This is a genomic window from Pelovirga sp. C15f (genome assembly GCF_057178085.1).
The window spans coordinates 57,672-173,014 of the sequence record NZ_JBXUCV010000003.1; the positions used below are offsets into that span (position 1 = coordinate 57,672).

The following is a 115,343-nucleotide window of genomic DNA, read 5'->3' on the forward strand; positions in this document are numbered from 1 at the left end:
CAGCTTTTGCCAGTGAGCATAAGGCCACTGTCTCGGAATGTATCGACATGACCAAAAAGGCTGCGGCGATGCTTCTTGAAGACCAGGATGCCGCCCTAGCAGAGATTTCTAAAAGGGACGGCCAGTTCGTCTGGAAGGACTCCTATGTGTTCGCCATGAACCTTGAGGGGAAGATGCTGGCCCATCCATTTATGCCCGGTCTGCTGAAAATGGACAATCTATTGAGAACTCCCGATAAAAATGTGGATAATCCTAAGCTGCTCTTTGTTGAGTTTGTCGTCCTGGCCAGCACCAAAGGCGAAGGGTGGGTCGAATATATGTGGCCTGAGCCGGGAAGTACAAAACCGGTAACAAAGGAGACCTATATCTATCGTGTCCCGGATACCAACCTTTTTGTTGGCGCGGGGATTTATCGCTAGTTGACCTACTCGCTTCCATTTAAATTCAGCAAGATACCAGGCGCTTACGAAAGTAAGCGCCTTTTTCATCGTGCATCCAGCGCCAAGCAAGGAATGGTTCTTTTCGATTGACTTTCAATAGCCATCCCATAATAATAGAACAGTGTTTGAGGCGGGGGTGTCGATTTGAAATTTGGAGGATAGAATGAAATCTGCTCTCTGGATGCTTTGTGTGTTTTCATTCATGTTTATCGTGGCGCCGGTACTTATCGTATTGACTTGTCTTGGTCCCCTCGGCGCAGGACCGGGAACTGTTTTCATGTACTGGCTTCCGGTCGTCTTATGTGCTGTTAGTGTCGCCGCTTTAATTTTTTATCGCCAAGGTGTGCAACCTTAGCAGGTATAATCGTACCTTTTGATAGCAAGCCAACTTTGCCCGGGGAAACTGTTCCTTCGGGCATTTTTGTGTCTGCCGGGGCAAGTAAAGCAAAAAAGTAGTCCTGATGACAGGTTTCAGGTTATTGTGTTCACCAGTTTATCAATGAAATTAATTGCAAGAGGAGGAGCAGATGTCAGATATAAAGAATAAATATTGGTTGGAGGCTTCACAGACAGCACTGTTGGTTATTGATGTACAGGACAAACTGGTAGGCGCAATGGATCAGCAGCTTTATCAGCAATTGTTGCAGAATGTCCCTCTGCTGATAGAAGGTTTTAAGACTCTTAATTTGCCGATTATCGCGACCGAGCAGTATTCCAAAGGGCTCGGCCACACGATTGCAGAGTTGCAGGATGCCACCGAACAATACTGTATTGAAAAGTTGACCTTCAGCTGCTGTGGTGATGATGGCTTTGTCTCTGCTCTGGATAAAACCAAAGCTCGTCAGGTGGTGGTAGTTGGAATGGAAACCCATGTCTGTGTGTTGCAGACGGTGATCGATCTGCTCGATCAGGGCTATGTCGTCCATCTGGTGCGGGATGCGGCGAGCTCACGCTTTGTCAGTGATTACACCAATGCCCTTGAATGTGCAGCCGCCGCCGGGGCTGTGATAACAACAACCGAAACGGCACTCTTTCAGCTGGTCAAAGTGGCCGGCGGTGATAACTTCAAGACTATTTCAAAGCTGGTTCGTCAGCGGACAAAATAATGGAACTACGGGATGCAGATCTACGGCGCCTCAAGCAAAAACAGCAGCAGGAAAAAAAGGAACCGATCAGCCTGGAGCGGCCTGAGGTACGACCAGAGATACCATTTTATATTGCATGTCCGACTGAGCGTGAGGCGTAACCGATGTCGAACCTAGTATTAATGTTGTTGATTGCTTGCGGCGGCGTTGCAGTCGCGATTCAGCCCTCGATTAACGCCAGACTGGCACAGAAGACCGGCTTTCTCGAAGCCGCAACCATCTCCTTTGCCGTTGGCACCCTGGCGCTGCTGCTGGTTTCACTGTTGTCCGGTCAGGGAAGCTTCAGACGGATTGTCGAGGTTCCCTGGTGGCAACTCAGTGGCGGTCTGTTCGGAGCTTTTTTTGTCACCATGACCATCGTCGGCGTGCCGCGTATCGGGACGACGGCGGTGCTGGCCCTGACGATAGCGTCACAACTGATGGCCGGAATGGTGATGGATCATTATGGGGTTTTCGGGATGCGTGGTATTCCTATTGACGGTAAGCGCATCGTTGGGGTTGGGCTGCTGTTGATTGGGGTCTTTCTGGTGTGCAAGAGATAAATCGGGAAACCGAAGAATCTCAATCATGCCAGAAGAAACGCAAGGGATCCTGGCTGATGGCGGTCAGCAATTTGTTCAGTTCCAGGGTTGGCCCGGCGCTGAGATAGAGCTGCCAGTGTGAGCCGTTATGGTGGTGCAGGCTCCACTGATTAAGTTCCGGACTGAAACGAAGTTGTGCCATAGGCAATTCGCGGGTTGTCGCAGTCTTGCCTGTTCCCTTTCTGAGTTCAAACAGGTGAATCTGTAACCCGGTGATGCGGAAACTGAGTTGACGCGGGCTACTCGGATGCTGGATGGCACTCCGGCAGAAATCATCCAGTTTACGTAGAGCACTTTTATGTAAAAATTCCGGCAGCTCGCTCATGGCGGGCACTCTGCGCAGCGGGAGCGGAACAGATTGGTACTCAAATAACGATCGCCCCGATCAGGCAGGACTACGACAATAGTGGCATGATCTACTTCCCTGCTCAGGTTCAGGGCACCGGCCACCGCCGCTCCACTTGACATGCCGACAAATAATCCTAGCTGTTGAGCCATTATCCGCGTGGTTTCAAACGCAACCTCATCCCCTATCATCAGTTTTTTTGCCAGCCGGCGTTCATCGTAGATGGTCGGGACAATTGCCTCTTCCATGTTTTTGAGTCCTTGAATCTTGTGCCCCAGGCTTGGTTCAATGCCGACAATCTCGACCCTGGGGGCATTTTCATGGAAAAACCGACTGGTGCCCATCAAGGTGCCGGAGGTGCCCATCCCGGCTACAAAAAAATCGATATCTCCAGCTGTTTGATCTAAAATTTCCGGTCCTGTCGTCCGGTAGTGTGCCAGCGGGTTGTTAGGATTACTGTACTGATCAGGCATGTAGTAGATGTCGGGGTTTTCAGCCAGAATCCGATGTGCCAGGCGGATAGCACCATCAGTCATTTCACAGCCGGGCGAGAGAACGACTTCAGCACCATAGGCTTCGAGGATGCCACGGCGCTCGACGCTGACACAGGCGGGCATGACCAGCTTGACCTTGTAGCCTTTGGCGGCGCCGATCATGGCGATGGCAATGCCGGTGTTGCCCGATGTTGGTTCAAGAATGATCTTGTTGTCGTTCAGTTCGCCCGATTGTTCTGCCTGTTCGATCATGTGCAGGGCGGGGCGATCCTTTACCGAGCCGCCAGGGTTGCTGCCTTCAAGTTTAGCCAACAAGCGGATATCGCCGCGACCGGTCAGGCTGGAGATGTCAATCAGGGGGGTATTACCGATCGAACCGATCAGGTCGGGTATGCGATGAATAACTGATTCAGGACCGCGCAAGGTGGATTTTTGATTAAATGATGCCATGAAGTGGCCCACCCGCAGCGCCAAGTTCGTCGACCTGCTTTTCGATAGCGGGATGATCTATCAAGGGTGGCGCATGGTGGGGTTTAATGCGCGCATCGATCACCACAGAACCATCACAGCCCCAGTGCTTGCTGCGATTCCAGGCAGCAATGCCGTACAAATCGGTTGCCGGATTGGAGCGGGTAAAAGTCACCCACAACCAGTTGTCGAGCGCCGCCGCACAGAAATCACTGTCGTCGACAACGATAATCAAGGGAAAGGCGTTGATCGGATGGTCACTTTTGTAATACCTGCACAGGCGCAGCAGGTCAGCATCGCCTTCAATGCTTGTGGCGCTGCAAGTTGGCCCATTGACCAGCAGGACACCGGCAGTGGCCGGACGTGGAGTTGAAAAACCGACCGGCAGATCAAGCTCAGCAGGCATCTGAGCGGACAGCTCGCGGCGTTTCTCGCCGGTGGCGGCCATTACCACCTTCGATCCCTGGTTCAGACCGTGACCACTGTAGTCGAGGGTGTCGATGGTGGTTGATGTATGAAAATGCAGGTCGCGGCGCCAGTCGATGCGTTCAAGCATATGCTGGAAGAAGGCAGGAATATCGTGGATATCAAGGGCGGGATTGTCGTTCCCGGAGGTTATCAATAAATACTTGGCGAGGGAGAGTTGTCCCTGGCCAAGAATAGCGCAGGCCTGGGTGAGCAGTTCCTGGGGACGATCGGTCTGCTCGAATGGGGTGTAACGTTCACTGCCAATGGCCAGCAGCAACGGATGAACGCCGGCAGCATCAACCGCATGTACCGCTTTAATGCCGGGCAGCACATCGGGAATCAGCGCGCCGGTAAGCTCGTGGATAAAGGCACCGAAGCTTGTATCTTCCTGTGGCGGTCGACCAACGGTAGTAAATGGCCAGATGGCATCAGGACGATGATAGACCCGTTCTACCTTGAGAACCGGAAAATCATGGGCAAGGCTGTAATAACCAAGATGGTCTCCAAAGGGTCCTTCCGGTTTGAGCCGGTCGGGATCTACCGTGCCGCAGATAACAAAATCAGCTTGTGCCGGCATCGGTAAAAACCCTTCCGGTTGCACCATGTTAAGGCGATGACCACCGAGCAGTCCGGCGAAGGATAGTTCCGGCATCCCTTCCGGCAGTGGCATGACGGCGGCTACGGTCAGGCTGGGTGGGCCACCGACAAAGACATTAATCTTGAATGGCTGTCCTTGGTCAATGGCCTGACGCTGATGGACGCCAATGCCGCGATGCAACTGATAATGGAGGCCGGCTTCATGATCGGGCTCATAAGCGTTGCCGGAAATCTGTACCCGGTACATCCCCAGGTTGGCATGGCGCAGCCCGGGAGCGTTGGCGCTTTCACTGTAAACCTGAGGCAAGGTGATAAAGGCACCGCCGTCATCCGGCCAGCTTTTGATCTGGGGCAGAGCGCTCAGGGTGGTTTGCCCGGCGAGAATGGGGCCGTTGCGGACCTTGCGCGGCAGCAGATGAAAGGCTCCAAGCGGGGCGTTAAGCAGAGCCGCAGGAGAACGTAACAGATGCTTCGGGTCGAGCTTGAGCTTAATCAGGGTATCGATACGTCGCAGGGTGTCGCGAAACAAAAAGCGGGTGCGCTCCAGGGTGCCGAAGAGGTTGGCAACCGCCGGGAAACGGCAGTCCCTCAGGTTGGTGAACAGCAACGCCGGCCCCTGATGCTGGTAGACCCGTCGCTGGATGGCCCCGGCGAGCAGATCGGGATCGATGGGGAGGTTGATGCGGATCAGCTGGCCGCTCTGTTCGAGATCCTTGACGGCCTGTCTGAGGGTTCGGTATCCCATAGTATCACTATCCAAGCTGGAACAAGCAGGGGTTGTTAAAACGGCGCCGGTGTATTCATCACCTGGAAAATATACCGGGAAAAATTGAGCAGCAACGGATCGTCATTACGCCCTTTTTCCATCACCACAGAGCGGCGGCGGCGATGCGGAAAGCCTTCGACATAATGGCAGACTAGCTCCCCTGATTCAAGAAATTCACTGACCAGGCTGCGCGATAAAAAGGAAATCCCGCCCCCGGCCAGAACCGTCTGGCAGGTCAGACGCAGATCATCAGATATCACTACACCGCTAAAGTTATCCAAAGAAATTCCCTGTTTCTGAAGCCCCTGGGTGATCAGCTGGCGTGAACTGCAGCCTTCTTTACGGGCATAAAGGCATTTGTTGAGCAACAGATCCAATGTCAAATTCGGTGTTGGCAGACCAAGGTGGGGTGAGCTGACAAAGACCAGTTCATCATCCGGCAGGGGGTAATGATGAAACATACTCAAATCAGTGTTGTGCGTGTGCTCAACCACAGCGATGTCAAACTCTTTTTTCAGGACGCCGTCAAGAGCTTGATGGGGGCTGTAAAAAAGAAAGTTTAAATCAGCCTGATTGCGGGCTTCAGCCATAAACAGGTTGAGCACCTTCGGCAGATAAACGGTACCGAAGGTGGGAGTGCAGCATAAGGACAAGCGTTGGCGTTCCGGATTTCCTTTGAGCTTCCCCAGCAGAGACTCTTCGATGTCCAGAATCCGGCGGGCGCTCTCGAGTACGGTGGTTCCGGTAGCAGTGAGGGTTGGGGTCGTGCCGCTACGGTCGAACAGGCTCGCACCGTAGGCTTCCTCCAGAAACTTGATCCGTTGCGAGACGGCAGACTGGGTCAGGTGCAATTTGTCTGCCGCGCGGGAAAAACTGCCACAATCGATAACAGCGAGCAGGGTACGTAAGTAACGGGTATCCATAATTTCCCTGACGTTAAGTGAAGGATTGAATGGGGCTGATTGGTTTTCTAAATATCTGAAGATCAAGATATTAGACACTTTAATATACCTATTAAAATCATTCGCTACAACAGGGTTTCACTCCCATGTAATATACGCTGTGCTAAACCACAGGTAGCAAATGATCCAATGGTACTTTCCCGAAGAAGGGAGGTGGCTGGAGTAAGTGGGAAGGTCACATCGACTACATATGGTTGAAAAAGGAAACATCACGTCTCATGGGGAGACACACACAAGGAGGTAACATGCAATTCAAGTCAACCGGCACTTCTGTCGGCAGACTGTTTGGCCTGCTGATCCTGGTAGCTGTTCTGGCGGCCTGTGCCACCGGAACCATCAGACAGAAGATGCTGAACATGCCGCAGATTGAAGGTGCCACCTATGTCGGACAAGAGGTTTGCCTCGGATGTCACGATATAGAGGAAAGTTTCAAGAACAATGTCCATGGCCGTCTGGCCGATTTTGAGATGATGGGCGCAGAAAAAGGCTGCGAATCCTGCCACGGTCCCGGCAGCCTGCACGTCGATGAAGGGGGCAACCCTGACGTAATCCTGCGTCTGGCCGAGCTCAGCGCAGATCAGACCGGTGCCGTCTGTGCCACCTGCCACTCTGACGGCAGCCTGATGGACTGGACTCACAGTGAGCACGCATTGGCCGATCTGAGCTGTACCGAATGTCACGTCATGCACACGGATCAGCCCCTTGCCGCCAATCTCAAGCAGGAAGATCCGGAGCTGTGCTACAGCTGCCACCAGGAAATGATGGCCAAAAATAACTTCCCGTCACACCATCCGATCAAGGAAGGGAAAATGACTTGCGGCGACTGCCATAATCCGCACGGGGAGTTGACCACCAATGAGCGCACGAACGACCTTTGCCTGAACTGCCACAGCCGTTACCAGGGGCCGTTCGTGTTCGGTCATGCACCGGTTGAAGATGATTGTACCATCTGCCACGATCCTCACGGTACCGTTGCCAACAACCTGCTGGTCCAGAATGAGCCGTTCTTGTGCCTGCAGTGCCATGAGGGACATTTTCATCTGCTGCGTGAGTCGAATTTTGTTGTTTCGGGTACCCCCACTGATGCTGCCAATATTGTCAACAAGCATGGCAGCGAGGGTTTCCAGACATCGTTCGGCACCAAGTGCACCACCTGCCACAAAGTGGTCCACGGCAGCGATTATCCGTCACAGCCTTTAGGCGGTCACGGTCTGACTCGTTAACTTGAGGAGGTATTAACAATGAAGCAACGCCAGTTATGGCTGCTTGCAGCGCTGTCGCTTGCCTGCCTGATCGCCACCACCACCCTTGCCGCGGCCGAAATGCAGACCAGCGGCACGGTGGAAATCGGTGCCGCAGGCATGGATACCAGTGACAGCCCGGCACGCGTCAATGAATTTGTTGGGACCCGTTCGGAAGAGGGTTTCAGCTTTGCTCCGAAGCTGTCGGTTGACAGCTTCGGCGACAATTCGGCCCTGAAATTCGATGTCGACATCATGGGTCCTCGGGATCAACAATATCAGCTTGATGTTGATGCCCAGCGGGTGTTCAGGCTCAAAACTGACTACCAGGTTCTTGAATACTGGAAGGATCATGAAACCCTCGACCAGATGGGCGCGACCGGACGTGGCGACACGCTCGGTGGACAACCCAGCGTGACCACGGATGAGATTTTTGCAGAGCTGATCGAGGCTGGTGAGGCTGCTGTTGTCGGTGGCGGAACCATCAACTACGATCCCCGTGAAGCTTATGAGCAGGAGCTTTCCAACGACTACATCGGTACCCGCCGGGAGTTTAAGGGAGATGTCAGTGTGACCCTGCCGACCATGCCCAATGTCAGTTTTCATACCGGTTGGCGCAGTGAAACGCGTCAGGGGATGGAGCAGGCCATCGGTGTGACCAAGTGTGACAACTGTCACGTCACCGCATCTGGTAAAGACATCAATGAGCGGACCGAAGAGTTAACCTTTGGTGCCACCGGCCGCTTCGGCAAGGTGACCGTGGAGTATGATTACCTCCAACGAACTTTTGATGAGCGTGCGGATGCACCAACACGTTATTTTGAGGATGCGCAAAACGGTACAGCATTCAATTTGATTTATGAGGCCGGTGATTATGCCTATGCACGTACCCCTGACTCAACAAAAGACAGTCACTCACTCAAAGGGCGTGTCGATTTTTCTGCTGATACCGCCCTGTCGGCAAGTTATGTCAAGTCCGATGTAGAAAGCAGCAAGGATGCTACCCAGACTGAATATACTCTGGAAAATGACCAGTTGCGCACCGAATTTGAATCTTTCGGGGCAAAACTGTCACACCGCCTTGCCAATGGGCTGCGCTTGTCATTGCGCGGCAACTCGTATGAGATTACCGCTGATGACAACATCATCACCATCGATGCCCGTGAGGCTTCTGCGAGTGCTATTGCGGCCTGGCCTGGTGATGTGGATGACGACTGGCATACTGCCGCTACCCGCGAAGTGCACGAACTCGGTGCCGATCTGATTTATCGTCTGACCACCGGTACTACCGCCCGCCTGGGATATGAATACGAAGAGATTGACCGGGAGGAAGAAGATCTGGGCCATACCAAGACCCATACCCTCAAGGCGGCCCTCAAAACACGTATCAATAAGAACCTGTCCGGCCGGGTCAGCTATCAATATCAGAGCATCGATGAGCCGATGGCCGGCGCCCATATCGGTATCGCTCAGGGGGACCCGATAGCTACAGAAGATCCTCTTGGGTCAGGTCTCTGGTATTATGATTTGACAGATGTCGGGGTTGCTCTCCCGGCGGCAGGCACAGATCGAGTATGGTACTGGACCGATGTTTATCCTAATCGTCAACTGGAATCGACCAATCAGGCAGAAGATGTCCATGAGCTGAAGTTCAGCAGCACCTGGTCACCGAAGAGCAATCTGGCAGCTACGGTATTTGCTCGTGCCCGGATGGAAGAAAATGATCGGGTCAAGTATGAGCAAAGCACCTATGTGCCAGGCTTATCGATCTGGTATGCTCCTACCGGCAAAATGAACCTGACCATGGCCTACACCTTCAACAAACAGAAGACCGAAAACCAGATGTGTGTCGGCTGGTACCATGGCTGAGCGAACGACGTCGCGTCGAGCCAGTTTGGCTCGCTTTGTAACACCGCTGAATATGAATCCGATGTCCACACCCTCGCCCTGAACATGGATTATCAGGCTACCACAAAACTGCGGCTCAACGCCGGGGTGACATATAATAAGGCTGAAGACGAGTGGGATTGGGGCTCCTTTACTGAAAGGGCAACGCTCTTTCCCAAAGGTGGTGCCGATTTTGGAACCCCGCTTAATGAAGCGACAGCTGCTGCCACTGGTGCATTCTCACCAGTCAACTATGATACCTGGGAACAGAATGAGAATATCGACAGCTACTCAGACCTGTCCTATGAGCAGTATCAGTTTACCGTCGGTGGCTTGTATGATTTTACCGAGACCTTTTTCACCCGGGCCTCCTTCACCTATGACATTTTCGACATGAAGGAAACCTACGTATACGGTGACGAAGATGGAACGGCCTATTATGGTTACGTCGGTTTTGGCTGGACTTTCTGATGTACTGATTTGTCTTGATGTTATGTAGAAAAACGTTGCCCGGTTGTTTTCAACCGGGCATTTTTTTTTGCTCGTACTGCTAACTCGATCCCTATTTAGATTAAAATGAAAATGCTAGACCGGCTGCGCCCGCCCTGCTGCTTAAAAAGCCGATAGTAAAGAGACAGCAGAGTTCAGAAGGGTCTGGTGTCTTCATGCCGCCGGATTGATTAGATAACGGCTACTCACATTAACCCGGTCATCGTTACGCTACCGTTCCCGGCCTTTTTCATTGACACAAAGAACCAAGTATCTTACTGTCCAGACATATCATAAACTGAATGCTTGCAAGCAGGTTTGCGGTCGCTCCAGCTGGTTTAGCCGGAGTTAGGTTGGTGATTATTATCAGTCAATGGTGGTATTGATTAGCACGGATGAACGAACATTCCGTCAACTATAGAAGGAGTAGTAAAATGAAGAAAATTGTTGTTCTGATCGCCTGTCTTACACTCATAGCTCCCGGCATGGCCTTTTCTTTTGACATCAGTGGTTGGGAAAACGCCAACAAGGATCGTGGCCAGTGGGCCTGGTTTACCGGACAAGCACAAAAATGTAATGAAACAATTCCTGTCCCCGGCTCGAAAACCCGTGCTGAATGGGAAAAAATGCTGACTACCGATAGCGATCTGCCCTGTGATGGAGCTGGTTTGAGTCAGCGTACGATCAAGCACATCTTTTTATTTCTCCACACCCATGCCTCTGATTCCGATAATCCGATGAATCAGAAACCTGAATCCTGCGGTTAATCGCGACAAGTGACAACTCAGAAAAAACGCTAGCTGCCGACAAAAAAAGGTTGCATGCGTGGGTGTCAGCGGTGACCGTTCCGGACGGGCTTTTTGGGGATCTGATGGGATGAGATCGAAGATGGCAACGATAAGAACAAAAAGCGGTGCTACTTCGCCTTGTCCTGTTGCATATAAAGCTGACGGTACATTCGAAATAAGAAAATAACGTACGATCTTTTATAAAATGCAATGAAAAAGCTAAGGTGGCTCGCTTCGGTGAACCGCCTTTTTTTTGTTTGTGCCGGCAATTACAGAGCGATCACCCAATGCTGTTGCATAAGGTGACGACCATCGCTATGATGCGCAGCATGAATGCACTTGAGATTACAGATCTGTATAAAGAGTTTGCAGGAGCGCCCGCCGTCAAAGGTTTGAGCTTTGCTATCCCTGAGGGAGAAATTTTCGGCTTGCTGGGCCCCAATGGGGCCGGCAAAAGTACCACCATTAATATGATTGCCGGTGTCGTCAGGATCGGTCGGGGTCAGGTTCAGGCTTTTGGCTATGACAACCAGAAAGACTATCGCCACACCCGTCGTTTACTTGGAGTTGTTCACCAGGAGGTGGTGGTAGATAATTTCTTCACTATTGATCAGGCGCTGGAGATCCACTCAGGCTACTACGGCGTCAAGGATGATCCCGCCTGGCGTAACCTGCTGATTGATCGCCTCGGGCTTCGCCCCCATCTGGGCAAGATCATGATCAAACTTTCCGGCGGTATGAAGCGACGCTTTATGATTGCCAAAGCACTGATTCACCGACCGCGTTTGCTGATACTCGATGAGCCGACCGCCGGAGTCGATGTTGAGCTGCGTCATGGTTTGTGGGACTTTGTCAGGGAAATCAACAAGCAGGGTACGACCATTCTACTGACGACCCATTATCTCGAAGAAGCCGAGCAGATGTGCGATCGCATCGGCATCATGCACCACGGTGAAATGATCGCCCTTGAACCAACCCATGAACTGGTGCGCAAGCTGTCCAACCGCCGACTGAAACTGTGGCTGGAACAATCATTGACATCAATCCCGGCAGAATTAGAACATTTTGCGCCATCATTGGAAAACGGCGGAAGCATCCTGCAGTTGAACCTGCCTGCCGGGGAAAGTGCCGGGTTGCTGCTTGCTCAAATTTGTCAATCAGGATTGAAGATCAGGGACCTGGAGACTGACCAGAGCGGTCTGGAAGAAGTTTTTATTCAATTAACCGGTATGGGAGGAGGAAACAATGGACCCGCAGCCTGATAATCGCTTTTATTCCTGGCTGCCCTTCTTCACCCTGCTGCGTAAAGAAATTCTGCGCTTCAGGCGGGTTTCAACGCAGACCTTGCTGGCACCGATTGTTACCGCCTCCTTGTACCTGTTTGTCTTTGGCGCCACTCTTGGTAACCGTTTAAGTGTGTTGGAGGGGTTCAGCTATGCGCAATTTGTTATTCCGGGCCTGATCATCATGGGGGTCATTAACAACTCCTTTGCCAACACCTCTTCGTCCCTGTTTATGTCACGCTATCTCGGCGGGATCGTCGATCTGCTGGTAACACCGGTCACCCCACCGCAATTCATCATGGCCTACACCCTGGCTGCCATGCTGCGTGGCTTGCTGGTCGGGTCGGTGGTGCTGGTGATTTCCTTTTTGTTTGCCACCCTGCCCTGGGAATACCCTTTGCTGGCAGCCCTGATGGCGATGATCGCCAGTTTTCTGTTCGCCCAGTTTGGCTTGATTGCTGCGATCTATGCTCATAATTTTGATACGCTGTCGGTCTATACCAATTTCATGATTCTGCCCTTGATCTATCTGGGGGGCGTTTTTTATCCCATTTCCATCCTACCGGACCCCTGGTCCTCTCTCTCTTATTTAAACCCTCTGTTTTATCTGATCGACGGTTTTCGCCATGCGATCATTGGTGTCGGCGATACCAGTTTTGCTGTTGCTTTCGGTGTCAGCGCGACAATAGCGGCTACTCTCTTTGTCTGGGCCGCCTGGCTGATCGGCAAAGGCTACCGATTGCGCTCATAGACAGTGAGGAAATAGTGCTCAGCGATAAAAACCGCGCTGCCTACGTAAAATTCTATGATGCGGTCAGGGATGAATCTGTGCTTGACCAAAAAACGACGGTCCTGGTCGGTCTGGCTGCGGCCATGATCAGCGCGTGTGACCCGTGAGTACGGCATTACCTCGGCGTTGCCGAGGATGCGGGAATTGTTCCTGAAGAAATTGCCGCAGTACAGGGGGTTTGTATGGCGGTTGCGGCAGGCCGTGTCAATGCGCTGATGCGGAAAATTGATACCGACTTAACGAAAGCAAAAGGCGTGAAGGATGAAGAATGATAAACAGGGAGCTCCAGCGGAGGACTCTCTTTTGCGCGTTGTCAGTGCGGATAGGTGCTTTCGTGGATTAGTAGCTATTACCACGCAAACCGTTACCGACATCTGTATCAAACAGCAGACCGATCTGACCGCAACAGTAGCGCTGGGGCGCCTGTTAACCGGTAGTGCCCTGATGGCAGGGCTACTGAAGGGCAGTCAGCGCTTGTCCCTGACCGTTGAGGGCAATGGCCCGATCGGAAGAATGGCGGTTGAAGCCGATGCACAGGGGCGTTTACGTGGCACCATCCGTAATCCGCACCCCGGTTTACCCCCTCGCGACAACAAATTTGATGTGGCTGGAGCCATTGGCAAGGCCGGTTTTCTTACGGTCACGAAGGATCTCGGGCTGAAAAAGCCTTATCAGAGCACGGTGCAATTACAGACCAGTGAGATCGGAGAGGATCTGGCCTGGTACCTGAGCAGTTCAGAGCAGGTTCCGTCCTGTCTGGGTCTGGGCGTCGAGTTCAACAGTGACGGTAGCGTTGTCGCCGCCGGCGGATTTCTGATCCAAACCCTGCCACCGGAATTACCGGAAAAAATTGATTCATTGGTTGAGCGCATTGAACTTTTGCCGCCGATCAGCAGTATGCTGCGCGAAAAAATTGCCGCATCGGAGATTCTTGCGCGGGTCTTCGCCAGTGAAAGCTTCGCCGCCTGTGAAAGCATGTCTCTGCGTTTTTCCTGCCCCTGCAGCCGCGATCAGATAGAGGAGATACTTATAGGCCTCGGCCCAGAGGAATTATCGAGCCTGGCACAGCAGCAATCAACAACCAGCGTACGTTGTGAATACTGCTGCACAGAATATTTGTTTGATGCCGAACAGCTGCGGAAGCTGGCGCAATATTGAACTGCAGATCGCAGACTGAACTGATCAATAGACACAAGAGAAAACACGATTATTTTGGTGGGGATTCAAAAATCCCTGAGGTATCAAAGGAATATGAGCGGGGGTCGATTTGTGCCTCTGCGGATTCCATCACGAAGCCTTGTGAAAGCAATATACAAAAACAGCATGGATTTTGTCTAAAAGCAAAAACTATTGTAATTTCAATATAAAAAAAGCGACACAGGTCAGACCAATTGCATACAGTATACTGTATTTTTTGCTTGACAGAGTTGCATCAACTGTCTTAATTTTCGTCACACTGTGGCGTTAAAACGTGTTTTGACGAAAACCACGACACGTCTTCAATGTCTTCTGAGGAAGGAGCGTTTCCTATGTTGGACCTTTACCTGCCGATAATTGTTGTCATCGGCATCGCTTTCGCTTTTGCAATCGGTTCGGTTGTCTTTTCGCGACTCATTGGCGTTAAGCGCTACAGCGAACTGAAAATGTCTCCGTACGAGTGTGGTGTACCGCCTATCGGCAACGCCAATGAGCGCTTTTCCGTCAAGTTTTATCTGGTAGCCGTAGCGTTCATCGTTTTTGACGTCGAGGTCGCCTTTCTCTACCCTTGGGCCATTGTGTTCAAGCAGCTGGGCTGGTATGGCGCTATCACAATGGGAATTTTTGTTTTCGTGCTGGTTATCGGCTTTATCTATGACTGGAAAAAAGGAGCTCTGGAATGGGAGTAGGGCAGCCCACAACATTAGGTAGCGGCTTCATCACAACAAGCCTTGACAAGCTGGTTAACTGGTCTCGTGCAAGTTCCATGTGGCCCATGACCTTCGGTCTTGCCTGCTGTGCCATTGAGATGATGGCCACCGGTGCCGCGCGTTTTGACCTTGACCGCATGGGTATCCTGTTTCGTGCTTCGCCACGTCAGGCCGATGTGTTAATTGTCGCGGGGACCGTTACCAAAAAAATGCTCCCGGTTATCTTGACCGTTTATGAGCAGATGCCGGAACCGCGCTACGTTATTGCCATGGGTGCTTGTGCATCTTCCGGCGGTATTTTTGATACTTACAGTACCGTCCAGGGAGTCGATGAACACATCCCTGTTGATGTTTATATCCCCGGTTGTCCGCCCCGTCCCGAGGGGTTGCTCTATGGGTTGATGAAGCTGCAGGAAAAAATCCGCGCGGAGCGTAATACCTTCGGAGCGGCTATCGGCATTGGTGACGTAATTCGCAGTTAGGCTTGATGGCCGACTGTTCATGACAGGAATAAATCGATGAGCGATCTAGCAATTGTAGAAAAACTCAAGGCGAAATTCTCTTCCGAAATTATTGACGTAGTCGAGTTTCGTGGAGAAACCACGGTGACCGTCAATAAAGAAAAAATTGTCGATATCTGTACCTTTATGCGTGATATCGGCGGGTACAACCTTCTTTGTGATCTGTGCAGCGTTGACTATCTTGGTCAGGCCCCTCGTTATATGGTCGTTTACAACCTCTATAACATCACCACCAAGGAGCGGATTCGCCTCAAGGCACCGGTTGAAGAGCAGAACGCACAGATTGCCACAGTGAGCGCTGTCTGGGGCACAGCCAACTGGATGGAGCGGGAATGCTGGGATCTGATGGGGATCACTTTTGTTGGTCACCCCGATCCGCGCCGGATTCTGATGCCTGCAGACTGGGTCGGTCATCCGCTGCGTAAGGACTATCCTGTTCAGGGTCCGGATCGAGAGCCCTATCAGGGACGGCTTTCTTAATCTGCAGGTGGCAGGCATAACCACAACTGGGTGAGGCATACAATGGCAGTGAAAAGCAACGAAGTAATGACCATCAATATGGGACCTCAGCACCCGTCAACTCACGGGGTGTTGCAGTTGATTCTTGAACTTGATGGTGAAATTGTCCGTAAGGCGACTCCACACATCGGCTATCTGCATCGCGGCATTGAGAAACTCTCCGAACACCGCACCTACCATCAGGTTATTCCGTTGACCGACCGCCTCGATTATCTGGCTCCGATGAGCAATAATCTGGGCTACGTTCTGGCGGTCGAGAAGTTACTTGGTATCACGGACCAGATTCCTGAGCGTGCCAAGGTTGTCCGGGTCTTGCTGGCTGAGTTGACACGGCTTAAAAGTCACCTGGTCTGGCTGGCAACCCACGCCCTGGATATTGGTGCGATGACGGTATTTCTCTACTGCTTTCGTGAGCGGGAAGTGATTACCGATCTGTACGAAAAAATCTCCGGTGCCCGGATGACGTCAAACTACTTCCGTGTTGGTGGTCTTTCCGCCGATCTCCCCGCTGGTGTTGAGCAGGAAATGCGTGAATATGCAGAAGGGATGCCCGCTCATATTGACGAGTACGAAGGCTTGCTCACGGGTAACCGGATCTGGCAGAAGCGAACAATCGGTGTCGGTACAATCTCAGCCGAGGCCGCTATCGATATCGGGATTACCGGCCCAGGGCTGCGTGCTTCCGGCGTTGACTGGGATCTGCGTCGTGATAATCCCTACAGCGGTTATGAGGACTATAAATTTGAGGTCCCTGTAAGACACGAAGGTGATACCTTCGCCCGTTACAAGCTGCGCCTTGACGAGATGCGCCAGGCAAGCCTGATTATTCTTCAGGCCCTTGACAAGTTGAAGCCGGGTCCAATCCTGGCAGATTGTCCGAAAGTAGTCCTGCCGCCAAAGCAGGATGTTGTAAATACCATTGAAGGACTGATCCACCACTTCAAAATCATCACTGAAGGTTTTAAGCCGGAAGCCGGAGAGGTTTACCAGGGGATCGAAGCCCCCAAGGGTGAGCTTGGATACTACCTGGTGTCGGATGGCAGTACCCATCCCTATCGCATGAAAGTGCGGCCACCGTCCTTTATCAATCTTCAGGGATTGCCACAAATGGTTGAGGGGCGGTTGCTGGCTGATGTTATCGCCGTTATCGGAACCCTTGACATCGTTCTTGGCGAAATCGACCGTTAATCTACCCGCTTGTACTATGAGGACGCTATGACAGAAATCGTGCAGCAAGCTGAGGAACAGGTCGAAGAACTGGAAGAAATTGATCTGACCGCAGCAAATGAGGTGATCGACAAGTATATCGATATGCATGGCAATCTGATGCCGGTGCTACAGGGGATACAGGAAGCCTATGGTTACATCCCCGAGGTAACGGTCCATCTGGCTGCTGAACGCCTCAATGTCTATGCCAGTCAGATCTACGGAGTACTGACCTTTTATGCTCAGTTTCATCTCAAGCCGCGGGGTAAATACATTATCCGCGTCTGCATGGGAACTGCCTGCCACGTCAAGGGTGCCGGTCGCATCGGTGACGCTATCGTTGAACGGCTGGGAATCGGTCACGCGGAAACCACTGAGGATCTGAAATTTACAGCGGAGTATGTCGCCTGTATCGGAGCCTGTGGGATGGCCCCAGTCATCATGGTCAATGATGCAACCTACGGAAGCATTACTGTCCAGAAAACTGCCGAAGTTATTGAAAAATATAAGGCAATGGACTGATTCAAGGAAGACACCGCTTTTGGTATCGAGGAAAGATTCTATGTCCGAAACTGCTGAAAATCTGAAGGTCCTTATTTGTACGGGAACTGGTGGGCTTGCCTCCGGTGCTGCAGCTGTTGTCGCAGCCTTTGAGGCGGAGTTCGAGAAAAAGGGTGTTGCTGCCAAGATCGGCAGTGCCTGTGATGTCAGTTCTACCGGCTGTCGCGGCCTCTGTGCCAACGATGTTCTGGTTGACATCTGCAGGCCGGGAGAAGAGCCGGTTACCTACGATTTTGTAACGGCTGACCTGGTTCCCCAGATCGTTGACGAGCATGTTCTGGCTGGCAACCCGGTTGAAAAAAAGGTGGCAGGCCCTTATTACCACAAGTTTCTTGAAAAGCAGCAACGGATTATTTTCTCCCGTTGCGGCACCATCGACGCTGAAAGCCTGGATGATTTTCTCGCTCATCGTGGTTTTGAAGGAATCAAAAAAGCCGTCACCATGAGTCAGGACGAGGTCATAAATGAGGTTAAGAAGTCCGGATTGCGTGGACGTGGCGGTGGTGGTTTTCCCACCGGCTTGAAATGGTCTTTTGCTAAAGGATCCCCGGGTGATACCAAGTACCTGATCTGTAATGCGGATGAGGGCGATCCCGGGGCTTTTATGGACCGCTCGGTGCTGGAGGGAGACCCCTATGGCCTGATTGAGGGTTTGATGATCGGTGCCTATGCCATCGGTTGCAAATTCGCCTATGTCTATGTGCGTGCAGAGTATCCGCTGGCGATCAAGCGCCTGCAACTTGCCATTGATACCTGTTACAAAAAGGGATTCCTCGGCAAGAACTGCCTTGGGCTGGGTTTTGATCTCGATATGCGCATCAAGGCGGGGGCCGGTGCTTTCGTCTGTGGTGAAGAAACTGCTCTGATGGCTTCCATCGAGGGGCAGCGAGGCATGTCCCGGCCGCGTCCACCATTTCCGGCGGTTCGTGGTTTGTGGGGCTACCCGACCAACATCAATAACGTTGAAACCTTTGCTAACGTCGCTTACATCTTTTATAACGGCGCAGACTGGTTTTCCTCCATCGGTACTGAAGGAACCAAGGGAACCAAGATTTTTGCTCTGACCGGCAAGGTCAAGCACACCGGTCTGGTCGAGGTTCCGGCCGGAACCACCATGAAAGAAGTTATCTACGATGTCTGTGGCGGCATTCTCAATAATCGCAAATTCAAGGCGGTACAGGCTGGTGGCCCTTCCGGCGGTTGTCTGCCGGCGGAAGCACTGGATGCCGAGGTTGATTACGATTCCCTGATCAAAGCCGGCGCGATGATGGGCTCCGGTGGTCTGGTGGTGATGGACGAGACCACCTGCATGGTTGATATCGCGCGGTTTTTCCTCAATTTTACCCGGGTTGAGTCGTGCGGCAAATGTATTCCCTGTCGGATTGGCCTGAAGATCATGCTCGAGATTCTTGAGCGGATTACCCAGGGCAAAGGCCAGGAGGGCGATATCGAAATGCTCCAGGACATGGCCTACGATATCAAGAAGAGTTCGCTCTGTGGTCTGGGTCAGACCGCCCCGAATCCGGTTTTATCGACTATCCGTTATTTCCGGGACGAGTACGAGACCCATATCAGGGAAAAAGAGTGTCCCTCCCACAGCTGTAAGGAGCTTCTGCACTTCCGCGTGATTGAAGAGAAATGCAAGAAGTGTGGTATCTGCCCACGTGTCTGTCCGGTGGATGCGATTGAGTGGGAAAAGGGAAAAGTAGCCTATATCGACCTGGATAAATGTACCCGGTGTACTTCCTGTTACGACGCTTGCCGTTTCATGGCGATTGATTGATCGCGTTCACAGCTTGAAATATAAGAGGTCAAGATGGTTAATCTAACGATTGACGGAAAACAGATCACAACCGCCAAAACGTCGACAATCTACGAGGCGGCCAAAGAGAACGGTATCTATATTCCAGTGCTCTGTTATGCCAAAAAACTTCTTCCTTATGGTGCCTGCCGTATCTGTCTGGTGGAAGTCGAGCAGATGAAGGGGCGCTTGATCCCCTCTTGTACGACGCCGGTTACCGAAGGGATGGTCGTCACGACCCTGTCGGATGAAATCCGCAAGGTACGCAAAACTGTTCTTGAGTTTCTCCTGGTCAATCATGTGGTTGATTGCCCGGTCTGTGATAAGGGCGGAGAATGCGACCTGCAGGATCTGACCTACGAATATGAAGTCGTTACCAATCGCTTTCAGGGGGAAAAGTTTGACCTGCCTACCGACGAAGTCAATCCCCTGATTGAGCGCAACATGAACCGCTGTGTATTGTGCGGAAAATGTGTTCGGGTCTGTGATGAAGTGGTTGGCTATGGTTCTTATTCTTTTATCAACCGCGGCTTCGAAACCAAAATTGCTACCGCTTTTGACCGTGGGTTGAATTGTGAGTTCTGTGGACAGTGTGTGTCCATGTGTCCCGTCGGCGCGATTCTGCCTCGACCCTTCAAATTCAAGGCGCGCCCCTGGCAACTTAAAGAAGTCGACTCTGTCTGTGGCTACTGCGGCAACGGTTGTACCGTGACCCTTGGTGTCAAGGACAATCAGGTCCAGACCATCCGCTTCAACGAAGATACCGGTGTCAACCATGGCAATCTGTGTGTTCGTGGGCGCTTCGGTTATTCCTACGTCAACGACGCCAAGCGCCTGACCAAGCCCCTTATTCGCAAGGGCGGCGAACTGAAGGAGACGAGCTGGGACGAAGCTCTTGCTACCATCGCTGAAAAGTTCAAAGCGGCCGGCAAGGATCTCGGTATCATCAGCGGTGCACGCCTGACCAATGAAGAACTTCTGTTGCTCAAACGTGTCAGTTCAACGATCGGCACCCATAATCTCGACCACTCCGGAGGCGAGTGTTACAAAGGACTCACAGAAGGCTTGAGTGGGACCATGGGCATCAGCGCTTCAACCGGCACCTTCCCGCAGGTTGAAAAGTGTAATGCCATTCTGGCGATCCGCTCGGACTTTTACGAGACTCATCCGGTGTTCGGGATGGTGATTAATCAGGCTATTCGCCTGAACGAAGCGCAGTTGGCCGTGATTGCTGACAAGCGCGGCAAGTTGAGCAAGCTTCCCAACGCCCGCACTCTGATGCATAAGCCGGGCTGTGAAATCAATATGATCAATGCCTTGTGCCAGGTCATCATTGCAGAGGGTCTGGCAAAAACAGATGATTTGCAAGGGCTGGCCGAGCTGACCAAGGCGCTTGAAGAATACACTCCTGAAGCTGTAGCCGGGATGGTCGGCGGTGACGCTGAAGCCATCAAAAAAACGGCGCGCGAACTGGCCGGCGCTCAGAATGCCGCCATCGTGGTTGCTTACGGCTTGCCGTATACCGCTAACAGCAAAGAAATTGCCATTGCTGCTTCAAACCTCGCCCTGCTGACAGGAATAGCTGGCCGCGAAGGTTCCGGGTTATATCTGTGTGGTGAAAAAGCTAACAGCCAGGGTGCTGTAGATCTGCAGATTATACCGGGCCCTGCGGGACTGGGAGCGCAGCAGATGCTTAATAGCGCAGCACAAGGCAACCTGCCGGTGCTTTATCTGGTTGGTGAAGATCCCGTTGTCACCTACCCTGATCGAGGCCTGGTCGAAAAGGCCCTGGAAAAATCGTTCTTGGTGGTTCAGGATCTGTTCCTGAGCGATTCGGCCCAATATGCTGACGTCGTTCTGCCGGCTGCATCCTTTGCCGAAAAAGACGGAACCTTTACTAATGCCGAGCGGCGTATTCAACGTCTCAGGGCCGGCATCAAGGCTCCCGGCGAAGCAAAAACCGACTTTGCAGCATTTAACCTGCTGCTCGGCAAGTTGCAAAAAACTGCCCCGGCAACGCCGGCAGCAGCTTTTGCGGAGTTGACCGGTGAGGTTGCCGGTTACAGCGGCATCCACTACGAGCAGATCGGTGCCCAGGGGCAGGTCTGGGGTGGTGAGACCCTCGTCCCGGTAAAAAAGGTTCTTATCCCGGTCGCCGGCAGTCAACCCCTGCAGGCCGAGTACCAGTTGCTTGTTGGTAGCGCGCTGTATCACAGCGGCTCGATTTCGACACGCTCAAAGGGACCCATGTCCGTTTGTCCGGAACCTTACATTGAGCTTGGCCGTGACGACGCAGCAGCATTCAATGTAAAAACAGGAGACATGCTTCAACTCAAAGCTGCCGGCGGGATTATTCAGTCCAAGGCCAAGGTTGATAATCGCCTGCCAAAGGGCGTGGTCTTTGTTCCCTACCACTTTGCTGGTCTGGGCTTGAATAAGATCTACACTGGTCAGTCAGTTATTGCGGTTGAGCCGTCAAAGCTCTGAACAGGAAACACAACACTGTACTGTTGATAGCTTCTATCGACTTAAAATCGGCAGAAATGCCATAGCTGATGAAGGAAGAGGATGGTCATGACGCCAGAAGTTCTGACACTCTCGAACACACCGATTCTGTTTACCGTTGCGATGCTGCTGAAAATCGCGGTGGCCTTTGTGGTCATGATTTTGATTGTTGCCTATGCGACCTACGCCGAGCGCAAAATCATTGGTCGTATGCAGACCCGCATGGGGCCGACGATGACCGGGCCAAAAGGTTTGCTGCAGCCGATTGCTGACGGGCTGAAACTCTTTTTTAAAGAGGATATGATCCCTTCCCAGGCCCATCCTTTTGCCTTTGCTCTGGCACCGATGATGCTTCTGGCCCCGTCTTTTGTCGCAATTGCAGTTGTTCCCTTCGGCAGTGATTTTCACTTTACCTACGATGGTATTCAGTATGTTGTGCCGATGCAGATTGCTGATCTGAACTTTGGCGTGCTGTTTATCCTGGCGATGGCAGGTCTGGGGGTCTATGGAATTGTTCTGGCAGGTCTGGCTTCGAACAGTAAATACGCTTTACTTGGAGGTATCCGTTCGACAGCGCAGATGATTTCCTACGAACTGGCGGCCGGACTATCCATCGTCGCCGTCTTCATGCTGTCGGAAACCTTGAGCCTGCGCGGTATTGTGCTGGCGCAGCAGGGGCCGCTCTGGGGCATAGAGGCTCTGAAGTATATCCCCAACTGGTATATTTTCAGCCAGCCACTGGCTTTCGGGTTATTCCTTGTTGCCTCAATGGCAGAGATCAACCGGACTCCGTTTGACCTTCCCGAAGCCGAGACCGAGCTTGTCTCCGGATTCTGTACCGAATACTCATCGATGAAGTACGCTCTGTTTTTCATGGCCGAGTATGCCAACATGATTACTGTGTCAGCCATCACCGCGACTCTGTTCCTCGGTGGCTGGAGCGGACCCTTCTATGGCTGGATGAACTTCCTGATCAAGGTTTTCGCCTTCATGTTCTTCTTTATCTGGATTCGGGCGACCTTCCCACGTCTGCGTTATGATCAACTGATGCATTTGGGTTGGAAAGTTATGCTCCCCCTGGCGCTTGCAAATATCGTGATTACCGGTATTGCAGTACTGCTCTGGCAATAACCACAAGTTGCGTAGAGGATAGATATGTTTAAAGAGTTTGCCAAAGGCCTGAGTATCACGCTGAAGCATTTGCTTCCCGGGCATACCACGACGGTGGAATATCCCAAGCAAAGATTGGAGATTGCCCCGCGCTTTCGTGGATTGCATCGTCTGGTGCCTGCTCAGGACCGTGAAAAATGTGTCGCCTGTTATCTGTGTCCAACCGTCTGCCCGGCTAAATGCATCACGGTGGAATCGGCAGAGAACGAAAAGGGCGAAAAATACCCAAGAGTCTACGAAATCGACCTGCTGCGGTGTATTTTCTGTGGCTACTGCGTAGAGGCTTGTCCGGTTGAAGCTATCGAAATGACGAGCGCTTACGAACTGGCCAACTTCAAACGTGGCGATTTTATGTTTGACAAAGCACGTCTTCTCAAGTCGTAACAAGGAGCTGCGTACCCAATGGAAATCCTATTCTTTTATCTTGTTGCAGGGGTCGCGATTGTATCGGCGTTTTTTGTTGTCAAATGCCGTAATCCGATTAACAGCGCTCTGAATCTGGTAACGACCTTTATCTGTCTGGCAGTTTTCTACATTATGCTCGAATCTCCCTTTATGGCAGCCATTCAGATTATCGTTTATGCCGGCGCCATTATGGTGTTGATCATCTTCGTGATCATGCTGCTCAATTTCGGACAAACCATCAAAGGGCGTTATACCCATGGTCTCGCAGCGGGCGGGCTGGTCTCCGTACTGCTCATGTTTGTAGCCACCCAACTGGTGCGTACCGGTGATGCGACGGGAACCGGCGGTCCGATAACCAGTGCCATGATTGCTGAGGTTGGTCATACTGAGCTGATCGGACGGACCTTGTTTCTTGATTTTGTCCTGCCCTTTGAAATTGCAGGGGTATTGTTGCTGATCGCCATTGTCGGCGCGTTAATAATTGCCAAACAAAAAGTCTAACAGAGAACGACCTGGGAGATAAACCATGATTACTGTCACTCACTACCTAATGTTGAGCGCAATTCTGTTCGCGATAGGTACCCTCGGAGTCCTCACACGTAAAAATGCCATTGTTGTTTTTATGTGTATTGAGGTCATGCTCAACGCGGTAAATCTGACCTTTATCGCCCTGTCACGACATGTCGGCAACTTGGATGGTCAGATCTTCGTATTCTTTGTCATGACGGTTGCTGCTGCTGAAGCGGCTGTAGGTCTGGCGTTGCTTATTGCGTTTTACCGCAATAAAGAGACTCTCGACGTCGACGATTTTAATATGCTCAAGTGGTGATATCTACCACATTTACGGGTGTTTCAGCTAATAGGAGAGTTTGATGTACGGTAATCTGTGGCTCATCCCATTCTTCCCGCTTCTTGGGGCGATAATTAATGGCCTGTTCGGCAAGAAGATCAAGAATGAAGCGGTCATTGGCGGTATCGGTACCCTGATGATATTCCTTTCATTCCTGGTAGCGGTACAGAATTTCTTCAGACTGATCGGGGATACCGAAAAAGTTCATGAAATCGTTCTCGCTTCCTGGATGACGGTTGGTAACCTCCAGATCAACTGGGAGTTGTTGCTTGACCCCCTTTCCGCTGTAATGATTCTGGTGGTTACCGGGGTTGGTACCCTGATCCATCTGTACTCCATCGGCTATATGCACGGAGAGACTGGCTACTACAGATTCTTCAGTTACCTGAACCTCTTCGCCTTCGCCATGTTGATGCTGGTACTGGGCGGCAATGCCCTGGTCATGTTTATCGGCTGGGAAGGTGTTGGTCTCTGCTCTTATCTGCTGATCGGTTACTACTACGAGAAGAAGAGCGCCAGTGACGCAGCGAAAAAAGCCTTCGTTGTTAACCGTATTGGCGACTTTGGTTTTCTGTGTGGACTCTTTATTCTGTTCTGGGCGCTTGCCGGCCAGGGTGTCTGGACGATCAACTTTGTTGAAATTGCCGCTAATGCTCATCTGCTTGAAGCGGGCGGTGCCCTGGTTACAATTATCACCCTGGCGTTCTTTCTCGGTGCTACCGGTAAATCCGCGCAGATTCCGCTCTTTACCTGGCTTCCCGACGCCATGGAAGGCCCAACCCCGGTTTCCGCTCTGATCCATGCAGCAACCATGGTTACCGCTGGCGTCTATATGATCGGCCGGATGAACATCCTGTTTGCCATGGCTCCATCAACCATGATGACGATCGCCATTATCGGAGCAGCGACGGCATTTCTCGCCGCCTCCATCGGTTTTGCCCAGAATGATATCAAACGGGTACTCGCTTATTCTACCGTGTCCCAGCTGGGATACATGTTTCTGGCCATGGGTGTCGGTGCCTTCTCGGCCGGTATTTTCCACTTGATGACCCATGCCTTCTTCAAAGCCTGTCTGTTCCTTGGTTCCGGTTCGGTTATCCATGGGATGCACCATGCTTACCATCACGCCCATCTCCATGATGATCCACAGGATATGCGCAACATGGGTGGTTTGCGCTCGAAAATGCCGATTACCTTCTGGACTTTCCTGCTGTCTACCATTGCTATTGCCGGAGTACCCTTTTTCTCCGGGTTCTTCTCCAAGGATGAAATCCTCTGGTGGTCCTTCGGCTCAACCGCTGGTCACCCGATCTTCTGGATTATCGCCGTCAGTGTTGCCGGGATGACGGCATTCTACATGTTCCGCCTGGTGTTTATGACTTTCTTTGGTGCCCAGCGCACAGATGCCCGTGCCAAGGATCATATCCCTGAGTCCCCCTGGACCATTACTGTACCGCTGATCGTTCTTGCTTTCCTCGCGGTTGTCGGTGGTTATGTTGGGGTGCCCAAGATTCTTGGTGGTGGTAACCACTTCGGTAATTTCCTGGCACCGGTTTTTGGCCATGCCCAGGAACTGTACCATCTGAATGCTCACGGTTCCCATGCCCTGGAATATACCCTCATCGCCCTGTCGGTCAGTATCGCCCTGTTCGGCATCTACATGGCCTGGTTGATGTACATGAAGAACCCCGGGCTGCCAGCTCAATTTACTGCGAAGTTCGCAGGTGTCTATCGCTTTGTTTTCAACAAGTGGTACATCGACGAACTGTACGATTTCCTTTTTGTTAACCCCTGCAAGCGTTTCGGGACCTTCTTGTGGAAAATCTTTGATGTCCGTCTGGTGGACGGTATCGTCAACGGTTGTGCCTGGGTTGTTAAAGGAGTTGGAGCCGGTTTGCGTTACACCCAGACGGGATATATGTACAACTACGCAGTGGCCATGGTGGTCGGCGTAGTCGTGATCGTCGGCTTTTATGTCTTTGGTTAACTGTTTATTCTGCCCGCGAATACGATAAAGCTACAAGGAGCGTTTCCACATGGCTGACAACCTTCTCAGTATTATGACTTTCTTCCCGTTGGTGGGTATGATTGCCCTCCTGTTTATTCCACGGGACAATGACGCAATGCTCAAGAGCTTTGCCTTGGCTGTATCTTTGATTACATTCGTGATCAGCCTTCCTCTGGCTTTTGACAATGTGTTCAAGACATCGGGCGGGATGCACTATCGTGAATTCTATGAGTGGATCCATGTTGGTGACTTTTTCCAGATGAATTACAACGTTGGTGTTGACGGCATCAGCTTGTGGCTGGTGATGTTGACAACCTTCATTATGCCGATTGCTATTCTGTCTACCTGGAATGCAGTCAAGAAAAACACCAAGGGTTTTATGGCGATGCTGCTGTTGCTGCAGACCGGGATGCTGGGCGCCTTTATCTCCCTTGATCTTTTCCTTTTCTACATTTTCTGGGAGTTGATGCTGATTCCGATGTATTTTCTGATCGGGATCTGGGGCGGTTCCAACCGGATCTACGCGGCCGTCAAGTTCTTCATCTATACCGCTGTCGGTTCGTTGCTGATGCTGGTCGGTATCATCTTTGTCTACTACTACGCAATACAGTCGGGTTCACCGGTTAGTGGTTTTGGGGTTCAGGAGTTCTATCAACTGAATATTCCATATGGCGCCCAGTTCTGGTTGTTCCTGGCCTTTGGTTTCAGCTTTGCGATCAAAGTCCCTATGTTTCCGTTACATACCTGGTTGCCTGATGCTCACACTGAGGCGCCGACCGCCGGTTCTGTTATTCTGGCCGCGGTGCTTTTGAAGATGGGTACCTACGGTTATGTACGTTTCGCCATGCCATTGTTTCCCGAGGCCCTGCATACCTTCATTCCGTTTCTGGCCTTTCTTTCGGTTGTCGGCATCATCTATGGTTCATTAGTGGCCATGATGCAGGATGATGTAAAAAAACTGGTTGCCTACTCGTCTGTTGCTCACCTTGGTTTCGTTATGCTCGGTCTGTTTGCCCTGAATATGCAGGGGATGGCCGGTGGTATGCTACAGATGATCAACCACGGTATTTCAACCGGTGCACTGTTCCTTATCGTCGGCTTTCTCTATGAGCGCCGCCATACCCGGCAAATTTCCGAGTTTGGTGGTTTGGCAACCAAGATGCCGGTTTTTGCAACCATGTTTCTGATCATTACTTTCTCGTCAATCGGTTTGCCCGGAACCAACGGCTTTGTTGGTGAATTTCTGGCACTGATGGGAGCGTTTGAAAGTAATCTTCGCTGGTACGCAGTTTTTGCTACAACCGGTGTTATCCTCGCGGCTGTTTACATGTTGTGGGTCTACCAGCGGATCATGTTTGGTAAGGTGACCAATCCCGCTAACGAGAATATCAAGGATCTTTCGGCGCGTGAAATTGTCATTATGGCACCATTGCTACTGTTTGTTTTCTGGATCGGAATTTATCCCAATACGTTCTTTGATAAGATGAATCCCGCTCTTGAACAATTGCTTGCACAGATAAACAACCAGCAGGTTGCCATCGTTGAAGTCGTGCAGCCTGTGGTTGCGAATGTAGTTGATACTAAATAATTGTTGATTGAATAAACACTGGTTCCGAGGAGCTGTTCGATGGAAAATCTGGTTCAAGAAGCCATCCAGAATGTGAACTTGCATGCGGTGATGCCGTCACTGATACTGACAGTAGCAGCAATGGCACTACTTCTGGTTGCGGTCTTTTCTCCACGGGGTAAAACTGCACACATTGCCTGGCTGAGTGTTGCCGCATTAATTGTTGCCGGTATCGTCACTATCATGGGATGGAATGATACCCAGTTTGGATTTGCCGGATCGGTGCAACTTGACAACTTTGCCGCCTTTTTCAGCATGATCTGTATTATTGCTGCCGGGCTGGCTATCCTGATGTCGGATGAATACCTCAAGCGCGAAAATTTCCCGGTCGGCGAATATTACCCGTTGATTCTGATCACCACGGCAGGTGCTATGTGGATGGTTTCAGGCACTGACCTGATCACCATCTTCCTTGGCCTTGAGGTTCTTTCAGTGTCTCTTTACATCCTGGCCGGCTTCTTCCGTGATCAGGTACGGTGTAACGAGGCAGGTCTGAAGTACTTTTTCCTCGGCGCCTTCTCGACCGGGTTTTTACTCTACGGCATGGCCCTTCTTTACGGAGTCAGTGGAACCACCAAGATTTATGATATCGCCGCTTATATTCAGGCCAACCCGGACACAACCACCAATATGATGTTTGTTGCCGGCGGTCTGTTGATGCTGACCGGCTTTTTCTTCAAGATTGCCGCAGCCCCTTTTCACATGTGGACCCCCGATGTGTATCAGGGTGCGCCAACACCAATCACTGCTTTTATGAGTGCGGGTCCAAAAGCAGCTGCCTTTGCAGCTTTGATCCGCGTGACTTTTATTTGTCTTGAAGGGATGCAGGATCATCTGACAACCGTGTTCTGGGTCCTGGCAGTCTTGACCATGACCGTCGGTAACCTGATCGCCCTGAACCAGAAAGATCTCAAGCGTATGCTCGCTTACTCCTCCATCGCCCACGCCGGCTACGCCATGGTCGGCCTGGTCGCCTGGAACGAGATTGGCTCAGCCGGCATCCTCTTCTATATGCTTGTTTACACCTTTATGAACATGGGGGCCTTTGCGATTCTGGTACTCATCGGGCGTAGTGGTGAAGAAAACCTGACCCTGGACGGTGTGACCGGCCTGGGATATAAAAAGCCGATGCTGGGTATTGCGTTCAGCATCTTCCTCTTTGCACTGATGGGCCTCCCGCCAACAGCCGGCTTTTCCGGAAAGTTTTACATCTTTGCCGGCGCCATTAACTCCGGTTACATCTGGCTGGCGGTGCTGGGCGTACTCAATTCTGCGGTATCACTCTATTACTACCTGCGGATCATGATCTTTATGTACTTTAAAGAGCCGCAGGAAGATTACGCCTGGGTGAAAATTTACCCGGCCACCGCGGTATCGATCGTGATTTCTGTCATCGGCGTTCTGTACCTCGGTATCGTACCCGGTTCGGTAATGCAACTTGCGCGCATGGCGGGCTTCTGATTAATAACATAAAATTCTAAAAAAAAGCCCTTCAGTTCGCTGAGGGGCTTTTTTTTTGGTAGACTGAGTGACCTTTACGACAATGGATATTATTAGATGGCATTGAGAGCATTTCTGCAACAGCTGCTGAGAGACAATGAAGTCAAAAGAGTAACGACTGAGGTCAGCCCTGATCTTGAAATCGCAGCAGTGTGTCGGCGGGAATATCTGTCTGCTTCCGGCGGGGATGCCCTTTTGTTTGAGTCAGTTAAAGGAACAGCGGTTCAGATTGCAGCTAACCTGTTCGGCTCCAGTGCCCGGTTGCTGAAGATGCTGGAAGTTGATGAAAGGGGTCTGATACAAAAGATCAGAACAATGATCGCTTCGGGCGGGCAGGAAGCTGCAATAAATCTGACGAATGCTTGTCACGCTGTTTCCAACGATTCCCCTGAGCCGGATTATCAGCACGGAGAGTTGTCCTTGTATGATATCCCGGCACTGCGTAGTTGGCCGGGAGAAGAAAATCGCTATTTAACCCTGGCACTGTCCCATAGTGTTTCACCCGCTACCGGGGTTTGTAACCTGGGGCTTTATCGCGCAGCATTGGTTGGTGAGCGGGAAATTGCCCTGAATTTCGCACTGGGTTCCGGTGCCGCTGAACATCTTGAAATAGCGGAGTCCCGGGGGGAATCACTTCCGGTCGCCCTTATCCTTGGGGGGGATCCGGCGTTGTTCTGGGCTGCAGCAGCACCCTTGCCCCGTAGCTGTAATGAGTATGGCTTTGCCGCTGCGATAACCGGTCGGGCGATCACCTTTTCGCCCTGCCTGACCCAACCATTGAAGGTTCCTGCAAGTGCCGAAATTCTTATTGAGGGTGAGATAAAACCAGGAGCAAGGGTCAGCGAAGGTCCATTTGGTAATCATACCGGACAATATGTGAAGCGCGAAGATTGTCCGCTCATGGAGGTCACAGCGATTCGCCACCGAAATCATCCCATCCTTCCGGTCACAGTCGTTGGCCCTCCACCGAGTGAGAATATCCAGCTGGCGAAGCTTAACCAACTGTTGCTGCGTGAAATGCTTAGATTTGATTTTCCGCTGATCACCGATCTTGTTATGCCGGAAATGACAGCATTTCATGGAGTTGCGGTTATTGCCGTCAGGCAGTGCTCTGTAACAGATATTGCCGGTTTGATTTGTCAGCTGCGTGCAGTGACTTGCCTCGGTCGATCCCGCCTGCTGGTGCTGGTGGATGATGACATTAATATTCACGATTGCAACTTGAGCTGGTGGCGGGCCATTAACTTGCTGGAACCGGATCGGGTCATCGCTAACGGTAAAGGGTTCATCCTCAACGCGACAGGGGTTAACAGGGGTCAATTGGTTACAGAAGATCTGGGGACAACAGCTCTGGTTGAAAGTCAGGACTATCAGATATCGAGGGAAACGCCGGTGTCTTTACAGCCATGACAGATCAATATTGTGAGGATCGTGAACGTGCCTTGACCACACTGCAACAGGTGTTTGGCTTTCAGAGTTTTCGACCCCATCAGGAAGATGTCATTGTCAGTCTGATTAGCGGTCGTGACGCCTTTATTCTGATGCCTACCGGAGGCGGAAAGTCGATCTGTTTCCAGATTCCAGCCCTGATCAGAACGGGGGTAACGATCGTTGTGTCACCTCTGATCGCCTTGATGAAAGACCAGGTAGACAGTTTGATTGCCCTGGGGATTCGCGCGGCCTGTTATAATTCGAGCCTGACAGCGGGAGAAGGTCGCGCGGTTCTTGAGCAGTTGCGTCAGCATCAGCTTGATTTGCTCTATGTGGCCCCTGAGCGCGTGATGAGCGCTGATTTTATAAACCTATTGCAGGGGGTGACACCAGCCCTGTTCGCAATTGACGAGGCGCATTGCATCTCCCAGTGGGGCCATGATTTTCGCCCGGAATATATTCGTCTGGGGCAGTTGCGCACTATTTTTCCCACCGTACCGATCGCAGCCCTGACGGCAACGGCAGAAAAACAGACGCGTGCGGATATCATCAGCTGCCTGCAACTGAAGGATCCATATCGGGTAGTGTGCGGATTTGATCGGCCCAATATCCGCTATAGCCTCGTTGATAAAGTGAAGCCGTACCAGCAGCTTGGTGAATTTTTATTTCGTTATAGAGATCAGGCTGGGATTGTTTATTGCTTAAGTCGTAAGCGGGTTGAAGAAGTCGCCGATAAATTAAACCGGGACGGGTATAGGGCCGCAGCCTATCATGCCGGGCTGGGTCCGGAAGTGCGGCGCTCGGTGCAGGAAAATTTTCTGCGCGATGATGTTCAGATTATCGTCGCTACTGTGGCGTTCGGCATGGGTATCGACAAACCCAATGTGCGTTTTGTCGTACATTATGACCTGCCAAAAAATATTGAAGGTTTTTACCAGGAAACCGGGCGCGCCGGTCGTGACGGGTTGCCTGCGGAAGCATTGCTCCTGTTCGGTTACGCGGATATTGCCCTTCTGCGAGGATTTATAGAAAAAATCGAGGACCCTGAGCAGTTGCGCACTGAGTTGCATAAACTCAACGCCATGGTGGCTTTTGCCGAAGCGGGGATCTGCCGGCGGCGGATCCTATTGGGTTATTTTGGCGAGATGATCGAAGCGGATTGCGGTAACTGCGATAATTGTCTGCATCCGCCCGAACAATATGATGCTACAGAATCTGCGCGCAAAGCGTTATCCTGCGTCTACCGGGTTGGCCAGGGTTTTGGCATTGGACATGTGGTCGATGTCTTGCGTGGCGCTGAAAATCAACGGATCAAAACAATCAAACATGATCGGCTCTCAACCTATGGGATAGGAAAGGATGTCAGCCGCGACAACTGGAATTATTTGCTGCGGCAATTGATTCAGCTGGGCTATCTCGAGCAGGATGTTGCCCGCTACTCGATACTGAAGCTGACTGAACAGGCGCGGCCGTTGCTGCGAGGCGAAGAAAAGCTCAAGCTGTGCAAGCCGCGAATCAGGGTGCAGCGCGGCAAAAAGAATGAGCATAAGATTAAGGGGCAGCATTACGATCCGGCGTTGTTTGAAGAGCTGCGCAGGGTACGTAAACAGATAGCCGATCGTGACGGTGTTCCACCCTATGTTGTATTTGGTGATGCGAGCCTGGCGGAAATGGCCCTTGCATTGCCGACCAGTGAGGGTGAATTGATGGCTATCAATGGCGTTGGACAAGTTAAACTGCAACGTTACGGTAATGATTTTATCGAGGCGATCAACGGCTTTCTCTGTCGTTAATCCTAAGGTCCAGGAGGTATTTTGAAAGTCATATCATTTAACATCAATGGATTGCGGGCACGTTATCATCAGTTACAGGCGCTGGTCGAAAAGTATGATCCCGACATCATCGGTTTGCAGGAAACCAAGGTTCACGACAGCGAATTTCCCCACGAACAGTTGGCGGCCCTGGGCTATCATATTGTTCATCATGGACAGAAGGCGCACTATGGGGTTGCAACCCTGTCACGCCGGCAGCCCCTGTCGGTGATGAAGGGATATCCCAATGAAGACCCGGAACATCAACGGCGAACCCTGATCACCGCTTATCAGCTGACTGATGGCGCCACTGTAACGATTGTTAATGGTTACTTTCCGCAAGGGGAAAGTCGCCACCATCCGGTAAAATTCCCTCATAAACGCGATTACTATGAAAATCTGCACAATTGGCTGACAAATGAAGCAGACCCGGAAGACCAGTTAGTTGTTCTCGGGGATTTGAATGTGGCGCCGACGGATGCGGATATCGGCATAGGTGAAGAAAATGCCAACCGCTGGCTGCGCACCGGTAAATGCAGTTTTCTGCCGGAAGAACGCAGCTGGTATGAAAAACTATATGGCTGGGGCCTGCTGGATACCTGGCGGACATTGAACCCGACTGTGAGCGATCAATTCAGCTGGTTCGATTATCGCTCACGTGGCTTTGAAGCCGATCCCCGCCGCGGGTTAAGGATCGATATGATCCTGGCGACCAGGAAGTTACAGCAGCATTGTGTTGCCGCCGGCATCGACTACGAACTGCGCAGTATGGAAAAACCCTCTGACCACTGCCCGATTTGGGCTGAGTTTGCACTCTGAGCCCGCACCGGGCGGATAATAAAAACGATCAATTTGCGAAGCAGCTATGAAAACTGTCAGTGATTAAAATCGCCAGTTGACGAAGACCATGGCCGGAGCAATTTCGTTGGGAAAATTGGAAAACCACTGCTTTGTTTCGTTCATGATGTTGATCAGACCAATCTGGATGCCTTGCTCAGCAGTTTCTGAATAGTTTAGAAATCCAATCTGCAGGCCATTCAGCTTCCCCGCATAGTTGAATGCCGACCATTGGACTCCTGATAAAGTACCGGAAGCGTAGTTTCCAAGCCACGCCAGCTGGACCCCACGATAGTTCTCAGCATAATTTCCCAGCAAGCCGAGCGACAGTCCTGAGCTGTCACCTGTTGAACCGTTGATGATACCTAGCGCGAAAGCTTTCTGTGGATTTTCGCTCCAGATGCCAATAGAAGCCCCATTGATGAAGGTAGTTCTGGCCTCGAGAGCGACATCCGGAACCAGGCTGAGCTGCAGGCTACTGTTGTTTGCGAAGGCGCTGGTAGCGAAAAAGCAACAAAGTAAAACTAACAAAAACTTCTTCATCGATGTTCTCCTTTTTCTGGTGTTGAAGCCCAAGTATAAGCAGAAAAGGCCCAATAAATTAGACCATTTACTGATAACTGCCAGGCCACAGGGACTAGAGTTTATTCTGATTATGTACTTTACCACATCTAGATATAAACCAACATTTCTGTATCCTTCAGAGTTTATATTGGAATCCCATGAATTCAACCAGTGGTGAGATTTTTCCGGAAAGGAAAAATAACTTGAACGTTGATTTTTCAGTCAAACGGATAGACAGGGGTTTCATAACAGAACAAAAGCTCGCTCGCAACATTTACATCACCTTTACATCGATATTGGTATGCTGATAATCAGGATTCCATCACCAGTAAAACGGACGCGTAAAATCATGACAAGGAGGTAAAGATTTCGTGCTGAGCTAAAACGTCCATTGCTGCTACGTACTAATGACCATTCTTGAAAAGAGAGGTGAAACATGAAAAAACTAATTGCCCTGACAACTTTTATGCTGCTGGTTCTGGCCTCGGTGGGGTTTGCCGCTATCACTCCTGAGGATGTCGAAAGGGTTGATTTAAGCAACCAGAGCAACCTGAAGTTCAAAAACCTGCCCCAGTATCAGTCTTACCAGAGAAACAACGAAGATACACAAATGACCGAATACGCGGGTTCTGTGCCCCACCGCAAGCATGACAATGTCAACCCGTTGCCCGAGGGCTATAAGCATGCTCAGCCGTATCTGAAAAATTTGTGGCTCGGCTACGCCTTCAGTTATCAGTATGATCGTGCCCGTGGTCATACCTATGCTTTTGATGATGTGTTCAAGATTGACCGCATCAATCGTTACAGTGAGAAGGCCGGTTTGCCGGCAACCTGTATCAACTGTAAAACCAACACCATTCCCGACTTTATTAACGCCTTTGGTGATGAGTTCTGGTCCTCCGAGTTTCATATGTATCGGCCGGTTCACGACGGTAAAATGAACTCCATCGGCTGTACCAATTGCCATGACCAGGAAAATAACTTCAGGCTGGCGATTACCAGTGTTCCTTTGGACGATGCCCTGAAACGTCAGGGCAAAGACTGGCGTGAAGCATCCCGCAACGAAATGCGGTCCCTGGTCTGTGCCCAGTGTCATGTCGAGTACTACTTTGAGACCGGTGTTCACGGTGTTGCTGCCAAGCCTCACTTCCCCTGGGACAACGGCATGAACCCTGATAATATGTATGAATTTTACAGCAATGGTCGCCCGACACCTGATGGCTTCAAAGGGCAATTTGTTGACTGGAATCACGCGGTTTCCAAGTCCCCGATGATCAAAACCCAGCACCCTGAATATGAGATGTACAGCGATAGTATTCACGGCGCGAACGGTGTGTCCTGTGCCGATTGTCACATGCCGCGCATCAAGTCGGGTCCGGCAACCATTTCCTCCCACCACTGGACCTCGCCCCTCAAGGACGATGAGGGGATGAGCGCCTGTATGGGCTGTCACGGTGACAAGACGCCTGAATTCATGAAAGGCCGGGTTGAATATCACCAGGAGAAAGTCTGGAAGCAACTGAATATTGCCCAGGAAAAATCGGCACGAGCCCATGAAGCGGTGCGCATGGCTTCCGAACACCCCGACCTGTCCCCGCAAAACAATACCATCCTGAACGAAGCCCGTGAACTGGTGCGAAAAGGTCAGTGGTTCTGGGATTATGTGTCGGCAGAAAACTCCGCCGGTTTCCACAACCCAAGCAAAGCCCTTGAGACTCTGGCCCTGTCGCAACAGTACAGTGATCAGGCCACCCAACTGGCAATCCGCGCCACCGACTATGCCATTGCCAAGGCCATGGATAAACCGATTAATGAGCTGGTGCCGCCGATCATGGAGCACAGCCGTAAGCTGCAGCAGAGCCAGGCACATCTGGATTCTCACCCCTGGTTGGGCTACCTGCCCCTGTTGCCGGAAGCTGATTTGGTCTGGAACGGCTATGAAAGAGTAAAATAGGCCAAAACCAACACCACTTCGATTAACCAGTCGGGGCAGGGGTGGTGACACTCCTGCCCTGAAAGGGAGTTAGATATGAAACAAAAAAGCTCAATCGTCTGGATCGTGGTCGTGGTTGTCCTGGCAGTGGTTCTTCTGGGAACCTGGGGATTGGCCGCGAAAACGTCAACGGATAATTTCTGTGTAACCTGCCATGCCTATGAAAAGGTTTCATGGGACCATGGCCAGCACCCGGACATCGGCTGTATCGCCTGTCACACCAAAGGGATAATCAAGGATAAAACCGCCGGTATGCGTAAAGTGTTCCTGACCCTGACCGATCAGGTCGATCCGCACCGTGACAATCTGCCCAGTTACCTGGAAAAAACCCATGAAAACTGTGTTGCCTGTCACATGACGGAAGAAATCGTGGAGATGCTGCCGCACTTCAAGGCGCGGCACGATGAGTATCTCAAAGCCACTCCGACCTGCATGGGGTGCCATGATGCCGGCCACACCCTCAAGCTCAAGGATCTGCGTAAAGAAAATGCCCGCTTGAGGATCTGATCCGTAGATCGGTCGAATCAGATCCTGAACAGACCTGGCCCCCGCTTCCGACTGGAAACGGGGGCTTTTTCGATCTCTAGAGGATCAACCTTCGAATCGATATCCCTGACCCAATACCGTGACTATATATTTCGAAGCTGCCGCATCGTCCTCCAGCTTCTGACGCAGATGCTGGATGTGGACATCGATGACCCTGCTCCAGGAGTAGATCGGCGAGTCTTTCCACAGGGTGCGCCGTATTTCTTCCCGGGTCACCAGCCGCCCACGATTTTCTGCCAGAAAGGTCAGCAGCTGAAACTGTTTAGGGGTCAGTGCGACCGGTTCGCCGCGCAGGGAAGCCTGGTGATTGGCTACATCTACCAGCAGATCGCCGGCACAGATGGTGATAGCTGGTCCCGCGACCGGGGTCTGTCGCAAGCGGGCGCGGATCCGCGCAAGGAGCTCACAGGTTTCGAAGGGTTTGACCACATAATCATCAGCACCGGTCTCAAGGCCGATGATTTTGTCCTGCAGTTTATCACGGGCGGTCAGCATAATGACCGGTATCTGCGGATGGGTCGCTTTGCATTCCTCACAAAAAGTGAGACCATCGCCATCGGGCAGAGTCAGATCGAGGATAATCAAAGATGGAGAAGCGGTCTTAAGAACCTCACGCGCATCAGCCAGATTGGCGGCAGTGATGACATCGAAACCGTGCAGTCCGAGGTTGGCTTTAAGAACGGTGCGGATATCGGCATCATCATCAACCGCCAGCAGGGTTATTTTCTCACTGTTGCTCATGAGTGAATCTGCTCCTGATTGTGGGGATGAACAGGCAGGGTGAAATGCACACAGACGCCGCTTCCGTCGTCGGGGTCAGTAATGCCGATGGAACCGCCGTGGGCGGCAATAATAACGCGACATATTGCCAGTCCAAGTCCGCTCCCCCCCTTTTCCCCGGCGCGATAGAAACGCTCAAAGACCTTTTCTCGTTGTTCAACCGGTATGCTTTCCCCCTGATTGCAGACCTTCACCTGAACATAGCCATTATTAAATCCGGCACAGACAATAAGAGAAGAATGTTCCCTGGCGAACTTGACGGCGTTACCGAGCAGATTGATCAGCACCTGACGCAGACGATCCTCGTCGGCTTCAATGAGGGGCAACTCAGAAGGCAAGGTGCAAAGATCGAGACTGCGGCGTTGCGCATCATAGGTAAAAGACTGAACGCATTCGCTGATGATATCCATCAGATCGATCCGCGTCAGGTTCAGTGCTCGTTCCGCACCGGCTTCGATATATTCGATATCGAGCATGGTATGTACCATGCGGATCAGACGCTCAGTGTTTTTCTGGACAATTTCAAAAAATTCCAGCAGGTCGTCAGGGCGGGCAGCATCAAGGGGTGATGCTTGCTTCATCCGCGCAGTAATATATTCCACGGCCCCCCTGATCGAGGTCAGAGGCGTGCGCAGCTCATGGGCAGCGCGGGCAAGAAACTCAGATTTGCGTTCGCTGGCATCACGAATCTGCTGGTTGAGCTGTTGCAGTTCAAGCGTCGCATCGCGGACCTTGTCTTCGAGTTCTGATTGGTACTCTGAAAGGCTGGCGGCCATCTCCTCGAAAGAGCGAGACAATTCTTCGAATTCGTCACCGCTGCGCACAATAGCGGCGGGAGGGGGGCCTTTTTCCGAAAAATGACGGATCGATGTCGTCAGTTCATCGACCGGTACCAGGACCATGCGGCGTAAAAAATACAGCAGGGTACTGCTGAGCAGAATCACCAGCAACAGCATGGAGCCGAACATCAGATTACGATTGGTTTTGGCCTCAGCAAAGATTTTTCCCAACGGCAGGGTGACGCTGATGGCACCGCGGACCCCCCCGACCTGGTATCCCTGATGACAAGCAAGACAGGTTTCCTCAACGTAGAGTGGTGAGATGTAGCGCAGGTAACTGGTATTATCCAGTTTCTCCATGGCAATGATTTCCTGCAGGGGTTCTTCCTCAAAGCGCAGCAAGGCCGCACGTTCGAAATCGTCAGGGGCATTTTCGGGATTCGTTAGTGTCAGGCTGGTGATGTGAAACCAGAAGAGTCCTTTGTCACGGGCATAGCTGACCAGTTCCTTGGTGACCATGGCCGGGGTTTTGCGGGTGTAGCGCCGTGCCTCGGAGCTGCTGCTCTGAGCTTGTTGCAGCGGTCCGTCCTGGGCCCAGGGGAGTTGTTCAACAAAAACTCCGCCATGATCGGAAATCCAGCGCCGCATGATGACAATCTGTTGAAATACCGCCCGTGCCTCGTTCTCAGCCTGACGGATAATGAGTTGCTGCTGACGCTCGTTGATGACGTAGAAGGTGGTACTCAAGGAGATCAGCAGAATCAGACTGCAACCGATCACCAGTTTGTAGCTAAGACTCATCTTCATTAGTCTATCCCGCGAATCCCAGGGTGATCTAAACAAGTTACCGGAAATTTCTTCACCATAGCAGATATGGACTGATTTGTCGTTTCCCCGGTTCTCAGGCTGTGCCTTTTGAGTGGAGTCTTAACAGCAATTGTCCGCTCGAAAGAATGACGGCAGCGCAAAGAAACAAACTGGTATAGCCGGCCAGATCGCTAATGACGCCCAGGATGATGGCGCCGATAAAGGCCCCACTGTCAATACCTCCGGTAAAGATGCCGGTCACCTTGCCACGGGCCGAATAGGGTTCATCGCGGATGGCCATGGCATTCAGGGCTGGAAAGAGCAGGCCGTGGCCGATGCCGAACAGAAAACCAACCATCAGCAACATCAGACCATTGTCAACAAGGGGCACCATCACTAGCCCGCCGGCAGCAATCCCCAGGCCCCAGGGAATAATTTGAATCTCTCCGACGCGATCCGCCAGTCGTCCGAGTAATATTCGGGTAACAACAGCTGCCGTCGCGTAAGCAAAAAAATAGATGGAAACAAAACTCAAGTTTTTGCTCTGGGCAAAGGGAGCAATGAAGTTCCCGGTGGCGGCCAGACCCACTCCGAAGAGTAGCGCAATCCCTCCACTGATGAGCATTTTGCGGGTTTTCAGCAGGGTAAAGAAGGAAGCAGAGGCCGGAGCGCTTGAGGCCAGCAGGCGATGCTGATCAGGGACCGGAAGGTGAAGTAAGAAGGCCGCGGACGCAAGGCCGGAAGTTGCCAGAAAAAAAACAGAAAATCCGTAGTTGAGCATGAGCGGTTCGGTGATCAAAGGGCCCAGGGCCAGGCCGATCAGTCCGGAGGTGCCGAATATGCCTATCCCTTCATTGAGCCGTTGAACCGGAATAAGATCAATAATAAAGGTAAATACCGAGGTAAAGCAGATCGCCAGTCCGATACCATGTGCGATCCTGAGCACTAGCAGCACCCCATAGTAATTTTCAAGGGGTCCTCGGAGCAACAGGTGCAACAGGGGGAGCAGGGTCATTATGATGCAACCGATACTATAGCTGCGTTTGCGCCCGATGCGGTCGATTATTTCCGCAACCCAGGGGCGGCTTAAGGCTGATGCGAGGGCAAAGATTCCCATGATGATGCCGATGTCCCGGTCGCTGCCGCCCCTCTCGATGATAAAGAGCGGAAACAGAAAAAAGGCGGCATAGCTGGAAACCAGGGCCAGGTTGGCAACAAACAGGGCGGCAAAAGCCGGAGTATACAGACGCATGAGCAGACTAGGCCAGGAATTCCGCTCCGCCCAGGGTGAGCAGAGCGAGGGTCAGATAACGAAAAGCTTTGCCGGTCGTGACCAGGACAAAAAAGCGCAGCAACGAAGTACGCAGGGTGCCGGCGACCAGACACAGGGGATCACCTGCCACCGGCAACCAGGACAACAGCAGGGATAGACTGCCGTAGCGTTGAAACCAGTTTTCCGCACGCAGCTGGTGACGAGGTTCAATGCCTAAGACCTCGCGTATCAGCCAGGGACCTCCCCAGCGACCGACCAGGTAATTGGTGGCACCGCCGAGGGTATTGCCGATGGTTGCAATCATGATAACAACCGCCGGTGATTTTCCGTCAAGCAACAACGCCACCAGCAGCCATTCAGAGCCCAGGGGGAGCAGGGTGGCTGCCAGAAAGCTGACGATAAACAGGGCCGCATAAGTATGTTCAAGAGAAATATCGGGCATGACCGGCATCATAACAGACGCTATTGTGAAAAACATAGCGCGGAAAAGCCCTTGTGGGTTACCTTGGTGAACGTGTAAATTGTTTGAGACTTTTTCACCGGAACCGTTGCAACATATGTAAGGGCCACATCATGACGATGACCAGAGAACAGGCGTTTGCCAGGATGAAAACCCTGTTGGAGATGATCAAATTCTCCCACACCATCTTTGCTTTTCCTTTTGCCCTGATGGGTGTCATTCTGGCTTCTCTGGCGAGTGGCCACGCGCCGGGGTTTGGTCAGATCTTCTGGATCTGTGTCGCCATGGTTGGGGCACGCAGCGCCGCAATGGGGGTAAATCGGCTGATTGATGCGCGCATCGATGCCGATAATCCGCGCACCGCCGAGCGTCATATCCCCAGTGGTCAGGTATCGGTGGTTGAGGCGTCCCTATTTATTCTCGTAGCAACGGCCATTTTTCTTCTTGCCGCCTGGATGCTCAATCCCCTTTGTTTCAAACTTGCTCCGGTTGTCCTTGCCCTGTTTGTGCTCTATGCTTACTGCAAGCGTTTTACCCATTACGCCCATGTCGTCCTGGGCTTGTGCCTGGCCGCTGCACCCATTGGTGCCTGGATCGCCCTGCGTGGTGATATCGGCTGGCCGGTCATTGCCCTGGGGTTGGCGGTGCTCTTCTGGGTCGCCGGTTTTGACATCTTTTACGCCTTGCAGGATTATGATTATGATGTCAAGGCCGGACTTCATTCCGTGCCATCGCGCCTGGGTATCGACAGATCCTTTACCTTGGTGCGTGTTTTTCACGCCCTGATGCTGTTATTTCTGCTGCTGGTCATGCCCGGCAGCGGCCTGGGCTGGATCTATTTTGCCGGCGTGGTCGTCGTCGCCGGGTTGCTGGTGTACGAACACAGCCTGGTTAAGCCCGACGATCTGTCACGTTTGGATGCGGCTTTTTTTAATATGAACGGTTATATCAGCGTGACGATTTTTGTATTTACTTTGATTGATGCGTTCGCGTAGAGGCGGAATTAAAAATATAGAATACAGGAGTCAGGAGGTGTCGTCGTTCTTCTGGATTCTGTTTCCTGAATTCTATATTCTGCCTTTTTCCGCGCCCCTGTGGTAAAGGATTTTAGCGCTTTATGAAAAAAATCGTTGTTGGTATCACTGGAGCCTCGGGGTCGATTTATGGTTTGCGCCTGGTCGCCGAAGTCCTCGCTGCCGGTCACCAGGTCAGTGTGCTTATCACCACTGCCGGGCGTCAGGTCACAGCTTTTGAAACCGGGCTGCAGTTAGGGGAAAGTACTCAGGAGTGCCGAGCATTGCTTGAAGACTACTTTTCCAACACCAACCAGCTTAAATACTATGCCATCGATGATTTTTTTGCGCCTATCGCCAGCGGTTCCAGCGCCCCTGACGCGGTGGTGATCTGCCCCTGTTCCATGGGGACCGCCGGTCGCATTGCTGCTGGATTATCGGATAATCTGCTTGAACGGGTTGCCGACGTTACCCTGAAAGAACGCCGACAATTAATCCTGGTACCGCGCGAAACGCCCTTCAACCAGATTCATCTGGAAAATCTGCTGCGTCTGGCGCAGGCCGGGGCAACGATCCTGCCGGCCATGCCGGGCTTTTATCATCAGCCACAAACCCTGGAAGATCTGGTGACGTTTGTCGTTGGCAAGATACTGGATACCCTGGGTGTTCCCCACCAGTTGTTCAAGCCCTGGGGTGCCGATGCGTGATGATATGGATGAATGAGGAATGCAATGGAACAGATCAGAGAGAAGATCCGCAACGCAAAACGCCTCAGTGATGAAGATGCTTTAAAGCTGTTTGAATCTTTTGAACTACTTGAAATCGGTGAGCTGGCTGCTCAGGTCAATAGAAGAAAAAACGGCAACAAGGTTTATTTCAACGTTAACCGTCACCTCAACTATACCAACCTCTGTGTCAACCAGTGTGCCTTCTGTGCCTTTGCCCGCGAAGCGGGGGATGCACGTGGTTACACTCTCGATCTCGATCAGGTGCGTGCCAAGGTGCGTGAAGCGGAGGCTGCCGGTGCCACCGAGATCCATTCTGTTGGCGGCCTGCACCCGCATCTCCCCTTCGACTTTTATCTGAAGATGCTGCGTGCCATCAAGGAAGAGTCCCCCAGGCTGCATATCAAGGCGTTCACTGCTGTTGAAATTGATTACTTTGCGAGAATCAGCGGTAAAACGGTAATCGCTGTTGTTCGTGATCTCAAGGAGGCGGGCCTGGGCTCCATGCCCGGTGGCGGTGCCGAGATCTTAGGTCAACGGGTGCGCGATCAGATCTGTCCGGAAAAAATCAGTGGCAAACGCTGGTTGGAGATTACCGAGATCGTTCACAACTGTGGCCTGCGCACCAATGCAACCATGTTGTTCGGTCATCTGGAGAGTTACGCCGACCGGGTTGAGCACTTGCGCCTGTTGCGTGAACTTCAGGATCGTACCGGGGGCTTCCAGAGCTTTATCCCCCTGGCGTTCCAGCCCGACAATACCAGGGTGCCGGGAGCGACCGGTGTCAGCGGTATTGATGCCTTGAAAACCCTCGCCATCAGCCGTCTCTATCTCGACAATTTCCAGCATATCAAGGCCTACTGGGTGATGCTCGGCATGAAAATCGCTCAGGTAGCTCTGTGCTTTGGGGTCAATGACATTGATGGCACTGTGATCGAAGAAAAAATCGGTCACGATGCCGGTGCTGATTCTCCCCAGGTACTGACTCGTGAACAGCTGATCACCCTGATCCGCAATGCCGGCCGTCAACCGGTGGAGCGAGATACCCTCTATCGGGAAATCCGGGAGTATTGACAACGTGAACTTGGTACCGACGATCACCCGCGAACGGGCCCTGAAGCTGCTGACCAAGGCCGACCTTCTGGAAGTCGGTAAACTGGCCGATGCGATCCGGCAACAAAAACATCCCCAGCGGCGCGTGACCTTTGTCGTTGACCGCAACGTCAACTATTCCAACATCTGTGAGTCGAAGTGCCGCTTCTGCGCTTTTTACCGCAACGATGGGGATGCGGACGCCTATCTGCTCGATTATGAGGCGATTTTTGCCAAGGTTCAGGAACTGGTGGATAATGACGGAACCCAGCTGTTGATGCAGGGGGGATTGCACCCGACCCTTACGATTGACTGGTTTGAAGAGTTGTTCCGCCAACTGCGGCAGCGTTTTCCCCAGGTACAGATTCACTCTCTGTCGCCGGCGGAAGTCATTCATGTCGCCAAACTCTCCGGCATCAGTATGGAAGACTGCTTGCGGCGGTTGCAGGCAGCAGGTTTGGCATCGGTACCGGGTGGTGGCGCCGAGGTGCTGGTGGATGAGGTACGCCAGGAGATTTCCCCTGACAAGATCGGCTGGCGCCAGTGGGCAAGTGTTATGGAAGAGGCTCATGGTTTAGGGATGCGAACGACCGCGACCATGATGTTCGGCAGTCGCGAAAAACCGCAAGATATTGTCGAACATTTGTTCCGGGTGCGTGAGATCCAGGAGCGTACCGGTGGTTTTACCGCTTTTATCCCCTGGACTTTTCAGCCTGATAACACCGAACTGGGTGGCGAAAAGGCCGGTGGTGTCGAGTATCTCAAGGTGTTGGCTCTGTCACGCATTGTTCTCGATAATATCGACAACATCCAGGCGAGCTGGGTAACCCAGGGGGCAGCAATGGCGCAAGTGGCTCTGTTCTTCGGCGCCAATGACTTAGGCGGTACCATGCTTGAAGAAAATGTTGTCGCCGCCGCCGGTGTTTCTTTTCGCATGTCCCGGCAGGAGATTGTCGGCCTGGCGCGCGGCGCCGGCTTTACCCCTGCCCGGCGGACCACGGAATATCAGATTCTGGAGGAGTACTAGCTTATGCTGCCATTACGTAAAAATATCGCCGAGATGAAAGGCTACGTTCCCGGATTTCAACCCGACGGTCAGGGCTGGATCAAGCTGAATACCAATGAGAATCCCTACCCCCCGTCACCGCAGGTGGTTGCGGCGCTCTGGGAAGAGTTGGGGGATGATGGTGGCGGATTACGCAAATACCCTGATGCCGGCAGCAAGGAAGCGCGAACAGTTGCGGCGGAGCTTTACGGGGTTGATCCGTCCTGGGTGATCATGGCTAACGGTTCTGATGAACTGCTCAACAACCTGATTCGCGCTTTTGTTGCTGAAGGAGAGGAGATTGCCTATCTTCACCCCTCCTATTCCTATTATGCCACCCTGGCGGAAATCCAGGGGGCAAAGGTGCGGACCTTCAGTCTGAGCGACGATGGCCGGATTGATTTCCCCGACCGCTATCATGGCAAGCTGTTTTTTCTCACCAGTCCCAATGCTCCTCTGGGCTGTGCCTTTGGCAATGACACCATCGCCGATCTGGCAAGGCGCTGCAGCGGCGTACTGGTGGTCGATGAAGCCTATGTCGACTTTGCCCGCGAATCGGCTTTGGAGCTGGTGAGACAATATGAAAATGTGGTCGTTACCCGCACCTTCTCCAAGAGTTACGGCCTGGCCGGAATGCGCTTGGGGCTGGCGGTGGCGCGTCCTGAAGTGGTGGCGGCGCTGGATAAGATCCGTGATCACTATCACCTTGATCGCCTGGCCCTGGTGGCGGCAACTGCGGCCCTGCAGGATCAGGACTATCTGCGCTCTACGGTTGCAAGAATCTGTCGAAACCGGGATGAGGTGCGCGATAAACTGATAAGTTGCGGTTATCGGGTGCTCCCATCGCAGGCCAACTACCTGTTTGTCAGTCCTGCTGATGGCAACGGCAAGCGTGTTTATGATGCTCTCTATGCGGAAAAAATTCTGGTGCGTTATTTCTCCGATCCGCGTTTAAGCCACGGGGTACGTATCTCCATCGGTACCGAAGAGGAGCTGGCGGCAACCCTGAAGGTGCTGGCCACTCTTGGTTGATCGTCTTGTTGCGAATAAATCTGACGGCAACCGGATGGGGTTGAACGAAAGCGGCAACGGTTTGAGGGAAACAAGTGTTGCCGCGCAAGAGAAATCCCGTCCGCTTGCAGACCTTAGATCTCCAGCTATGTTGAATGGTCGTTCTCCCACTGACTTTGCCGGTTCCCTGTTAGGCTGGTATCAGCAGCAGGGGCGGAGCCTGCCCTGGCGCAATACCCGTGATCCTTACCGCATCTGGGTTTCCGAGATTATGCTGCAACAGACAACGGTGGCGACGGTGCTCGGGCGGTATGATGTGTTTCTTCAACAATTTCCGACCCTCGCCGATCTGGCAACGGCACCGGTGGAGCAGGTGATCGATGCCTGGGCGGGGCTCGGTTATTACTCACGGGCGCGTAACCTGCATCATGCCGCTGGTCGGATTCAGACTGAGTACGCCGGCATTTTTCCGGCAGATCCTGATATTCTGCAGCAGCTTCCCGGGATTGGTCGCTCCACTGCCGGGGCGATTGTCTCTTTGGCTTTTGATCGCTCTGCGCCAATTCTTGATGCCAACGTGCGCCGCGTTTTATGCCGCCTGTTTGCCCTGCAGCAGCCACCGCGCTCTGCTGCGGCAGAAAAAATGTTGTGGAAGTGGTCAGAATTGCTGACCCCGACACAGCAGGTTCACGATTATACGCAGGCGATGATGGACCTGGGGGCAATGATTTGTCTACCGACAAATCCGCAGTGCGAATCGTGCCCGGTGAACACTTATTGTCTGGCGTATCATCAGGGTTTGCAGCAGGATATTCCCCTGAAAACCGTGAAAAAATCGATTCCAACCCGGTATCAGGCGGTTGTGGTATTACAACGGCAGGGACGTCTGCAGGTACGCCGGCGCCCGGTGGATGGTTTTCTTGGCGGACTGTGGGAGTTTCCGGCCCTCGATCTTGACAGTCCAGACATGGCTGAAGCTGTAGTTCGGCGCTTTTTACTTGAGGTGGGGTACGGCTATGAGCCTGTCCCGGTTGGAACCAGTCGCCATATTTACAGTCATTTCAAACTTGAATCGCTGGTATATCTGGTGAATCTTACCGACAGTTTGCTGATTGCGGAAACGACAGGTCAGTGGAAAACCAGAGCGGAACTGGAAGAGTTGGCTCTGCATGGTGCTCATAAGAAGGTATTTGAGAAGGTTAGAACTGCAGGTGTGTGATCTGCGGATAATAAAAAACAAGGACAATAAGAATGTCATTACCCATGATTTTAACACGCGCAACGGAAGTTGCAGATTTTGCCGCCGAGCTTGCCGGACATGAATCCTTCGCCGTCGATCTCGAGGCCGACTCCATGCACAATTATCAGGAGAAGGTTTGCCTGCTGCAATTTACCACGCCACAACGAACGGTGTTGATCGATCCGCTGGCGGTTAACAATTTGGACTCTCTCAAGCCGCTGTTTGCCAATCCTGATCAGCCCAAGATCTTCCATGCCGCTGATTACGACATCCGCTCCCTGGGACGTGATTTTGGTATTTCTGTCAGCGGGCTGTTCGATACCATGATCAGTTGCCAGTTTCTCGGCGAGGAGCGCTTTGGCCTGGCCGATGTTCTAAATAAATATTTTGGCGTCGAGCTGAACAAGCGGTTTCAACGTGCTGACTGGTCGCTACGCCCCTTGTCAGCCGACATGATCCGCTATGCCGCTGAAGATACTTGCCATCTACATGACCTGGCGCAATTGCTTAAAGATAAGCTGCTGGAAAAAGGGCGGCTCGAATGGGTTAAGGAGGAATGTGGGCTGCTCGAACAGGTGCGTTTTTCCTGTCAGCAGGGCCCTTTGTTTTTACGTTTTAAAGGTGCCGGTTCCCTGAAACCGCGCCAGCTGGCGGCCCTGGAACATATGCTGGTTTGGCGCGATGATGAAGCCCGGCGACGGAACATTCCCCACTACAAGGTGCTGGGGAATAAGCCGCTGCTCGAACTGGCGCGGTTGCTGCCCGAGGGGCGTCATCAATTGGAAGGAATTGACGGCCTGCCTCCGCGGCTGGCGGGACGCTATGGGGGCGCGCTGCTACAGCAGATTGGCCAGGCTCTGGAACTGACCGCGGAGCAATTGCCAACCTACCCACGCAGCATCCGAAAAGAGGTTGATCCGGCAGTGGAAAGTCGCCTGACCGCATTGAAAAAATGGCGGACTAAAATGGCGACAGAGTTGCAGCTGGATCCCGGAGTGCTGATCAATAATGCCCTGCTGGAAGAGTTGGCTCAGTACAATCCCCGCAGCATGAATGATCCGGCGATTGCTGAACTCTTGAAACGCTGGCAGCAACAGGTTTTGGCGGAGGGAATTGTCGCAACACTAAAGCGAACCTAAGCGTTGCAAAAGTAAGATATAATCTGTGAGCTGTGAGCTGTGAGCCGGTGTTGTTTTGTTTACGGGAAAACTCGCCTGATGGCTCAGACATTCCTCCCTGCACTTAACAGCACCGGCCCCCGGCTTGTGACTTTTACCTGCTCTCAGGCAGAAGGCCTGGTCATGCTTGCCGGGTCAAGCAGGCGATCAAGAACCTCCTCGTCAACGCCATCGTTCAAGGCCAGCTCACGCAATGTCCGCCCGGTTTTGTGCGCCTCTTTTGCCAGTTCGGCGGAGCGGTCGTAGCCGATTTCCGGCACCAGCGCGGTCACCAGAGCCAGGCTCTGTTCGAGCAGATTACCGCAGCGTTTTTCGTCGGCCTGCAGCCCCTGCAGGCATTTTTCGTCGAAGGCGCGAATAGCATTGCTGAGCAGTTCAATGCTTTGCAGCACGTTCCACCCCATCACCGGCATCATGACGTTCAACTCGAAATTTCCCGACAAGCCTCCCAGCGACACAGTGGCATCGTTACCGATCACCTGGGCACACACCTGGATCAGGCTTTCCGCCATCACCGGATTGATTTTACCCGGCATGATCGAACTGCCCGGCTGTACTGCCGGCAGGATCAGTTCACCGATGCCGCAGCGCGGGCCGCTGGCGAGAAAACGGATATCGTTGGCGATCTTAAAGAGACTGACGGCACAATCTTTCAGGCTGCTGCTGGTTGCAACCAGAGCATCTTTTGCTCCTTGCGCTTCAAAATGGTTTCCAGCTTCACGAAACGGCAGACTGGTTTCGCGCGCAACGGCGGCAATGGTGTCAGCGGCAAATTGTGGATGGGTATTGATGCCGGTGCCGACAGCGGTTCCTCCCAGCGCCAGTTCATAGAGGCCACTGGAGCTCACCGTCAGACGTTCCTGCGCCAGTTCAACCTGGCGGGCGTAGCCTGAAAAGACCTGTCCCAGGCGGATCGGCGTTGCATCCTGAAGGTGGGTGCGGCCGATTTTGAGAATGTTGTCAAATTTTTCCGCCTTGTCATTCAGGTGCTGAAAAAACTGGTCAAGCACCGGCAACAGCTTGTGATGGAGTTCTTCCGAGCAAGCGATATGAATAGCGCTGGGGAACACGTCATTGCTCGACTGCCCCAGGTTGACCTGATCGTTGGGGTGGACGGCTTTGCTGACCATTGATTTGCCCAGTAGTTGAGCCGCCCGGTGGGCGATCACCTCATTGGCGTTCATATTGCTGCTGGTACCCGAGCCGGTCTGGAAAATATCGACAGGAAATTGCTCAAGGTGCCCCCCGTCGGCAATTTCGTGCGCGGCGTCCCGAATCGCCTCCGCGATATCCTGAGGCAACAGCCCGAGGCGATGGTTGGTTGTCGCCGCATGTTTTTTGATCAGTCCCAGAGCGCGGATCAGGGACGCCGGGAGTGGCTGTCCGGAGATGGGAAAGTTATCGATGGCACGGGCTGTTTGCGCTCCATACAGGGCTTTTTGCGGTACCTTCATCTCACCTAATGAATCCTGTTCGGTCCGATATGTGGTCATGGTGCTATCCTTTCATCATTGAATATTTGATCAGCCCCTCGTGGCTAAGAATAGCCGACTTGTCGTCAGAGTCAAAGGCGCTTTTATTCGCCTCGGGCATCGGCTATGATGCCGTCCATGGAAACCCTCGCCCTGCTCTTAATTTTGTTCTCCGCTCTGATGCATGCCCTGTGGAACCTGATGGTCAAGCAGAGTCATGACAAAACCATCTTCATCTGGTGGATGTTTCTTTGTTCGTGGCTGCTCATGACCGTGCTGATGGTCGCCATCGATCTGTTCCCGGTGCTGACGCCACGGTCGATTGTGCTGGCGGCGCTGGCCGCCTTCTGTTTTGTTTTATATCACTGGCTTGGCGGGTTTGCCTACCGCCAGGGGGATTTGTCAGTCACTTACCCGCTGGCACAGACCGCCATGTTCTATGTCCCGATCTGGGGGGTGATGTTTCTCGGGGAGCGACTCAGTTCACTGGGGATTCTTGGGATAGCGTTGATTGCCCTTGGTGCTTACTGCATTCAATTGCGTGCTCTAGGGTTGAGGGATTTTATCTATCCTTTTACCCAGCTTGCCAATCCATCGGTGCAGGCCGCCCTGCTGGCCGGGCTGGTCTACTCCATCGGGGTGATTATTGACAAGGTCGGCGTTGATGGTTACTCCCCTTTCGGTTTTACTTACGTGCTGGTATTTTTCATGATGGTTTACATGACGCTGAATCTGCTGCGGCCACGCTACCGTGGCCGGATTCTGCGCGGGCGGCAGGAAAACCCCTGGCTGCTCATCTGCTCCGGGCCGGTGATTCTGGCGTCGTTTCTGTCATTTCGTTACGGTCTGGTGCTGGCGCCGGTCAGTTATGCGGTGCCGGTGCGGCAGGTCAGTCTGTTGATCGGGGTGCTGATCGGTCTGTTGTTTCTCGGGGAGTCTTTTGGCCGGATTCGTCTGACTTCTGTCGGGTTGATATTGGCGGGAGTATTTTGTGTGTGGCAGGGATAATTGTGAGCAGTGAGCAGTGAGCAGTGAACAGTGAACAGTGAACAGTGAACTGGGGAGGAGTATCCATGAAAAATATAGCTAATTTTCTGTTTGAAGTCGGGATGCTCAAGCGTACGCCGCGCACCGGTTTTCAGTTTCTGGGTTCGGGTGCCCAGTCGGTGGCTGAACACAGCTTTCGCACAGCAATGATTGGTTATGCCCTGGCTCAGCTTGACGGCAAAGCCGATGTTGCGCGAGTATTGCAACTCTGCCTTTTTCATGACATTCCCGAGGCCAGAACCGGTGATCTGAACTACGTTAACAAGAAATACGTGCAGGTCGATGAGAATAAAGCCGTCGACGATCTTGCCCGAGAGCTCCCCTTTGGCGACGATTACCGTGATACCCTCAGGGAGTTTGCTGCCCGCGAGAGCTACGAGTCACAACTGGCCCACGACGCCGACCAACTCGAGCTGGTGTTGTCCCTCAAGGAGCATAAGGATCTGGGCAACCGCTATGCTGATGAGTGGTACCCTTTTTCACGCCTGCGTCTGAAGACCGATATCGCCAAGGAGCTGGCGGAAACGATCTGGGAGACCGATTCATCGAAGTGGTGGTTTGATGAGGATCATCAGTGGTGGGTCAATGGTGGTAACGGAAAATAGCTTTACCCCATCTGCGGCGTTATCACACTGATTTTCATCCTCGACGTGGTGCTGCCACGCCTGCGGTGAAAATCCCTGTGACGCCTTGCATCTGAGGCAAATCTCTTTCCCGGACAAAATGGACGTTGGGCCTCTCTGCAAAAGAAATATTCAGTTTTCATAAACTATTTAGCACTGTCCTTTGCACCGGGTCGGGGGTCCTGTGGCAAGGGTGTTTGTCGCCATGGATGGCGACAACAAGCGGTCATGGATGACCCAACGGGAAACAATCGCGTCCCTTGGCATAGGATTCCCGACCCGGTGCTTAACAGATACGAATTTTCAATCGACGGCTTGACCACGAATTTTCAAAGTGCTATTGACCTTGAGCACTGAACGAGATTGATCATAAGGAGTAAACAATGCTTGATATCAGATATTTACGGGAAAATTTTGATACGGTGCAAGCGGCTTTAACACGCCGTGGCGGCAATATTGATCTGTCGGGATTTTCGGTCCTTGATCGGCAGCGCCGCGAACTGCTCGGCGAATCGGAAGGCCTTAAGGCGGATAAGAATAAGGTGTCCGAAATTATCGGGCGCACTAAAGACAAAAGCCAGGTGCAGGGAGAGATTACCCGGATGAAGGAGGTTTCTGCCCGCATCAAGGAGTTGGATGATCAGCTGGCGCAGGTAGAAGAACAATTAAACGAACTGCTGATGGGGGTGCCAAATATTCCTCATGAACTGGCACCAGTCGGGGCGTCGGAAGAGGACAACCCGGTGGTGCGCACCTGGGGTGACAAGCCGCAATGTGATTTTGCACCCAAGGCCCATTGGGATCTTGGTCCCGACCTTGGTATCCTCGATTTTGAACGTGCCGGCAAGATTTCCGGTGCGCGTTTTTGCCTGTCAACCGGTGCCGGTGCGCGGTTGGAGCGGGCACTGATCAATTTCATGCTCGATCTGCATACCGATCAGCACGGTTACACCGAGACCCTGCCGCCGTTTCTGGTCAATCGCGCTTCCATGACCGGAACCGGCCAGTTGCCTAAGTTTGAAGCCGATCTGTTCCACACCGAAGATGTCGATCTGTTTCTGATTCCGACGGCGGAAGTGCCGGTGACCAATATCCACCGTGACGAAATCTTAAGTGAAAAGGATCTGCCCCTATGCTACACCGCCTACACTCCCTGTTTCCGCAAGGAGGCCGGAGCACATGGGCGCGATACCCGGGGATTGATCCGTCAACATCAGTTTAACAAGGTGGAGCTGGTGAAGTTCACCCGTCCGGAAGATTCCGATGCCGAACTGGAAACCTTGCTGCAGCATGCTGAAAAAGTATTGAAACTATTGAAGCTGCCCTATCGGGTGATTGATCTGTGTACGGGTGATATCGGGTTTTCTGCCGCGCGGACTTTTGATATCGAAGTCTGGCTGCCGGGGCAGGACTCTTACCGGGAAATTTCTTCCTGTTCGAATTTCCGCGACTTTCAGTCCCGCCGGGCAGCCATCCGTTTTCGTCGTGACGGTGCAAAAAAGCCGGAACTGGTGCATACCCTTAACGGTTCCGGCCTCGCTGTCGGTCGCACCCTGGTGGCGATTCTGGAAAATTATCAGCAGGCAGACGGTTCAGTGATTATTCCCGAGGTTCTGGTTCCCTATATGGGAGGATTGCAGAAGATTGCGGCGCCAGTGTAAGGATGCTGCCCGGGAAGAATGACGGTCTGTTTGTGCTTGCTTTTTATGTCAAGGTTGGTTACCCTTCGAAAGTTTTTCGCAAGACGTCAGCGATTAAACGGAGGAGTGGCCGAGTGGCTTAAGGCGGCGGTCTTGAAAACCGTTGAACGAAAGTTCCGTGGGTTCGAATCCTACCTCCTCCGCCAATTGTTTAGTATTGCAGGTAGAAGGATTCGAAGCGAAGCGAACGCTGACTTAATGTCAGAAGAGCGGCCATGGATGGTCGCGGCAGTGAGCGCAGGGGAGCCGACGCAGGAGCCACCGTGATGGTGGCGACAAAGTGGGCGAATCCTACCTCCTCCGCCAATTGTTTAGTATTGCAGGTAGAAGGATTCGAAGCGTTAGCGCGCTGACTTAATGTCAGAAATGCCAGGAAAAAACAGCTTAGGTTGATTTGCGGAGAGGTGACCGAGAGGCCGATGGTGCTCGCCTGCTAAGCGAGTGTAGTGTATGCTACCGGGGGTTCGAATCCCCCCCTCTCCGCCAGTTATTTAGTACAACAGGTTAAAGGATTCGAAGCGTTAGCGAACGCTGACTTAATGTCAGACAAGCGACCATGGATGGTCGCGGCAGTGAGCGCAGGGGAGCCGACGCAGGAGCCACCGTGATGGTGGCGACGTAGTGGGCGAATCCCCCCCTCTCCGCCAGTTTTACAAAGCTATTGACAAAAAATCGATTCTGGGTGATAAACTCATCTCTTTGCGCCTCTAGCTCAGCTGGATAGAGCGTCTGACTACGGATCAGAAGGCCGGGAGTTCGAATCTCTCGAGGCGCGCCATTAAAAATCAAGGACTCAGCCATGACAGCTGAGTCCTTTTTTTTGCTTTTTTGTTAGCGAGGTTCCGAAAGCTATTGGCGTCCACCATTGTGCCAGGGTTAATCCGTCAGTACTATTGTGCTGTTACTTTGCGAGCCAACTGCCATTGGCCTGTTCGATAAACCATCCGCTTTTCGCGTTATCGCGCCAGGATGCTGCAAAAATTTCCTGCACCTCGCCGGCCCGATCGGGAAAACCATTGGCGCGGGCGATTTCTGCATAGAGGCGTTGACGATCAGCATTCTCCTCATTCACCAGACGAGTTATCTCGCCCCTGGTTCGCAGGTCAAGTCCTTCCGTTGTACGAACCTTAAGCAGTGCGTCTGAACCGATGCCGATATGTCCTGAATCAAGATAGGGGAAGAGGCGGTCAGAACGCTGCTTCATGGCCTCTTTCACCGCCCGGATCTCCGGGGTGGTGACGTTGATATCCTGGGCAGCATAAGCGGTGGTGGGGCCGCTCAGCCAGCGCAGAAAAGTGCCGCGGTTTCCTGCTGGCGGTTGGGTTGCGGGATCTTGCGGCAGATTGCGTTCACCCCAGACCTCTTCAACAATTTTATCGGCGGCGCCGCGCAGTTCCTCAGCCGGGAAGTAGATGTTAATAGTAACGCACGCGGCAATGATCAGAAGCGGTAAGGTAAGTAACGGACGAAGCATTATTTTCATATCTATCTCTCCGGCTTGGTTAAGGAACTGACATCATTATATCACGACAGGAAGGGCGTGGCAGAAAATCAGCGTGTTGCGGTGCGATCAATGCGCTCCAGACGGCGCAGCATCTCGCGGAACGATATCCCCGTCCCTGGTGCCAGAATATCAATGCGCGGCGGTAGTAGCCCACCATCAACCAGGTGCAGATCTGAGTCGCTGCGGGCAGTTCCTTTGAGTACAAAAACATCGTTGCGCAGGACACAGAATAGACCAATTTTACGGTAGCGATAAAAATCGATAAAACGATACACTCCGCGCGAGAGGGCTGCCGAAAGTCCTCCCTGGCTGATCACCGTCAGGTTATTAAGGGCTTTGACGCTGATGTTGCGCTGCCCCTGCTCACGGGTGGAAACTTCAGCGACGAAAGCCGAGGGTACCTTGCCAAATAAACGCAGTTCATGGATGTAGCCGTCCATAATGCCGTTGATTTCACCAAAGGCAAAGGTTCTGGTCAATTGTTCGAGATCAATCCCATGAAAGTCGATATCCCCTTCAAGACTGCGATAGGATGAAAAAATATCGCGTGCTCTGAGGTTGCGGATCTGCATAGTGCCCCCAAAGACATCGATGTGGGCCTCTCCTTCCGATTGCAACATACCGTCAAGATACTCAAACTCACCAAGATCAGCGGTCAGACTTCCCTGCATGGGTGTCAGTTCCAGCGCCTGGGTGAGTTCCTGAAGATCGATATGCTCGATCCGGGAGTGACCACTGATAGATAGACCGGCGGAACCGTGACCAATGCCCAGGTTTTCAATCAGAATCTGGCCGCTGGCCAGATTCAGTTTCCATGGGTCCATAAAGGTCAGACGATTGGTTGTTGCTGTGAAGGTGAGATAACTCGCCGCGCTGTCAACCGGCCCGGATTGAAGTTGCGAGAACGCCAAAAATCCGTTGTGCGCGATACCTGAAGTCTCATCACCGGAAGAAAGCATAAAAGGGATCTCACCAGACAGATCGAGTATGCTGAAATGTGCGGTGCGGTGTTGCAAGCTGAAGGTATCAGGATGAAGGACGCCGGTGATTTTCCAGCCATCAGTCCCCCAACTTCCGGCGCCGACAGCTGCCAGGGTACCGCTTAAGTCAAGCTGTTCCAACTTTGTGGACAGGGTTGCCAGCAGCGGTCGCAGATGCAGGTTGAAGCCTGTTTCAAGTTGCGAAAACACAAGCTCGCCGCTAAATTTCAGCACCTCGGAATGCCAGCTTCCATGTCCCTTAAGTTGACCAATAGCGGGCAAAGAGAGGGTGATCCCATCAAGTTGTAACAATTCCGAAGCGTTATTCCAATCGGCTTGCAGGTCAAAATCGACGGGCAGCTGGGACAGGTTGCCGTAGAAGGAACGAAGCAGTGCCTCCTGCACCAGGGTAGAGCCCTTCAGTCTGGAATGCAGCCGTTGTTGTACCTGGTCCCACACCACTTTACCGGTAAGGTCAAGGGCCCCTCCGGCCAGCGCGCTCATATTATCGGCGGAGAGATATTCAAGGTTTTCGATCTTCAGTGACGCAATGTCCAGTTGCAGGGTCGTTGCGTGCCAGCGCGCAGAACCCTGCAATGTCGCAACGGGAATTGATAAACCATGACCGGTCATTGCTGAGTCCAAGCTTAAATCGGTTAGCACAAGCTGCTCTTGTTGCCAGAGAAACCGGCTGCTGACGCGGCTTGTCGCGAAATCAAAACCGGCAGCTTGTAGATTTTCACCGGTGAAGTTGAAATGACCCCGGATCCTGTCTGTCTCAGGATTCAGCTGCATCTGTCCGGTGAGCCACCCTTTATTTTCGATAAGATGCGGCCAGCGGGAAAGGGAAAGCGTTCTGGCCAGAGAACTTATGGAGGTTCGGTACAGTTGGGCAATCAGCTGTTCAGAATTGCCGGCTAGCGTCAGCAGGGGAACTTTCGCCAGGTCAAGGTTGAGGTTGCCGGTCAGGTTGTCAATAGATCCCTTAACCTCGAAGTTGCCACGCAATGGCGATATATTCACAGTCATAGTGCCGGCTGATGGTGGTGGTCCAACCCCATGAAATTCGCCGCTCAGTTCCAGGTATTGATCCAGCCATTCGGCTCGTGCTGTCCATTCAAGACCACCACTGACCGGCAGGGTTTGCTCTTGGCCTACAATCTTTGGTATCCGTGCCAGATCAAGGAATGTCCCTTGCGCGGTGGCAGCCACATGCTTATCCGTTCCCTGCACAGTTAAAGATACGGGGGAGCCTTCTGCCAGTCGCGCTTCTCCTGTGGCGTGCCATTGCCCTGGATCGCCGGAAACATTCAGAAGTACATTGTTCAGCTGAGAACGAACGTCACTTTTTGTTAATTGTATAGCGTCAAGGCTAAGTTCCCCATGAATCTTTCCCGCACGTATTTCCACCCCCAGGCGCAGGTTCTGTGCAGAAAAATCGACGTCAGGTGGCAGGCGCTGTTGCATTCTCCCAAGAGCCAACCAGGAATCCAGTTGTGTCCGGTCAACCTGAGTCATCACCAGTTCCCCTCCCGCCACCAGTCCGTCAGCTGCCGGGCGCAGGGTTAAGGGTGCGGTGAGCAGTGAGCGGCCATCGAGGTTAAATTCATCCAGTTGTAATTCGGGTTCGGCAGCCCATTGCACTTGACCGCTGGTCGACAGCTTGAGTGGGGTCTGCCCTTCTTGCACGGTCAATGACAGGTGAAACATTCCCGATGGAGCATCATGCTGATTGAATTCAATGGCGCGCACTGCAACGGTCTGATTCGTCAACTCAAGATCGAGACGGCCGCTGTTAACCGTCAACCGGTCGATGCGGATCGGCGGTTTTCGCAAGTTGATGGGGGCAGAACGGTCCGTCCCTGAAATAAGCGCTGGCTTGAAATAAATTTCCGGTTGTTCCACCTGCAGGGCGCTGAGCCGCCCGCTTAATAGCTTTGCGAGAGTAAAATCCAGGATCAGGCCGGACACCGTCACGCGATAGAGATCGGTATGATCTACAGTTATTCCCCGAACACGGAGCTTCCCAGTGTCCAGCGCGAGCTGCTCAATTGTGACCCGTGCCTCGAATGTTGTGGCAAGAAACTGTTCAAGGCGAGGTCTGGCAAGATTGTTCAACAGCGGACTGCGATATTGCCACAGCGCAAATATCATGATCACGAACATCAAGGTCAAGGCGGAAGCAACCAATCCTGCAATCCTCATGCATTGCCGGATCCGACTGTGCCCCCGCTCGTGCTGAGGTGATGTCATCTGCTGTGGGCCTTTACTTGTGTTTAGTTGTTGCCGCGGTGTTATTTGCCCTTCATCATAGCAAAAAGTTCAGAGAAACTATGGGAGAATTCATCTGGAAATTCTGGCCATGATCCGCTATGCATACAGATCTGTCATTGTGTTCCTTTGTCCCTGGCTGGAGTTTTTATGATTCCGCAAAAGTACGAGTTTTTTGTTTTTACCTTTCTGATGTCCCTGTTTATGTCATTTCTTATGTCGGGAGTGATTACCTTCATCAATATGGGATTGGTTGAAGGATTTGTCGGGTTGTGGATCGAAGCCTTCATCAAGGCATTTGTGATCGCCTATCCGACGATTATGGTGGTTGTGCCTCAGGTTCGTCGCATCGTGAAGATGGTGGTGCGGCAACACTGAAGGTCAAAAGGAAAAGAGCTGATATCTATTGTCGGTTAACCGTCCTTTTCGACTATGTCAGCGGCCCGTTGCAGGGCGTCATCGATATGGTCAAAAACGTTAGCGCTACCGATCTTATCAATAAAGCCTGCGCGCTTCATGGTTGACATAGGGTCAGGATTGACACCGGAAAGAATCAGTGTAGTGTTCATCCTGAGGGTGCGCTGGTGCAGAGTTTCCAGAGCTTGGAGTGCCGTTGCGTCGATAGCCGGGACATGGCGCAGGCGCAGAATCAGCACCTTGGGTTTACCGGAGACCGTTGCCAGAGCATTTTTGAACTTGTCAGCGGCGCCAAAAAAAAACGGTCCGGCGATTTCGTATACCTCAACCCCTGCCGGCACCTGGCGCAGGCGTAGTGCCAGGGGATCATCCATGTTTTCTTCTCTTTCGCTCAGCGCTATTCCGACTTTTGAGACTTGAGTTGTTTCGGCCATGCGCCGCATAAACAGCAAGGCTGCAAGCACGACCCCCACCTCGATAGCGACGATCAGGTCGACAAAAATGGTCAGGGCAAAGGTGGTGACCAACACCAGCACGTCACTACGGGGACTTTTCAACAGACGTACGAACAGGTGCCATTCACTCATGTGCCAGGCGACTACAACAAGAATGCCGGCCAGAGTCGCCATGGGGATCAGTGCCGCCCATTTACCGAAAAACAGCATAATCAGCAGCAGGGTCAGGGCATGGACAATGCCGGCAACGGGGGTGCGCCCGCCATTTTTAATATTGGTGGCGGTGCGGGCAATAGCGCCGGTTGCCGGGATCCCACCGAACAGGGGTGAAATCATGTTGGCGGCTCCCTGGGCAATCAACTCCATGTTGGAGCGGTGACGGCGCTCGGTCATGCCATCGGCGACAACCGCCGACAACAGGGATTCAATGCCCGCCAGCAAAGCGATGGCGAGAGCCGGCGCAAAGAGTTCACGCATCAGTTCCAGGCTGATGTTCGGCAGACGCGGCATGGGCAGGCTCGTGGCAACACTGCCAAAGCGGCTGCCAATGGTTTCAACCGGTAACGCAAACAGGTGAACGACCAAGGTGGTAAGGATAATTGCCAGCAGTGATCCGGGAATCTTGCGGGTAACGCGCGGCCACAGCAGGATCATCGCGATGGTCGCAGCTCCCAGTCCGGCCGCCCAGGGGTTGATGCTGTCGATATGGGTGGCGTAGGCGGGCCATTTTTCCAGAAACTCGGCCGGAACCTGCTCCATCTGCAGACCAAACAGGTCACGCAACTGACCGGCAAAGATGATTAAAGCGATCCCGGCGGTAAAGCCGACGGTTACCGGGTAGGGAATATATTTGATAACCGCCCCCATCCGCGCCAGCCCCATGAAGATGAGCAGGATCCCGGCCATCATGGTGGCAGTCGCCAGGCCGTCGTAGCCGTGTTTCTGCACGATGCTGTAGATGATGACAATAAAGGCACCGGTCGGCCCACCAATCTGGACGCGACTGCCGGACAGAACGGAAATGATCAGGCCGGCAACGATGGCGGTATAAAGTCCCTGTTCGGGCTTGACCCCCGAGGCGATGGCAAAGGCGATGGCCAGCGGCAGGGCGACGATGCCGACGATAATGCCGGCCAGCAGGTCGGAGCCAAACTGGGAACGGCTGTAGCCTTCCTGAAAAACGGTAACAAGTTTCGGGACGAGTTTGGACTGGGACATTTTGCAACCCCTGGCAGCAGATCAAGGTTGATCATGTCCGTCGGCAGCGAGGGCAAACAGGGGGAGTCCAGGTGTCGGCGGAATAGAGCTATTTTTCACACCACAAGAATAGTGTTGTGCGGCATCGATACTAGCGCCGTGACATGCTGATGGCAAAGGAAAAATCCCGGCGGTCCTGTCTGTCATCATCTGCAATCTGGCATCGCCGCAGGATAGTGTCCCTGATCGGGACGATGAACAGATACCAGCGCGTTGTTTTCACCATCGGTTTGCCCTTTTTAGAATCCATCACCCCCTGCCGTCCCATCCAGTACCCGTCGTGCGGTTTGTTGTTTGGGTATATTGCGTTATAGTTGAAGTCTCATGTTATTAAGGTCTTAGATGTCACTCTACGGCAAGGCATCAGAATTGATCAGTAGATATGGAGGTTGGAAGATGAATAAGGCAAACGCATTCAAGAAGGATAAGACGGCGCAACTCTACCGTATGGTGATGGGGGACCACCTGTGCCCATTTGGTCTGAAAAGCAAGGATCTGTTAGAACGTCATGGGATCGAAGTTGAGGATCATCATTTGACCTCTCGTCAGGAAACGGATGAGTTTATGGAAAAGCACGGGGTCAAGACGACTCCTCAGATATTTATCGATGGTGAACGTATTGGCGGCTACGACGCATTGCGAGAGTATTTTGGGCTGGATTCACCCGATGAGGATAAGGTCACTTACGAACCGGTTATCGCCCTTTTCGCCACAGCATTACTGATGGGGTTGGCGGTCAGCTGGACGGCGACTGGTACGCCGCTGAGTGTCAGGATGCCTGAATATTTCGTGTCTATCGCCATGTGTCTGTTGGGGCTTCAGAAACTCAAAGATGTGGAGAGTTTCAGTACCATGTTTCTCAATTATGACCTGTTAGCTCAACGCTATGTGCGCTATGGCTATGTGTACCCATACGCCGAGACGATCGCGGGGATTTTGATGCTGGCAGGTGTGCTCATCTGGCTGGCTGCCCCTTTAGCCTTGTTCATTGGTACGGTGGGCGCGGTCTCGGTATTTAAGGCGGTATATATCGACAGGCGAGAACTCAAGTGTGCCTGTGTCGGAGGAGACAGCAATGTGCCGCTGGGTTTTGTGTCGCTGACAGAAAATATGATCATGGTTGGTATGGGGCTGTGGATGTTTTTCCGCACCTATGTGTTTTGATAAGAAAATCTTCCGAATTAATAAACTGATCTTTAAAGCCAAGAGGAAAAAAGATGGCAAGAAATACAAGTCTTCGCAACACCTGTGAACGGTTTTTAGATGATGCCTTCGATCTAATTGATGTTCCTTCGGAATTGCGGCAGATGATGCGCAGCCCGTATCGTGAAGTCCGTTTCGAACTGCCGTTGAAACGGGATGACGGCACAATCAAGTTGTTTTATGGGTATCGCGTTCAGCACAATCAGAGTCGTGGCCCATTTAAGGGGGGATTGCGATACCATCCCGATGTCAATCTGCAACACTTTATCGGCCTAGCTGAAATAATGACCTGGAAAACAAGTCTTTGTGACCTTCCTTTTGGCGGTGCCAAGGGTGGAATTAACTGCAATCCCCGGGAGCTGTCGGATAAAGAGCTGGAGACCCTTACGAAACAGTATGTCCGGCGCATGTTGACCCTGCTGGGGTCCGATCGTGATATTCCGGCGCCGGATATGGGGACAGGGCCGAAAGAGATGGCCTGGATTCTTGACGAATGTGCCCACAATGATGGATTTAATCCGGCCGTTGTTACCGGTAAGCCGCTTGAATTAGGCGGCGCGGCCGGGCGTCTTGAAGCAACCGGTTACGGGGTAGCCTTGATGACAGCTCAAGCTGCGATTGCCGAAGGAATTGAAGTTGACGGAGCAACGGTTGCAGTTCAGGGGATGGGGAATGTGGGCAGGTATGCTGCCCGGTTTTTAGCAGATCGTGGTGCAAAGATTGTGGCGCTGTCAAATTCGAGCGGTGGTTTGTATCAGCAAAGTGGACTTGATGTTGATAAAATTCTCGATGAGATGGAGCAATCGAACAATCTGAAAAAACCACTCGATGAACTCACCGGTGATTTTGACACCATCAGTAACGAAGAACTGTTACAGCTCAATGTGGATATTCTGATTCCCGCTGCCGTCAGCGGCGTTATTCACGAGGACAACGTGGAAAAACTCCAGACAAAATTGATTGTCGAGGCGGCCAATATCCCCGTCAATTGTAGTGCCGTTGATATTCTGGAGGAGCGTAAAATACCCGTTGTTCCTGATATCCTGGCAAATTCCGGTGGGGTAACGGCTTCTTATTTTGAATGGGCGCAAAATCGTCAGCGTTGTCAATGGAGCAGGAAAAAGGTCATGACAAAATTGGAAAAACGGCTGAACCAGGTATGGACCCTGGTTGAAAAGAAGGCCGCTCGAGAACGGTTAAGCTACCGCCAGGCCGCCTATGTCATTGCTCTTAAACGGGTGATCACGGCCGTCAACCTGCGGGGTTTCTAGCAACCGTGACAGCAGATTGATGATACAGGTCTTGAATATCAAGAAACAGCAGCAATCCTGAAAAGCTTTGCGTGAAGCTGATCTGCTGTTAATATGATCTGGCCGTTCAGCTGTTCGCGAGTCTGAAACCGGCGCGATGTCATTTTAAATGAGAAGTGAACATATCGATGAATGATAATAAATCAAAATCAGAGCCTGCCGGCTCCTCCCCGCCAACATCAAAAGACAAGAAATCCATCGAATGGGTCTATCAGAATGTCATGGAGTACCTTGATGTCGGCATCATCGTACTTGACCTGTTGGAAGACCGCGTTGTTTATCAGAATGCCAGTGCCGTCGCTTTGCTGAAAGATGAAGTGGATCCGGAGAATTGTGAGGAAATCTGCCAGCTGTTGCTGCCCCAGGAAAACGGTTATACCAGAATTGAAGGGTTGGAAGGTCAGCAGACCACTCTTTTCGGCAATCGCGTGATGGGTTATTCCGTGTATACCATTGCTGAGCGTACCTGTTTTATCATGCTTCGCGATGTTACGGATAAAATGCGCCTGATGTCCATTGCTGAAGCCGTCAATACCATGGATAACATCGGCTATACTTTTTCCGGCATTCGCCATGAAATCGGTAATCCCATCAACTCGATTAAAATGACGATGAGTGTCTTGCGGCGTAACCTGGACAGATTCCCCCCCGACGTTGTCCATGAGTATATCGATCGCACCATCAGCGAGATCGGCCGGGTAGAATATCTGCTGAGATCATTGAAGAATTTCAGCATGTTTGAGACTCCTGAAATCAAACCCCTGGATCTTCTGGTCTTTATCGAAAAATTTGTTCAGCTGGTTAAGTCTGGTCTGGATAAAGAGCCGATTCGTCTCCAGCTGGACATACCGGCGGATCCGGTGTGGGTGGCAGCTGACGCCCGCGCTTTACAGCAGGCGATGCTGAATCTGCTGACTAACGCTACTGCCGCCATGGAGGGTCAATCTGACCCTTTACTGGTCATCAGTGTTCAAAGACGCTCAAAGTTTGTCACGGTCAAGGTCCGAGACAATGGTCGTGGAATCTCCAGGGAAGATCAGCAACACCTCTTTAAGCCTTTTTATACCACCAAGGTGTTAGGCACCGGACTGGGGTTGGTGATTACCCGCAAGTTGCTGGCACAGATGGGCTGTAGTATCGAAATCTTCAGTACTGAAGGTTCAGGGACCACTGTCAGTATTTTTCTGCCCTGGGCCAAGGAGAAGGCTGATGCTCGCTAACCATCCGACCCTGCTGATTGTTGATGATGATCGACTGTTTAATGATGTCCTCTGCGACGACTTGCGCTCTTCCGGCATTGCCGTTATGCAGGCCTTCAGTGGTGAAGAGGGACTGCGTATCCTTCGGGAAAAGCGGGTTGATGCGGTGCTGCTTGATCAGAAGCTTCCTGATGGTGAAGGAATAGACTTTTGTTCAGCTTTTCTGGCTCATAACGATCAGGTAAAAATTATTTTTGCGACCGCTTATCCGGAGTTCAGTCTGGCCGTGCAGGCGATCAAGGCCGGAGCCTACGATTATTTATCCAAGCCTTTTGAACTGGAGGATTTACACCTGACGTTGCAGCGGGCGCTGAAAACCCGTGAACTCGAGCGGATAGAGGAATTCCAGAGATTCAGGCGCGCGCGGGAAAGTAAAGCCGCCCTTTTTGTCGGCAGTCAAGCTGGTTTTGCCGAGGTTGATCGTCTGGTGGATCTGGCAGCGGCAGAAAAAGTGCCGGTATTGATTACCGGTGAGACGGGAACGGGAAAAAACGTTGTTGCTGCTGCCATTCATTACCGCAGTCCAGTGCATGAAGGGCCTATGGTCGGTATCAACTGCGCAGCTCTCCCTGAAACCCTCATTGAATCGGAATTGTTCGGCACTGAAAAAGGGGCTTTTACCGGGGCGACCAGTAGTCGCAAAGGCCTTATTGAAATGGCGGACGGCGGCACCCTGCTGCTTGATGAGGTCGGCGAAATGCCTCTGCATTTACAGAGTAAGCTGCTGGGTGTTCTTGAAGACAAAAAAGTCCGGCGTCTGGGTGGCAGTGTTTCACGCCTGGTGGATGTGCGCATCATCGCCGCAACCAACCGTAATTTAGCCCAGGCCATGAAAGAACAGCTGTTTCGGGAAGATCTCTATTATCGCCTGAACGTTCTCCATATCGATTTGCCCCCGCTGCGTAAGCATCCTCAGGACATCCCCGCCCTCTGTGATCATTTTTTGCGTGAGATCGGGCGCGGGCGGACTTTTTCCGTGACTGATGATGAATTGCAACGACTGATGGCTTACCAGTGGCCGGGCAATGTCCGAGAGTTGCGCAATGTGATTGAGCGGGCTGTCATTCTTCAGAAAAATGGCCTTATCAGCCCGTCGCAACTGATCAACCAAAAATCACAGCAACGTTCAGAGTCGGCTTTACCTCAAGAGATATTGCCATTGGCTGAAGTAGAAAAAATGCATATTGAATCAGCCCTCAGGCAGTTGCATGGGAATCTGGCCCGTACCGCCAGAACTCTGGGGATCGGGCTTTCCACGCTTAAGCGCAAAATTAAAGGGTACGCACTTAACTAACCTGTTCATTCTGACCCGGTCAAATTGAACGGACCAGTCAGTTTGACCGGGCACTTCACGATTTCAAGTCCTTCCTCTTTATCCTTTCTTTTCTTTAAAACCCTAATATGACTGGAGTGCTTGGATTTTTCTGTGGTCTGGCATGGTCGTTGCTCTTATTTCAACGAGAGGTGTATCCCATGAAAAATGTACTTATTGCCGACGATGAAAAACCGTTCCTGCTCAGTCTCAAAGACGGTCTTAAGGAACACGCCGACAGTTTTACCGTGCTGACCGCTGAAAACGGTGCCGCCGCCGTATCTATCCTCCAACAAGAGTCCATCGATCTGCTGGTTACCGACTTGAAAATGCCGACAATGGATGGTTTTGAGCTGCTCGCCCATCTGTCGCGACATCATCCGGCTGTGCCGGTCATTGTGATGACGGCTTTTGGTACCCAGGAAATAGAAGAGCGATTGAACCGTTTTGACAATTTTCACTATATCGAAAAGCCTCTTGATATTGAACATCTTGCCAATGCCATCTACAAGGCGCTGGGCGATGCTTCGCGCAGTTTTATCCGTGGGATCAACCTGGCGACATTTCTGCAGTTGATACAGATGGAGGGAAAAACATGCACGTTGAAAATCACATCGACTCAAGGAAGTGGCCTGCTGCATATCAAAAAAGGGCAACTCTACGCTGCAGAGACCAAAACAACCAAAGGTGAAAAAGCAGCCCACGAGATAGTTTGTTGGGCAAATCCGGAAATTGAAATGGAGCCTGTATGCCGTCCAAAAGAACGTGACATCAATACCTCCATCGAATTTATTCTGCTCGAGGCTTTTCGTATCGAAGACGAGCGGCGAGAAACGCAAAGGCATGACCATCCACCGGAACTGCAGGAACTTTCTGATGCTGCATTCAGTCAGACACAAAAGGAGAATTCGCTTATGGATCACTCCCGCCAATCTGCCGGGGCACCCCTTAAACAGCCTGGCAGCGGTCATCTAAAGCTGCGTGATTTTATCCGGAAGCTGGCAGCAGTTAAGGCTTACGCTTTGTTCGATGAACGTGACCATCTGCTTGAGAGTTCTGACCAGGAAGGCAGTTTTGACGGACTGGTTCCATCTCTTTACCTGCTTCCCGGCCAGGGTATTGGCGCGATCCTCGGGAGGCCCCTGGGTTTTTTAGAGCTAAAACCCGACCAGGGATTGCGCCGCGTTCTTTTCAGGATTTCCAAATTTCAGGTAGCAGTGACGTTGGCAAACGGAGCACGCCTTGATCAGTTTATGGCCCGCTTTGTGCCGGCGCAAAAAAAATAACCCGTTTTACCTATTGGTAAGGATGCTGTTATGGCGATGCAGGCAATAATCAATGAACTCAGGCAGATGCCGGATGTGCACGGCGGCTTCTTTTTTCATCGTAAAAACGGTTTGCGGTATAAAGATGTGCCTTCTTTATCTGAGGACTCGGGGCTTAGCGACATCGGGCGACAGTTCACCAAGATCTATGCCGCACGGCGGCTCAACTTCCCCGATGTCCAGGATATTAATCTCTATTTTTCCGGATCAGCACTGCTTTCACGGGCCATTGATGAGCAGTTTTTTCTGGTACTGCTGTGCGATCAACATGTCAACAGCAGCTCTGTGTCGGTGTCGCTGCAACTGGCCTTCGAAGAACATCGGAATGAGTTGACGATGGCTGCACAAGGGCCTGTAGCCGATGACACGAGTGAACTCAAGGGGCAGCCGCTCAGTCCGCAGCAGGCCCTTGAGGGCCCCCTTAAACAACCTCTGGAGGAGATTCAGCGCACACTGGTTGATCTGATGGGACCCATGGCTGAATTCGTCTATGAAGAAAACCTTGAAAAATGGATGGCTGCGGGCCGGATCGGGATAGATCAACTTCCTGCGTTTGTCGAGCTGATCGCCGCTGAAATGCCGGATGCTAAAAAGGCCATGGCTTTTAAAGATCGTTGTCGCCAGTTGATGTGAGGATTGTCTAAATTCTGCCAACATGCCCACGCCGGGTAAGGAGAACACCATGGAAGAAAAAAAATCCATCTTTAATCTTTTCACCAAAATACTTCTAGCCATGCTGACGGTGTCGATTGTTCCGGTCCTGGGGGTCTGGTTCTTCAATTACCAGTCGGCTACCGATAACAGCAGCAGGCAGGTCGAGGAACGGCTGTCGACTTATGCCCTGAACCTGTCCCGCGAGGTTGATGGCTGGCTCGATACGAACCGTCGGATGTTGACACAAAATGCAGCCCTTAGTGACATCAGAAATATGAGCAATCTTCAGCAGGACCCTGTTCTTAAATCAATAACCGGAGTCTACGGCTGGACCTATCTGGCCTTTACGGTTGCTCCGGATGGCACCAACATTGGTCGCAGTGACGGTAATCCGACCACCTTTTACGGTGATCGCGATTATTTTCAGCAGGTGATAAAAGGCCAGCCTTTTGGAAAACAGGTGCTTATTGGTCGTACTTCCAATCGCCCGGCGCTGATTCTCTCTACCGCTATTCGCTCGGATAATCAGCAGCTCAGGGGGGTTCTGGCAATTGCGATGCATCTTGATGATATTTCACGGAGTGTTGCTAATGCCCGTATCGGTACTTCCGGCTTCGCCTTTTTGCTTGATGAGGTCGGTCAGGTCATTGCTCACCCGTCAGACGAGTTCACCAGTACGCGTAAAGATCTCAGTTCCCACCCGGCTTTTCAGGCCACCGAACGGAGCGCCGGCAGTGTGATTTTTGAAAATGAGCGTGGAGAAAAAACCATCGCATTCACCCAGCGTACCGCAGATGGTTGGGTGGTTGTCGCCCAGCAGCCCTATGCTGAAGCCTATGCAGCGCTATCGGATTTGAATCGCAATTCTTTTGTGTTGTTGCTGGTAGCGGTTGTTATGGGGTTTATTGCTGCCTTATTGTTTTCGCGGCAACTTTCTCTGCCCATCCGCCAGCTGACGGGTGTTGCTGATAGTTTGAGTCGGGGGCAAATGGGTGTTACCGTTTCCGGTGTCGGTCGTGGAGATGAAATCGGTGCCCTTGCTCGTGCCATTGATCGCCTCGGAACCAGCATCAAGTATGCCATGGAGCGCGCCCGTAAGGCCAAACAGGGGAACTCTTGACAGAAATCATCCAGGAAGCCGGTTTTTCAGGATTGGCAGTAATGACTATTTTCGCCGGCACCACCAGTCGTAGGCCCCGCTCACGCACAGCAGCAGCAGGATGATGCCACTGAGCGGGATGATCAGCAGGTACCAGGAGCCGAGCCAGGGTTCGAAGATGCGTCCATTGTGAAACTCGAACAGGTAATGCCACATTGACATCGGCGCTGCCGCAGCCATTTCAGCGGACATGACAGGTAATGATGGCTGCTCTGCCGTCATCGGCAGCATGCCGTCATGATAGTCAAAACGCACATAAGGGTAGCCACCTGCCATTACCACACCACTGACCAGGTCATTGCTCTGGTAGGGGTTGCTTTCCTGTAGCCCGGGCCGCCGCAGCCGCCAGATCCGCCCCTGATGCTCCTCGACAACAAAGAGCCCGCTGAACGAGCCGATCAAGAGCTGGCCATCCGTCATCCCCTCCAGCACCGTTACTCCCATGCCGTGGATAGGAACGGGCAGGTTGAGCGGGCGAAATTCCCCTTGCAGGTCGGCCGCGCCGCGCCACAATCCGTTCTGGGTTGAAATGATGATGGTACCGCCACTGCCGGCAGTGGCGGACTGAATCTTGCCACCGAAGCCGCTGGAGCGGGGTGAAAAATGCAGCAGGGGGTTGTCGGCGTCGAGACTGTGGTTAACTGTTGCCAGCAGCAAAGGCGGCCGCAGAAAAACCCCCGACCCGGCCAGAATCATCAGGATGATAAAAATCCAGATTCCCAGCTTGAGATGATATTTCCAGCACCAGCGAAAGAAGATGCCGGGCGGTTGACGTAAGGTTGAAAACTTGCGATTGCGCCAGGGCACAAACCAGATAATCAGACCACTGGCGCCAAGAACCACTAGAAAAATGCCGCTGATATCGAGAATGATTTTTCCCGGCGTACCGAGAATGGCTCCGTTGTGGATATCGTGCAGTACGCGGAATAAGGGCACCCTGGCGGCCGAATCCTGCTCGCCAACGGCAAGTTCTGCCGGAGTAAAGTTCAGGGTTGAGGCATTTGCCTGCCAGGCGGTGAATTCGGAAAAGGCGATAATTCGACCATCTGTTTCAACCAGTGCTACCATGCGTGGAGATGATGGGGCTCCCGGCAGGGAGATTTTCGACCAGGGATTGTTCCCCTGCTTCTGATAGAGTCCACTGCGGGTGGCCGCCAGGAGACTAGGATCAGCGGAGTCTTCATTCAGAATCAGTAGATCGACGCTGTCGCGGTCATAGGCTGATGTCGGAAATCCCTCCTCCAGAAGTGAGAAGTTGCGACCCTGATCATCGCTGCGGGCAATTCCCGATTTTCCCGCCAGATACCAGGTGCCGTCGGCGGTGATGCTGCCGCCACGAACCAGCATCCGGTTCCAGTTTTTGTAATTGTAGTCATCAGGGATGATGGACGGCGGCGTATCGATGGAACGGATCCACTCGGGATGATTAAGCAGCAGTCCTGATGCCCCCATGGCAAGCAGATACAGACCCAGGACCAGACCCGGATATTTGTGCATTGTGCTGGAAATACGAAAGCTTAAGCGGCGGGTTGCCATAGACCTTATCCTCAGCCGTTTGATGTGATATTTTTTAATAACGCGGCCATGCCGACGGGTACGAGGTAAATATTCATTTTCAGTCATCCTGATTAGCAGCGAAAAGGTACCCCAGACTGCGGCATCAACATTTGATCAAGATCAATTTTGTCAATTTATTCCCCGCCAGAGCGAGATTATGAACAACTTTTTTCAACATTTCCCCGCAACAGGTGCCATCTGTGCGCACCGGGGTGCGCGTTCCATCGCCCCGGAAAATACCATGCTGGCGTTTGAGATGGCTCAGCATTGTGGTGCTCATCTGCTTGAAACCGATGTCCAGATGACCGCCGATGACCAACTGGTGCTCTTTCATGATTGCGGTCTCAGGCGGACCTCGAATATCTCTGATCTCCCCCCTTTTGTCGGAAGAACCCGTAACAGCCTGACCTCGTTTACCTATGAGGAGTTGCAGCTACTCGATGCCGGAACCTGGTTTCTTGACAAAGACCCCTTTTACACTGTTGCCGGTGGTGATATCGAGCTGCCGATGCAACAGCTGATAACATCGGCGCGCATTCCCCTGCTGAGGGATCTGCTGAACTTTTGCCGGGCCCGCAATTTTCCCGTCAATCTGGAAATTAAGGGTAAGCTGCCAATGAAGAAGATGCAGCGACGAATAGAGGTATTGCTGGATTTGCTGGTTGCGATGGATTGCCGGGATCTGATATTAGTTTCTTCTTTTGATCATGATCAGCTACGATGGATCAAGCAGATGTGTCCGCACCTGCCGACCGCAGCCTTGACAGAGTTTCGTCACCCCGAAAGCCTGCTCGATTATCTTCAGGATCTGCAGGTAGACGCTTATCATCCGGCGGAATACATGGTTGATGCCGAGCTGGTTTCCCTGTTGGATCGTCACGGTATCAGGCTTAACACCTGGACGGTCAACGATCAACAGCGCTTTGCTCAGCTCGCGCAGATGGGGGTGACCTTTGTCTGTAGTGACTGGCCACAGCGTATGGTTGCACAGGAACAAACAAGATGTTGACAGATGCCCCACCGGATCATTATTTTATGCAGGCGGCGCTGGCTGAAGCCTCCATTGCTGACAATCTCGGTGAGGTGCCGGTCGGTGCGGTTCTGGTTCATGACGGCAGAATCATCGGTCGTGGTCATAACCTGCGCGAAAGCAGCAATGATCCGACCTCCCATGCCGAAATGATTGCCATCCGCCAGGCCGCGATGGATTTGGATTCCTGGCGTCTGCTCGATTGCACCCTGTACGTGACCCTGGAGCCTTGCGTCATGTGCATGGGAGCGATTATTCTGGCGCGCATTCCGCGTCTGGTGTACGGTTGTCGCGATCCCCGCGTCGGCGCGGCAGGTTCCATCTATAACTTCGCTGAGGATGAGCGGTTCAATCATAAGGTTGATGTAACCGAAGGGGTATTGCAGCAAGAGTGCAGTCAGCAATTGAGTAATTTTTTCCGCAGGCTCAGGCAGCAAAAGAAGGAACACAAGCTCAACAAATAGTGACACTCACGGAGGGGTGTCCGAGAGGTCGAAGGTGACAGACTCGAAATCTGTTGTAGCGCAAGCTACCGTGGGTTCGAATCCCACCCCCTCCGCCAGTAAAAACAAAGGGCCCAGCCAATTATGGCTGGGCCCTTTGTTTTGCGTTTTTCTACTTTCTCATAATGCGGGTTCTACCCTGAATTTATGGACACTTCAAAAAAGCCTATAGTGGCGCAAAGGAGTGTTTAAGAAAATCGGGCGCGATTCTGTGCTTAATTGAAAATCAAAATAGCAGTGGGTCGTAGTAACCATTATCATGGAATTTTTTTTAACTTGCTGCTTATCGTATAACCTGAACCGCAAGCTCAACCGAAGAACGCAAAGTGTTCGCTACTATGCAGCCCTTTTCTGCAATAGCGACAAGTTTGGAAAATTCATCGGGGGCAGAACTATCACCAGATATCGAAAGACTAATTGCCACGAATCGGCTTGGCCCTTCATCAGATAGTTGCCCCGTTACATCTGCTTTAACATTGCTAAGGACAATTCCTCTCGCTACTGCAGCAGCCAGCAGATTACTCATAAAGCAGCCTCCGAGGCCAGCGAGAAGAGCTTCTCCTCCCATCATGCCTTTATCGTCTCCTCCCTTTGCTTTCGGGCGGTCCATTGTAAAACTGTGATCACGCGCACAGGCTTTAGATGCTGAGGCATTAATTTGGTTTACCGTTAATGATACTTCAGGCATGTCATGCTCCTATACTAATTAAATGGTTAAACTTCCCAAAGACCCTCCCGACTGGCACCCCTGCTTCGATGCTATATACCTTTTTTGTGTAGTACGTTAGTGACTTGTGAGAAAAGTAAACTTGTAGGAGAGGATAAATCAACTTCGAGAAATTTTATCCTCAAGTTCAACCAGACTGCCAACCGTAATCGTTGGTTCGATTCCCCAAGGATCGAAAACGGCCTCAAGGGATCGGCGAACCCAAGCTGATTTCATGCCTGCGGATATCGCACCGATTACATCAAACGGGTTGCTGGAGATCAACCACGATTCCCCCCCGGTCGCCTGTGACTTCCGAAGAAAGTGACTATAAACAGCCGGATTCGGCTTGAATGACTTGATGTCATCGACACTGACAACACCAAGGAACAACTCGCGGATACCCGCGTTGTTAAGCAGTATTTCCAGGGCATCAACCGTGCCATTGGAAAAAGCGAAGAGGCGATGTCCTGCGTCTTTCAATCGGGCCAGCCCTTCTTTGGCGTCATCAAAAGCCGGCAGGACACGATAGATGGCCAATAATTCCTTTTTCTGTTCAGCGCTCAGAGCGGATCCATAAGAGATGCAGGTGTAATCAAGGGCCTGGCTGGTGCAGACGGCAAAAGTTTCGTAATTCTGCATCAGCCCTTTGCGAAACGAATACTCTAGCTGCTTGTCACGCCAAGTCCTCGAAAAAGCATTGGCTTTGTCGCCGACCAGTTCTTTCAGTAATGTCAAGACACCGTGCGTATCAATAAGTGTCCCGTACACATCAAATGCCAGAGTTGTCACCGTTGTGATCTCCTTGTAATTGTAATGATAGAATATGCTCTTTAATTCACCGAAGTTTAACACAAAGAAGTGTTTATTATAAATCTCGGACCGGGGTGCTGTCAGGGGCCCCGGTTTTATAAAAGAAAGTTATCGATCCTGCCTATCGGCTCCTAGCTAAAAGTGTGCCGTCATCACGGTGCGCAGGGTTCTGGATGAAGTGAGGGTCAAAGGCGGATCTGTCCTTAATTCAGGTTATTCTTATTTCCACAAAAAAGCAGTTGAGATAAGCTGACGGCTGCAGGCCAAATTCGCGCAGAAGGCGTCCAACTATCCTGCAGGAGCAAAAGGTTGTTCTGATGCCCGTCCTGTAGCTGGATTGTTGGTTTTTCGTTATTAGCATCCTGGAAGGTTGTCCCAGATGATGGCAGACATATTTACCCTGCTACAGCAAGTGTCCTTGTTTCTTCTGGTTGCTTATCTGTTCAGTAAATCATCGGCATTCAAATCGTTGGCCGGAAGCACTCTGCTGGTTAATCATAAACTGATTTTGTTCGTGATTTTTTGCGCATTTTCCATCACTGGTACCTATATCGGCTTGCCATTAGAGAGCAAGCTGCTGAATATCAGTGTTATCGGCATCGTGATTGCTGGATTGGCCGGAGGACTCTGTCCCGGGCTCGGCGTCGGTGCTGTCACTGGCCTGTATCAGTTGATGACTGATCAATCAGTTGAGGCTGCTATGGTTTATGGACTCGTCGCGGTTATTCAAGGTGGCCTGGCGGGGGGAATTCATTTGTACTTAAATCAGCGTAACCAGTCAGATCAGTTGTTCAGTCCGGCGGTCACCCTGGTTGTCGTGCTCTGTTGTGAATTGCTTGGGTTGTCCATCTTTTCGCTGGCATCGGGCTCTATTGATGCAATCTGGTTCTCTATCAGTATTGATATGTTGCCGATGGTGGTGATCAACTGCCTGGGGGCGACCCTGTTCATGACTATGATGCGTGATCAGAAGATCATGCAGGATAAGGTCGGCGTGATCTTTTCCGCAAAGGCTCTGAATATAGCCGAGCGCAGTCTTGGGATTCTAAGTCAGGGTTTCAATGCCGAGACGGCGCAAAAATTGGCGAAAATCATATACGATGAGACCGGAGTCGGGGCGGTCGGGATCAGCGATTGCGAAAAGATTCTGGCTTTTATTGGAATTGGTGATGATCATCATTTGACCGGTTTGCGGATTGCATCTCCTCTAACCCAGGAGTCGATTCGGGAAAACAAAGTCCTTTACGCTGATGGCATCAAGGAACATTTCACCTGTGCCCTGTCGTCCAGCTGCCCGCTGGGCTCCGCCCTGGTGGTGCCGCTGCGGGTTGATAATGAGGTGGTTGGTACGATCAAGCTGTATGAACCAAAGAATAAACTGTTTTTAAGTTTGAACAAGACCTTGGGAGAGGGGATTGCCAAGTTACTTTCCGAGCAGTTATTGCGTGATCGCTACGAAAACCAGAAAAATCTGCTGGTGAAATCGGAACTAAAGTTGATTCAGGCGCAAGTCAATCCGCATTTTCTCTTTAACGCCCTGAACACGATTGTTGCCGTTGTCCGCAAAGATCCTGACCAGGCGCGTAATCTGCTCCTGCACTTGTCCAACTACTTTCGCAAAAACCTTAAACGATCCGGGGATCTGGCAACGCTTGAGGAAGAGCTTGATCACGTCAACTCCTATCTATACATCCAGAAAGTTCGCTTCGGTGAAAAATTGCAGGTCATACAGGATATCGACAGTCAGTTACTTAAAACAAGAGTGCCCACTTTCACCTTGCAACCGATAGTAGAAAATGCTGTCAAGCATGGAATTTCAAATATGCTGGAGAATGGTGTGGTGAAAATCTCCGCTCGTTGTGAACAGGATAAAATGTTGATTGAAGTGACGGATGATGCCGGAGCCTATTGCGATAAGCTACATGGCGACGGTTTGGGAATGAATATTGTCGAAAAACGTATTCAGAATCTCTACGGACAGCAATACGGGACGAAGATTTTCTGCACACCTGGTGAACTAACCAAAGTAACCCTGATTCTCCCCTGTAAACAGGAGAAGCCCTGATGATAAAAATATTGATAGTCGACGATGAATTTCACGCCCGCGACGAGCTGTCAGTGCTACTTCAGGAACTGGGCGAAGTCGAGATTATCGGCAGCTGCGCCAATGCCATGGATGCAATTAAAGTGATCAACCATGAGCACCCTGATGTGGTTTTTCTTGATATCAAGATGCCGGTTCTTGATGGCTTTGACCTGCTCGGGATGGTCGACGACGAGGTGATGCCTTATGTCGTATTTGTCACTGCTTTTGACGAGTTTGCCTTGAAGGCCTTTGAGGAAAAAACCCTCGATTATTTGTTGAAGCCGGTCGATCCGGAGCGTTTGGCCAAAACGATGGTCAAGGTTCGAGCTGCGGTGGCCAGTCAAAGTCACCCCGATTACGATATCGCACCACTAAACCGTATACCTTGTGTCAGTGGGCACAAAATTAAACTGATCGATCCTGTCGCCGTTGAATATGTCCATTCCGACATCAGCGGTGTGCGTGTCTTCTCTGCGGATGGCGGTTTTTACACCGAGTTGACGTTGAAGCTGCTGGAAAAGCGGGCCGGCTACTTGCGTTGTCACAAGCAGTATCTGGTTAACATTGATGCGGTTGATGAGATTATCACTCTGGAAAACGGCCAGGCTGAAATCGTCACCAGAAGTGGGCATAAGTTACCGGCCAGCCGCCGTTATTTACGCAAAGTCAAAGAAGTTTTCGGATTATAAGAGCGGGCGGCATTTCTGTGTTCTTCCGCTTAGGGCTGATTTTTGACCGTTAACCTCCCCCATCCTGCCTTTTACCTGTAATCACCTTTCCCCTGTTTCTGCTCTGGCCTATGCTGTTTTTAACGACGGGATGCCCCCGCAAAAAAAAAAGACAAAAAGGAGATTTGAAAATGGGTGAAGCTGCATTGTCCTATTGGTTGGAAGAGTTTATTAATCCCTCCCCTCAGCCCTGTGATGCTGATCTGGAGTATACGGCTGTTCCTGCCGGTGAAAGCGATGATGATTGGAAATACGGCTCTGATTAAGTGTGGGATCTGCCGATTGTCCGGACTGAAACAATAGCCAAACGCCTTTGCCGTGTCTGGCTATTGTTTTTTTGGGCGTCACGAAATTTATTGAACGGAGAAACAGCATGTCAGTCAGAATCATTATTGTTCGTCATGTCCCCGAAGATACGCAGAAGGCTCAGACATTGAAGCCGCTGTTGCTGGAAATGCGGGCTCTGGCCAATGTCCAGCCTGGCTATGTGTCAGGAGAAACCCTGGTCAATTATGACGATCCAAGTGAATACGTGGTGCTCAGTACCTGGCAGACGTTGAAACACTGGAACATCTGGTTGAACAACGACCGGCGTAAAGAGTTGCAGGCCAAGGTGGATGCCTGTCTTGGTACGGAAACGCTCTATTCGGTCTATTACAACGGCTGATACTTCTGGGGGTGATCAAAGGATGAGGCGATGATGGAAGAAAAAATAAATACCCTTCTCGACAAGCGCCGCAAGGCACTCGAAGGCGGCGGCATTGATAAAATCAACAGACGCCATGAGAAAGGTCTGTTGACCGCGCGGGAACGTATTGACCTGTTGGTCGACGAGGGGAGTTTCGAAGAGTTTGATATGTTTAAAACCCATCGCTGTCACCACTTTGGCATGGAGAAAAGTGCACCTCTCGGCGATGGTGTTGTCACCGGTTATGGAACCATCGAAGGGCGTCTGTTCTATCTGTTCTCGATGGATTTCACCGTACTTGGTGGAGCCCTGTCGGAAACCTTTGCTGAAAAAATCTGCAAGGTCATGGACATGGCAATCAAGAACGGTGCCCCACTGATCGGCCTGAACGACTCAGGCGGTGCCCGAATACAGGAGGGGATCGAAAGCCTGGCCGGCTATTCAGACATATTCCTGCGCAATGTCATGAGTTCCGGAGTTGTTCCCCAGCTTTCCGGTATCTTTGGCCCCTGTGCCGGTGGTGCAGTCTACTCGCCGGCCCTGACCGACTTTACCGTTATGGTCCGAAATAACAGCTATATGTTCCTGACCGGGCCAAAAGTTGTTAAAGCCGTTACTCACGAAGATGTTGATGTCGAGACTCTGGGGGGTGCCGATGTTCACACCACCCGCAGCGGTGTGGCGCATTTTGCTGCTGACAGTGAAGAACTGGCCATCGGATTTCTGCGTGAGTTGTTCTCCTATATCCCGCAGAACAACATGGAATCACCTCCTCGCAAAGATACTACCGATCCGGTCAACCGTGAAGAGCAGGGCCTGTGCCTGATGATCCCGGAAAATCCTAACCAGCCTTACGATATTAAACAGCTGATCGCAGCGACGGTGGACGACGGTCGATTTTTAGAAACTCAGCCTGAATTCGCTCCTAACCTGATAACCGCCTTTGCCCGCTACGGTGGACAAAGCGTGGGCATTGTCGCCAATCAGCCGATGAATCTGGCAGGTGTGCTTGATAACAATGCCTCGATTAAAGGGGCCCGTTTTGTTCGCTTTTGTGATGCGTTCAATATTCCGCTGGTGACTTTTGTCGATGTTCCCGGGTTTCTTCCCGGAACGGCCCAGGAGTACGGCGGTATCATCCGCAACGGTGCCAAACTGCTCTATGCTTATGCCGAGGCAACCGTGCCGAAGATAACTGTGACCGTAAGAAAGTCTTACGGTGGTGCCTATTGTGTGATGAGTTCCAAGCACCTGCGCGGCGACATCAACTACGCCTGGCCGACCGCTGAAATTGCTGTCATGGGTGCTAGAGGGGCAGCGGAAATTTTGTTCGCCCGCGAGGTTAAGAACAATCCAGAACATGCCCAGGAGATTATGAAAAAAGGAACTGCAGAGTACTCGGACAAATTTGCCAATCCTTACGAAGCTGCCGGGCGTGGCTATATTGATGCGGTTATTCTGCCACAGCGGACGCGTTTCAGAATCTGTAACGCTCTGGTGATGCTGGAAGGCAAACAGGACAGTAATCCACGAAAAAAACATGGCAACATCCCGCTTTAGTAACTATGTCGTTTGTAGGAACGGATTGAATCATGGAACCAGGATTTCATAACATTCTTAATGGCCATGGAATCGGCATTATGTTTACCGGAATGCTGATAGTTTTCTCCGGTTTGCTGCTTCTGAGCGGCTTTATTATCGTTCTGTCTAAGGTTGTCGACCAGAAAAAAAAGATCAAGCCCGGTCCGGACCCAATATTTGCAGCAACTGAAGAAGCGGAACCCACTCCGGACGAGTTGATTGCCTTGATCTCCCTGATTATGTATCTGGAAACCGAGCGTAGTCTGGGTGAATCGACTCAGTTGACCATCCCCCGGCAGAGCCGGCAGGGTTCGATCTGGGCGTCTGCCGGAAAAATGCGATCGCTGTCCGAAGGAGGATCCCATGCGTAAGTACCAGCTGAAATTGAATGACAAAGAATTTGAAGTTCAGCTGAATAACCTAAGTGCTGATGAAGCTCAACTGGAGATTAACGGCAAGAGCTACGTTGTCTCCATCTCTTCGGTTTCGGAAGTTCTGCCGGAGGGAACTCCGGCTGGAATAATACCGGTTGCCACCGTTGTCAACAAACCAATATCCAGACCGGTGAGTGCCGATGACGGTACCGTGCTTGCGCCGATTCCAGGAGCGATCCTGCAGGTCCATGTCAAGGTCGGTGAAAAGATCAAGGTCGGACAGGCGCTTTTTAAAATGGAAGCGATGAAGATGGAAAACGAGATCAACGCCCGACTTGACGGCACTGTCATGGAAATCAACATAAAATCTGGTGACACGGTCAATCAAGGTGATGTGCTCATGCTCATCGAATAGGTTGGAATGATTCCGGGCCGACCAGACTTTTTTTAGAATAATAGAGAGTTTTACATGGACATGTTGATCAGTTTTATTTCGACTACCGGATTTGTCGCGATCACCTGGCAGAATATCGTCATGATTCTGTTCGGCTGTCTGTTTGTTTATCTGGCGGTGACGAAAGGGTATGAACCCCTGTTGCTGCTGCCGATTGGTTTTGGACTGATCGTCGGCAACATTCCTCTGCCTCCCGGAATGTCCAGCGGAGAAGAGGGAAGTTTTTTTTATATCATCTATCAGGGTGTCAGTCAGGGGATCTATCCTCCCCTTATTTTTCTTGGCGTCGGGGCTATGACCGACTTCTCTTCCATGCTCAGTAACCCCAGGCTGGTTTTGCTGGGAGCGGCTGCGCAGTTTGGTATCTTCATCACCCTTATTGGTGCCCTGTTCATTGGTTTCGCCCCGGCCCAGGCCGGTGCCATCGCTATCATCGGTGGTGCTGACGGTCCTACGGCGATCTTTCTGGCTTCGAAGCTGGCACCGGAATTACTGGGTTCGATTGCCATTGCTGCCTATTCCTACATGTCACTGGTACCGGTGATTCAGCCGCCGATCATGCGCCTGCTGACATCCAGGGAAGAACGGCGAATCCGGATGGAGGTGTCCCGCCAGGTCAGCAAAAAAGAAAAAATTATTTTTCCGATTGCCGGTTTCCTGATCTGTACCTTGATTGCTCCCGGCTCGATGGTTTTGATTGGCTGCCTGTTCATGGGTAATCTTCTTAAAGAAAGTTTGGTCACCGAGCGTCTGGCAAACACCGCGCGTAACGCTATGATCGATATGCTGACAATATTGCTGGGATTTTCGATCGGTGCCCATACTCTGGCCGAAAATTTTCTGACTTTGCAGTCGATCGGTATTTTTGTTATGGGCGCAACCGCATTTGCCTGCGCGACGGCCGCCGGAATCCTCTTTGCCAAGTTGTTGAACCTGTTTTGCAAGGTCAAAATCAACCCGCTGATTGGTGCCGCCGGCGTGTCGGCAGTGCCTAATGCGGCCAGGGTTGTCAACAAAGTTGGTTTGGAAGAAGACCCGAATAATTACTTGTTGATGTATGCTATGGCCTCCAATGTTGCCGGAGTCGTGGGTTCCGCAATTGCTGCGGGTGTGCTTTTGACGGTACTCCTTCCGTAACGAATAATTCGGCAGCTCAGGGTTGTCGCAGGGCTACCCCTTGGTCTTTAAGTGTCGGCATTATGGGCAAGAGACAGCTCAATTGAAAAATCGTAAAGATATTTATGAAAAGGCACGACAGAAGAATCCCTGTCGTTGGACGCGATGATTTAATCGCGCATTATCCGTAATACCAAAATGGCCCAACCTGATTTTAAATCGTTGGGCCATTTTGCATGTCGTATTGAACACCGCGGGGTTCAGAGCATTCGCAAATGTGGTGATTATTTATTATATAAGGTCAGACCTCTGTGGTTACTTGCAAACCTAGGCCGATCATCACCGTTCCGGTGACGCCATCAAATAGCTGACTGACTCTAGGCCGCTGTAACCAGGTTTTGAGTTGTTTGACCATCAGAGCCAGCAAGCACTGCCAGATCATGGCGATGATGAAATGCAGTCCGGCAAGAAATAGCGACTGCATGAGTGCTGATCTGACCGGATTGATGAACTGCGGCAAAAAAGCCATATAGAAAATCGCAGTCTTGGGGTTGAGTACGTTGGAGAGAAAGCCCTCGCGCAAGGACCGGATGACGCGAAAAGTTCCCATCACGGGCACACCGTTAACGAGCTGGAATGACTCATGTCGGAGAACCTTGCGCCAACTACTGAGCCCCAGCCAGATCAGGTAACAGGCTCCTGCCAGTTTCAGAGCGCTGAACGCCCAGGCAGCCTGTAGCATGATCATCGAGATTCCCACCGCAGAGATTACTGCATGAATAAAGAGGCCAGAGCAGATGCCAAGACTGGTAGCCGCACCGTCGTACCAGCCGCTGCGGGCGGTGTTGCGGATGACCAGCATGGTGTCGACCCCCGGCGTGATAGTCAGCAGGGTGATGGCGATCAGGTAAGTCGTGAGAGAGGCGATTTCCATATTCTCAGTCAAATTATAAAGGTGAAAAGTAGAATTGTTATCCAGAACTTTGATAACTGCCCTTAGCCTGGTGACCAGTGCCATTTGGTGTTCAACAATCAGGGTAAAGACTACAGTCAACAGAAGAAATGTTGATCAGTATCTGAACGTTTCCAGTCGCACACTGGGTAACGAGCTCTGGGTTCCGGTCAGGTATTCGTCAACACAGCGGGCAACTTCACGCCCCTCGCTGATCGCCCAGACCACCAAACTCTGTCCTCGACGGCAATCACCAGCAGCAAACACACCGTCGACCGAGCTCATACGTGTTTTTGGATCGGTTTTGATGTTAGAGCGTTGATCCGTTTCACAGCCGCTTTGCTCCAGCATTGCCGAACGAGGTCCGAGAAAGCCCATCGCCAGCAGAACCAGATCACACCTCCAGATTTTTTCACTTCCCTCGATCTTCTCTGGTCGACCGTTCGACCAATCGACCTTGACGGTTTCCAACCCGGTCACCTTGCGGCCACTGCCGATAAAACGGGTTGTCATGAGTTCATAGTGAACATCTCCACCGAGAACTTGCATCTCCTCAACCGAGGAACTGATGCGTTGAATACGTGACCACTGCGGCCAGGGGTTAGATTCAGCACGCTCTGCCGGCGGTTGACCTAACAACTCAAAGTTAACCACGCTGGTTGCGCCCTGACGCATGGAGGTGCCGATACAGTCAGACCCCGTATCGCCGCCACCAATAACAATAACCTTCTTGCCCTTGGCGCTGATTACCTGTTGTTTGGGATGCAGGGCGGCGATATCACTATCGCCCCAGTTGGCGCGATTCTGTTGCGGCAAAAAATCCATCGCAAAGTGGATTCCATCCAGATCGCGGCCCTCCACAGGAAGATCTCGCGGTTCTTCGGCACCGCTCGCAATCACGACCGCGTCGTAATCAGACTTGATTTCGTCGAAGGTCACATCCTTGCCAACTTCACAGCAGTAACGGAATTCAATTCCTTCGGCTTCAAGTAGATCGATACGGCGTTGAACTTTTTCTTTGCGGAGTTTGTAGTGTGGAATTCCGTACATCAGTAGACCGCCCGCGCGGTCGGTCTTTTCAAAGACGGTCACCCGGTGGCCGGCCCGGTTAAGCTGCTGGGCGCAGGCCAGCCCGGCCGGGCCGCTGCCAACGATGGCGACGGTTTTATCACTGCGGTGAACCGGCGGCCGGGGAACGATCCAGCCTTCCTCGAATCCCTTGTCGACAATAGAGACTTCGTGCAGCTTGATCGTCACTGCCGGTTCGTTGATTCCCAGAACACAGGACGTTTCGCAGGGGGCGGGGCAAACCCGACCGGTAAATTCTGGAAAGTTGTTGGTTGCGTGGAGGGCTTTCAGCGCCTGTTTCCACTGACTGCGATAAACCAGATCATTCCACTCAGGGATCAGGTTGCCGAGCGGGCAGCCGGACATGCAGAAAGGCACACCGCAATCCATGCAACGACTTGCCTGGGTTTTGACCTTCTCTTCACTGGGATAATCGTAGTGTTCGTCGTGATGCTGAAGACGCTCATTGACAGCTCGAATGGTGGCGTCACGTCGTCCATGTTTGATAAAACCGCGTGGATCACCCATGAGCGGCCTCCTTCTCATTGTCGGCTCTGGTTGCGCGCTCATTCAGTACTCGGCGATATTCGTGAGGGAATACACGGACAAAGCGTGACAGTTGCCGATCCCAGTCGGCGAGAATTTTAGCTGCGCGAAACGAGCCGGTTTCTTCGTGGTGGGTTGTAATGATTTCCTTGAGCCACTGCGCATCCTCATCCTCAGCAGCCATCTGCTCAAGATCGACCATTGCCAGGTTACAGCGGCGGCGGAAGCGGTTATCATCGTCGAGCACATAGGCAAAACCGCCCGACATGCCGGCCGCAAAGTTACGCCCTGTGCGGCCAAGGCAGACCATGCGGCCACCGGTCATATATTCGCAGCCATGATCACCGGTTCCTTCAACGACGGCTGTCACACCGGAGTTCCGCACACAGAAGCGTTCGCCGGCCTTGCCGGCAAAAAAGGCCTCACCGCCGGTTGCACCATAGAGAACGGTGTTGCCGACGATCGAGTTCTCATGCCAGACAAATGGGGCTTTGCTATCTGGATTGATGACGATGCGACCACCGGCCATGCCTTTGCCGACATAATCGTTCGCTTCACCGGATAGATGCAGATAGATACCGGGGGCCAGAAAAGCACCGAAACTCTGCCCGGCGATGCCCGACAGCTTGATATTGATGGTGCCGGCGGGCAGACCGTCGCGACCGTGACGCATGGCGATCTCACCGGAAAGCATGGTGCCGAAGGTTCGATTGGAGTTGCGGATCGGTAACTCGACATGGACCTTTTCCCGGCGCTCCAGGGCCGGTGTAGCAAGCTTGATCAACTCGTTGTCCAACTGCTTTTCGAGACCATGGTCCTGGCCCTGAATACGTCGAGTGGCAATGTCGGCACCGACTTGAGGTTTGGCCAGAATATTTGAAAAGTCCAGCCCCTGATTTTTCCAGTGTTTAATCGCATTATCCATCTCTAGATACTGGGTCTGGCCGATCAGTTCATCAAGGCTGCGAACACCCAGATCGGCCATAAGTTCACGGACCTCCTCAGCGAGGAAGGTGAAATAATTAACCACATGCTCCGGTTTGCCGGCAAATTTTCCGCGCAGGGCTTCGTCCTGGGTGGCGACACCGACCGGGCAGGTATTAAGGTGACATTTGCGCATCATGATGCAGCCGACGGTGACCAGCGCCACGGTGGCGAAGGCATATTCTTCAGCGCCGAGCATGGCGGCGATGATGACATCGCGGCCGGTACGCAGTTGTCCGTCTGTCTGAACGATAATCCGTCCGCGCAGATCGTTAAGTACCAATGTTTGTTGGGTTTCGGCCAGCCCGATTTCCCAGGGGATGCCGGCATGCTTGATCGATGATGACGGTGATGCCCCGGTCCCACCGTCGTAGCCGGCAATGATAACGCGCTCAGCGTGGCCCTTGCTAACCCCGGCCGCAACGGTTCCGACGCCAACTTCACTCACCAGTTTGACGGTAATATCGGCTTTCGGGTTGCAGTTTTTCAGGTCGAAGATCAGCTGGGCAATATCTTCAATCGAGTAGATGTCATGGTGCGGTGGAGGCGAGATCAAGGTGACTCCAGGAACGCTGTAGCGTAGTTCTCCGATGTAGTCACTGACCTTGTGTCCAGGTAGCTGCCCGCCTTCTCCAGGTTTAGCTCCCTGGGCAATCTTGATTTGCAGTTCATCGGCGTTGACCAGGTAATGTGGTGTCACCCCAAAACGGCCCGAAGCGACCTGTTTGATGGCACTGCGGCGCAGGTCGCCATTTTCATCGGGAGCGTAGCGCCGTGGGTCTTCACCGCCCTCGCCGGTGTTTGACTTACCACCAATCCGGTTCATTGCAATAGCCAGGGTCTCGTGTGCCTCGGTAGAGATTGATCCAAGACTCATTGCGCCGGTACAGAACCGTCTGACGATGGCGCTGACCGGTTCAACCTCTTCCAGCGGAACAGGCTGATTCTGTCGTTTGAATTTGAACAGTCCGCGTAAGGTACAGAGCTGTTCGGTCTGATTGTTGACTTGTTGCGCAAAGCGGTCGTATTCGTCGCGACTTCCGGAGCGTACTGCATGTTGCAGCAAGGCAATGACCTCGGGGTTCATCAAGTGCAGTTCGCCTTCGCGGCGCCATGAATATTCTGACCCGCGCTCCAGATCACGATTGGGGTCTATATGTTCAGTGAAGGCTCGCTGGTGGCGTTGCAGACTTTCGGTCGCGACCTCCAGCAACCCTGCTCCGCCGATGCGGCTGGAAGTGCCGGGGAAGTACTGATCTGTGAAATCCTTATTCAACCCGATGATCTCGAAGATCTGGGCACTGCAGTAACTTTGCAGGGTGCTAATCCCCATCTTGGAGAAGACCTTAAGCAGTCCTTTGCCAATCGCCTTGATATAGTTCTGAATGTACTTGTTGACAATATCGGTATTTTCATCCGCCTGAGTGTTGCCGTCCTGCCCTGGGAGCATTCTCAGATTGACCATGCCATGCAACGTTTGCAGCGCAAGGTAGGGGTTGATCGCCGCCGCTCCGTATCCGACCAGTAGAGCAAAATGATGAACTTCGCGTGCTTCACCGGTTTCGACAATGAGTGAACACTGGCTGCGTTTGCCAACCCGGATCAGGTGATGATGGATACCCGCCAAGGCAAGAAGCGCTGGAATCGGTGCTTTTTCCATGCAGACGCCACGGTCCGACAGCACCAGAATGGTGCGGCCGGCGTCGACCGCAAACTCGGCCTCGATAAATAATTCCTCAAGACGTTTTTCCAGCGCTGCCGGCCCCTGATCTGCCGCAAACAGGGTACTCAGAGTCGTACCACGGAAACCCTGGATGTCACTATGGCGCAACTGTTCCAGCACTTCATCGGTGATAATCGGGTGGTCAAGTTCCAGCATCTGGCAATGTTCCGGGCCGGGCATCAGGATATTGCGGGCTGGTCCGATGTACTGGGTCAGGCTCATGACAATTTCTTCGCGCAGGGGATCAATCGGTGGATTGGTGATCTGCGCAAAGAGCTGTTTAAAGTACCAGTAGAGCAGCTTGCTTTGTTTCGACAAAACGGCAACCGGTGTATCGGTACCCATAGAGCTGACCGGCTCCTGGCCATTGAGAGCCATCGGAGCAATAATCTCCCGCATTTCTTCCAGCGTGTAACCAAAACTCTCTTGAGTTCGGCGCATTTTACTGATACTAGGGACCTTTTGGCTGGCAGGTGCCGGCAGATCCTCTAAGTGGATCAGATACTCGCTTACCCAGGAGGTGTAGGGCTGGGCTGCAGCCAGCTCTCCTTTGATCTGATGATCTTCCTTGAACTCCCCGGTTTCCATGTCAACCAGGATCATCTTGCCCGGAGCCAGCCGTTCCTTCCGCAGAATCTTATCGGGTGGAATGTCAAGAACGCCAGCTTCGGAGGCGTAAATAATCTCGTCATCAGTAGTGATCCAGTAACGGGCCGGACGCAAGCCGTTACGATCAAGAATCGCGACTATCTGTTTGCCGTCGCAGGCGACAATATTGGCCGGCCCATCCCAAGGCTCCATCATGGTGGCATGATATTCAAAAAAGCCTTTAACATCGGGGCGCAGGTGAGCTTTTGAAACCCAGGCCTCGGGAACCATCATCGCTAATGAATGGGCCAGACTTCGTCCGGTAACCACCAGCAATTCAAGGGCATTGTCGAAACAGGCGGTGTCAGAACTGCCTTCAATGATGACAGGGTCAAGGTCAGCAACCGCATCCTCCAACTCAAGGTGCGCAAACAGGGCGGTCCGCGCGCGCATCCGGTTGATGTTGCCGCGCAGGGTATTGATCTCGCCGTTGTGGGCTACATAGCGGAAAGGTTGAGCCAGATCCCAGGTCGGGAAGGTATTGGTGCTGTAGCGCTGATGGACAAAGGCGACCGCGCTGACTAGACGTTCATCGTCCAGTTCGGGAAAAAAGGTATTCAGCTGCTCAGACAACAACATCCCCTTGTAGAGGATGGTGCGGCTGGAAAGCGAGCAGACATAAAACAGCTCTGTGCCGGCCAGTTCGCCGTCACGAATTGCATTTTCGGCGCGTTTGCGTGCCAGAAAGAGCATCAGATCGAGATTTTCAGTCTTAACATCACCCCGGCCGACAAAAATCTGCATGACCACCGGCTCCATCGAACGAGCGCTGCGACCGATGCTGCTGCCATCGGTTTTGATGTCACGCCATCCGAGGAGCTGGCAACCGACGCGGATCAATTCGCTATTCAGCACTTCGATACACATAGCGCGAAATGCATCGTCCTGTGGTAAAAACACCAGGCCGGCGCCGAACTCACCAGCCACCGGCAGCTCGAAATTACAGACGTCACGATAGTAGGCATCGGGCATCTGGATCATCAGACCAGCACCGTCACCATCCAGCGCATCAGCGCCAACGGCGCCCCGATGAGTCAGGTTATAGAGAATTTCAATGCCACGCTTAACGATACTATGACTTTTTTTGCCTTTAATGTTGGCGATGAAACCGACACCGCAATTATCGTGTTCGTTGGCTGGATCGTAAAGGCCCTGTGCGGGCGGCATGCCGATGTGGTTCGTCATAACGGGTCCTGAGTTGTTGGAGAAACTAAAATAAGTGCACGCAAAGAGCAGCCATTGTCAATCTGGCTTCTATTGATTGTGTGCAAAAGATCAGGGATAAAATGCTTGTAAGCGAAACTGAGATGGTCAGCATCTGAAGAAACTTGCCATGGGCGTACGAGTTTCAAAACTTACGTTGAAGTTGCAAGCGGCCCTGTGGTTGCCTTACGAGATCACATCTGCTGCAATCTTAACCACATTTAGTGCGCTCGACATCTCTTATAAAAATAGCTTATTTTTCTTGTGTAAACCAGTCTTTTCCCACTATCAAAATCTAAGACCTATGAAACAGGGGGATGTCATTGATTTTGTTTTATATTATCTTCATATCTAAAATTTAGATGGATGAGATTACTTAAAAAAACTGCATTATCAGGAAAACCCCACCTCGCCCTCCAGAGGGGATCCTCGTGTGTTTAAGTCTGCAAGTTATCGAAGTGAGTTTCCCCTCGGCAGGGTGCTTATTGGCCGGATTGTGAACGGAACAGGGAACTCAAAAAGAATCTGAGAAAAAAATTACCCTTTTGGTTGTTTACTGCTTGCAATTGATAACCGCTATCAATATAGTGGTAATCAACAGAACAAAGCTTGTTGTGGCAGGCGAGCCAAGTTCCTATTCATTCTTATCCTCCTTTCGTGGTCAAGAAAGCCAGTTGCGGCACCTCCCCGCAACTGGCTTTCACTTTTTCTGATTCTTTAACTTAACCCTCACCTGCACAGATCCGGGCCATTTATGTGATGGAATCTAAACTGTGGGATTATTTTATATGCCAAACAAGACGTTGAAAACGACAGCACTTTGGTTATGGCTGACAATGCTACTTGTTTTTGGGGTTAGCTGTACTGGAACAAGCAGTGTCGTGGAATCGGCACAGAAAACACAGACCCTCTGCTCCAGTGAATGGTATCAGTATATAGAAGAGACAGTAACAACCGGAGATGACCACGGACACGGACCAGATGCCGGCTCTGATGAATGGAGGTCAGTGATCGAATTTAAACTTGGTATTCGAGGCACCTCCACTATTCCGCAACGCGACAGCGAAGCCTGGTGTCGATATATCGACCATCTCGTACAGACTGAATCGTCATTTGACAACTAGATATTTCTTAAGTGGCGGATGCCGTTAAAAAAGGGGGAAAGGTTGGCCATGAATGATTCATTTACAGCAGACTCGAAAATCAGTTTTCCTGGTTGCAGAAAAACGGAGTTCATCATGAAATCCATCCGTGCTTTTTCTAACTCATCACTATCACTGGTTATCGGCCTGGCGTTTATGGCTGTTGGTTTGACGGGCGCATGGGCTCAGGCTAGCACTGATACCGCGCTAGCACCTGAAGTCGCCAGCGGCTTAACCGTCAGACCGGTGGTCAAAACCAGCACCTTTGCAGTAGCTGCCGCGAACCCTTTGGCAACTGAAGCAGGCTACAATATTATCAAAAAAGGTGGATCAGCCGTTGATGCCGCCGTTGCGATTCAGGCGGTGCTGACCTTGGTTGAGCCACAATCCAGCGGCATTGGGGGTGGTGCTTTTTTGATGGTGTCGGAAAAAGGCAAGGTGATGGCTTACGATGGACGAGAAAAAGCGCCTTCTAGTGCAACGGGTGAACTATTTATGATCGACGGTGAACCGTTGGCCTTCCTGGATGCCGCGGCCAGTGGTCTGTCAGTTGGTGTGCCCGGCACCATGCGTATGTTGGAATTAGCGCATCAGCATCATGGTAAACTATCGTGGTCAGATTTATTTCAGCAAGCCATCATCCTGGCCGAAGAAGGTTTTGACATTAGTCCAAGATTGAACTTTTTACTGGAAAGCGATCCGCGTTTACGTGACGATCCGCTGGCTGGCGCTTTTTATTATAATAGCGAAGGTAAGCCGCATCCCGTCGGTCATAAACTCCAAAATCCCGCACTGGCAACGGTGTTGCGTTCAATCGCAGAGAATGGCGCTTCGGCAATACATGAAGGTGTGATTGCTGAAGATGTCGTGCGACGTGTGCAAAACCACCCCAAATATGCAGGCAGCTTAAACCTTGAAGATATGGCTGCCTACGATGCCAAAGTGCGTGCAGCAATCTGTACCCCCTGGAAAACCTTTGATGTCTGTGGTTTTCCGCCTCCTTCATCAGGTCACTTAACCGTGATGCAAATATTGGGCATCATGAGTCAGCTTGAGACCCCGGCAAAGGTGCTGGACAACGGCGTTCCTTCCGAAGCCTGGTTACACCAGTTCTTGGAAGCCTCACGCTTAGCATTTGCTGATAGAGCGATGTATATCGGTGATCCGGATTTTGTTGAAGGATTCGGAGGGAACTGGAGCGCCATGCTTCATCCTGATTATTTAAAATTGCGCGCCGGTCTCATCGGGGAAAAGAGCATGGGAAGTGGCGGTGCGAGTGCCGGTCAGCCGTTACCCATGACGGCAAATGTTTATGCGTCTCAGGCTGATCAGCCTGAATACGGAACCAGCCATATAAGTATTGTCGATCAAGACGGTATGGCGATTGCCATGACCACGACGATCGAAGCGGCATTTGGATCGCGAATCTTGTCAGACGGAGGATCTGGTTTAGCCGGTGGATTCTTGCTCAACAATGAATTGACTGACTTCTCGTTTCGCCCGATGGATAGTGAAGGCCACCCCATTGTAAACCGTGTTGAGCCGAACAAAAGACCGCGTTCCAGTATGAGTCCAACCCTGGTATTTGATCAGGAGTCAGGTGAGCTTGTTGCCAGCCTGGGTTCACCCGGTGGTGCGGCGATCATTCATTACACCGCTAAAACCATGATTGCCATGTTGGATTGGGGACTTGATCCGCAAAGCGCTGTCACACTTCCGCATGCTGTCACTCTGGGCGGCACTGTCTTCCTAGAAAAAGATGGATATCCGCAATCAACGCTGCAAGGCTTAATTGAGCGTGGCCACGATATGAGCTGGCGCGCCTTGACCAGCGGATTACAGGCCATCCGTAAAACCGAAAGCGGTTTTGTTGGCGGAGCAGACCCACGTCGTGAAGGTCTGGTTTTGGGGGATTGATTTGTGTATTCTAAAAATCAATCCCCCAGTCACACCCAACTAGCTTGGATACTCCGTCCTTGACTGCAAAAATCAGAGTTCGATCGTCGCACCCAGAACCTTCAAGAACTTCGATAGCCAATCTGGATGGGCCGGCCAGGCTGGAGCCGTGACCAGATTTCCATCAACGTGAGCTTGATCAACGGGAATATCCATGAATTTTCCGCCGGCAATCGTGACGTCAGGACCAACCGCAGGATAACAGGAGCAGGACCGCCCCTTAAGAACCCCTGCCGCAGCTAAAACCTGAGCACCATGACAAACAGCTGCTATCGGTTTGTTGCTTGAAGCAAAATGCTGGACGATCTTCAATACGGCATCGTTGAGGCGAATGTACTCCGGCGCACGTCCACCAGGAATAACAAGCGCGTCATAATCTTCGGCCCTAGTGTCGTCAAACGTGGCGTTTAAGGCAAAGTTATGGCCAGGTTTTTCACTGTAGGTCTGATCACCTTCAAAATCATGAATGGCCGTACGTACCGAATCTCCTGATTTCTTGCCAGGGCAGACAGCATGTACCGTATATCCAACCATTTGAAGTGCTTGAAAGGGCACCATCACCTCATAGTCTTCGACAAAATCGCCTACAAGCATTAGGATTTTTTTGACTGTCATCGCGGACTCCTTTGGGCTGGGTTGTTGGATAAATTCAAGCGTTTCTCTCAATGGTGTCCCTAGCTCTTCAATCTTACCAGGTTATTTTGATACGGCAATTTCGGCTAACCTGGATTAATAGAAAAACTGGTTGGATCGTCAAGCGAGGATTGGATGTTCTTAGGGTCGTGCAGGATGAGAAGTGCCCTCAACCCTGAGATTGAGAGGGTTTCATATTCTACCAGGTGACATGCCACTCAGGATCGAATCCTGGTCGCCACAACGCTTACGGATCTTTGTCAAAAGGTATTAAATCCTCATTATTTAGAAACGGGAACAAGTATTTCATTGCGACGCATAAACCAGGGGACAAAGGGCGCGTTGTAACGTGCCCAGATTGGTTCTCCGATAACCGACAGATCTTCTTTTTGAATCCAGGAGTCCAGCTTTATTTTGTTTTTCTGATAGTTTTTTTCACTCCAGAGCCCAGTGTAGCGAATTGCCGCCATACGTCTGGCAGGAACTTGCCGCAGTGTCACCAGAGGATCGTCGGGAACAGGTAGGGTATCCATATCGTAAGATGCGGGCATCATGAAGCTGACCACCCACTGATCACCCGACTTCTGTTGCCCGACCGGAGCAGTCATGTCAATTTTTTCGCCGGTTTGCTGGGAAACCGGGGCCGTCATGGCAATTTTTGCCTGCGTCCGATTTTCTCCGGAGATGTAACGAAACAGGCGCCGGAAAGCGTTGCTCCCAGCTTCATCAAAGTCTCCCGTGACATAAGTCTCAGCGAGGGTATGAGGGGCATAATCACGAAGCTCAAAAGAATCTTCGACTTTAACGACTTCGTATGCGGCCTCTTCAGTAGCCATGGCGCTATGTGCTCCTGAAAACAATAAGATCATGATGAGGATAATCAGTGGGCTTCGTTGCATAGTCATTTGCCTCCTGAGGCTGTTTGCAGATAGTCCCGTTTCGAGGTGGCGGGTCGCTGGCCGCACTGTTGCCGAGGGAAGGTTTGCTCGACAATTCGGCGAGAAAGTCCAGAGTGTCCGCAAAGGCAGGCGTCCAGTGACGCAGCGGCAGGGCCAGACTGGCGACCACCGCAACATGGCCGTTGTCCTGATAGAAACAGGTTTTGGCCGTCACCCCATGGGCACGTAGTTTGTCGGCCAGATTTTGGCTGTGCTTAACCACCACGGTGCTGTCACTCAGGCCATGAATCAGTAGACTGACGGGGCTGTTTTGGTCAACAAAGTTAATCGGGCGCGACACCGCTAAGGGTTCAGCCGGGGCAAAAATTCGCTTTAATTTCCGGCTGCTGAGGGCGAAATCATCGTAGGGACCGGCATAACCGATCAGTGCCATGATCAGCTTATGGTCAAGGCCGCTAGCCTCCACATAGGCAGGGTTGTAGGCCAGCATGGCGGCGATATGTGCACCAGCGGAATGCCCCATCAGCACCATCCCACGATCTGCAAAACCCTCCCGTTCAAGCCAGGCCAACGAATCGGCACCATCAACGATAAAATCGGGGAACAGATGCTCCGGATAGACGCGGTAATCAGGGATCGCCACCCGGTAACCCGCAGCGGCAAAAGCCTGGCCAATGAAACGGTAGTTATCTTTGCTCCCTCCTGTCCAGCTTCCACCGTAAAAAAACACCAGGGTTGGCACATCAGCTCTTTCCTGTTCCGGCAGGTACAGATCAAGTTGCTGGCGTGGGTGGTCGCCATAGCGAGCGCTGATGATCTCGCTATAGCCATCATTGGGTACGGCCAGGTCCAGCATGCCATAAACACAGCCCTGCAGGAACACCAGCAGGCATAAAATCAGTAATAACCCGCCATGTTGATGTCTAATTCGATTCATAAGCTTTATCTGCGTGGCTCCTGTCGATAAGGTTATCATAACCTGGTCAACCTTGCTGTTGATGTTATGGCACCCCAAGAACCTCCATCAGTTATGAAATTCTATTCTGACGGGTGCCCGGATGATGTCTCGCTGTTCCTGCCGTCTTCCATGTAAAGCGCCTCGATCTCTGCGGAAAACTGCTCGATAATTGGTTCCCTGCGAACCTTGAGTGTGGCGGTAATCAGTCCGGAATCGATGCCCCAGGGTTCAATGGTGGCATGGACACGATGAATCTTGGCGTACCCGGGGAATTCCTTCAATCGATAGCCTATTTTTTCCAACAGAATCCTTTTGACCTGTGGACGGTTCAACTGGCTCTTGTCACCGGGATCGACTCCGAGTTTGTCAGCGAGGATTTTCCACTGGCTCGGGTTGACAACGACGACGGCAGCCAGAGAAGGGCGGTTTTCCCCGACCACGAGCACCTGTTCGAACAACGGATCGGTGACAATGGCGAGCTGAAGGTCCTCCGGGGGAACCTTCTCGCCGTTAGAGAGGACGATAATCTCCTTGGTCCGACCGATGATGTAAATGCGGCCTTTTTTGTCGATGCGGGCCTGATCACCGGTGTGAAGCCAGCCGTCTTCGTCGATAATCGACTTGTCCATTTGCCAGTAGCCGAGCATCAGGTTCGGACCTTTGACCAGCAGTTCCTTGTTCTTGCCGATTTTTACCTCGACTCCGGGCAACGGTCGGCCGACGCTCAAGGGCTGGTTGTCCTCGAGAGTGTTAACCGAGATGATCGGACTCGTTTCGGTAAGACCGTATCCCTGGAGAATATTGATGCCGAGGCCGATAAAGGTCTGGGCAATCGGGGTGGACAGCGCGGCGCCGCCGCTGATCGCCAATCGTATCCGACCACCGAGACGCTGCTCCAGCTTGGTGCCGACAAGGCGTTTGAGAAGTGGCCAGATGAGCAGTTGAATGGCCCAGGGTTCGCGGTTGCGATGATACTGGAAATGGTGCCAGCCTGATTTGACGGCCAGATAAAAAATCTGCCGGGCCAGCCAGGATTCATCCTTAAGCTTAAGAGTCATCTTGTTGTATATCCGCTCGAAGATACGCGGCACGGTGACCAGAACCGTCGGCCTGATGGTCAGCAGATCTTGCGCCAGCAGATCGATGGAACGGGCAAAGGCGATACAGGATCCGGCCATGATGGAGATATAATAGCCGGCGGTCCGTTCGAACATATGAGAGAGAGGCAGAAAGGATAACATCTGGTCATCGGTGTAGACGGCCACGCGTTCGAGGCCGGCGGCGGCGTTTTGGATCATGTTGTCGTGACTGAGCATGACCCCTTTCGGGGGGCCAGTGGTTCCGGAGGTGAAGACGATGGTCGCCAGACTGTGCGGGTCGGTTGTCTGTTGGATATATTTATGCGCAGCGATTCCGGGCAGCCAATCGTTGAGCTGGCGCAGTCGTTGATCGCAGTCAACCTCGCAGACCGTCTGGAGGGTGACAATACGTTCGATAACGCTGAGTTTGTCACCGACTTCCTCAATGCGCTGCCATTGTTCGAGCCCGTCGGTCAGCAGTAGCCGGGCTTGTGTGGATTGCAGAATATAAGTGAAATTTTCCGGTCGATCATTGACATAAAGCGGGACGGTCACCAGTCCGAGCCCGGTTGCGGCCAGGTCGAAAAGAACCCATTCCAGGCAGTTTCTGAGCATCACGGCGACCCGGTCACCGGCCTGCAAGCCCTCCTTGATCATCGCCTGCTGCCAGCGTGCTGCCAACTCAGAGACCTCCCGCCATGTGCATTCCTGCCAGCTTTCCGTCTCTTCGAGGTAATAGCGATAGGCTGTTTTTTCGGAACTGCGCTTGATCCGTTCAACAAACAACCCGGCAAGGGTTTTGGCGTCTTGTGGAGCAATCAGGTCAAGGTTTTTCATGAGCAACTCCCTGCTGTCAGTGGTGCGAACCCTCTCGCTCTCGTAAATAATGCATGGGACCACCAGTGAAGGGGGCAAACCCGGTCCCGAAAATCATGCCGGCATCTACTAAATCGGCAGAAGCGACGATTCCCTCGTCAAGGCAGGCTTGTGCCTCGGCAAACAAGGGACCGAGCAGTTGACTGGTCAGCGCTTCTGGTGGTTCGGGCTTTTTCCATTTTGCCCGGTTGCGGCGCTTGCGGCCGTTCTTATATTGAAAAAACCCCTCGCCGCTCTTGATACCGAGTCGTCCATTATTGACCATGCGTGGCAGGACATCCGGAATCGGCTTGTCGAAATATTCGGCAAAAACATGTGCCACGGACAGGCAGATATCGAGGCCGACGCTGTCGGCCAGATGCAACGGACCCAAGGGCATGCCGAAATTGAGGGCCGCCTGATCGACAGTCTGCGCATCATAGCCTTCTTCGACCAGTTTGACTGCCGCCATCAGGTAAGGCATCAGCACCCGGTTGACCAGGAACCCGGGAGCGCTTTTGACCGGCAGCGGCAGGCGTCTGATCTGTTTCACGAAAGCTTCGGCCCGGGTTAAAATGTCCTCGCTCGTGGCTTTCGCATTAACGACCTCGACAAGGGGCATCCTGGGGACCGGGTTGAAAAAGTGAAGTCCGAGGCAACGTTCCGGGTGTTCGAGGCCGGCTGCGAGTTCCTCAAGAGGAATGCTCGAAGTATTGCTCGCGAGAATGGCGTCAGAAGCCATGCGTGGTTCGATGTTTTTATAGAGCGTTCTCTTGGTGTCGGCATCTTCGACGATAGCTTCGATGATCAGTTCGGCATTTTTGATGCCGAGACCGGTTGGGTCGGCCATGAGACGATCATGAGCGGCCTGGATACGATGGGTTTTGCGGAGCTTTTTGCGAAACAGTTTGTCAGCTGCTGCAATCGCCTGGCCGAGAGCTTTCTGATCGAGATCCTGCAGGCTGACATGAAGTCCCTGCAGGGCACACCAGGCAGCGATGTCCCGCCCCATACTGCCCGCGCCGATGACATGGACCCGGGAAATGGGATCCGCCTTTTTCGCCAGGTTTTTGAGCTGCATCTGCAGAAAGAAAACCCGCACCAGGTTCCGGACCGTGGAACCGTTCAACAGGTCGGCAACAGATTCGGCCTCGGCCCGATACATCTGTTCCGGCTTGTCGCCATACCGATTCCAGAGATCAATCAGGGCCCTGGGTGCCGGGTAGTGCCTGGGGTCAGCTTTTTCAGCGGCTTTACGCTTCAGGTACCAGGCCACCGGTGGCCGCAACAGGGCGCTGTTGGTCAGCCGGGTCGACAGCGACGGTCTGCGCTGCGCGGGTGGATCATTGATGAAAATGCGGATGGCGTTGTCCAGTACCCGGAGCGGCACACTGGCGTCGACCAGCCCCACCTCGTCCGCCTGGCGTGCCGTCAGGCTGCGGCCGGTTAGCATCAGCTGCAGGGCCGGGAGAGCTCCGATCCGCCGGATCGAACGGACGGTCCCACCAAATCCGGGATGAATGCCGAGCTTGATCTCGGGAAAGCCGATACTGGTTGCATCGGTATCGACAGCGATCCGGTAGCGGCAGGCAAGCGCCAGCTCCAATCCGCCGCCCAGGCAGGGACCGTCGATAACGGCGATTGTCGGGGGCGCAAGATGTTCCAGGCGGTGCAGGGTTCGGTGAACCCCGCGAAGATAGTCAGCCACTTGATCCGGATCGTTGAATTTTGTGAATTCCGACACATCGGCACCAACAATGAAGCTGCCGTCTTTACCGGAGCGCAGGGCGACTACCCGAGGGCGCACCTCCTCGATGCGGGTGATGACATCATCAAGTTCCTTCATCACGTCATAAGAAAGGCTATTCTGGGAGCTGTCGTGCCGATCCAGGGTTACATTCAGGGTCCGGTCTTCATCAAGCGATAATATCCAGTGACGAAAGCCGGTGTGTGCGGTCATTGTTTTTCTCCTTTGTGCGACTGCGAGGCGGATTTTTCAACGGAAACCAGCATGGCTCCACCCTGGCCGCCGCCAATGCAGAGAGAAGCGATCCCATGCCCACCGCCCCGATGTGCGAGTGCCTGTAAGAGGTGCAGGACGATGCGTGCTCCGCTGGCACCCACGGGATGGCCGATCGCCACCGAGCCGCCATCGACATTGAGGGTTTCTGCCGGTATCTGCGGAACCAGGCTTTTGCGACCCAGTTCCTGCTGCTGCCATGCGTCGTCTTTAAGAGCGGCGAGACAGGCGAGAACCTGACCGGCAAAGGCTTCATTGATTTCCCACAGATCGATCTGCGGGTTGTCCAGGCCGCTGGTTGCGATCAGCTGGTCCATGGCATAAACGGGACCGAGCCCCATTTGTGCGGGATCGAGGCCCGACCAGGCGGCCTGGTGAAGCCGTCCGAGGATCGGCAGATCGAATCGTGCCACCGCCTCTTCAGCGGCCAGCAGCAACAGGGTTGCACCGTCGGTGACCTGGGCGCTGTTGCCGGCGGTGACCCGGCCATAGTGCCTGTCGAAGACCGGCTTGAGTCTGGCCAGTTTCTCCATTGCACCGTCGCGGCGCAGACCCTCGTCCGCCGTTACCGCCTGTCCGTCGGTAGTATAGAGGGGAAGTATCTCATCCATGCGGCCTTGATCTAAAGCCGCTGCCAGGCGGTTGTGACTGCGCAGGGCGAAGCTGTCCATCGCCTCGCGGGAAATACCGAAGCGGGTGGCAAGGTTCTCGGCTGTTTGTCCCATGCTAAGGTTGGTTGTCGGATCGGTGAGTCCTTGCAGCAGCCCGATCACCGGGGCAAAATCGCTCGGACGGATACGGCTGATGATCTTTATTTTGTCGAGAAAGCTTTTGGCCTGTTGCCAGTCAGCGAGCTTCGCCACCATGCTGCCGCACCACAGAACCGGTGCGTGACTCATCGATTCAGTTCCGCCGGCGAGAATGAGTCCGGAATAGCCCCCGGCAATGCGTTCGGCAGCGGTGGTAAGGGCCTGCATACCCGAAGCGCAATTGCGTTGTACAGTCCAGGCCGGCACCCGTTCGCCGCAACCCAGGCGCAGGGAAACGACCCGGGCGATATTAGCCTCATCGGCGGCCGGGATGACGCAACCCAGGATGACTTCGTCCAGCTCTTTGGCTGCAAAGCTCTGGCGAGCCATGAGTCCGCGTCCGACAGCAACGGCCAGGTCTGCGGCACTGAACGGTCCCGGCCGACCCCTGGCCTTTAGAAACGGAGTGCGAGCACCGTCGACGATATAGACGGGACGGGGGTAGCCCTGGGTTCGGGTTTGTTTGTTTGTCACCATATGTCTCTCTTCAGGTATGTATTTTTGATTCACTGGCGATTTTTCTTCAGCCTTTATAGCGCCGGTTACGTCAGAATGCGTCGACCGCGATGACCTGTTTTCTGAGCTTGCGGGCCTGTTCCAGCTTGTGACGTTGATCGGGGTTCAGGATCCCCTTGCTCACGGCCCGGTCGAGTAGATCGGTGCTGTGGCCATCGAGGATCCCGGCTTTGATCGCGTGGCGCAGATCTTTTTCAAAGGCGTCCGTTTCCATCGCCAGATGGAAAGCTTCCGTCAGAATACGATCCGGCGCATCTTTGTCTTCCGACAGATAGAGCCCGCCGGTCAGCAGATCCCGCTGCGGTCCCGGGCTCAGGAGCATGGCCGCGAGCTGTTTGCCGAGCCTGTCATCAGGCGGTGTTGCCCAAGCGCCGAGGGGGAAAATCAGAACGCGCAGCAGCAGGTTGAGAGGCAACGGCAGGTTGCGAATTACCGCAAGAAAGCTTTCCTGGATACGGAACAGGGAGCGGCGGCAGCTCCATTCCAGCAATGCCTCCTGATCGACGTCGGATTTTGTTTCCGCAGTTTTCAGGGCGGCGGAGAGGAAATACAGTTCGCTGAGGATATCGGCCATCCGTCCGGTGAGTTTCTCACGCAGCTTGAGACCGCCGCCGAGGGTGCCCATAAGCAGGTCAGCGGTCACGGAAAAAGCCGTCGCGAAACGGGTCGTCTTCTGAAACCAGCGCTTATGAACGGTTTCCGGGGCGGCGATGAAATAGCTACCGGTGAGAGCATAAAAGAGTGCCGAAGCGCCGTTGCGCAGGCTTAGTGCGATGTGGCTGAAGAAGGCTTCGTCAAAATCGTCGAGGGCCTCTTTCGCGTCGCTGTTGTCAGCGGCATGCAGCTCCTTGAGGATCCAGGGGTGACAGCGGATCGCGCCCTGACCGAAGATGATCATGCTGCGGGTGAGGATGTTGGCTCCTTCGACAGTAATGCCGATGGGGATGGCCTGGTAGGCCCCGGCCAGATGATTGTTGGGGCCGAGGCAGATCCCCTTGCCACCTTCGATATCCATGCCGTCGTTGACCACAGAGCGCATGCGTTCGGTGAGGTTCTGTTTGGCAATGGCCGAGATGACAGCCGGTTGATGACCCTGGTCGAGAGCAGCGCAGGTCAGCTTGCGCACGGCGTCCATAAGCCAGGTCTCACCGGCGATGCGCGCCAGAACCTCCTCGATTCCCTCAAAGCGGCCGATGGGCAGGCCGAATTGACGCCGGACGGCGGCATAGGCGCCGGTGTCGCGCGACACCATTTTGGCGGCCCCGACACTCAGGGCCGGAAGGGAAATCCCGCGTCCGGCTGAAAGACATTCCATGAGCATTAGCCAGCCGCGTCCCGCTCCTTTGACTCCGCCAATGATCATGTCGACCGGGATAAATACGTCCCTTCCCCAGTTGGGACCATTCATGAAGGGAACATTCAGGGGATTATGGCGCTGGCCGATCTCGATACCGGGGAGATCGGTCGGAACCAGCGCGCAGGTGATACCGATATCTTTCTTGCTGCCGAGAAGCTGATCGGGGTCAGAAAGGCGAAAGGCCAGTCCCAAAAGGGTCGCTACCGGTCCTAGAGTGATATAGCGCTTTTCCCAGTTGAGCCTGATACCGACGATTTCTTCTCCCTGCCACTCGCCCTTGCAGACGACACCGGTGTCGGGAATCGAGGCGGCATCGCTGCCGGCATCGGGGCCGGTGAGAGCAAAGCAGGGGACCTCTTCTCCGCGCGCCAGGCGCGGCAGGTAGTAATCCCGTTGTTCTTCGGTCCCGTACTGCATCAGCAGTTCGGCGGGGCCAAGAGAGTTGGGAACCATAACGGTTACCGCGGCAGTGAGGGAGCGCGAGGACAGCTTGGCAATCAGGCTGCTGTTGGCCATGGCGGAGAACTCAAGACCACCATAACGTTTGGGAATGATCAGGGCGAAAAATCCCTGCGATTTGATAAAAGCCCAGGCCTCAGGCGAGAGGTCATGACGCTCGTTGGTAATCTCCCAGTCATCCAGCATGGTGCATAGCTCATTGACCGGACCGTCTATGAAGGCCTGCTCTTCATCGCTCAGGGTTGCGGAAGGGAGCTCCAGTAGTTTTTGCCAGTCGGGGCGTCCACTGAACAAGTCCCGTTCCCACCAGACGCCGCCGGCCTCAAGGGCTTCTTGTTCAGTCATCGAAAGCTGCGGTTTGATTTTTCGGAACAGGCTTAACAGTGGCCGGGTCAGGATCCGCTTGCGGACCTTGGGGATGTTGAGTATCAGGGCGACCGGAATAAAAACGCACCAGAGGGTGACTACCAGTAGCAGCGGCCAGCTCCAGCTGGTAAAGAACAGCATCGCCGCGATAACAGCCGTATGCAGGATAAGGGAGGCTTCAAAAACCAGCAGCAGCCAGAAAATCAGAAGAATCAGGAAGATGAACAGCATCGGGACCTCCCTTGTAAACGTGGCGACAGGGTGGGTTCAAGGGGGCGTGAATTGTATTGAAGAAGTGCGTCATTGTTGCCCCCCTTTCTTTATAAAATAGCTCATGAATACGAAGATGTAAATGGACCCGGATCGTAAGCTACCCTTGCATGTAGACAGTTACTAGAGTTTCAGTGTTCTTTGACAGATATTCAGCCGTTCGTTGATAATCAGGCAGGAGGGTACAGCTTCTTATTTTGGTCCGTTTCAGGTCGATTATCCCTCTTGACATCATCAGAACAGCAGGAGCAGAATCTGCCCATGCAGCCGAAACCTGTTTCCAGTAAACAGGTGCGGGGGACCCACTTCTTGGGGCGAACTTTCCAAGCGGCTTTTTTAGCCGTGAAGAAACAGGACACTTTCAAGTCCGAGCCCGTCAGCTAACCTCGTAGGCGTTTGAAAGGGCAGGCGGCAATGCCAGCCAACGTCGGTGTTCTACCGGTGTTTTGCCCTGAAGAATGACATCTTGTGCCACTTCGTCAATCATCGACGATTCGGTTCGGGATTAAATTTCAGGAGTCTTTAAGTGAAAATTCTTATCGTTGGAAGCGGTCAGGTCGGTTATTTCTTGTGCGAACGTTTCTCCCGGGAAGGGCATGAGGTCACTCTCGTCGATCACGACCAGGAAGCCGTTGATCGGGCGCAGGATCGACTCAATGTTCTGGGTGTTGTCGGCAATGGTGCCAGCGCTGAAATCCTCGAAGAAGCGGGCATCAAAAATGCCGATATTTTTATTGCGGTCACCAACACCGACGAAGTCAATATCCTCGCCTGTCTGCTGGCGCGTGAATATCAGGCCAAGACTCTCATTGCCAGAACCAGAAACATCGAATTTACCCACCACAAAGCGATTCTCTCGAAAGAGAAGCTCGGCATTGATCTGCTCATCAATCCGGAAAATGCCGTTGCCGAGGAACTGTCAAAGCTGGCCTGTAACTCAAAAGCTTTTGATGTGGTCGAATTTGCCGACGGTCATATTCTCTTTCAAGGCTACCGGATCGATAACAACAGTCCCCTATGCAATCTCACCATGGCTGAACTTGGGGATTTGCGCGGCATGTATCGTTTTGTTGTAGCCGCCATCAGTCGTGGCACCAGCACCATCATCCCCCGCGGCGATGACAGTATTCAGGCCGGTGACCGTATCTATGTCTTTGCTCTGGCAAAAGAGCTTCCGGCCCTCAATTACCTGCTGCAATCTGCAACAGACAATGAAAAAACTTCACGCCGCGCCTTTGTCCTGGGTGGGGGGCGAGTTGGGTTGCAGGTAACAAAAAATCTCGAACGGGAGCACTTTTATACCAAGCTCATTGAACGTGATGAGGTGCGCTGCAATAAACTTGCAGAACAGCTCGACAAAGCGGTTGTCATTCATGCTGAGGGGCTGGATGTCCAAACCCTGCTTGACGAAGGGCTGGAGGATGCCGGAGTGTTTATCGCTGTCACCGATAACGATCAGACCAATATTCTAACCTGTTTGCTGGCACGTCAGCATCGTGTACGGCGCACCCTGGCATTGGTGAGTCAGCCTGAACTGATAACCCTGGCCTCCGACCTCGGTATTGACGCCTGTATTTCTCCACGTCTGGCGGCGGCCGGTGCGATCCTCAAGTTTGTCCGGCGCGGTGATGTTCTCTCCATGGTTGCCCTCGAAGGAAACAATGCCGAGGTCCTGGAAATTGACATCAGTCACAGCAGCGGTTTGTTTGAAAAACCCCTGACCGAATTGCATTTTCCTCGCGGGGCGATCATCGGCATGATTATTCGCGGCCAGGATTACGAAATTCCTGCCGGCACCAGTGTTCTCAAGAAGGGGGACCGGGTCATTGTCTTTGCCTTGCCGGACGCCGTTACCAAGGTTGAGAGGTTTTTCAGCTGATATGAATCTGATCCTGACCTTTCGTCTGCTCGGTGGCCTGTTGTTGTTTCTGGCCGCTACCCTTCTGCTGCCCCTGCCTTTCTCCTGTTATTACGCTGATGGTGCCTGGCCGGCCTTCATTTTTTCGGCGCTGGTCTGTGGTGGCGTCGGTGCGGCTCTTTTTTTCACCTGCCGCAGCACCAAAGAGATGTCCCTGCGTGAAGGGTTTGCGATTGTTACCCTGGGATGGAGCACCTTTGCCCTGTTCGGAGCCCTGCCTTATCTGTTTTCCGGGGCAATAAGTACCCCTCTTGACGCCGTCTTTGAAACCATGAGCGGCTTTACCACCACCGGTGCCACCATTCTATCCAACATCGAAATAGTGCCTGAAAGCGTACTGCTCTGGCGTGCCTTGACCCAGTGGCTCGGTGGTATGGGGTTCATCGTTCTGTCTCTGGCCATTCTGCCGCTAATGGGGGTTGGCGGCATGCAGTTGTTCAAGGCCGAGATGCCGGGACCCACAGCGGATCGGCTCAAGCCACGGATCCAGGATACCGCCAAATTGCTGTGGGGGATCTATGTCCTGCTGACGGCGGTGCTGATCATCCTGTTGATGTTCGGTGGCATGAATTTCTTTGATTCCCTCTGTCATGCCTTCACAACCCTGGCGACCGGTGGTTTTTCGCCACGCAACGCCTCGGTCGGTGCCTACAATAGCGCTTATATTGACTGGGTTATTTCCCTGTTTATGTTTCTGGCGGCGATCAACTTTTCCCTGTACTACCTGGCGTTGCGCGGCCGTCTGCGCGACTTTTACCGTAATGAAGAGCTACGCATTTATCTGCTGTTAGTGGTCGCTATTGTCCTGCTGGTTATGTGGTTCAATCACGGGACGGTCTACATCTCCATCATTGACAACTTACGCTACAGTGTTTTTCAGGTGACTTCCATCATCAGCACTACCGGCTTTGGTACCGCTGACTATGTTCAGTGGCCGGCAGCCTCCCAGCTGCTGCTGTTTTTTGCCATGGTAGTCGGCGGCTGTGCCGGTTCAACTGCCGGTGGCATCAAAGTTGCCCGGCTACTGCTGCTGTTCAAGCACGCCCAGGTGCAGATCTATCGTCTCATTCACCCGCGCGCGGTGCGCCTGGTCAAACTCGGGACCAAGCCGGTTGATCGTGATGTCATGCATTCAATTCTTGGATTTTTTGCCGTCTGGATGGGGGTTTTCTTTATCGCCACCCTCTTGATGGCGGCAGCGGGTCTTGACGTGCTTTCGGCCGCAGGCTCGGTCATCGCTACCCTCGGGGTTGTTGGCCCCGGGTTCGGCAGTGTTGGCCCGGTGGAGAATTACGCTCAAATCGTCCCTTTTGGCAAAACGGTGCTGATACTCTGCATGCTGTTGGGGCGGCTGGAACTGTTCACGGTTCTGGTCCTTTTCGTGCCTTCCCTCTGGCATAAATAAAATATCTATATACCAAATACCCCTCTGAAAAATTTATACAGTTATTATCAACTGTGATATCAGTCAGTTAGCCCTTGTGGCCGGCGCTGGCAGCGGATCTGAAGTGTCCTTCCTGTATATTTTGTCTATATATCTCCGGTCTTCTTTCTGATGGTGGTACTTCTGGTGATGAAAATAATTTATCAATAATATCAATACTCTATGGCATTTACCAAATGTTTCTCATGATGTTGGCATGCTCTTCGCTTTATAGCAGGTCAATACAAACACTTGCTGATCATCAGCATCGTCATAGGAGGACGCCATGAAAACCACATTACGTAATACCCTGATCGCCCTGTTGACCTTTTCTTCTTCCGCTTTTGCCGCCAGCGGGACCGGTGCCGGTGAAGGAAGCCTGCTGGTTGCTTTGTTCTTCGGTTTTTTTGCCGTGATCATTGTGTTCCAACTGGTTCCAGCGACCCTGATGCTGGTCGGTATCCTCAGGGGTCTGTTTGGTCGTGACCGCGAAGCCATTAAAGTCAAAAACTAATCGTAGCTTACTCACCAGAGGATAACGACCATGCGTGGATTATTGATCGCCAACAAAGACCCCCAGGCCCGAAATCGCTTAGCGGATCTGTTCAGCACTGACCACTACCAGGTCTCGACAACGGGTTCGGTCGCCAATGCCCTTGAGGCGATTATCAACAAAGAGATCCAGGTGGTGGTGCTTGATGGACAGATCGACCAGCACAATATGGCCCGGCTGGTGCCGTTGCTGAAGAAGTGCAACCGCCATCTGTCGATCATTCTTGTCAGTGATGAGTTGCCGCTGGAGTTGATGCGCCGTATTCGTCAGGAAGGAATTTTTTATCATGCACTGAAAACCAGCGGGATTGAGGATTGTGAAGAAATCCATACCGCGGTTCAACGTGCCTTCACCAAATATGAGGAAGTAACCGCGACCGGTGCTTCCCGACCAAAGGAGAGAATCATGTTCAATGCAAAATCACTTATCTCAACTGTCGCTGTGATGTTTCTGCTTGCTTCCCCTGCGTTTGCGGTTGATACCGCCGTGACCTACAGCAGTGGTTTGCTGGTGCTGCTGTTCGTCGGCTTTTGTGCCCTGATTATCGTGGCTCAGCTGGTACCGGCGGTATTAGTGCTGTTCGGCATGACCAAGGCTGCTGCCCAAGGCTCGCGTAAAACGGCTGCTGCTAAAAACTAAGTCACTTCAATAGCTTTTGCACTATTACCGGGGAGACCGCTAACCAGCAGTCTCCCCGGTGCTGTTTTTATTGGATGTCAGGAGGTCGAGTAAACCATCCAGAAACCCCCGGCAATCACCAGGATGCCGCAGATTTTTTTGACCATAATCGCCCCTTTGGAGCGTTCATTCCAATTCAGGTAGGTCTGGATCATCTCGGTGAAGGTGCCTGCCAGGATGATGACGATGCAATGACCGATGCCATAAAGGATCAACAGAGTAGTACTGAATAACAGGCTTTGCGAGGCGCTGCTGAAGGAGACGGCGAGCACCGGTGCCATGTAAGCGAAGGTGCAGGGGCCAAGGGCAATACCGAAGATCAATCCGAGGAGAAAAGCTGAAAGTGGTCCCTTGCCGGCTATGCCGACGCTGCCAGGTCCGGACCAGGGCATGGGAATCAGGTCGAGCAGTTGCAGACCGACCAGCACGAAGATTCCCGCGACAATCCAGATGCCGATCTGGCCGACATCACCGATCATCCGTCCGGCCAGGGCGGTGATCAGACCGATCAGGGCGATGGTGATAAGGATGCCGACGGAAAAGAGGGTGGAGAGATAAAAGGCCCGCCAGGTCGACATGCGCCCCTTGCCGTCAATAAAACCGACAATCAGCGGGATACTCGCCAAATGACAGGGGGACAGCACAACGCTGGCGATACCCCAGGCGAATGCGGCCAACAGTGCCATCAGGGGCGCACCACTCATAGCATTGTTTAGGGCGAGAAATAACGATTCCACTAAAACCATCCTGTTGGTTAAAAGGTATACCCAAGCTCTTTCCAGATGGCGAGGATATCATCCTTGCCGATAAAGCCAACGCGGCGGTACAGCTCTTGGCCGCTTTCGTCATAAAATATCTGGGTAGGAATCATCCTTATGTTAAAACGCGCCGCCTTGTCCCGGTTTTTCCACACATCAATAAAGACGACATCCATGCGTCCCGCATACTCTTCAGTCAAATTACCCAGAATCGGTTTCATCAGTTTGCAGGGAACACATTCATCTGCGCCTAAGTCAACCAGCATTGGCCTGCCCGTGCCGAGGGTGACATCGGAGGCGGATGAGGAATTTTGCGCCGACTGGTTGCAGCCTGCAAGGCTAAGAACCAACAGCAGGGATGCTAACAGTACTGGGATGATACGGGGCAGCATAGGATTATTGGCCTTTCAGGTAATCGGCAATCTGTTCAGCTGAGAGGAGTTTGCCCTGTGAGATAACTTTGCCGTCGATGACCAGGCCGGGGGTGGTCATAACCCCGAAGGCCATGATGTCGTTCAATTGAGTGACCTTTTCCAGTTCTACGTCGATACCAGCCGCTTGTGCTGCTGCCTGGGCATTGGCTGTGAGATCGTTACATTTTTTGCAGCCGGTTCCGAGGATCTGGATTTTTTTCATTGCGTTGCTCCTTGTTTATTGTGGTTGGTTGGGAGGCTTTCAGGGGAAGAAGTGTCCGTAGATCAAGCCGCTGATGGTTGCCATAATGACCACCAGGGTGACAAAGACAGTGGTTTTTTTAAGTCCCATGACACTGTTGATGACCAGCATGTTGGGCAAGCTCAAAGCCGGGCCGGCCAGCAGCAGTGCCAAAGCCGGGCCGTTACCCATGCCGGCACCGATCAGACCTTGCAGGATGGGCACTTCAGTAAGGGTAGCAAAGTACATGAAGGCGCCGACAACCGAGGCGAACAGGTTGGCCTCAAGGGAGTTGCCTCCGACCAGTCCCGCAACCCAGGTGGAAGGGATCAGCCCCTCATTGCCCGGGCGACCCAATAGGGCGCCGGCAATAAGGACCCCGAAAAACAGCAGCGGCATGATTTTTTTGGCAAAATCCCAGCTGTTGGCCGACCAGTCACGCAATTCATCGGTTTCACTGCGATCCAGAGTTGTCAGCAGGGATAGACCGATGACCCCGACCACAAAGGGAATCAGCGGATCATCCGGCCGGATCAGTGCCGCAATCATGACAGCCGCTGAGGCTATGAGCATTTTGAGCTTGTCGACGCCAAACCACAGGACCAGAATGATCGCCAGCATGATCGAGAAGAAACTGGTCAGATACCACTTTGATGCAAAAATTGCTGCCCAGAGACCAGAGCCTTCACCGGAGTCACCCCAGTTGGCAAAGACCAGAATACCGACCATGCTGCCGAAGTAAAGGGCGTTCTGCCACAACGGGCGAGGGACTTCAGCGTCCGGCATGGCAGCGGCATCGATCCGCTGCTGATCGTCCTTGCGGAAGATAAACTGCATCAACAGGCCGATAACCACAGCAAAAACAATGGCGCCGATGGCACGAGCGATCCCCATTTGCGGACCCAGAACCGCACCGGTTAACACAATCGCAAGGATGTTAACCGCCGGGCCGGAATACAAAAAAGCACAGGCGGGCCCAAGACCTGCTCCCATGCGGTAGATACCGGCAAAGAGGGGAAGAATCGTACAGGAACAGACCGCCAGCAGGGTCCCGGAGACCGAGGCGACCCCATAGGCCGTGACCTTGTTGGCCTTTGGTCCAAGATACTTCATCACCGCCGCCTGGCTGATAAACACGGCAACAGCACCGGCAATAAAAAAGGCCGGGATCAGACACAGGATGACGTGCTCCTGAGCATACCAGCGCACCAGATAGAGAGCTTCCCAGATGGCGGCTTCTACCCGACCGCTGGTTTGCAGCCATTCGATCGGCAGATAAAAGCATAAAATAAAAACCCCGATGATGATCGCCAGGATTTTCAGCTCGCTAAAACGCTTCACTTGGATGCTCCAGACTTTGCTATTTGGCAAAAAAGCCAATAGTTGAACTAAAAAAATACCCGTAGTTATCGCCGCAAGGCGTCATCGCGCTGCGAGTTGAGAACCGATTCGACACAACCAAAAAAGTTAAGGATACAGTGCACCTTTAAGCGGTAAAAAACCTGATTGCCACGTTTGTCGTCCACAACAATTCCGGCCTGGCGCAATACCGACAGATGTTTGGAGATGGTGGAAATATCCGCGCCGATCATCGCGGTCAGATCACAGACACAGCGTTCCCCTTTTTCCAGTTCCTCGACAATGAACAGGCGGGTTGGATGAGCCAAGGCCTTGATCACCCTGGTGCGGGCCAGTAGTTGGGATTTTTGTTGTTGGAATTTCTCTGAAGTCGTTTGCATATTTGGCAATATAGCCAAAGACATGAGGAAGTCAAGTTAATTTTACTTTGGACAACAGATTGGCCTCGTTACTTGACATTCATCCGCATGAGCAGATACCTTAGGTTTATGAAAAATCTTGCTCACATCTTTAAAGCACTCTCGGACGAAACCCGTTTGCGGATTCTGGCTCTGTTAAGTGATGGAGAGCTTTGTGTTTGCGATCTGATGGCTACGCTGGATTTGCCTCAATCGACGGTTTCGCGTCATTTGGCCTATCTACGCAACGCCGGTCTTGTGGACGACGAGCGGCGCGGGGTCTGGATGTTTTATCGGCTCAAGCAAGCGAACCTGCTGGGTGATGAGCTGTTACGTCTATTGCTTGAAAAGCTGAAAGAGACGCACCAGGTTCAATCGGATCAAAGAGCACTCGACCGTTTGCCCGGGGCTTCCGAAAAAAAATGCAGCTGAGTTTTTTTGTAAAATCAATTCGCTTATGCGGATAGAAGAGGGGAGTGTTTCAGAATGAAAAAAGTTCTGTTTTTATGTACCGGCAATTCCTGCCGTAGCCAGATGGCCGATGGCCTGATCAATCATGATTTCGCTGGTCAGATTGAAGCCTTCTCCGCCGGCACTGAACCCCATGGTCTTAACCCCAGGGCGGTCGCGGTGATGGCAGAGGTTGGTATCGATATTTCTGCCAACAGTTCTGATCAGATCAGCAAGTATGAAGGGCAGAATTTTGATTATGTCATTACCCTGTGTGGTGATGCCAATGACAAATGTCCCCTGTTTTTCGGTGGTGTTAAAAGGAGCCATATCGGTTTTGACGATCCACCCAAGGCGACCGGTAGTGAAGAAGAAGTGATGAATGTCTATCGCCGGGTCCGGGACGAGATCCGCGCCCAGCTGGGTGATTATTTCCGCAATGAACTGGCAGGGAGTTAAGGGATGACGAAGCAAAAGCTCGAAGGAATCAGTTTTTTCGAGAAGAACCTGACGCTCTGGGTTGTCCTTTGCATGGTTGTCGGGGTGCTGATCGGTAAATTTATGCCGGCGGTTCCGGAAACCTTGAGCAGGTTTGAGTATGCAAAGGTTTCCATCCCGATTGCCGTGCTGATCTGGCTGATGATCTACCCGATGATGATGAAAGTTGATTTTGCCAGTGTTAAAGATGTCGGTCGAAACCCTACCGGACTTTATGTCACCTGGATTGCCAACTGGCTGATCAAGCCGTTTTCCATGTTCGGGATCGCCGCTTTCTTTTTCTATATTGTTTTCAGCCCCTTTATTCCTCCGGATCTGGCCAAGGAATATCTGGCCGGCGCGGTGATACTGGGAGCCGCACCCTGTACTGCGATGGTCTTTGTCTGGAGTCATTTGACCCGCGGCAACCCGGCCTATACGGTGGTTCAGGTCGCCACCAACGACCTGATTATTCTGATTGCTTTTACTCCAATCGTCGCTTTGCTCCTCGGGATTGGCGGTATCAGTATTCCTTGGGATACCCTGTTTCTCTCGGTGGTGCTTTTTGTGGTGATTCCTCTGGCTGGCGGTTCCGCCACCCGCCATTATGTGATCACACACAAGGGCAAGGATTATTTTATCAACACCTTTTTACCTAAATTCAATAATATTACCATCGGTGCCCTGTTGTTGACTCTGGTGCTGATTTTTTCATTCCAGGGGGAAGTGATTCTCAGCAAGCCTTTTCACATTGTGCTGATTGCAATTCCCTTGATCATCCAGACGATCTTTATCTTTTTCCTGGCTTATTATGGTTGTTTGAAGTGCCGGTTGAGCCATGATATTGCCGCTCCGGCCGGGATGATTGGTGCCTCCAACTTTTTTGAACTGGCGGTCGCTGTCGCTATTACCCTGTTCGGCGCCGCCTCACCGGTGGTGCTGGTGACAATTGTCGGAGTGCTGGTGGAAGTACCGTTGATGCTGGCATTAGTTAAATATGCCAATCGTACTCGCGACTGGTTTCCGACGGCTTATTGACCAGGGAGTGAGGTTGGAGGGTAAGGGGATCAGGATTTGAGGCTTGAGTGCAAACGTTGCTGGTCGGCCAGGCGTTTACCGCCTGGCCGACCCCCGCCTCCCCGTGTAAAAAATATGCATTGCAGGATGAAAAATCAGCGAATGCTGTAGTCAGCTACCAGCCAGGCACCATCCTGGTGGCGGAGTAAAATGACTTCAGCAGCCTTGTTTTTATGCCGGGTACGCGCTTCAAACTGGACGATCAGATAGTCGCCATCAGGAAAGCGTGGATAGATGCCGATGGAACGCAGTGCCGTCAGCTGTCGCTGCTGAACCGGCCCCAACAATAAATGCGCCCGTTCAATATCGGCTACAAACTCTTGCTCATTCTGGGTCAGCCGCAGCAAGGGTGAGGCCTGGCTGTAGGCACCACTGCTGTTGCCACTGTCGATCATCCGGGCAAAGTGTTCGGCCGCTGTGACTGCATCAGCCGAGAGCAGATTTGCCGATGCGCCACTGACCCCAAGCAGCAGGCTGCATAGCCCAAGCAGACTGATTGTAATCATTTTTTTCATTGCCCCTCCATCGTCAGCTGAAATAGTTTGGGATTATTTTTTTTCATCCAACCATTGAAAAATCTTGTGGATAGAGGTTGGTTTCTGAAAAATTTTGCAGCCAAGTTGTTGTGCCTGTTCATATTCCTCACTCGACCAGTTCCCCGAAATTATCGCCTTGGGGACATTTGCCAGTTTGCAGCCGCGATCAGTAATCCACTGGATTAACTCAAGTCCGCTCATCTCCGGCATCTGATTATCGGTAATCAAGGCATCGGCACAGACGTTGCCGGCACAGCTGTCGCAGCGGTTTTTATCAGTGATATAGCTGATCGGACTGGCAAAAGCTGTGACCTTAAAATCTATTTCCGTCAGAATTTCTGTCATCAGATCACGACAAAAAGGATTGTCCTCAAACAGCAGTGCAACTTTTGGCGGCATAAAAGGCCCTCTCTGATGACAGCAGGATAGCGTATGGCACCCATTGTAACAGCGATTTCTGAAAAATTTCTGACTGGGAGGTGCCGGTGCCCATTTATTCTGAAAAAAATTGAAAATTTTGCCCGGCAAACTGTGATTTGTTATGAATTTCCTGATAGGATCCTTGCTTTGATGTATCGCTTTAATAAACAGCTGCAGCTAAGAGCCTCAAGTGCCTGGTCACTGTGCCCCTCACAGCCTGGGAGGAACAGTCCGTACCAGACCGGCAGCAAGAATGGTATCCAGTTGATGGATCCGGCGTTGCCGACGGTGGTCACCGACAAGAAGGTCGCGATAGATAGAAAGAGCAGCACGTTTTGCCGCTTATAATGGACAGTTTGCTGCGTGGAATAGAGCGGCGGGAGGTCAATAATGGATGATCAACGAATTATTGTTGAAAGCTGTGAAGTGGAGCTGGTGATGGTGAATGGATTACGCATCAGTGGCGAAGCCTTCCTGCAGTTGCAGGGGGTTTACCTGACCGGGCCGCAGCGGGTTGGTGAACTTCTCAATAGTGACGAGGCCTTCCTGCCGTTACGCCGCGACGGTCAGGTGCAACTGGTCAATCTGGAACAGACCGTTTCAGTGTCGCTCTCCGCTGAGCAGGAATTTGATCCGCTGCTGACCCTCGGTGAGGAACATCGCGTACGGGTTGAGCCGGTCGCCGGTGATGCTATTGAAGCGAGAATTTTTGTTAATTTGCCGGGTAATAAAAGCCGGGTTAAAGATTTTCTCAATCAAAAAATTCGTTTTCTGCCATTTCTGGACAATGACCGGGTTATCTATGTTGCTCGTAAAAAAATATTGCGGGTGACGGACTAAGTTTTTCAAGTTGTCGGATCTTCAGCTTCGAGCAAACAGCTTGTGGCAGTGCCAGCAACAAAACACATAATAGTTAAAGGTAAAAAACATGATGTTCTGGTTTATTTACGCGCTGACCGGCGCAGTGGTTGGGGTGCTGGCCGGGTTGTTGGGAATCGGCGGTGGGATTGTGATCGTGCCGCTGCTCACATTCACTTTTGTCGCCCAGCAGTTCCCTGAAACCTATATTCTTCATCTGGCTCTGGGAACCTCGCTGGCAACCATTATTGTCACCTCCATTTCCAGCTTTCGTGCTCACCATGCTCGTGGCTCGGTTAACTGGTCGGCAGTTAAAGGACTGGCTCCGGGTATTCTGCTCGGAACCTTTATGGGCACCTGGGTGGCGGCACAGCTTAGCAGTAAATTTTTAAGCGTGTTTTTTGCCTGTTTTCTCTATTATGTGGCCATTCAGATGTTGCTGAATATCGCTCCGAGCCCCTCACGAAGCCTGCCGGGAAAGGCCGGGATGTTCGGCGTTGGCGGCATCATTGGCGGAATTTCGAGCCTGGTGGGTATTGGTGGCGGGACGATGACGGTACCATTTCTGGGCTGGTGCAACCAACCCATCCACACTGCTGTGGGTACCTCGGCAGCCGTTGGCCTGCCGATCGCTGTTGCCGGTACCTTGGGATATCTGATGAATGGCCTGTTGGTTGCCGACTTGCCGAGTGGTAGTCTGGGCTTTATCTATCTCCCGGCCTTGCTTGGCGTGGCGGTGGTGAGTTATTTCACCGCCCCCTTTGGCGTCCGGCTTGCCCATGCCTTGCCGGTTGCGCGTCTGAAAAAAATCTTTGCAATTTTTCTGTTGTTGATGGGAACACGAATGTTCCTGAGTTTTTTTTAAAGAGTCCTTCGTCCCTTGAAAGGGTTTGTTGATGGAAAATTTCTGGATGGCGCTTGGACTGACGGTTTTCGCCGGCATGGCTACCGGATTCGGCAGTCTTATTGCTTTTATGGCAAAGCGCACCGACTTTCGCTTTCTTTCTATCGCCACCGGTTTTTCAGCCGGCGTCATGCTCTATGTGGCCTTTGTTGAAATATTCTTTAAAGGGGCTGAGGTATTGACCGAGGCGTTTGGCGACTACTGGGGGCACTGGATCAATGCGGGCGGTTTTTTTGCCGGCATGTTGATGATTGGTCTGATTGATGCCCTGATTCCCGCAGCCGAGAATCCGCATGAGGTCCATTCCGAAGCTGAAACCCGGGCCATCCGTAAAGAAGTAGAGCCGGATGCTTATATCCGCGAACATGGCCTGGAAAACAAAAAACTGATGCGCATGGGGCTGTTCACAGCTCTGGCGATCACGATTCATAACTTTCCGGAAGGGATCGCGACATTTCTCGCTGCCCTTGAAGACCCTGCTCTTGGTGTTGCTATCGCGATAGCTGTGGCTCTGCATAATATTCCGGAAGGTGTCAGTGTCTCGGTACCTATTTATTATGCGACCGGCAGCCGACTCAAAGCTTTCTGGTATTCGGTTCTCAGCGGTTTGGCTGAACCTCTGGGAGCGATTATCGCTTATTTCGGTATTGTGATGTTTTTTGGGGGCAGCGACGGTGTTGTCCCGCCGGAAGTGATGGGTTTTCTGTTCAGCGGCGTCGCCGGCACCATGGTATATATCAGTCTCGACGAACTGCTGCCTACGAGCAGGGCTTACGGCAAGGGGCATGACAGTCTGATCGGGCTGGTCGCCGGTATGGTGGTCATGGCGTTGAGTTTATTGTTGATGATGTAATTGGTGAGCCTGATGGATATGTGCCGGCAATGGCAATAAAACCAGAACTGAGACATGGACGCATGACAGTCAGGGGTCAAAGGTGGCCGATCTGGAGCCTTGTCGGATTTTTTTGTTTGATCCTGGCCGGTTGTTCTGAAATCAATTTTTACCGCCAGGCAGCACAAGGTCAATGGCAGCTGCTGGCACAACGTCGTGATATTCAGGAGCTGATTGCTGCCCAACAGACGCCTGCTGACTTGAAGCAACGTCTGGAACTGGTGCAGGCGATCCGTGATTTTGCCAGCGCGGAATTGTTGTTGCCTGACAATCGCAGCTACCGTACCTATGCTGATCTCGAACGCCCCTATGCGGTCTGGAACGTTGTCGCCGCCCCCGCCCTGTCAGTTGATCCGCTCACCTGGTGTTTTCCGATAGCCGGTTGCGTACCCTATCGCGGTTATTTTGATGAGACCGCAGCGCACCATCTAGCCCAGGAACTGGAAGCCAAAGGATACGATGTTCATGTCTATGGAGTCCCTGCCTATTCAACCCTGAACTGGTTTGATGACCCTGTTCTCAACACCTTTATTAACTACCCTGAGCCCCACCTGGCCGGGTTGATTTTCCATGAACTGGCGCATCAGCAGCTGTACGTCAAGGATGACAGTACCTTTAACGAATCCTTTGCCCGGATGGTGGAAGTCGTTGGTGTTGAGCGCTGGCTCAGGTTTCGTCAGCAACAGGACCAGATCAGTAGCTATCTGCAACATCGGTCGCGTCAGCAGGAATTTATTGATCTGGTATTGCTGGTTCGTCAGGAACTTGAGGCTGTGTATAACAGCGATGTTTCGGAATCTGTCCAGCTCGCAACCAAAGAGCAGCTGTTAAGTCGATTTCACCAGCGCTACGCCGTCTTAAAACAGCAATGGGGAGGGGACAGAGGTTTCGACGCCTGGGTCAATCGCTCCTTGAATAACTCACACTTTGCTTTGGCAGCGACTTATCATGATTATTTGCCGGCCTTTTTTACCCTCCTTGAGCAATCCGGCGGCGACTTGCGTTCTTTCTATCGGAAGGTGACAGCGCTCGCCGATTTACCCTCGCCCCAGCGTGACGCAGCGTTTCAGGCGTTACGCCCTGCTATAACAGAAGATGCCGTCAGCGCATCAACATCATCGACACATTGATGTCAAAAATCCAGCGTATCTTTCCGTCGGCCTGGACGACTTCAATAAAGATGTGTCTAAATATTGACACATTATCAAAAAATCATTATATTCAGCTACTGATAAGCCCCAGGTAAATGCTCAGAGGCCAATAAAGATTGTTGCAAAAGAGCTGTGCCCCTCGGAATTGGATACCATTTTATGGCAACAACTGATGATTATTGTGGAATGATCGGCAATTCGCCGCAGATGCTGGAATTGTTTGATCTGATTGCCTGCGTTGCCGAAGAAGGCAGCAGTACGGTTCTCATTCAGGGCGAGAGCGGTACCGGTAAGGAACTTATTGCCCGTGCGGTTCATGACAACAGTCCACGCAAGGCGGGCCATTTTGTACCGGTGAACTGCGCCGCTATCCCTGATGAGCTGCTGGAAAGCGAATTGTTTGGATACGTCAAAGGGGCTTTTACCGGCGCCATGCAGTCAAAAATCGGTCGGATTCAGCATGCTGATGGTGGCACCTTGTTTCTCGATGAGATCGGCGACATGAAATCGACCCTGCAGGCCAAGCTGTTGCGGGTGTTGCAGGAACGCGAAGTAGAACAGGTCGGAGGGGTGCGGCCGACCAAGGTCGACGTGCGGGTCATTGCCGCTACCCATCAAAACCTTGATCATCTGGTTGCCTCTGGTCGTTTCCGTGAGGACTTGTACTATCGTCTGGCCGTCATTCCGATTATTGCCCCGCCACTGCGGGAACGGCGTGCCGATATCGCGCTGTTGATCGAGCGTTTTATTGATCGTTTTACCCGCCGTAAAACTGATCGGCGCACCACTCTGGATCCGCAGACGCTGCAGAGCTTGATGGCTTTTGACTGGCCCGGCAATGTGCGCGAGTTGGAAAATCTGATTCAGCGGCTGGTGATTCTTCATCGCGGCCAGCGGATC

At 52.3% G+C, this 115,343-nt stretch carries 106 protein-coding genes, 4 tRNA genes and 1 riboswitch (2 of these 111 cut by a window edge); of the genes, 76 read left to right on the top strand and 34 right to left on the bottom strand.

The genetic code is table 11. The features are described from left to right. The 3 genes from AC1931_RS09340 to AC1931_RS09350 form a co-directional block, all read left to right on the top strand. Window positions 1–419: the 3' portion of a cache domain-containing protein gene (locus AC1931_RS09340; RefSeq protein ID WP_483876991.1), read on the top strand. Its footprint begins 61 nt before the window's first position; the window shows 419 of its 480 coding nt (coding positions 62–480); its start codon lies off the left edge, out of view; its stop codon occupies window positions 417–419. A gap of 548 nt (window positions 420–967) precedes the next feature. Continuing rightward, window positions 968–1,546, top strand: a complete 579-nt coding sequence (locus AC1931_RS09345) for an isochorismatase family protein (RefSeq protein WP_483876992.1) — start codon at window positions 968–970, stop codon at window positions 1,544–1,546. 143 nt (window positions 1,547–1,689) lie between these two features. Then, window positions 1,690–2,127, top strand: coding sequence for a DMT family transporter (locus tag AC1931_RS09350; RefSeq protein WP_483876993.1), 438 nt, complete (start codon window positions 1,690–1,692; stop codon window positions 2,125–2,127). 19 nt (window positions 2,128–2,146) lie between these two features. Here the strand turns inward: AC1931_RS09350 and AC1931_RS09355 are convergent, their stop codons facing one another. The 4 genes from AC1931_RS09355 to AC1931_RS09370 are packed head-to-tail and all read right to left on the bottom strand — an operon-like array spanning window position 2,147 to window position 6,228. After that, window positions 2,147–2,491, bottom strand: a complete 345-nt coding sequence (locus AC1931_RS09355; protein WP_483876994.1) for a DUF3024 domain-containing protein — start codon at window positions 2,489–2,491, stop codon at window positions 2,147–2,149. Next, entirely contained in the window at window positions 2,488–3,456 is a 969-nt protein-coding gene (locus AC1931_RS09360; protein ID WP_483876995.1) for a PLP-dependent cysteine synthase family protein, read from the bottom strand. The genes AC1931_RS09355 and AC1931_RS09360 overlap by 4 nt, the downstream gene beginning before the upstream one ends. After that, a complete protein-coding gene (locus tag AC1931_RS09365) occupies window positions 3,443–5,284 on the bottom strand; it encodes a UbiD family decarboxylase (RefSeq protein WP_483876996.1) in 1,842 nt (613 codons plus the stop codon). The genes AC1931_RS09360 and AC1931_RS09365 overlap by 14 nt, the downstream gene beginning before the upstream one ends. Before the next feature lie 35 nt (window positions 5,285–5,319). Then, window positions 5,320–6,228, bottom strand: coding sequence for a multiheme cytochrome-associated LysR family transcriptional regulator (locus AC1931_RS09370; RefSeq protein WP_483876997.1), 909 nt, complete (start codon window positions 6,226–6,228; stop codon window positions 5,320–5,322). Window positions 6,229–6,512: 284 nt separating this feature from the next. Between AC1931_RS09370 and AC1931_RS09375 the strand changes: the two genes are divergently transcribed. From AC1931_RS09375 to xthA, 25 genes are all read left to right on the top strand, one after another. Beyond that, complete coding sequence (locus AC1931_RS09375; protein WP_483876998.1) at window positions 6,513–7,490, top strand: GSU2203 family decaheme c-type cytochrome; 978 nt, start codon at window positions 6,513–6,515, stop codon at window positions 7,488–7,490. An 18-nt stretch (window positions 7,491–7,508) separates the two neighbouring features. Continuing rightward, window positions 7,509–9,377, top strand: coding sequence for a GSU2204 family CXXCH-containing (seleno)protein (locus AC1931_RS09380; RefSeq protein WP_483876999.1), 1,869 nt, complete (start codon window positions 7,509–7,511; stop codon window positions 9,375–9,377). Between the two features lie 84 nt (window positions 9,378–9,461). After that, window positions 9,462–9,866: a hypothetical protein gene (locus AC1931_RS09385; protein WP_483877000.1), complete on the top strand. Its 405-nt coding sequence runs from the start codon at window positions 9,462–9,464 to the stop codon at window positions 9,864–9,866. 452 nt (window positions 9,867–10,318) lie between these two features. Next, the gene (locus AC1931_RS09390) at window positions 10,319–10,651 is read left to right on the top strand and encodes a hypothetical protein (protein WP_483877001.1); all 333 of its coding nucleotides are present in this window, start codon (window positions 10,319–10,321) and stop codon (window positions 10,649–10,651) included. A gap of 308 nt (window positions 10,652–10,959) precedes the next feature. Then, a complete protein-coding gene (locus AC1931_RS09395; protein ID WP_483877002.1) occupies window positions 10,960–11,934 on the top strand; it encodes an ABC transporter ATP-binding protein in 975 nt (324 codons plus the stop codon). Next, complete coding sequence (locus AC1931_RS09400) at window positions 11,918–12,706, top strand: ABC transporter permease (RefSeq protein ID WP_483877003.1); 789 nt, start codon at window positions 11,918–11,920, stop codon at window positions 12,704–12,706. The genes AC1931_RS09395 and AC1931_RS09400 overlap by 17 nt, the downstream gene beginning before the upstream one ends. Before the next feature lie 14 nt (window positions 12,707–12,720). Beyond that, window positions 12,721–12,852 carry a hypothetical protein gene (locus AC1931_RS09405; protein WP_483877004.1) on the top strand — a complete coding sequence of 44 codons (132 nt, stop codon included), beginning with the start codon at window positions 12,721–12,723 and terminating at the stop codon, window positions 12,850–12,852. Between the two features lie 154 nt (window positions 12,853–13,006). Next, window positions 13,007–13,903, top strand: coding sequence for an Hsp33 family molecular chaperone HslO (hslO, locus tag AC1931_RS09410; RefSeq protein WP_483877005.1), 897 nt, complete (start codon window positions 13,007–13,009; stop codon window positions 13,901–13,903). Window positions 13,904–14,274: 371 nt separating this feature from the next. Continuing rightward, a complete protein-coding gene (locus AC1931_RS09415) occupies window positions 14,275–14,631 on the top strand; it encodes an NADH-quinone oxidoreductase subunit A (protein WP_483877006.1) in 357 nt (118 codons plus the stop codon). Beyond that, complete coding sequence (locus AC1931_RS09420) at window positions 14,622–15,134, top strand: NADH-quinone oxidoreductase subunit B (protein ID WP_483877007.1); 513 nt, start codon at window positions 14,622–14,624, stop codon at window positions 15,132–15,134. The genes AC1931_RS09415 and AC1931_RS09420 overlap by 10 nt, the downstream gene beginning before the upstream one ends. A gap of 36 nt (window positions 15,135–15,170) precedes the next feature. Further along, window positions 15,171–15,653, top strand: a complete 483-nt coding sequence (locus AC1931_RS09425; protein WP_483877008.1) for an NADH-quinone oxidoreductase subunit C — start codon at window positions 15,171–15,173, stop codon at window positions 15,651–15,653. Between the two features lie 48 nt (window positions 15,654–15,701). Next, window positions 15,702–16,880, top strand: coding sequence for an NADH dehydrogenase (quinone) subunit D (nuoD, locus tag AC1931_RS09430; protein WP_483877211.1), 1,179 nt, complete (start codon window positions 15,702–15,704; stop codon window positions 16,878–16,880). Between the two features lie 27 nt (window positions 16,881–16,907). Beyond that, window positions 16,908–17,420 carry an NADH-quinone oxidoreductase subunit NuoE gene (nuoE, locus tag AC1931_RS09435; RefSeq protein ID WP_483877009.1) on the top strand — a complete coding sequence of 171 codons (513 nt, stop codon included), beginning with the start codon at window positions 16,908–16,910 and terminating at the stop codon, window positions 17,418–17,420. Between the two features lie 40 nt (window positions 17,421–17,460). Then, the gene (nuoF, locus tag AC1931_RS09440; RefSeq protein WP_483877010.1) at window positions 17,461–19,242 is read left to right on the top strand and encodes an NADH-quinone oxidoreductase subunit NuoF; all 1,782 of its coding nucleotides are present in this window, start codon (window positions 17,461–17,463) and stop codon (window positions 19,240–19,242) included. Between the two features lie 33 nt (window positions 19,243–19,275). After that, window positions 19,276–21,747: a molybdopterin-dependent oxidoreductase gene (locus AC1931_RS09445; RefSeq protein WP_483877011.1), complete on the top strand. Its 2,472-nt coding sequence runs from the start codon at window positions 19,276–19,278 to the stop codon at window positions 21,745–21,747. A gap of 87 nt (window positions 21,748–21,834) precedes the next feature. After that, window positions 21,835–22,896, top strand: a complete 1,062-nt coding sequence (gene nuoH, locus AC1931_RS09450) for an NADH-quinone oxidoreductase subunit NuoH (RefSeq protein ID WP_483877012.1) — start codon at window positions 21,835–21,837, stop codon at window positions 22,894–22,896. A 24-nt stretch (window positions 22,897–22,920) separates the two neighbouring features. Next, on the top strand, window positions 22,921–23,319 hold the full coding sequence (locus AC1931_RS09455; RefSeq protein WP_483877013.1) for a NuoI/complex I 23 kDa subunit family protein: 399 nt from the start codon (window positions 22,921–22,923) through the stop codon (window positions 23,317–23,319). Window positions 23,320–23,337: 18 nt separating this feature from the next. Beyond that, window positions 23,338–23,841, top strand: a complete 504-nt coding sequence (locus tag AC1931_RS09460; protein WP_483877014.1) for an NADH-quinone oxidoreductase subunit J — start codon at window positions 23,338–23,340, stop codon at window positions 23,839–23,841. 25 nt (window positions 23,842–23,866) lie between these two features. Then, entirely contained in the window at window positions 23,867–24,169 is a 303-nt protein-coding gene (gene nuoK / locus AC1931_RS09465) for an NADH-quinone oxidoreductase subunit NuoK (RefSeq protein WP_191154333.1), read from the top strand. Between the two features lie 43 nt (window positions 24,170–24,212). Then, window positions 24,213–26,177: an NADH-quinone oxidoreductase subunit L gene (nuoL, locus tag AC1931_RS09470; protein ID WP_483877015.1), complete on the top strand. Its 1,965-nt coding sequence runs from the start codon at window positions 24,213–24,215 to the stop codon at window positions 26,175–26,177. Window positions 26,178–26,226: 49 nt separating this feature from the next. After that, on the top strand, window positions 26,227–27,786 hold the full coding sequence (locus AC1931_RS09475) for an NADH-quinone oxidoreductase subunit M (protein ID WP_483877016.1): 1,560 nt from the start codon (window positions 26,227–26,229) through the stop codon (window positions 27,784–27,786). A gap of 39 nt (window positions 27,787–27,825) precedes the next feature. Continuing rightward, window positions 27,826–29,286, top strand: a complete 1,461-nt coding sequence (locus AC1931_RS09480; protein ID WP_483877017.1) for an NADH-quinone oxidoreductase subunit N — start codon at window positions 27,826–27,828, stop codon at window positions 29,284–29,286. A gap of 96 nt (window positions 29,287–29,382) precedes the next feature. Beyond that, window positions 29,383–30,735 (top strand): UbiD family decarboxylase, encoded by a 1,353-nt coding sequence (locus AC1931_RS09485; protein WP_483877018.1) that lies wholly within the window; start codon window positions 29,383–29,385, stop codon window positions 30,733–30,735. Continuing rightward, entirely contained in the window at window positions 30,732–32,549 is a 1,818-nt protein-coding gene (recQ, locus tag AC1931_RS09490; protein ID WP_483877019.1) for a DNA helicase RecQ, read from the top strand. The genes AC1931_RS09485 and recQ overlap by 4 nt, the downstream gene beginning before the upstream one ends. A 21-nt stretch (window positions 32,550–32,570) precedes the next feature. After that, on the top strand, window positions 32,571–33,386 hold the full coding sequence (gene xthA, locus AC1931_RS09495) for an exodeoxyribonuclease III (RefSeq protein WP_483877020.1): 816 nt from the start codon (window positions 32,571–32,573) through the stop codon (window positions 33,384–33,386). A gap of 63 nt (window positions 33,387–33,449) precedes the next feature. Here xthA and AC1931_RS09500 read toward each other — a convergent pair whose 3' ends face one another. Next, window positions 33,450–33,947, bottom strand: coding sequence for a hypothetical protein (locus AC1931_RS09500; protein WP_483877021.1), 498 nt, complete (start codon window positions 33,945–33,947; stop codon window positions 33,450–33,452). A 457-nt stretch (window positions 33,948–34,404) separates the two neighbouring features. On the opposite strand from AC1931_RS09500, the gene AC1931_RS09505 reads away from it, so the two are divergent. Both AC1931_RS09505 and AC1931_RS09510 read left to right on the top strand, forming a co-directional pair. Next, window positions 34,405–35,922, top strand: coding sequence for an ammonia-forming cytochrome c nitrite reductase subunit c552 (locus tag AC1931_RS09505; protein ID WP_483877022.1), 1,518 nt, complete (start codon window positions 34,405–34,407; stop codon window positions 35,920–35,922). Window positions 35,923–35,997: 75 nt separating this feature from the next. Continuing rightward, entirely contained in the window at window positions 35,998–36,468 is a 471-nt protein-coding gene (locus tag AC1931_RS09510) for a NapC/NirT family cytochrome c (RefSeq protein ID WP_483877023.1), read from the top strand. Window positions 36,469–36,552: 84 nt separating this feature from the next. Here the strand turns inward: AC1931_RS09510 and AC1931_RS09515 are convergent, their stop codons facing one another. The 4 genes from AC1931_RS09515 to AC1931_RS09530 all read right to left on the bottom strand — a co-directional run bounded on the left by AC1931_RS09515 (window position 36,553) and on the right by AC1931_RS09530 (window position 40,588). Next, a complete protein-coding gene (locus AC1931_RS09515) occupies window positions 36,553–37,248 on the bottom strand; it encodes a response regulator transcription factor (protein ID WP_483877024.1) in 696 nt (231 codons plus the stop codon). Next, window positions 37,245–38,873 carry a sensor histidine kinase gene (locus AC1931_RS09520; RefSeq protein ID WP_483877025.1) on the bottom strand — a complete coding sequence of 543 codons (1,629 nt, stop codon included), beginning with the start codon at window positions 38,871–38,873 and terminating at the stop codon, window positions 37,245–37,247. The genes AC1931_RS09515 and AC1931_RS09520 overlap by 4 nt, the downstream gene beginning before the upstream one ends. 94 nt (window positions 38,874–38,967) lie before the next feature. Next, window positions 38,968–40,125, bottom strand: a complete 1,158-nt coding sequence (locus AC1931_RS09525; RefSeq protein ID WP_483877026.1) for an MFS transporter — start codon at window positions 40,123–40,125, stop codon at window positions 38,968–38,970. A gap of 7 nt (window positions 40,126–40,132) precedes the next feature. After that, window positions 40,133–40,588: a YqaA family protein gene (locus tag AC1931_RS09530; protein WP_483877027.1), complete on the bottom strand. Its 456-nt coding sequence runs from the start codon at window positions 40,586–40,588 to the stop codon at window positions 40,133–40,135. A gap of 131 nt (window positions 40,589–40,719) precedes the next feature. Here AC1931_RS09530 and AC1931_RS09535 point away from each other — a divergent pair, with 131 nt between their 5' ends. The 7 genes from AC1931_RS09535 to AC1931_RS09565 all read left to right on the top strand — a co-directional run bounded on the left by AC1931_RS09535 (window position 40,720) and on the right by AC1931_RS09565 (window position 47,871). Beyond that, window positions 40,720–41,601 carry a UbiA-like polyprenyltransferase gene (locus AC1931_RS09535; protein ID WP_483877028.1) on the top strand — a complete coding sequence of 294 codons (882 nt, stop codon included), beginning with the start codon at window positions 40,720–40,722 and terminating at the stop codon, window positions 41,599–41,601. Between the two features lie 122 nt (window positions 41,602–41,723). After that, complete coding sequence (locus AC1931_RS09540) at window positions 41,724–42,326, top strand: UbiX family flavin prenyltransferase (protein WP_483877029.1); 603 nt, start codon at window positions 41,724–41,726, stop codon at window positions 42,324–42,326. Window positions 42,327–42,350: 24 nt separating this feature from the next. Further along, entirely contained in the window at window positions 42,351–43,418 is a 1,068-nt protein-coding gene (gene mqnE / locus AC1931_RS09545; protein ID WP_483877030.1) for an aminofutalosine synthase MqnE, read from the top strand. A 4-nt stretch (window positions 43,419–43,422) separates the two neighbouring features. Then, window positions 43,423–44,463, top strand: coding sequence for a cyclic dehypoxanthinyl futalosine synthase (mqnC, locus tag AC1931_RS09550; RefSeq protein WP_483877031.1), 1,041 nt, complete (start codon window positions 43,423–43,425; stop codon window positions 44,461–44,463). A gap of 3 nt (window positions 44,464–44,466) precedes the next feature. After that, window positions 44,467–45,513, top strand: a complete 1,047-nt coding sequence (hisC, locus tag AC1931_RS09555; protein WP_483877032.1) for a histidinol-phosphate transaminase — start codon at window positions 44,467–44,469, stop codon at window positions 45,511–45,513. Next, the gene (gene mutY / locus AC1931_RS09560) at window positions 45,506–46,711 is read left to right on the top strand and encodes an A/G-specific adenine glycosylase (RefSeq protein WP_483877033.1); all 1,206 of its coding nucleotides are present in this window, start codon (window positions 45,506–45,508) and stop codon (window positions 46,709–46,711) included. Before hisC ends, mutY begins: the two co-directional genes overlap by 8 nt. Before the next feature lie 32 nt (window positions 46,712–46,743). Then, window positions 46,744–47,871, top strand: a complete 1,128-nt coding sequence (locus AC1931_RS09565) for a ribonuclease D (RefSeq protein WP_483877034.1) — start codon at window positions 46,744–46,746, stop codon at window positions 47,869–47,871. 143 nt (window positions 47,872–48,014) lie between these two features. Here the strand turns inward: AC1931_RS09565 and AC1931_RS09570 are convergent, their stop codons facing one another. Further along, window positions 48,015–49,403: a class II fumarate hydratase gene (locus AC1931_RS09570; protein WP_483877035.1), complete on the bottom strand. Its 1,389-nt coding sequence runs from the start codon at window positions 49,401–49,403 to the stop codon at window positions 48,015–48,017. Between the two features lie 105 nt (window positions 49,404–49,508). Between AC1931_RS09570 and AC1931_RS09575 the strand changes: the two genes are divergently transcribed. From AC1931_RS09575 to AC1931_RS09600, 6 genes are all read left to right on the top strand, one after another. Beyond that, window positions 49,509–50,390 carry an EamA family transporter gene (locus AC1931_RS09575; RefSeq protein ID WP_483877036.1) on the top strand — a complete coding sequence of 294 codons (882 nt, stop codon included), beginning with the start codon at window positions 49,509–49,511 and terminating at the stop codon, window positions 50,388–50,390. Between the two features lie 65 nt (window positions 50,391–50,455). Next, the gene (locus AC1931_RS09580; protein ID WP_483877037.1) at window positions 50,456–51,034 is read left to right on the top strand and encodes an HD domain-containing protein; all 579 of its coding nucleotides are present in this window, start codon (window positions 50,456–50,458) and stop codon (window positions 51,032–51,034) included. Window positions 51,035–51,435: 401 nt separating this feature from the next. Continuing rightward, a complete protein-coding gene (gene serS, locus AC1931_RS09585) occupies window positions 51,436–52,713 on the top strand; it encodes a serine--tRNA ligase (protein ID WP_483877038.1) in 1,278 nt (425 codons plus the stop codon). Window positions 52,714–52,812: 99 nt separating this feature from the next. Further along, window positions 52,813–52,898: transfer RNA gene (locus tag AC1931_RS09590), tRNA-Ser, on the top strand. Window positions 52,899–53,150: 252 nt separating this feature from the next. Next, window positions 53,151–53,238 (top strand) — tRNA-Ser (locus AC1931_RS09595). A gap of 215 nt (window positions 53,239–53,453) precedes the next feature. Beyond that, window positions 53,454–53,530: transfer RNA gene (locus AC1931_RS09600), tRNA-Arg, on the top strand. 123 nt (window positions 53,531–53,653) lie between these two features. Here AC1931_RS09600 and AC1931_RS09605 read toward each other — a convergent pair. Next, the gene (locus tag AC1931_RS09605) at window positions 53,654–54,235 is read right to left on the bottom strand and encodes a DUF1318 domain-containing protein (protein ID WP_483877039.1); all 582 of its coding nucleotides are present in this window, start codon (window positions 54,233–54,235) and stop codon (window positions 53,654–53,656) included. Window positions 54,236–54,303: 68 nt separating this feature from the next. Beyond that, window positions 54,304–57,441, bottom strand: coding sequence for a hypothetical protein (locus tag AC1931_RS09610; protein ID WP_483877040.1), 3,138 nt, complete (start codon window positions 57,439–57,441; stop codon window positions 54,304–54,306). A 216-nt stretch (window positions 57,442–57,657) separates the two neighbouring features. Between AC1931_RS09610 and AC1931_RS09615 the strand changes: the two genes are divergently transcribed. Continuing rightward, window positions 57,658–57,885, top strand: coding sequence for a DUF2798 domain-containing protein (locus AC1931_RS09615; RefSeq protein ID WP_483877041.1), 228 nt, complete (start codon window positions 57,658–57,660; stop codon window positions 57,883–57,885). Window positions 57,886–57,920: 35 nt separating this feature from the next. Here the strand turns inward: AC1931_RS09615 and AC1931_RS09620 are convergent, their stop codons facing one another. Both AC1931_RS09620 and AC1931_RS09625 read right to left on the bottom strand, forming a co-directional pair. Then, the gene (locus AC1931_RS09620) at window positions 57,921–59,597 is read right to left on the bottom strand and encodes a SulP family inorganic anion transporter (protein ID WP_483877042.1); all 1,677 of its coding nucleotides are present in this window, start codon (window positions 59,595–59,597) and stop codon (window positions 57,921–57,923) included. Window positions 59,598–59,727: 130 nt separating this feature from the next. Further along, window positions 59,728–59,886: a hypothetical protein gene (locus AC1931_RS09625; protein WP_483877043.1), complete on the bottom strand. Its 159-nt coding sequence runs from the start codon at window positions 59,884–59,886 to the stop codon at window positions 59,728–59,730. Between the two features lie 146 nt (window positions 59,887–60,032). Between AC1931_RS09625 and AC1931_RS09630 the strand changes: the two genes are divergently transcribed. The 7 genes from AC1931_RS09630 (at window position 60,033) to AC1931_RS09660 (ending at window position 67,819) form a co-directional block, all read left to right on the top strand. Further along, window positions 60,033–60,800, top strand: coding sequence for a glutaredoxin family protein (locus AC1931_RS09630; protein ID WP_483877044.1), 768 nt, complete (start codon window positions 60,033–60,035; stop codon window positions 60,798–60,800). Window positions 60,801–60,853: 53 nt separating this feature from the next. Beyond that, entirely contained in the window at window positions 60,854–62,110 is a 1,257-nt protein-coding gene (locus AC1931_RS09635; RefSeq protein WP_483877045.1) for a Glu/Leu/Phe/Val family dehydrogenase, read from the top strand. A gap of 167 nt (window positions 62,111–62,277) precedes the next feature. Further along, entirely contained in the window at window positions 62,278–63,369 is a 1,092-nt protein-coding gene (locus tag AC1931_RS09640; RefSeq protein WP_483877046.1) for a sensor histidine kinase, read from the top strand. Then, complete coding sequence (locus tag AC1931_RS09645) at window positions 63,359–64,702, top strand: sigma-54-dependent transcriptional regulator (RefSeq protein WP_483877047.1); 1,344 nt, start codon at window positions 63,359–63,361, stop codon at window positions 64,700–64,702. The genes AC1931_RS09640 and AC1931_RS09645 overlap by 11 nt, the downstream gene beginning before the upstream one ends. Window positions 64,703–64,881: 179 nt before the next feature. Beyond that, entirely contained in the window at window positions 64,882–66,006 is a 1,125-nt protein-coding gene (locus tag AC1931_RS09650) for a DUF4388 domain-containing protein (RefSeq protein WP_483877048.1), read from the top strand. A gap of 30 nt (window positions 66,007–66,036) precedes the next feature. Further along, entirely contained in the window at window positions 66,037–66,678 is a 642-nt protein-coding gene (locus AC1931_RS09655; protein WP_483877049.1) for a DUF8082 domain-containing protein, read from the top strand. 49 nt (window positions 66,679–66,727) lie between these two features. Then, on the top strand, window positions 66,728–67,819 hold the full coding sequence (locus AC1931_RS09660) for a cache domain-containing protein (protein ID WP_483877050.1): 1,092 nt from the start codon (window positions 66,728–66,730) through the stop codon (window positions 67,817–67,819). 45 nt (window positions 67,820–67,864) lie between these two features. Here the strand turns inward: AC1931_RS09660 and AC1931_RS09665 are convergent, their stop codons facing one another. Beyond that, on the bottom strand, window positions 67,865–69,394 hold the full coding sequence (locus AC1931_RS09665; RefSeq protein ID WP_483877051.1) for a PepSY domain-containing protein: 1,530 nt from the start codon (window positions 69,392–69,394) through the stop codon (window positions 67,865–67,867). A 178-nt stretch (window positions 69,395–69,572) separates the two neighbouring features. On the opposite strand from AC1931_RS09665, the gene AC1931_RS09670 reads away from it, so the two are divergent. From AC1931_RS09670 to AC1931_RS09680, 3 genes are all read left to right on the top strand, one after another. Further along, entirely contained in the window at window positions 69,573–70,424 is an 852-nt protein-coding gene (locus AC1931_RS09670; protein ID WP_483877052.1) for a glycerophosphodiester phosphodiesterase, read from the top strand. Further along, window positions 70,418–70,909 carry a tRNA adenosine(34) deaminase TadA gene (gene tadA, locus AC1931_RS09675; protein WP_483877053.1) on the top strand — a complete coding sequence of 164 codons (492 nt, stop codon included), beginning with the start codon at window positions 70,418–70,420 and terminating at the stop codon, window positions 70,907–70,909. The genes AC1931_RS09670 and tadA overlap by 7 nt, the downstream gene beginning before the upstream one ends. 10 nt (window positions 70,910–70,919) lie before the next feature. After that, window positions 70,920–71,007, top strand: a tRNA-Ser gene (locus AC1931_RS09680). A gap of 224 nt (window positions 71,008–71,231) precedes the next feature. On the opposite strand, the gene AC1931_RS09685 is transcribed toward AC1931_RS09680, so the two are convergent. Together AC1931_RS09685 and AC1931_RS09690 are read right to left on the bottom strand one after the other, a co-directional pair. Continuing rightward, window positions 71,232–71,636, bottom strand: coding sequence for an OsmC family protein (locus AC1931_RS09685; RefSeq protein WP_483877054.1), 405 nt, complete (start codon window positions 71,634–71,636; stop codon window positions 71,232–71,234). A 138-nt stretch (window positions 71,637–71,774) separates the two neighbouring features. Next, window positions 71,775–72,446: a haloacid dehalogenase type II gene (locus AC1931_RS09690; RefSeq protein WP_483877055.1), complete on the bottom strand. Its 672-nt coding sequence runs from the start codon at window positions 72,444–72,446 to the stop codon at window positions 71,775–71,777. 400 nt (window positions 72,447–72,846) lie between these two features. Here AC1931_RS09690 and AC1931_RS09695 point away from each other — a divergent pair, with 400 nt between their 5' ends. The 8 genes from AC1931_RS09695 (at window position 72,847) to AC1931_RS09730 (ending at window position 79,515) form a co-directional block, all read left to right on the top strand. Continuing rightward, window positions 72,847–74,532 (top strand): histidine kinase, encoded by a 1,686-nt coding sequence (locus AC1931_RS09695; RefSeq protein WP_483877056.1) that lies wholly within the window; start codon window positions 72,847–72,849, stop codon window positions 74,530–74,532. Continuing rightward, window positions 74,532–75,242, top strand: coding sequence for a two-component system response regulator BtsR (btsR, locus tag AC1931_RS09700; protein ID WP_483877057.1), 711 nt, complete (start codon window positions 74,532–74,534; stop codon window positions 75,240–75,242). The genes AC1931_RS09695 and btsR overlap by 1 nt, the downstream gene beginning before the upstream one ends. 170 nt (window positions 75,243–75,412) lie before the next feature. Then, window positions 75,413–75,547, top strand: a complete 135-nt coding sequence (locus tag AC1931_RS09705; protein ID WP_483877058.1) for a hypothetical protein — start codon at window positions 75,413–75,415, stop codon at window positions 75,545–75,547. Between the two features lie 107 nt (window positions 75,548–75,654). Next, the gene (locus tag AC1931_RS09710; protein WP_483877059.1) at window positions 75,655–75,948 is read left to right on the top strand and encodes an antibiotic biosynthesis monooxygenase family protein; all 294 of its coding nucleotides are present in this window, start codon (window positions 75,655–75,657) and stop codon (window positions 75,946–75,948) included. Between the two features lie 30 nt (window positions 75,949–75,978). Beyond that, window positions 75,979–77,529, top strand: a complete 1,551-nt coding sequence (locus AC1931_RS09715; protein WP_483877060.1) for an acyl-CoA carboxylase subunit beta — start codon at window positions 75,979–75,981, stop codon at window positions 77,527–77,529. A gap of 32 nt (window positions 77,530–77,561) precedes the next feature. Then, complete coding sequence (locus tag AC1931_RS09720) at window positions 77,562–77,921, top strand: OadG family protein (protein ID WP_483877061.1); 360 nt, start codon at window positions 77,562–77,564, stop codon at window positions 77,919–77,921. After that, entirely contained in the window at window positions 77,914–78,339 is a 426-nt protein-coding gene (locus AC1931_RS09725; RefSeq protein ID WP_483877062.1) for a biotin/lipoyl-containing protein, read from the top strand. The genes AC1931_RS09720 and AC1931_RS09725 overlap by 8 nt, the downstream gene beginning before the upstream one ends. Before the next feature lie 54 nt (window positions 78,340–78,393). Continuing rightward, window positions 78,394–79,515 carry a sodium ion-translocating decarboxylase subunit beta gene (locus tag AC1931_RS09730; protein ID WP_483877063.1) on the top strand — a complete coding sequence of 374 codons (1,122 nt, stop codon included), beginning with the start codon at window positions 78,394–78,396 and terminating at the stop codon, window positions 79,513–79,515. Between the two features lie 280 nt (window positions 79,516–79,795). Here the strand turns inward: AC1931_RS09730 and AC1931_RS09735 are convergent, their stop codons facing one another. The 3 genes from AC1931_RS09735 to gltB are packed head-to-tail and all read right to left on the bottom strand — an operon-like array spanning window position 79,796 to window position 86,600. Further along, the gene (locus AC1931_RS09735; protein WP_483877064.1) at window positions 79,796–80,512 is read right to left on the bottom strand and encodes a LysE family translocator; all 717 of its coding nucleotides are present in this window, start codon (window positions 80,510–80,512) and stop codon (window positions 79,796–79,798) included. A 51-nt stretch (window positions 80,513–80,563) separates the two neighbouring features. Then, window positions 80,564–82,042 (bottom strand): glutamate synthase subunit beta, encoded by a 1,479-nt coding sequence (locus AC1931_RS09740; protein ID WP_483877065.1) that lies wholly within the window; start codon window positions 82,040–82,042, stop codon window positions 80,564–80,566. Next, window positions 82,035–86,600, bottom strand: coding sequence for a glutamate synthase large subunit (gene gltB, locus AC1931_RS09745; RefSeq protein ID WP_483877066.1), 4,566 nt, complete (start codon window positions 86,598–86,600; stop codon window positions 82,035–82,037). The genes AC1931_RS09740 and gltB overlap by 8 nt, the downstream gene beginning before the upstream one ends. 899 nt (window positions 86,601–87,499) lie before the next feature. Here gltB and AC1931_RS09750 point away from each other — a divergent pair. Together AC1931_RS09750 and AC1931_RS09755 are read left to right on the top strand one after the other, a co-directional pair. Continuing rightward, on the top strand, window positions 87,500–87,742 hold the full coding sequence (locus AC1931_RS09750; RefSeq protein WP_483877067.1) for a hypothetical protein: 243 nt from the start codon (window positions 87,500–87,502) through the stop codon (window positions 87,740–87,742). Between the two features lie 48 nt (window positions 87,743–87,790). Beyond that, a complete protein-coding gene (locus AC1931_RS09755) occupies window positions 87,791–89,677 on the top strand; it encodes a gamma-glutamyltransferase family protein (protein ID WP_483877068.1) in 1,887 nt (628 codons plus the stop codon). A gap of 72 nt (window positions 89,678–89,749) precedes the next feature. On the opposite strand, the gene AC1931_RS09760 is transcribed toward AC1931_RS09755, so the two are convergent. From AC1931_RS09760 to AC1931_RS09790, 7 genes are all read right to left on the bottom strand, one after another. After that, on the bottom strand, window positions 89,750–90,331 hold the full coding sequence (locus AC1931_RS09760) for a DJ-1/PfpI family protein (protein ID WP_483877069.1): 582 nt from the start codon (window positions 90,329–90,331) through the stop codon (window positions 89,750–89,752). 299 nt (window positions 90,332–90,630) lie between these two features. Continuing rightward, a complete protein-coding gene (locus AC1931_RS09765) occupies window positions 90,631–91,185 on the bottom strand; it encodes an SOUL family heme-binding protein (RefSeq protein ID WP_483877070.1) in 555 nt (184 codons plus the stop codon). A 4-nt stretch (window positions 91,186–91,189) separates the two neighbouring features. Next, a complete protein-coding gene (locus AC1931_RS09770) occupies window positions 91,190–92,185 on the bottom strand; it encodes an alpha/beta hydrolase (protein ID WP_483877071.1) in 996 nt (331 codons plus the stop codon). Between the two features lie 101 nt (window positions 92,186–92,286). Further along, entirely contained in the window at window positions 92,287–94,122 is a 1,836-nt protein-coding gene (locus AC1931_RS09775) for an AMP-dependent synthetase/ligase (RefSeq protein WP_483877072.1), read from the bottom strand. A 16-nt stretch (window positions 94,123–94,138) separates the two neighbouring features. Then, complete coding sequence (locus AC1931_RS09780) at window positions 94,139–96,100, bottom strand: 3-hydroxyacyl-CoA dehydrogenase NAD-binding domain-containing protein (protein WP_483877073.1); 1,962 nt, start codon at window positions 96,098–96,100, stop codon at window positions 94,139–94,141. Next, window positions 96,097–97,446, bottom strand: coding sequence for an acetyl-CoA C-acetyltransferase (locus AC1931_RS09785; protein WP_483877074.1), 1,350 nt, complete (start codon window positions 97,444–97,446; stop codon window positions 96,097–96,099). Before AC1931_RS09785 ends, AC1931_RS09780 begins: the two co-directional genes overlap by 4 nt. A 70-nt stretch (window positions 97,447–97,516) precedes the next feature. Then, window positions 97,517–99,898, bottom strand: coding sequence for an acyl-CoA dehydrogenase (locus AC1931_RS09790; RefSeq protein ID WP_483877075.1), 2,382 nt, complete (start codon window positions 99,896–99,898; stop codon window positions 97,517–97,519). Window positions 99,899–100,192: 294 nt separating this feature from the next. Beyond that, window positions 100,193–100,347, top strand: a riboswitch (cyclic di-AMP (ydaO/yuaA leader). 116 nt (window positions 100,348–100,463) lie between these two features. On the opposite strand from AC1931_RS09790, the gene trkA reads away from it, so the two are divergent. The 4 genes from trkA to AC1931_RS09810 all read left to right on the top strand — a co-directional run bounded on the left by trkA (window position 100,464) and on the right by AC1931_RS09810 (window position 104,470). Beyond that, on the top strand, window positions 100,464–101,816 hold the full coding sequence (gene trkA, locus AC1931_RS09795) for a Trk system potassium transporter TrkA (RefSeq protein ID WP_483877076.1): 1,353 nt from the start codon (window positions 100,464–100,466) through the stop codon (window positions 101,814–101,816). 1 nt (window position 101,817) lies between these two features. Continuing rightward, a complete protein-coding gene (locus AC1931_RS09800) occupies window positions 101,818–103,260 on the top strand; it encodes a TrkH family potassium uptake protein (protein ID WP_483877077.1) in 1,443 nt (480 codons plus the stop codon). A 304-nt stretch (window positions 103,261–103,564) separates the two neighbouring features. After that, window positions 103,565–103,792, top strand: coding sequence for a hypothetical protein (locus AC1931_RS09805; RefSeq protein ID WP_483877078.1), 228 nt, complete (start codon window positions 103,565–103,567; stop codon window positions 103,790–103,792). Window positions 103,793–103,822: 30 nt separating this feature from the next. Beyond that, window positions 103,823–104,470, top strand: coding sequence for a response regulator (locus AC1931_RS09810; protein ID WP_483877079.1), 648 nt, complete (start codon window positions 103,823–103,825; stop codon window positions 104,468–104,470). A gap of 77 nt (window positions 104,471–104,547) precedes the next feature. Here the strand turns inward: AC1931_RS09810 and AC1931_RS09815 are convergent, their stop codons facing one another. The 5 genes from AC1931_RS09815 to AC1931_RS09835 form a co-directional block, all read right to left on the bottom strand. Further along, entirely contained in the window at window positions 104,548–105,246 is a 699-nt protein-coding gene (locus AC1931_RS09815; RefSeq protein WP_483877080.1) for a cytochrome c biogenesis CcdA family protein, read from the bottom strand. Window positions 105,247–105,263: 17 nt separating this feature from the next. Next, window positions 105,264–105,659, bottom strand: coding sequence for a thioredoxin family protein (locus AC1931_RS09820; protein ID WP_483877081.1), 396 nt, complete (start codon window positions 105,657–105,659; stop codon window positions 105,264–105,266). Window positions 105,660–105,663: 4 nt separating this feature from the next. Next, entirely contained in the window at window positions 105,664–105,903 is a 240-nt protein-coding gene (locus tag AC1931_RS09825) for a thioredoxin family protein (protein WP_483877082.1), read from the bottom strand. Between the two features lie 39 nt (window positions 105,904–105,942). Further along, on the bottom strand, window positions 105,943–107,262 hold the full coding sequence (locus tag AC1931_RS09830) for a permease (protein WP_483877083.1): 1,320 nt from the start codon (window positions 107,260–107,262) through the stop codon (window positions 105,943–105,945). A gap of 65 nt (window positions 107,263–107,327) precedes the next feature. Beyond that, on the bottom strand, window positions 107,328–107,660 hold the full coding sequence (locus AC1931_RS09835) for an ArsR/SmtB family transcription factor (RefSeq protein ID WP_483877084.1): 333 nt from the start codon (window positions 107,658–107,660) through the stop codon (window positions 107,328–107,330). Window positions 107,661–107,768: 108 nt separating this feature from the next. On the opposite strand from AC1931_RS09835, the gene AC1931_RS09840 reads away from it, so the two are divergent. From AC1931_RS09840 to arsB, 3 genes are read left to right on the top strand one after another with little or no spacing between them, the layout of a single operon-like run. Then, window positions 107,769–108,110, top strand: a complete 342-nt coding sequence (locus AC1931_RS09840; protein ID WP_483877085.1) for an ArsR/SmtB family transcription factor — start codon at window positions 107,769–107,771, stop codon at window positions 108,108–108,110. 54 nt (window positions 108,111–108,164) lie between these two features. Beyond that, window positions 108,165–108,587, top strand: coding sequence for an arsenate reductase ArsC (locus AC1931_RS09845; protein ID WP_483877086.1), 423 nt, complete (start codon window positions 108,165–108,167; stop codon window positions 108,585–108,587). Between the two features lie 3 nt (window positions 108,588–108,590). Beyond that, on the top strand, window positions 108,591–109,643 hold the full coding sequence (arsB, locus tag AC1931_RS09850) for an ACR3 family arsenite efflux transporter (RefSeq protein WP_483877087.1): 1,053 nt from the start codon (window positions 108,591–108,593) through the stop codon (window positions 109,641–109,643). 134 nt (window positions 109,644–109,777) lie between these two features. Here the strand turns inward: arsB and AC1931_RS09855 are convergent, their stop codons facing one another. Continuing rightward, window positions 109,778–110,197, bottom strand: coding sequence for a DUF4019 domain-containing protein (locus AC1931_RS09855; RefSeq protein WP_483877088.1), 420 nt, complete (start codon window positions 110,195–110,197; stop codon window positions 109,778–109,780). 33 nt (window positions 110,198–110,230) lie between these two features. Next, window positions 110,231–110,617, bottom strand: a complete 387-nt coding sequence (locus AC1931_RS09860; RefSeq protein ID WP_483877089.1) for a response regulator — start codon at window positions 110,615–110,617, stop codon at window positions 110,231–110,233. 411 nt (window positions 110,618–111,028) lie between these two features. Here AC1931_RS09860 and AC1931_RS09865 point away from each other — a divergent pair, with 411 nt between their 5' ends. The 5 genes from AC1931_RS09865 to AC1931_RS09885 all read left to right on the top strand — a co-directional run. After that, window positions 111,029–111,478, top strand: a complete 450-nt coding sequence (locus AC1931_RS09865; protein WP_483877090.1) for a hypothetical protein — start codon at window positions 111,029–111,031, stop codon at window positions 111,476–111,478. 88 nt (window positions 111,479–111,566) lie between these two features. Next, window positions 111,567–112,361 (top strand): sulfite exporter TauE/SafE family protein, encoded by a 795-nt coding sequence (locus AC1931_RS09870; RefSeq protein WP_483877091.1) that lies wholly within the window; start codon window positions 111,567–111,569, stop codon window positions 112,359–112,361. A 31-nt stretch (window positions 112,362–112,392) separates the two neighbouring features. After that, window positions 112,393–113,253, top strand: a complete 861-nt coding sequence (gene zupT, locus AC1931_RS09875; protein WP_483877092.1) for a zinc transporter ZupT — start codon at window positions 112,393–112,395, stop codon at window positions 113,251–113,253. 29 nt (window positions 113,254–113,282) lie between these two features. Further along, the gene (locus tag AC1931_RS09880) at window positions 113,283–114,422 is read left to right on the top strand and encodes an aminopeptidase (RefSeq protein ID WP_483877093.1); all 1,140 of its coding nucleotides are present in this window, start codon (window positions 113,283–113,285) and stop codon (window positions 114,420–114,422) included. 180 nt (window positions 114,423–114,602) lie between these two features. Next, window positions 114,603–115,343 carry the 5' portion of a sigma-54 interaction domain-containing protein gene (locus tag AC1931_RS09885; RefSeq protein ID WP_483877094.1) on the top strand. The gene runs 312 nt beyond the window's last position, so the window shows 741 of its 1,053 coding nt (coding positions 1–741); its start codon is at window positions 114,603–114,605; the stop codon falls past the right edge of the window.

Excerpts from the sequence above, each read along its gene's own strand:
- AC1931_RS09640 (WP_483877046.1), top strand. The coding sequence starts at position 62,278 with ATGAATGATAATAAATCAAAATCAGAGCCTGCCGGCTCCTCCCCGCCA.
- AC1931_RS09770 (WP_483877071.1), bottom strand. The coding sequence starts at position 92,185 with ATGAATCGAATTAGACATCAACATGGCGGGTTATTACTGATTTTATGC.
- AC1931_RS09825 (WP_483877082.1), bottom strand. The coding sequence starts at position 105,903 with ATGAAAAAAATCCAGATCCTCGGAACCGGCTGCAAAAAATGTAACGAT.
- AC1931_RS09395 (WP_483877002.1), top strand. The coding sequence starts at position 10,960 with ATGCTGTTGCATAAGGTGACGACCATCGCTATGATGCGCAGCATGAAT.
- hisC (WP_483877032.1), top strand. The coding sequence starts at position 44,467 with ATGCTGCCATTACGTAAAAATATCGCCGAGATGAAAGGCTACGTTCCC.
- AC1931_RS09760 (WP_483877069.1), bottom strand. The coding sequence starts at position 90,331 with ATGACAGTCAAAAAAATCCTAATGCTTGTAGGCGATTTTGTCGAAGAC.
- AC1931_RS09500 (WP_483877021.1), bottom strand. The coding sequence starts at position 33,947 with ATGAAGAAGTTTTTGTTAGTTTTACTTTGTTGCTTTTTCGCTACCAGC.
- AC1931_RS09665 (WP_483877051.1), bottom strand. The coding sequence starts at position 69,394 with ATGGCAACCCGCCGCTTAAGCTTTCGTATTTCCAGCACAATGCACAAA.
- AC1931_RS09855 (WP_483877088.1), bottom strand. The coding sequence starts at position 110,197 with ATGAAAAAAATGATTACAATCAGTCTGCTTGGGCTATGCAGCCTGCTG.
- AC1931_RS09840 (WP_483877085.1), top strand. The coding sequence starts at position 107,769 with ATGAAAAATCTTGCTCACATCTTTAAAGCACTCTCGGACGAAACCCGT.
- AC1931_RS09460 (WP_483877014.1), top strand. The coding sequence starts at position 23,338 with ATGGAAATCCTATTCTTTTATCTTGTTGCAGGGGTCGCGATTGTATCG.
- AC1931_RS09655 (WP_483877049.1), top strand. The coding sequence starts at position 66,037 with ATGGCGATGCAGGCAATAATCAATGAACTCAGGCAGATGCCGGATGTG.
- AC1931_RS09650 (WP_483877048.1), top strand. The coding sequence starts at position 64,882 with ATGAAAAATGTACTTATTGCCGACGATGAAAAACCGTTCCTGCTCAGT.
- AC1931_RS09420 (WP_483877007.1), top strand. The coding sequence starts at position 14,622 with ATGGGAGTAGGGCAGCCCACAACATTAGGTAGCGGCTTCATCACAACA.
- AC1931_RS09575 (WP_483877036.1), top strand. The coding sequence starts at position 49,509 with ATGATGCCGTCCATGGAAACCCTCGCCCTGCTCTTAATTTTGTTCTCC.
- nuoL (WP_483877015.1), top strand. The coding sequence starts at position 24,213 with ATGTACGGTAATCTGTGGCTCATCCCATTCTTCCCGCTTCTTGGGGCG.
- AC1931_RS09810 (WP_483877079.1), top strand. The coding sequence starts at position 103,823 with ATGCGTGGATTATTGATCGCCAACAAAGACCCCCAGGCCCGAAATCGC.
- nuoK (WP_191154333.1), top strand. The coding sequence starts at position 23,867 with ATGATTACTGTCACTCACTACCTAATGTTGAGCGCAATTCTGTTCGCG.
- AC1931_RS09380 (WP_483876999.1), top strand. The coding sequence starts at position 7,509 with ATGAAGCAACGCCAGTTATGGCTGCTTGCAGCGCTGTCGCTTGCCTGC.
- AC1931_RS09695 (WP_483877056.1), top strand. The coding sequence starts at position 72,847 with ATGATGGCAGACATATTTACCCTGCTACAGCAAGTGTCCTTGTTTCTT.
- AC1931_RS09605 (WP_483877039.1), bottom strand. The coding sequence starts at position 54,235 with ATGAAAATAATGCTTCGTCCGTTACTTACCTTACCGCTTCTGATCATT.
- AC1931_RS09845 (WP_483877086.1), top strand. The coding sequence starts at position 108,165 with ATGAAAAAAGTTCTGTTTTTATGTACCGGCAATTCCTGCCGTAGCCAG.
- AC1931_RS09870 (WP_483877091.1), top strand. The coding sequence starts at position 111,567 with ATGATGTTCTGGTTTATTTACGCGCTGACCGGCGCAGTGGTTGGGGTG.
- AC1931_RS09375 (WP_483876998.1), top strand. The coding sequence starts at position 6,513 with ATGCAATTCAAGTCAACCGGCACTTCTGTCGGCAGACTGTTTGGCCTG.
- serS (WP_483877038.1), top strand. The coding sequence starts at position 51,436 with ATGCTTGATATCAGATATTTACGGGAAAATTTTGATACGGTGCAAGCG.
- AC1931_RS09755 (WP_483877068.1), top strand. The coding sequence starts at position 87,791 with ATGAATGATTCATTTACAGCAGACTCGAAAATCAGTTTTCCTGGTTGC.
- AC1931_RS09475 (WP_483877016.1), top strand. The coding sequence starts at position 26,227 with ATGGCTGACAACCTTCTCAGTATTATGACTTTCTTCCCGTTGGTGGGT.
- AC1931_RS09400 (WP_483877003.1), top strand. The coding sequence starts at position 11,918 with ATGGACCCGCAGCCTGATAATCGCTTTTATTCCTGGCTGCCCTTCTTC.
- AC1931_RS09505 (WP_483877022.1), top strand. The coding sequence starts at position 34,405 with ATGAAAAAACTAATTGCCCTGACAACTTTTATGCTGCTGGTTCTGGCC.
- nuoE (WP_483877009.1), top strand. The coding sequence starts at position 16,908 with ATGACAGAAATCGTGCAGCAAGCTGAGGAACAGGTCGAAGAACTGGAA.
- AC1931_RS09725 (WP_483877062.1), top strand. The coding sequence starts at position 77,914 with ATGCGTAAGTACCAGCTGAAATTGAATGACAAAGAATTTGAAGTTCAG.
- AC1931_RS09525 (WP_483877026.1), bottom strand. The coding sequence starts at position 40,125 with ATGCGTCTGTATACTCCGGCTTTTGCCGCCCTGTTTGTTGCCAACCTG.
- AC1931_RS09800 (WP_483877077.1), top strand. The coding sequence starts at position 101,818 with ATGAATCTGATCCTGACCTTTCGTCTGCTCGGTGGCCTGTTGTTGTTT.
- gltB (WP_483877066.1), bottom strand. The coding sequence starts at position 86,600 with ATGACGAACCACATCGGCATGCCGCCCGCACAGGGCCTTTACGATCCA.
- zupT (WP_483877092.1), top strand. The coding sequence starts at position 112,393 with ATGGAAAATTTCTGGATGGCGCTTGGACTGACGGTTTTCGCCGGCATG.
- AC1931_RS09485 (WP_483877018.1), top strand. The coding sequence starts at position 29,383 with ATGGCATTGAGAGCATTTCTGCAACAGCTGCTGAGAGACAATGAAGTC.
- AC1931_RS09790 (WP_483877075.1), bottom strand. The coding sequence starts at position 99,898 with ATGCTGTTCATCTTCCTGATTCTTCTGATTTTCTGGCTGCTGCTGGTT.
- AC1931_RS09720 (WP_483877061.1), top strand. The coding sequence starts at position 77,562 with ATGGAACCAGGATTTCATAACATTCTTAATGGCCATGGAATCGGCATT.
- AC1931_RS09635 (WP_483877045.1), top strand. The coding sequence starts at position 60,854 with ATGGCAAGAAATACAAGTCTTCGCAACACCTGTGAACGGTTTTTAGAT.
- AC1931_RS09580 (WP_483877037.1), top strand. The coding sequence starts at position 50,456 with ATGAAAAATATAGCTAATTTTCTGTTTGAAGTCGGGATGCTCAAGCGT.
- AC1931_RS09615 (WP_483877041.1), top strand. The coding sequence starts at position 57,658 with ATGATTCCGCAAAAGTACGAGTTTTTTGTTTTTACCTTTCTGATGTCC.
- AC1931_RS09530 (WP_483877027.1), bottom strand. The coding sequence starts at position 40,588 with ATGCCCGATATTTCTCTTGAACATACTTATGCGGCCCTGTTTATCGTC.
- AC1931_RS09345 (WP_483876992.1), top strand. The coding sequence starts at position 968 with ATGTCAGATATAAAGAATAAATATTGGTTGGAGGCTTCACAGACAGCA.
- AC1931_RS09535 (WP_483877028.1), top strand. The coding sequence starts at position 40,720 with ATGACGATGACCAGAGAACAGGCGTTTGCCAGGATGAAAACCCTGTTG.
- AC1931_RS09480 (WP_483877017.1), top strand. The coding sequence starts at position 27,826 with ATGGAAAATCTGGTTCAAGAAGCCATCCAGAATGTGAACTTGCATGCG.
- AC1931_RS09645 (WP_483877047.1), top strand. The coding sequence starts at position 63,359 with ATGCTCGCTAACCATCCGACCCTGCTGATTGTTGATGATGATCGACTG.
- AC1931_RS09860 (WP_483877089.1), bottom strand. The coding sequence starts at position 110,617 with ATGCCGCCAAAAGTTGCACTGCTGTTTGAGGACAATCCTTTTTGTCGT.
- AC1931_RS09350 (WP_483876993.1), top strand. The coding sequence starts at position 1,690 with ATGTCGAACCTAGTATTAATGTTGTTGATTGCTTGCGGCGGCGTTGCA.
- AC1931_RS09715 (WP_483877060.1), top strand. The coding sequence starts at position 75,979 with ATGATGGAAGAAAAAATAAATACCCTTCTCGACAAGCGCCGCAAGGCA.
- nuoF (WP_483877010.1), top strand. The coding sequence starts at position 17,461 with ATGTCCGAAACTGCTGAAAATCTGAAGGTCCTTATTTGTACGGGAACT.
- AC1931_RS09835 (WP_483877084.1), bottom strand. The coding sequence starts at position 107,660 with ATGCAAACGACTTCAGAGAAATTCCAACAACAAAAATCCCAACTACTG.
- tadA (WP_483877053.1), top strand. The coding sequence starts at position 70,418 with ATGTTGACAGATGCCCCACCGGATCATTATTTTATGCAGGCGGCGCTG.
- AC1931_RS09390 (WP_483877001.1), top strand. The coding sequence starts at position 10,319 with ATGAAGAAAATTGTTGTTCTGATCGCCTGTCTTACACTCATAGCTCCC.
- AC1931_RS09455 (WP_483877013.1), top strand. The coding sequence starts at position 22,921 with ATGTTTAAAGAGTTTGCCAAAGGCCTGAGTATCACGCTGAAGCATTTG.
- AC1931_RS09865 (WP_483877090.1), top strand. The coding sequence starts at position 111,029 with ATGGATGATCAACGAATTATTGTTGAAAGCTGTGAAGTGGAGCTGGTG.
- AC1931_RS09765 (WP_483877070.1), bottom strand. The coding sequence starts at position 91,185 with ATGGCTACTGAAGAGGCCGCATACGAAGTCGTTAAAGTCGAAGATTCT.
- AC1931_RS09785 (WP_483877074.1), bottom strand. The coding sequence starts at position 97,446 with ATGGTGACAAACAAACAAACCCGAACCCAGGGCTACCCCCGTCCCGTC.
- AC1931_RS09540 (WP_483877029.1), top strand. The coding sequence starts at position 41,724 with ATGAAAAAAATCGTTGTTGGTATCACTGGAGCCTCGGGGTCGATTTAT.
- AC1931_RS09820 (WP_483877081.1), bottom strand. The coding sequence starts at position 105,659 with ATGCTGCCCCGTATCATCCCAGTACTGTTAGCATCCCTGCTGTTGGTT.
- AC1931_RS09445 (WP_483877011.1), top strand. The coding sequence starts at position 19,276 with ATGGTTAATCTAACGATTGACGGAAAACAGATCACAACCGCCAAAACG.
- nuoH (WP_483877012.1), top strand. The coding sequence starts at position 21,835 with ATGACGCCAGAAGTTCTGACACTCTCGAACACACCGATTCTGTTTACC.
- hslO (WP_483877005.1), top strand. The coding sequence starts at position 13,007 with ATGAAGAATGATAAACAGGGAGCTCCAGCGGAGGACTCTCTTTTGCGC.
- AC1931_RS09805 (WP_483877078.1), top strand. The coding sequence starts at position 103,565 with ATGAAAACCACATTACGTAATACCCTGATCGCCCTGTTGACCTTTTCT.
- AC1931_RS09735 (WP_483877064.1), bottom strand. The coding sequence starts at position 80,512 with ATGGCACTGGTCACCAGGCTAAGGGCAGTTATCAAAGTTCTGGATAAC.
- AC1931_RS09880 (WP_483877093.1), top strand. The coding sequence starts at position 113,283 with ATGGCAATAAAACCAGAACTGAGACATGGACGCATGACAGTCAGGGGT.
- AC1931_RS09365 (WP_483876996.1), bottom strand. The coding sequence starts at position 5,284 with ATGGGATACCGAACCCTCAGACAGGCCGTCAAGGATCTCGAACAGAGC.
- AC1931_RS09510 (WP_483877023.1), top strand. The coding sequence starts at position 35,998 with ATGAAACAAAAAAGCTCAATCGTCTGGATCGTGGTCGTGGTTGTCCTG.
- AC1931_RS09520 (WP_483877025.1), bottom strand. The coding sequence starts at position 38,873 with ATGAAGATGAGTCTTAGCTACAAACTGGTGATCGGTTGCAGTCTGATT.
- AC1931_RS09670 (WP_483877052.1), top strand. The coding sequence starts at position 69,573 with ATGAACAACTTTTTTCAACATTTCCCCGCAACAGGTGCCATCTGTGCG.
- AC1931_RS09385 (WP_483877000.1), top strand. The coding sequence starts at position 9,462 with ATGGATTATCAGGCTACCACAAAACTGCGGCTCAACGCCGGGGTGACA.
- mqnE (WP_483877030.1), top strand. The coding sequence starts at position 42,351 with ATGGAACAGATCAGAGAGAAGATCCGCAACGCAAAACGCCTCAGTGAT.
- AC1931_RS09355 (WP_483876994.1), bottom strand. The coding sequence starts at position 2,491 with ATGAGCGAGCTGCCGGAATTTTTACATAAAAGTGCTCTACGTAAACTG.
- AC1931_RS09775 (WP_483877072.1), bottom strand. The coding sequence starts at position 94,122 with ATGAAAAACCTTGACCTGATTGCTCCACAAGACGCCAAAACCCTTGCC.
- recQ (WP_483877019.1), top strand. The coding sequence starts at position 30,732 with ATGACAGATCAATATTGTGAGGATCGTGAACGTGCCTTGACCACACTG.
- AC1931_RS09685 (WP_483877054.1), bottom strand. The coding sequence starts at position 71,636 with ATGCCTGAAGTATCATTAACGGTAAACCAAATTAATGCCTCAGCATCT.
- AC1931_RS09630 (WP_483877044.1), top strand. The coding sequence starts at position 60,033 with ATGAATAAGGCAAACGCATTCAAGAAGGATAAGACGGCGCAACTCTAC.
- AC1931_RS09415 (WP_483877006.1), top strand. The coding sequence starts at position 14,275 with ATGTTGGACCTTTACCTGCCGATAATTGTTGTCATCGGCATCGCTTTC.
- btsR (WP_483877057.1), top strand. The coding sequence starts at position 74,532 with ATGATAAAAATATTGATAGTCGACGATGAATTTCACGCCCGCGACGAG.
- AC1931_RS09710 (WP_483877059.1), top strand. The coding sequence starts at position 75,655 with ATGTCAGTCAGAATCATTATTGTTCGTCATGTCCCCGAAGATACGCAG.
- AC1931_RS09620 (WP_483877042.1), bottom strand. The coding sequence starts at position 59,597 with ATGTCCCAGTCCAAACTCGTCCCGAAACTTGTTACCGTTTTTCAGGAA.
- AC1931_RS09610 (WP_483877040.1), bottom strand. The coding sequence starts at position 57,441 with ATGAGGATTGCAGGATTGGTTGCTTCCGCCTTGACCTTGATGTTCGTG.
- AC1931_RS09515 (WP_483877024.1), bottom strand. The coding sequence starts at position 37,248 with ATGAGCAACAGTGAGAAAATAACCCTGCTGGCGGTTGATGATGATGCC.
- AC1931_RS09360 (WP_483876995.1), bottom strand. The coding sequence starts at position 3,456 with ATGGCATCATTTAATCAAAAATCCACCTTGCGCGGTCCTGAATCAGTT.
- AC1931_RS09740 (WP_483877065.1), bottom strand. The coding sequence starts at position 82,042 with ATGGGTGATCCACGCGGTTTTATCAAACATGGACGACGTGACGCCACC.
- AC1931_RS09370 (WP_483876997.1), bottom strand. The coding sequence starts at position 6,228 with ATGGATACCCGTTACTTACGTACCCTGCTCGCTGTTATCGATTGTGGC.
- AC1931_RS09570 (WP_483877035.1), bottom strand. The coding sequence starts at position 49,403 with ATGACCACATATCGGACCGAACAGGATTCATTAGGTGAGATGAAGGTA.
- AC1931_RS09660 (WP_483877050.1), top strand. The coding sequence starts at position 66,728 with ATGGAAGAAAAAAAATCCATCTTTAATCTTTTCACCAAAATACTTCTA.
- AC1931_RS09565 (WP_483877034.1), top strand. The coding sequence starts at position 46,744 with ATGTCATTACCCATGATTTTAACACGCGCAACGGAAGTTGCAGATTTT.
- AC1931_RS09780 (WP_483877073.1), bottom strand. The coding sequence starts at position 96,100 with ATGACCGCACACACCGGCTTTCGTCACTGGATATTATCGCTTGATGAA.
- AC1931_RS09625 (WP_483877043.1), bottom strand. The coding sequence starts at position 59,886 with ATGGATTCTAAAAAGGGCAAACCGATGGTGAAAACAACGCGCTGGTAT.
- arsB (WP_483877087.1), top strand. The coding sequence starts at position 108,591 with ATGACGAAGCAAAAGCTCGAAGGAATCAGTTTTTTCGAGAAGAACCTG.
- AC1931_RS09705 (WP_483877058.1), top strand. The coding sequence starts at position 75,413 with ATGGGTGAAGCTGCATTGTCCTATTGGTTGGAAGAGTTTATTAATCCC.
- AC1931_RS09425 (WP_483877008.1), top strand. The coding sequence starts at position 15,171 with ATGAGCGATCTAGCAATTGTAGAAAAACTCAAGGCGAAATTCTCTTCC.
- AC1931_RS09730 (WP_483877063.1), top strand. The coding sequence starts at position 78,394 with ATGGACATGTTGATCAGTTTTATTTCGACTACCGGATTTGTCGCGATC.